The sequence below is a fragment of the Pseudomonas sp. zfem005 genome, assembly GCF_032621735.1.
In the GTDB taxonomy this organism is placed as follows: Bacteria; Pseudomonadota; Gammaproteobacteria; order Pseudomonadales; family Pseudomonadaceae; genus Metapseudomonas; species Metapseudomonas solani.
On the sequence record NZ_JAVYJE010000001.1, the window covers coordinates 1 to 112,037 of the forward strand.

The window sequence follows — 112,037 nt, forward strand, 5'->3', positions numbered from 1 at the left end:
CAGGTGCGCACGGGCTTTCGTAGGATGGTGTAGAGCGAAGCGAAACCCATGCGGTGGAGGTAGCGCAAACCCTCGGGCGCCCGGAAAGGGCCGTGCTTGAGCGCCTGCGTTAAAATCACAACAGCTAACGCAGACAGAGCCAAATCAACGCCCCCGGAGCGAAGCTTGCAGTGCATCTGCCGGCAGACGACGAACGGCTGGAGACGCCGGGAGGCGCCGTCCGCCGGATCGCCGGGGCATTCGCCCAGGCTGTGCCAGAATGAAATCCGTCGAACGGCATTAAAGCGGGGAGCCAGCGCACCGACACAGTGCAGACTGGGACAAGGTTCGTCCGAAGAATGTGCCGGCTGAGAACCGGACAAGGTGAAAATCCGCGCATTTGCGTAATGGCCCTTTGACGGCTATCTCGTGTTTGCCAATACTCAAGCGGTCTGACGCCTACCGGCATCGAACAAGGAATCCCTACTTGAAGCTGGATCTCAAACACAGCTTGTCACTGAAGTTGCTCCGCGTGGTGCTCCTGTCCGCGCTGGTGGTCGGTGTAGTGCTGAGCTGCGCGCAGATTGTGTTCGACGTCTACAAGACTCGGCAGGCGGTGGCCAACGATGCCCACCGCATCCTCGGCATGTTCCGCGATCCCTCGACCCAGGCCGTCTACAGCCTCGATCGGGAGATGGGCATGCAGGTGATCGAGGGCCTGTTCCAGCACGAGTCGGTCCGCTTCGCCGCCATCGGCCACCCCAACGAGCCCATGCTCGCAGAGAAGTCGCGCCCGCTGATGGAGCTGCCGACCCGCTGGCTCACCGATGCCATCCTCGGCAAGGAACAGAACTTCACCACCCAGCTGGTGGGCCGCGGCCCGTACAGCGAGTACTACGGCGACCTCAACATCACCCTGGACACCGCGCCCTACGGCGAGGACTTCGTCGTCAGCTCGGTGATCATTTTCGTCTCCGGGGTGCTGCGCGCCCTGGCCATGGGCCTGGTGCTCTACTCGGTCTACCACTGGCTGCTGACCAAGCCGCTGTCGAAGATCATCGAGCACCTCACCAACATCAATCCCGACCGCCCCAGCGAGCACAAGCTGCCCATGCTCAAGGGCAACGAGAAGAACGAACTGGGGTTGTGGATAAACACCGCCAACGAGCTGCTGGCCTCCATCGAGCGCAATACCCACCTGCGCCGGGAGGCGGAGAACAGCCTGCTGCGCATGGCCCAGTACGACTTCCTCACCGGGCTGCCCAACCGCCAGCAACTGCAGCAGCAACTGGACCAGATCCTCGATGACGCCGGCCGCCTGCAGCGCCGCGTCGCCGTGCTCTGCGTCGGCCTGGACGACTTCAAGGGCGTCAACGAACAGTTCAGCTACCAGACCGGCGACCAGTTGCTGATCGCCCTCGCCGACCGCCTGCGTGGCCACAGCGGCCGCCTCGGCGCCCTGGCCCGCCTGGGTGGCGACCAGTTCGCCCTGGTCCAGGCCGATATCGAACAACCCTACGAAGCGGCCGAACTGGCCCAGAGCGTGCTCGACGACCTCGAGGCGCCCTTCGCCCTGGAACAGCAGGAAGTGCGCCTGCGCGCCACCATCGGCATCACCCTGTTCCCGGAAGACGGCGACAGCACCGAGAAGCTGCTGCAGAAAGCCGAACAGACCATGACCCTGGCCAAGAGCCGCTCGCGCAACCGCTACCAGTTCTACATCGCCAGCGTCGACAGCGAGATGCGTCGTCGGCGCGAGCTGGAGAAAGACCTGCGCGAAGCACTCAACCGCAACGAACTGCACCTGGTCTACCAGCCCCAGGTCGACTACCGCGACCACCGCGTGGTGGGCGTCGAGGCGCTGCTGCGCTGGCAGCACCCGCAGCACGGCTTCGTGCCGCCGGACCTGTTCATCCCCCTGGCCGAACAGAACGGCATGATCATCCCCATCGGCGAATGGGTGCTGGACCAGGCCTGCCGCCAGCTGCGCGAATGGCACGACCAGGGCTTCAGCGAACTGCGCATGGCCATCAACCTGTCCACCGTGCAGCTGCACCACGCCGAGCTGCCACGGGTGGTGAACAACCTGCTGCAGGTCTACCGCCTGCCGCCGCGCAGCCTGGAAGTGGAAGTCACCGAGACCGGCCTGATGGAGGACATCTCCACCGCAGCCCAGCACCTGCTGAGCCTGCGCCGCTCCGGCGCGCTGATCGCGATCGACGACTTCGGGACCGGCTACTCCTCCCTGAGCTACCTGAAGAGCCTGCCGCTGGACAAGATCAAGATCGACAAGAGCTTCGTCCAGGACGTGCTCGAGGACGAGGACGACGCCACCATCGTGCGCGCCATCATCCAGCTCGCCCGCAGCCTGGGCATGCAGGTGATCGCCGAAGGCGTGGAGACCCAGGAGCAGGAGGCGTACATCATTTCCCAGGGCTGCAACGAGGGGCAGGGCTACCTCTACAGCAAACCCCTCCCCGCCCGCGAACTCACCGGCTACCTCAAGCAGGCCCGCCGCCTGACCAACGCCGCCTCCAACCCCGCGACGCTCTGAATCCCGGCCATGAAAAAGCCCGCCTCGATGGCGGGCTTTTTCATGGTTGCCGTTCGGCTTCGTGCGTGCCCTTCCCGGGCTGAAGCCCGGGCTACGGAGCTCGTAGGTTGGCGCCGAGCGCAGCGAGGCCCAACGCAGAGGCGCCAGGCATCACACCAGCCCCGTCACCTGCAGCAGGTACACGGTGGCCACCGCGCCGATGATGCACACGGCAGCCCCGCCCAGGGCCTGCCAGTAGAAGGAGCGCGCGAGCACGTCCTCGCCATGGCTGGAGAGCAGGAAAGGCCGCGACTCGCCGGGCTTGCGCAGGTGGTTGACCGCGGGCGCGGCGCTGGTGGAGCGGTGGCGGTCCTCGGCCTCCAGTTGGGCGGCGAGGCGCACGCGGTTCCACTCGGCCTCGTCCAGCTGGCCATCGCCGTTGCTGTCGAAGCGCCGCAGCAGGCCGCTGAAGTCGCTCTTCCATTCACGGATCACCGCGCCCTGGGCTGCCGTGCCGTCGAAGCCCTGGTGGCCGGCACCGGCGGTGTGGAAATCACCGATGGCATAGAGCGGGCCGCCGAGGTGCAGACGCTCCTCGGTGTAACGGTATTCGCCGCCCCCCAGCAGCATGCCGAGGAAACCGGGCTGCGCCGCGACATTGCGCGGGTGGCGCTGGTTGCCCTTCCACACCTCGCGGGTGGAGGGGCGCACTTCGGCGCCGCGCGGGTCGATCAGGCAATCGCCGGTGCCATCGCCCAGTTGCAGCCACTGGTCGCTGGTGCCGCTCTCGATCACCCGCCAGCTCTTGTTCTTGCCGCTCTCCTGGTACTCCTCGATACGGAATCGCCACCACAGGCAGGGCTTGCCGGTGAGCGGCGCCTGCAGCTGGCCAAGGGTGGATTCCTGGAGGACGCCATAGAGCTCGACATAGCCCTGGGCGGCGGAGCGGATCTTCGAGGTCGGCGTATCCAGCAGGAAGCGCGCCTCGGACAGGCGCTTGAGGCACCACCAGCCGCCGCCGAAGAAGGCGCCGAGGCTGAAGGCCAGGCTCATCGCGAGCCCGGCGGCATCGCCACTGACCATCAGTTGAACAGCGACTTGAGGTCGACGTCGGCCTTCTCGGCCTCGCTGAACACCAGCAGCTCGGCGGGCTTGAAGCCGAACAGGCGGGCCAGCAGCACATCCGGGAACTGCTCGATGCGCACGTTGTTGAGGTTGACCGCTTCGTTGTACAGCTCGCGCCGGTCGGCGATGCCGTTCTCCAGGCCGCTGATGCGCTGCTGGAGGAACTGGAAGCTTTCGTTGGCCTTGAGCTGGGGGTAGTTCTCCGCCAGGGCAAAAAGCTGGCCCAGGCCGGCACGCAGGCCGCTCTCGGCCTGGCCCAGGGCGCCGACGTCGCCACGCTCGCGGGCGCTGGCCACGGCGTTGCGCGCGGCGATGACGTTTTCCAGGGTGGTGCGCTCGTGCTGCATGTACTGCTTGCAGGTCTCCACCAGCTTGGGCAGCTCGTCATGGCGCTGCTTGAGCAGCACCTCGATGTTCGACCAGGCCTTGGTCACGCCGTGCTTGAGGCGCACCAGGGCGTTATAGAGGGTCACCGCGTAGGCGGCGACCAGCAGGGCAGCAACGATCAGGGCGACACTGGTCAGGGACATGCGAGCAACTCCTTGGCTTCGGTGGAACATGACTGCTGGCATTCTAACGTCAGCCCGGCTGGCGCATAGAGACCACGGGCACATCCCGCATCCAGGGGACGCTGCATCGGGCCTTTTCAAAAATGCAAATCTTTCGCATTATGTCGCGGTTTCTCGGGCGCAATTGCGCCACGTCCCCCACAACACGCAAAGGAATTCGCCATGAGTCGTATGCCCCTGGCTACTGCCAGCCTGCTTGCCATTGCCATCACCCTCGCCGGTTGCGGCGACGACAAGGACAAGGCCGCCGCACCGCAAGCCGCCGCTCCAGCAGCCGCCAGCAGCACGCCTGCCGCGACCGTAGCGAAAGTCGACGAAGCCGCCGCCAAGGCCGTGGTCAACCACTACGCCGACCTGGCTCTGGCCGTGTTCAGCGATGCCCACAGCACCGCCGTGAACCTGCAGAAAGCCGTCGACGCCTTCATCGCCAAGCCTGGCGACGACACCCTGAAAGCCGCCCGCGAAGCCTGGCTGGCCGCGCGCACCCCGTACATGCAGAGCGAAGTCTTCCGCTTCGGCAACGCCGTTGTCGACGATTGGGAAGGCGGCCTCAACGCCTGGCCGCTGGACGAAGGCCTGATCGACTACGTCGCCAAGGACTACCAGCATGCGCTGGGCAACCCGGGCGCCACCGCCAACATCATCGCCAACAAGGAAATCCAGGTCGGCGAAGACAAGATCGACGTCACCGAGATCACCGGTGAGAAGCTCTCCAGCCTGAACGAGCTGGGCGGTTCCGAAGCCAACGTCGCCACCGGCTACCACGCCATCGAATTCCTCCTCTGGGGCCAGGACCTGAACGGCACCGGCCCGGGCGCCGGCAACCGCCCGGCTACCGACTACGCCCAGGGCAAGGACTGCACCGGCGGCAACTGCGACCGCCGCGCCGCCTACCTGAAGGCCGCCACCGACCTGCTGGTCAGCGACCTGGACTACATGGTCGGCCAGTGGAAAGCCGGCGTTGCCGACAACTACCGCGCCAAGCTGGAAGCCGAACCGGCCGAATCCGGCCTGCGCAAGATGCTCTTCGGCATGGGCAGCCTGTCCCTGGGCGAACTGGCCGGCGAGCGCATGAAGGTCGCGCTGGAAGCCAACTCCCCTGAAGACGAGCACGACTGCTTCAGCGACAACACCCACAACTCGCACTTCTACAACGGCAAGGGCATCCGCAACGTCTACCTGGGCGAGTACAAGAAGGTCGACGGCACCACCCTGACCGGCCCGAGCCTGTCGTCCCTGGTCGCCAAGACCGACGCCGCGACCGACACCACCCTGAAGGCCGACCTGGAAGCCACCGAAGCCAAGCTGCAGGTCCTGGTGGACAGCGCCAACAAGGACGTGCACTTCGACCAGCTGATCGCCCCGGACAACGCCGAAGGCAACCAGATCGTCCGTGACGCCATCGCCGCCCTGGTCAAGCAGACCGGTGCCATCGAGCAAGCCGCTGGCAAGCTGGGCATCAGCGACCTGAAACCGGACAACGCCGATCACGAATTCTGATCGACCCGGTAACAAGCGAAGCGGATGCGGCGCAACGCCGCATCCGCTTTTTTGTGGGCGCTCGTCAGCCCGCGCAAGAGCAGCGCAGGGCCGCTCCCCATGCGGGCCCCAGCTTCTTCCCCGGGCCTTTTGACGCACCCGCCCGAGCAGCGGATCGCCCTCATGGGCAAACGCAAATCCCTCTTATTTAATAATCCTTCGCCTGCTAACATTGCCCGCCTGTTTTCAGCCGACCGGACCCCGCCAATGCCCGCTTCATCGGCCTTGCGCCGCGCACTTCCCCTGCTGCTAGTACTTGGCCTGGGCGCTTGCGACGACGCGCCACGCTTCACCCAGGCAGAGCCGGGTGAGCACCTTTCCGGCGGCGCCACCACGGTCGACCAGAGTGACCGCAACGCCTTCTCGCTGCCCTCGGCCAACCTGCCGCCGAGCCGGCGCCTGGACTTCAGCGTCGGCAACAGCTTCTTCCGCAATCCCTGGGTGATCGCGCCCTCCTCCACCACCGCCCGTGATGGCCTGGGCCCGCTGTTCAACACCAACGCCTGCCAGAACTGCCACATCAAGGACGGCCGCGGCCATCCGCCCGAGCCGGGCGCGATCAATGCCGTGTCCATGCTGGTGCGCCTGTCCATCCCGGCCGAAGCCAAGGCCGAGCACCAGCGCACCCTGGAGCGCCTGGGCGTGGTGCCCGAACCGGTGTACGGCGGCCAGCTGCAGGACGTGGCCATCCCCGGCGTCGCCCCGGAAGGCAAGGTGCGCATGCGCTATGAGACGGTGCCGGTGACCCTCGCCGACGGCACCCGCGTGGAGCTGCAGAAGCCGACCCTGGAAATCACCCAGCTCGGCTACGGCCCCATGCACCCGCAGACGATGTTCTCCGCCCGCGTCGCCCCGCCGATGATCGGCCTGGGCCTGCTGGAGGCCATTCCCGAAGCCGCCATCCTCGCCAACGTGGGCGCCTCCAAGGACAAGCCCGCCGGCATCGTCGGCCGCGCCAACCAGGTCTGGGATGACGCCGCCGGCAAGACCGTGCTCGGCCGCTTCGGCTGGAAGGCCGGCCAGCCCAGCCTCAACCAGCAGAACGCCCACGCCTTCTCCGGCGACATGGGCCTGACCACCAGCCTGCTGCCCCGCGACGACTGCATGCCCGCCCAGATCGACTGCCTGGCCGCGGTCAACGGCGGTGTGCCCGAGGTCAGCGACAACATCCTGCGCCTGGTGCTGTTCTATGCCCGCAACCTGGCTGTGCCCGCGCGGCGCCAGGTGAACGACCCGCAGGTGCTCGACGGCAAAGGGCTGTTCCACCAGGCCGGCTGCCAGGGCTGCCATGTACCGAGCTTCACCACCGGCAGCGATGCCGCCGAGCCGGAGCTGGCCAACCAGGTGATCCGCCCCTACAGCGACCTGCTGCTTCACGACATGGGCGAGGGGCTGGCCGACGGCCGTCCCGAGTTCCAGGCCAGCGGCCGCGACTGGCGCACCGCGCCCCTCTGGGGCATCGGCCTGACCGAAGCGGTCAATGGCCACACCCGTTTCCTTCACGATGGGCGCGCCCGCAACCTGCTCGAGGCCATCCTCTGGCACGGCGGCGAGGCCGAGACGGCGAAACAGACCGTCATGCGCTATGACGCTGGACAGCGAGCCGCGCTGCTGGCATTCCTGAATTCCCTTTAAGGAGCCCTGCATGTTCAGACCCAAACTGCTCTTCACCAGCCTCGCCGCCCTGGCTCTCGGCGCCTGCGCCCCACAGGACCCGCAAGCCCAGGCCACCGCTGCGCTGGCCAAGCAGGTGATCCTGCCCACCTACAGCCGCTGGGTGGAAGCCGACCGCGCCCTGGCCGCCAGCGCCCTGGCGTTCTGCTCCGGCAAGGAAGAGCTGGACAAGGCCCGCGCCGATTTCCTCGTGGCACAGAAGGCCTGGGCCGAGCTGCAGCCGCTGATGGTCGGTCCGCTGGCCGAAGGCAACCGCGCCTGGCAGGTGCAGTTCTGGCCGGACAAGAAGAACCTGGTGGGTCGCCAGGTCGAGCAGTTGGTCAAGGCCAAGCCCGACATCGACGCCGCCGGCCTGGCCAAGTCCAGCGTCGTGGTGCAGGGCCTCTCGGCCTACGAATACATCCTCTTCGACAGCAACCTGGACCTGGCCGACCAGGAACAGAAGGCCCGCTACTGCCCGCTGCTGGAAGCCATCGGCCAGCGCCAGCAGAGCCTCGCCGAGGAAATCCTCGCCTCCTGGAACAGCAAGGACGGCATGCTCGAGCAACTGAGCAAGTTCCCCAACCAGCGCTACGCGGACTCCCACGAGGCCGTCTCCGAGCTGCTGCGGGTCCAGGTCACCGCCCTGGACACCCTGAAGAAGAAGCTCGGCACGCCCATGGGCCGCCAGACCAAGAGCCAGCCGCAGCCCTACCAGGCCGATGGCTGGCGCAGCGATACCTCCCTGGCCAGCCTGGGCGCCAGCCTGCTCAGCGCCGAGCAGCTGTGGCAGGGCGCCGACGGCAAGGGCATCCGCAGCCTGCTGGGCGATGACCAGAAGGCCCTGGCGGAGAAAATCGACGCCGCCTACGCCGACGCCCGCGCCAAGCTCGAAGCCCTGGACCCGCCGCTGAGCAAACTGCTGCAGAGCGAGGAAGGCCTCAAGCAACTGAACGTCTTCTACGACAGCCTCGACGTGGTGCACCGCCTGCACTCCAACGAGCTGGCCCGCGTCCTCAACGTGCAACTCGGCTTCAATGCCAACGATGGTGACTGATATGTTCCGCCGCCAGGTACTCGCCCTCGGCAGCCTGCTGCTCGGCGCCGCGACGCTCGGCGGCTGGACCCTGAGCCGCAAAGGCCGCGACCCGCTGCTGCTCTCCGCCCGTGACGATGCCGACGGCGGCCACTACGCCGTCGGCTACCGCCTCGACGGCACCCAGGTGTTCGCCACCCGCGTGGCCCAGCGCTGCCACGACATCGTCGAGCACCCCAGCGAGGCGGTGGCCCTGTTCGTCGCCCGCCGCCCGGGCACCGAGAGCTACCTGATCGACCTCACCGACGGCAGCCTGCTGCAGACGGTGAAGTCCCTGCCCAACCGCCACTTCTATGGGCACGGCGTGTTCCACAAGAGCGGCGAATGGCTCTACACCACCGACAACGACACCAGCGACCCGGGCCGCGGCCTGCTCGGCGTCTATGCCTACGCCGACCGCCGGCTGGTCCACCAGGGCGAGCTTTCCACCCACGGCCTGGGTCCGCACCAGGTGTCCTGGATGCCCGACGGCGAGACCTTCGTGGTCGCCAACGGCGGCATCCGCACCGAGGCCGAGAGCCGCGTGGAAATGAACCTCCACGCCATGGAGCCGAGCCTGGTGCTGATGCGCCGCGACGGCAGCCTGATCTCCCGCGAGACCCTGCCCCAGCAGATGAACAGCGTGCGCCACCTGGCCATCGCCGCCGACGGCACCCTAGTCGCCGGGCAGCAGTACATGGGCGACGCCAGCGACCACGCCGATCTGCTGGCGATCAAGCGCCCGGGCCAGCCCTTCCAGCCCTTCCCCCTGGCGGACGAGCAGCGTCTGTCGATGGCCCAGTACACCGCCAGCGTCGCCATCCACGACGAGCTGCGCCTGGTGGCCCTGACCGCCCCGCGCGGCAATCGCTTCTTCATCTGGGACCTGGACAGCGGCGCCGTGCGCCTGGACGCGCCCCTGCCCGACTGCGCCGGCGTCGGCGCGGTGAAGGACGGCTTCGTGGTCACCTCCGGCCAAGGCCGCTGCCGCCTCTACGACTGCCGCAAGGCCGAGATCGCCGCCGCTCCACTGCAACTCCCCGCCGGACTCTGGGACAACCACCTGCACCTGGCCTGACCCCTGCATTTCGTCGCCGCGGCCTAAACGAACGGTCGCGGCGGCCGACCTATACTCCATCTGCAACCCATCCCTCCCACGTCCCCGAGGCGTAATCCCATGTCCCTGCAAAACTCCCTGCGAGGCCAGCTACTCGCGTTGTTGGGCGGCAGCCTGCTGCTGATCCTGGTCATAGCCTTGACCTGCTTCAACTTTCTATCTGGAGGGATCCAGTCCTACCGCAACCTGGTAGGCGGCACGCTGGAGGCGTCGAGCCTCGTCGACAGCGCCAACGTCGAATTCAAGGGCCAGGTGCAGGAATGGAAGAACGTCCTCCTGCGGGGCAAGGATTCGGCTGCCCTGGCCAAGTACTGGGGCCAGTTCGAGGACCAGGAGCGCAAGGTGCAGGACATCCTCGGCAAGCTGGTCAGCGAGACCCGCGAGCAGGGCGACTCCAGCCTGCAGAGCCAGGTGGAGCGCCTGCGCAACGAGCACCAGAGCCTGGGCGCTGCCTACCGCAAGGGCCGCGAAGCCTTCCTCGCCGCCGGCGCCGACCCGAGTGCAGGCGACAAGGCCGTGCAGGGCATCGACCGCGCCGCCAGCGAGCAGATGACGGCCCTGGTCACCCAGCTGCATGACCGCGGCACCCAGCAGTCCGCCGAAATCAGTGCCAGCGCCGCCAGCACCGTAACCACCGGCCTGGTGGTGATGCTGGTGTCCAGCGTGCTGATCGGCCTGCTGGCGATCTGGCTGATCAACCGCCGCCTGATCGACCCGATCCGCAACCTGATCGACCACATCGCCCGCCTCAGCCAGGGCAACTTCGGCGAGCGCGTCGACACCAGCCGCCGCGATGAGCTGGGGCGCCTGGCCAATTCGGCCAACGTTCTCCGCGACTTCCTCGCCGACACCTTCAACCGCCTCAAGCACAGCACCGCCGAACTGGACAGCGCCAGCGGCGAGCTCAACGCCATCGCCACGCTGATGGCCGGCGGCACCCGCGAGCAGTTCTCGCGCACCGACCAGGTGGCCACGGCGATGCACGAGATGTCCGCCACCGCCCAGGAAGTGGCGCGCCACGCCGCCGACGCCGCCCGCGCCGCCGACGATGCCGACAGTTCCGCCCAGCAGGGCGAGCGGGTGATGCAGGCGACCATCCAGAGCATCACCGGCATGCGCGGCGAGATCGACTCCACGGCGGACGTGATCCGCCGCCTGGAGAACGACAGCGGCCGCATCAGCAAGGTGCTGGAAGTGATCCGTGGCATCGCCGAGCAGACCAACCTGCTGGCGCTCAACGCCGCCATCGAAGCGGCCCGCGCCGGCGAGCAGGGCCGTGGTTTCGCCGTGGTCGCCGACGAGGTACGTACCCTCGCCCAGCGCACCGCCGAATCCACCGCCGAGATCCACCAGATCATCGACACGGTGCAGACCGGCGCGGTGAACGCGGTGCGCGCCATCGAGAACGGTCAGAACCGCAGCGAGCAGAGCGTCACCCAGGTCACCGAGGCCGGCGCCATGCTGCAGCGCATCACCGGTGCGGTGGAAGCCATCCGCGACATGAACCGGCAGATCGCCACGGCGGCCGAGGAGCAGACCTCGGTGGCCGAGGACATCTCGCGCAACCTCACCGAAATCACCGCCATCGCCGTCACCAACAACGAAAACGTGCAACGCACCGAGGCGGCCAGTACCCGCCTGCACGAGCTCTCCGGCGAGCTCAACGGGGTCACCCGCCGCTTCAGCGCCTGACGCGTTTCCCGGCACAGGGATGTGCCTTGCCCCGCCCCGGCCGGTAGCACCTGCCGCGCCAGCGCCCTGACCGGGTTGCACCCTGCGCCCACCGCCCAGCCGCCCCTGGCGTCCAGCGTGCTTTTCCACAGCAAACCGCACGGGCTCCCGGCGGCCGTTTCCAGCTGGCTGAAATGAGGCGATCCGTGGCGATCTCCGGCGATCTGCAAGTGCCCAAATGGGCATCGTGCCAGCATGTAAACTTTTGCAATTCCGCGCCTTTGACTTGCCCCCGCCAGTGGTACTAAGGTGCACCCCTCGCCTATTCCCAGGCCTCAATCTGCCTTGCCAAGGAACCGGAATATGTTGCTCCGCCGCATGCTCATCATGCTCGGCGTGGTCATCCTCGTGGTGGCTGCGCTCGCCGTTTATAAAGTCTTCTCCATCAAACAGCAGATCGCCATGTTCACGGCGCCGAAACCGGCCATCAGCGTCTCGGCGGCCAAGGCCGTGGAGCAACCCTGGCAGGAGCGTCTGCCGGCCATCGGCTCGCTCAAGGCCTTCCAGGGCGTCGACCTGACCGTAGAAGTCGGTGGCACCGTGCAGGACGTGCTGTTCCGCTCCGGCGAGAAGGTCACCCTGGGCCAGCCGCTGATCCAGATGGACAGCGACGTGGAGAAGGCCAGCCTGGCCACCGCCGAGGCGACCCTGGCCCTGGCCCGCGTGGAGTTCGAGCGCGGCCGCAGCCTGGTGAACCGGCAGAACATCTCCAAGAGCGAGTTCGACCGCCTGTCCTCGGAGCTGCAGAAATCCACCGCCAGCGTTGCCCAACTGAAGGCCATGCTGGCGAAGAAGCGCATCGTCGCGCCCTTCTCCGGCACCATCGGCATCCGCCAGGTGGACGTGGGTGACTTCCTTTCCTCCGGCACCACCATCGCCACCCTGCAGGATCTCGGCACCCTGTTCGTCGACTTCTACCTGCCCGAGCAGGCGGTACCCAAGCTCGCCATCGACCAGCGCGTGCGCATCAACGTGGCCGCCTACCCGGGCGAGTTCTTCGAAGGTACGGTCGCGGCGATCAACCCCAAGGTCGAGGACAGCACCCGCAACCTGCAGGTCCGCGCCATGCTGCAGAACCCCGACAACAAGCTGCTGCCGGGCATGTTCGCCAACCTCGAAGTGCTGCTGCCGGGCGACACCGCGCGCATCGTCGTGCCGGAAACCGCCATCACCTACACCCTCTACGGCAACTCGGTCTACGTGATCGACGCCAAGAAGGGCGAGGACGGCCAGGTGCAGAAGGACGACAAGGGCGAGCCGATGCTGGTGGTCGAGCGCCGCTTCGTCGAGACCGGAGCGCGCCGCGACGGCAAGGTCGTGGTGCTCAAGGGCCTCAAGCCCGAGGAGCAGGTGGTGACCGCCGGCCAGCTGAAGCTGGACAACGGTTCCCATGTCGCCATCGCCGACGACCAGGCCCTGCAGCCGCAAACGGACAAACAAGCCAGCTCCGGGCAATAAGGCCCGACGCCAAGGAATACCGATATGGCTTTTACAGATCCCTTCATCCGTCGCCCGGTACTGGCGACCGTGGTCAGCCTGCTGATCGTGCTGCTGGGCTTCCAGGCCTTCAGCAAGCTGGTGATCCGCCAGTACCCGCAGATGGAAAACGCCCTGATCACGGTGACCACCGCCTACCCCGGTGCCAACGCCGAGACCATCCAGGGCTACATCACCCAGCCCCTGCAGCAGAGCCTGGCCAGTGCCGAAGGCATCGACTACATGACGTCGTCGAGCCAGCAGAACCTGTCGATCATCTCGATCTACGCGCGCATCGGCTCGAACTCCGATCGTCTCTTCACCGAACTGCTGGCCAAGGCCAACGAGGTGAAGAACCAGCTGCCGCAGGATGCCGAGGACCCAGTGCTGTCCAAAGAGTCGGCCGACGCTTCGGCGCTGATGTACATCAGCTTCTACAGCGACGAGCTGTCCAACCCGCAGATCACCGACTACCTGTCGCGGGTGATCCAGCCCAAGCTGGCCACCCTGCCGGGCATGGCGGAAGCGGAGATCCTCGGCAACCAGGTCTTCGCCATGCGCCTGTGGCTGGACCCGGTGCGGATGGCCGCCTACGGCGTCACCGCCGGCGACGTCAGCGATGCCGTGCGCAAGTACAACTTCCTCTCGGCCGCCGGCCAGGTGAAGGGCGAGTACGTGGTGACCAGCATCAACGCCACCACCGACCTCAAGTCCCCCGAAGCCTTCTCCGCCATCCCGGTGAAGACCCAGGGCGACAGCCGCGTGCTGGTGCGTGACATCGCCCGGGTCGAGATGGGCGCCGAGAACTACGACTCCATCAGCTCCTTCGATGGCATCCCCTCGGTCTATATCGGTATCAAGGGCACCCCCAGCGCCAACCCGCTGGATGTGATCAAGCATGTGCGCGAGATCATGCCGGAGCTGGAAGCCCAGCTGCCGCCGAACCTCAAGGTCTCCATCGCCTACGACGCCACGCGCTTCATCCAGGCCTCCATCGACGAGGTGGTGAAGACCCTGGGCGAGGCAGTGCTGATCGTCATCGTGGTCGTGTTCCTGTTCCTCGGCGCCTTCCGCTCGGTGCTGATCCCGGTGATCACCATCCCGCTGTCGATGATCGGCGTGCTGTTCTTCATGCAGCTGATGGGCTATTCGATCAACCTGCTGACGCTGCTGGCGATGGTGCTCGCCATCGGCCTGGTGGTGGACGACGCCATCGTGGTGGTGGAGAACATCCACCGGCATATCGAAGAGGGCAAGACCCCCTTCGATGCCGCCATCGAGGGCGCCCGCGAGATCGCCGTGCCGGTCATTTCCATGACCATCACCCTGGCGGCGGTGTATGCCCCCATCGGCTTCCTCGACGGCCTTACCGGTGCGCTGTTCCGCGAGTTCGCCCTGACCCTGGCGGGCGCGGTGATCATCTCCGGCGTGGTCGCCCTGACCCTGTCGCCGATGATGTGCTCCAAGCTGCTGCGCCACGAGGAGAACCCGAGCGGCCTGGCTCACAAGCTGGACATGATCTTCGAGCGTCTCAAGCGTCGCTACCAGAGCGCCCTGCACGGCACCCTCAACACCCGCCCGGTGGTGGTGGTGTTCGCGGTCATCGTCATGGCGCTGATCCCGATCCTGCTGATGATGACCAAGAGCGAACTGGCCCCCGACGAGGACCAGGGCATCGTGTTCCTCATGGCCAAGGCACCGCAGCCGACCAACCTGAGCTACCTGAACGCCTACACCGACGAGTTCGTGGACATCTTCAAGTCCTTCCCCGAGTACTACTCGTCGTTCCAGATCAACGGCTTCGACGGTGTTCAGGCGGGTATCGGCGGCTTCCTGCTCAAGCCCTGGGATGAGCGCGAGCGCACCCAGATGGAGCTGCTGCACGAGGTCCAGGGCAAGCTGGACCGCATCCCGGGCCTGCAGATCTTCGGCTTCAACCTGCCGTCGCTGCCGGGCACCGGTGAAGGCCTGCCCTTCCAGTTCGTGATCAACACCCCCAACGACTACGAGTCGCTGCTGCAGGTGACCGAGCGCATCAAGCAGCGCGCGGAAGCTTCGGGCAAGTTCGCCTTCCTCAACGTCGACCTGGCCTTCGACAAACCGGAGGTGGTGGTGGATATCGACCGGGAGAAGGCCGCGCAGATGGGCGTCTCCATGGAGGACCTCGGCTCCACCCTCGCGCTGCTGCTGGGTGAAGGCGAGATCAACCGCTTCACCATCGACGGTCGCAGCTACAAGGTGATCGCCCAGGTGGAGCGCGCCTACCGCGACAACCCGGACTGGCTGAACAACTACTACGTGAAGAGTGAAAGCGGCGCCATGGTGCCCCTGTCCACGCTGATCTCGGTCCACGACACCGCGCGGCCGACCAAGCTCAAGCAGTTCCAGCAGCTGAACTCGGCGATCATCGAGGGCTTCCCGGTGGTGAGCATGGGTGATGCGGTGGAGACGGTGACACAGATCGCCCGTGAGGAAGCCCCGCGCGGCTTCGCCTTCGACTACGCCGGCGCCTCGCGCCAGTACGTGCAGGAAGGCAGTGCGCTCTACGTGACCTTCGGCCTGGCCCTGGCGATCATCTTCCTGGTGCTGGCCGCGCAGTTCGAGAGCTTCCGCGATCCGCTGGTGATCCTGGTGACGGTGCCGCTGTCGATCTGCGGCGCGCTGATCCCGCTGTTCCTGGGCATCTCCAGCATGAACATCTACACCCAGGTGGGCCTGGTGACGCTGATCGGCCTGATCAGCAAGCACGGCATCCTGATCGTGGAGTTCGCCAACCAGCTGCGCCGCGACAAGGGCCTGAGCGCCAGGGAGGCCGTGGAAGAAGCCGCGTCCATCCGCCTGCGCCCTGTGCTGATGACAACCGCGGCAATGGTGTTCGGCATGGTGCCGCTGATTCTCGCCAGCGGCGCGGGCGCGGTGAGCCGCTTCGACATCGGCATGGTGATCGCCACCGGCATGTCCATCGGCACGCTGTTCACCCTGTTCGTGCTGCCCTGCGTCTATACCCTGCTGGCCAAGCCGGACCCACGGCCCGCCACCCAGCCGGAGGCAGAGCCCGCCACCAGCCATTGAGCCACGTTGAACGAAAAAGGCCCCGCAGATGCGGGGCCTTTTTCATTCAAGGGCCGTCAAAGGCGGTGCAACGCCTCCACGCGGCTGCCGAAGGCGAGCTCGTAGGCGGCCAGCAGGCAGGCCCAGTCATCCTCGCGAATGGCCGAATGACGCTTGATCTGGCCGACGTCGTTGAAGGCCGCCCGGGCGTGGGCGAAGCGACGGCGGCTCTTCTCCAGGTCGAGCAGGGCGATCTCCACCGATGCAGAGCCCTCCTCGTCTCCGAGCCGGATGAACACATGTTTGGGATAGAGGCAGCCGTGCTGCCAGCCACCCCGGTGCAGCCGCGCCAGCACCTCGGCCACCTGCCTGAGTACCTGTTCGCGCTCCGCCAGGGTGTCGGGCCGCCCTTCCACTGAGGCGTACCAGCGCTCGAAGTCGATGAAGCCGTCCAGCGCCTCAGTCACCAGCAGTGCCTGCCAGCCGGCCTCGCCGCCGCGCCGGGCACCACAGAAGACCAGCCGTGGCACCCTCACACCGAGGCGCTCGAACGCACGGATGGCGTCCCGTTCACGGAGCACCGTCGGGCGCCCGAAGGGGTGCAGCAGGCTGCGATAGAGGTGGCCGCACTGGCGCTTGCTATACAGCACGGCGCCGTCCTCGCGGCGCACCCGCTCCACCCCGCTCTCACCGCCCCGTCGCAGGTTCGGTGCTTCGACCCATTCCCCACGCCAGTTCCAGAAGCGCTCGAACGGGTCGTCCACATCGCTCGCCAACGCAATCACAGCTGTCTCCATCAGACCATCCCCTCCGTTTATCGCCTGGTCGGTCGCAGTCTCCGTCGAGATCCAGACCACCCAGGGGGGCAAATGACTCACGCCCTTTTTGATGTCGCTTGCGGTAACAGGAACGTGCACTCGGTAACCCTGTGCACGGCGGCAAGCCCGGACTCAAGTCACCCCATGGAGCAACGATGCCTCTATTCCGGGCGGTAAACCGCAGCAACCCTACTATCGCCAGTGGGTGAGCAGTAGGTCTGCAAGGTCCATACCGTTGCAGGAAATCGGCGCTGGAGGAACGAGAAAAGGTGCGTGGCGATCACGGAATGACGGCGGCGGCGCAAATGAAAAGCCCCGCATGCGCGGGGCTCGGATGTCTACGGGACGCTTCTCAGCCTTGCGGCCCCATGCCCTGGGACAGGCCGAACATCAGCAGCAGCAACTGCTTGTCCGGCATGACATCGGCCTTGTGGCGGGCGTTCGGCGGCAGGGGACAGTAGCCCAGGCCATTGACGCTGATGACCGACGGCGATGGCTCATGCCAGGCCGCCGCGGCGATGGAAGCGACGCCCAGAGCTCCGACGAGGAACAAAGCTCGTGTTATTTCTAACTTCATGATCGCAACCCCTTGATAGCGCTGCCAAACGCTGTGTGTTCACACTAGTTCAATAGTTCACAGTCCGCTTTTTCGAAGTGACGAATGGCATACCTGCGGTAATTCCCACCCGTCGCGGCTCTTGTCCCTAAGCAGCAGCGCACCTCTCAACCCACCTGTTCGCCGTCGTGTACGGCATCGCCGACTTTTACGACCGTCAGTTGGCAGACGGGCGAGCCTAGCAGCGATTTATTGCAAATCAGGGTCATTTCATCGCTGGCGCCGGCATTCCCGCCCAGCGGTCAGCACCCTGCGCCTGCCCCTTGAGGTAACAGATCAGGCACGAGGTAACCCATATGCCCACTCGTGGGGCCCGGCTAGGACCACAGATCGGGCGCCAGGTTTCATCACACCCCGGTGCAGACGCCTGCGTGCCCTCCCCCCGGGCACCGCCGGTGCTACCCCGGTGCAATGGGAGCCGAACACTGCAAGGTCCGTACCTTCGCCACGCCTCACGACTGCATTGGCAACCAGCTTCTGCCGGCGGGCGTCATGCCGCCGTGATGCCGATGTGAAAAAAGTGTCAGCCTGCAGGCGCGACCAGGTCGACGCGGAAGTGGCAGCCGCCGGAGACGGACGGCGTCAGGCTGACCACCCAGCCCTGGCTCTCGCAGATGCGCTTGACCAGCGACAGGCCCAGCCCGAGACCGTCGCCACGTTGCTCCAGGCCACGGACGAAGGGCAGGAACATCGCCTCGCGCTGCTCCTCGGGGATACCGATACCGCTGTCCTCGACGCTGAAGCCGCGCGCGTCCAGGCGCAGCTCGATGTGACCCGATTCGGTGTAATGCAGGGCATTGCGCAACAGGTTGCCCAGCACCGAACGCAGGAAGGCCGCGTTGTAACGCGTATCGGCAGGGTTGCCGGGCAGGTAGTCGAAACGCAGTCCCTTGGCTTCGATGGGTTCGCGCCAGAGGGCGGCCAGCTCGTCTGCCAGGCCGCCGAGACTGGCTCGCGGCACCCCCTCGCCGCCCTCGCGCTGGGCGCGGGCGAGCATGAGGAAGGTCTGCACCAGGTCGCGCATCTCCTCGCTGGCGCGGCCGATACGGCGCACCTGCTGGCGCGAGCGCTCGTCGAGGCCGGTGTTTTCCATCAGCAGCTCGCAGGAGGTGGCGATCACCATCAGCGGCGTGCGCAACTCATGGCTGACGTCACTGGTGAACAGGCGCTCGCGGGTCAGGGCATCGCGCAGGCGGCCCAGGGTGTCGTCGAAGGCCTGGGCCAACTGGCCCACTTCGTCCGAGGCGTAGTCAGGCGCCAGGGGCGGGGCCAGCCCCAGCAACTGGTCACGGTGACGGACCTGCCCGGCCAGGCGCACCACCGGTGCGATGACCTTGCGCGCCAGCAACCAGCCCAGTAGCGCCGAGAGCAGCACGCTGAGGATGAAGCCCACCAGCACCACGCCGTAGAGCGCCTGCTCACGGTCCTCGAAATCACTCTGGTCCTGCAGCAGGACGTAGCGGTGGCCGTCGATGTCCCGCACCAGCGCGTGGAACGAGAGCTGGCCTTCGAAGAGTTCGTGGAAGCCCGGCGCCAGCTTGGCGTATTCGGCGGGCAAGGCGTAGGGGCCGGTACCCTCGCCGAAGTAGAAACGGGTGTCGCTGTCCAGGCTCGGCGCCCGGCCCTTGGCGAGGTTCTCGTAGAGGATGCGCTCCAGCTCATTGTTCAGGTCGCGGGAGATCAGCTGTTCCTCGATCAGGTGCACCACTTCGATGATGCCCAGCGAGAAGGTTCCCCCCACCAGCGCCGTCATCAGGGTGAAGGCGATGACGATGCGCCGGGCGAGGCTCTGCCTAAACTCCATCGGCCGACTCCGCCAGTCGGTAGCCGAGGCCGTGCAGGGTGTGCAGCAGGGGTTTACCGAAGGGCTTGTCGATCACCTGGCGCAGTTGGTGGATGTGGCTGCGCAGGCTGTCGCTGTCCGGGCAGTCGTCCCCCCAGAGCGCCTCTTCCAGGGCTTCGCGGCGGACCAGGTGGGGGCTTTTCTGCATCAGCACGGCGAGCAGCTTGAGGCCGATGGGGTTGAGCTTGAGCGGCTTGCCGGCACGGCTGACTTCCAGGGTGTCGAGGTCGTAGCTCAGCTCGCCCACCTGCAGGGCACGCTTGCCGCCGCCCCGGGAACGCCGCAGCACCGCTTCGATGCGCGCGGCCAGCTCGGACAGGGCGAAGGGCTTGACCAGGTAATCATCGGCGCCGGACTTGAAGCCTTGCAGGCGGTCGTCCAGCTCGTCCCGCGCGGTGAGCATGATCACCGGCGTATCCCGCCGTGCCTCGTCGCGCAGCCGCCGGCACAGGGCGTAGCCGTCCAGCCCGGGCAGCATGATGTCGAGGACGATCAGGTCGAAGTGTTCGGTGGCGGCCAGGTGCAACCCGGAAAGGCCATCCTGGGCACAGTCGACGCTGTAGCCCTTGAGCTCCAGATAGTCGGCCATGTTGGCCAGGATGTCGCGATTGTCTTCCACCAGCAAAATCCGCATCTGCAGCTCTCCCGCCTCATCGATTTCCCGGCCCGCTCGGGGCCCCAGGCGCCTTTGACAGTTTTTTCACCCGCGGTTCACGGAGCCACCACGACGGCCACGGCAGATTACGCCCATTCCCTGGCCTGGCAATCCCCCGCCCCGTACTCCGGAGACACCGCATGCCCCCTTCCCTCCCCTCCCGCCCGCTCGCCTATGGCTGGGCCCTGGGCCTGCCCCTGGCGATCATCCTCGCGCTGCTGGTGATCGAGCCGACGCGCCTCGACTTCGCCCTGGCAGACCTGTTCTATCAGCCGGGAACGGGTTTCATCGGCGCCCACAGCTTCTTTCTCGAAGACGTGCTGCACGACCGTGCGAAACAGGCGGTGATCGCCGTCGCGGTGCTGGCGCTGATCGGTTTTGCCGGCAGTTGCCTGTACCGCCCCTGGCACGGCTATCGCCGGCGCCTCGGTTACCTGGTGCTCGCCATGGGCCTGTCCACGGCCATCGTCACGCCGCTCAAGGCCCTCACCGCCGTGCATTGCCCCTGGGACCTGACCCGCTACGGCGGCAGCGAAACCTACACCCCGCTGCTGGCCGAGCGCGCGCCCACCGCCAAGCCCGGCCGTTGCTGGCCAGGCGGCCACGCCAGCAGCGGCTTCACCTTCTTCGCCCTGTACTTCCTGCTGCGCGACCGCAATCGTCTTCTCGCTCGCCTGGCCCTGGCGGGTGCCCTGGCCCTGGGCGGGCTGTTTTCCATTGGACGGATGATGCAGGGCGCGCACTTTCTCTCCCACAACCTGTGGACGGCGCTGCTGGACTGGCTGATCTGCCTGGGCTGCTACCGCTTCATGCTCTATGCGCCCCAGGTCGACGAGGCACCAGGGGCGGCCACGGAACTGGCGCCCTGATAGCCGCCAGCAGCGTGGAGCGAGCCCCGCCGACGACGTTTCCACAGGCATAAAAAAGCCCCGCACAAGGCGGGGCTTCTTTCAGACCGGATGGACTGGGTGGCTTACATCATGCCGCCCATACCGCCCATGCCGCCCATGTCCGGCATGGCCGGAGCAGCTTTGTCTTCCGGCAGCTCGGCAACGATCGCCTCGGTGGTGATCATCAGGCCTGCAATGGAAGCAGCGGCTTGCAGCGCGGTACGGGTGACTTTGGCCGGGTCGATGATGCCGAACTCGATCATGTCGCCGTACTGGCCGGTGGCAGCGTCGTAGCCGTAGTTGCCCGAACCCTGCTTGACCTTGTCCAGGACCACGGAGGCTTCGTCACCGGCGTTGGCAACGATCTGGCGCAGCGGAGCTTCGACAGCGCGACGCAGGATGTTGATACCCGCGGTCTGCTCTTCGTTGGCACCGGTCAGGTCCTTGATGGCGGCCAGGGCGCGAACCAGGGCTACACCACCGCCAGGAACCACGCCTTCTTCCACAGCAGCGCGGGTGGCGTGCAGGGCGTCTTCAACGCGGGCTTTCTTCTCTTTCATCTCGACTTCGGTGGCAGCGCCAACCTTGATCACGGCAACACCGCCAGCCAGCTTGGCCAGACGCTCTTGCAGTTTTTCCTTGTCGTAGTCGGAAGAGGTTTCTTCAACCTGCTTGCGGATCTGGGCAACACGCGCCTCGATGTCGGCCTGCTGACCGGCGCCATCGATGATGGTGGTGTTTTCTTTGCTCAGAACCACGCGCTTGGCGTTACCCAGGTGTTCCAGGGTGGTGCTTTCCAGGCTCAGGCCGACTTCTTCGGAGATGACGGTACCGCCGGTGAGGATGGCGATGTCCTGCAGCATGGCCTTGCGACGGTCGCCGAAGCCCGGGGCCTTGACGGCTGCGACCTTGACGATGCCACGCATGTTGTTGACGACCAGGGTAGCCAGGGCTTCGCCTTCGACGTCTTCAGCCACGATCAGCAGCGGACGGCCGGACTTGGCAACGGCTTCCAGAACCGGCAGCAGTTCGCGGATGTTGGAGATCTTCTTGTCGACCAGCAGCAGCAGCGGGCCGTCGAGTTCGGCCACCATGGTGTCCGGCTTGTTGATGAAGTAGGGAGACAGGTAGCCGCGGTCGAACTGCATACCTTCGACGACGGACAGTTCGTTTTCCAGGCCCGAGCCTTCTTCGACGGTGATCACGCCTTCTTTACCGACCTTCTCCATGGCTTCGGCAATGATGTTGCCGATGGAGTCGTCGGAGTTGGCGGAGATGGTGCCGACCTGGGCGATGGCCTTGGTGTCGGTGCACGGCTTGGACAGGTTCTTCAGCTCGGCGACGATGGCGGTGGTGGCCTTGTCAATGCCGCGCTTCAGGTCCATCGGGTTGAGGCCGGCCGCAACCGACTTCAGACCTTCGGTGACGATGGCCTGAGCCAGAACGGTAGCGGTGGTGGTGCCGTCACCGGCAGCGTCGTTGGCCTTGGAGGCAACGTCTTTCACCAGCTGGGCGCCGATGTTTTCGATGCGGTCCTTGAGCTCGATTTCCTTGGCGACGGAAACGCCGTCCTTGGTGATCAGCGGGGCGCCGAAGCTGCGCTCCAGAACCACGTTACGGCCTTTCGGGCCGAGGGTGGCTTTAACGGCGTCAGCCAGGGTGTTCACGCCAACGAGCAGTTTTTTACGAGCGGCATCGCCGAATTTTACGTCTTTAGCAGCCATGTTCTTCTTCCTCGAATTCTAGGTGGGAAAGGGGGCGGTTCAGGCTTCGATGACAGCGAGGATTTCGTTCTCGCTCATGACCAGCAGTTCTTCACCGTCGACCTTGATGGCGTTGCTGCCGGAGTACGGGCCGAATACCACCTGGTCGCCCACTTTTACTGCCAGGGCACGGACTTCGCCGTTGTCCAGAACGCGACCGGTGCCGACGGCAACCACTTCACCGCGGTTCGGCTTCTCAGCGGCCGAGCCCGGCAGCACGATGCCACCAGCGGTCTTGGTTTCTTCTTCGCTGCGGCGGATTACGACGCGATCATTCAGGGGACGAAGCTTCATTGTGTAACTCTCCCAATTAGTGTTTTCCGGCGCCGGTACGGTTGACCGGCGGGTTAGCGAAATCCGGCGGGGCCGGCTGCGGGGTGCGAAGCACTCCGCTGAAGTCTGACCTTGCCCTTGAGGGCAAGGAACCTTGCGGTGACCGATACATAGGGGCGCCCAGGGGTATTTCAAGGGCGACCATTGAAATATTTGCAGGAAGTTCCAACGAGCCGACCGGAGGCTCAGCGGTCGCGGCGCTCGTACTCGCCCTCGATCACATTGGGGCGGGTCTGCCCACTGCGGGCGGCGAGATCATCGGCGAAGGCACGCTGGCGCAGGGCCTGCTCCTGGGCGCGCTTGAGCATGCGCCCGATCAGCAGGCGGCGGGTGAAGGGGATCAGGCAGAGCACGCCGAAGATGTCGCTGATGAAGCCCGGCAGCAGCAACAGGCCGCCGCCGACGGCGATCAGCAGGCCTTCGAGCATTTCCTGCTCGGGCATCTCGCCACGGGCGAGCTTCTCGCGGGCACGCCAGGCGGTGGCGACGCCGGCGACGCGCAACAGCACGCTGCCGAGCACGCCGGTGCCGATGACCAGCAGCAGGGTCGGCAACACGCCGATGACACTGCCGACCTGGATCAGCACGGCCAGTTCGATGATCGGGAACAGCAGGAGGAGGAACAGAAAGACACGCATCGAGGGATCCTTGACGGAAGAACGGCTTCCGATGGGAATCTAAATGAAGCCGCCCTCCCCCGAATTCAAGCCTCGGGTTCGGCGACGGACGGCCAGGTCTCCGCGCGTGCCAGCGCTACCAGGGCCTGACGGACCGAACCTGGGTTGTTACAGGATGTTGGGAAGGGCAGCCAGTGCACGTTCTGGCCGACGCGTAGGTGGAATCCTTCCGAGTCGATGCTGACCATGTCCGCCGTCTCTCCCGGCAGCCCGCGCAGCGCCAGGTAATGGGCGATGGCCGACTGATGGTCGCTGTTCATGTGCTCGATCATGCTGCGCTCGGCTTCACCGGCGAAGGGGTTGGCCAGCACCACCTGATCAATCCAGTGGATGGCACCGAAGCCGCCGATGAAACGCGCGCGCACTGGCTCCAGCACCCAGAAGTCGAAATCGTGGGTCTGGTGGTAGTCCCGGGACTGCGGGAAGAAGCGGTAGTAGCGCTCGCTGGCTGCCGCGATCTCGGCCGCGTCGGTGATCTGGCGGGCTTCGGCGAGCAGGGTCAGGCGACCGACGGCCTGGATGTCATCGGCGCCGCGCTCCCCCACCAGCAAGGAGCATTTGGGGTCTTTCTGCAGGTTGTGGGTGTGCTGGGCGATACGGCTGATGAGGATCAAGGGGCGGCCGGCGGCGTCCAGGCAATAGGGTGCCACTGATCCGAAAGGGAAGCCCGGCATGGCCTTGGACTGGGTGGAGAGGACACCGCGGTATTCCTTGAGCAGCAATTCTCGGGCATTCTTTGCGGCTTTCACGCTCACCTTTTGACTCCTTGCACAGAATCCGTCGAAAACGGACGGGCAGCCAGAATAGCGGTTCCAGGCTGCCAGCGGGGATACCGCCACTCATTTCGAATTCTTGGGGAAAAGCATGCAGCTCAAAGACAAGGTCATCATCATCACCGGCGGTTGCCAGGGCCTCGGCCGTGCCATGGGCGAGTACCTCGCCGGCAAGGGCGCCAAGCTGGCGCTGGTGGACCTGAACCAGGAAAAACTGGACGACGCCGTGGCCGCCTGCAAGGCCGCCGGCGGTGACGCCCGCGCCTACCTGTGCAACGTGGCCAACGAAGAGCAGGTGACCCACATGGTCGCCCAGGTGGCCGAGGACTTCGGCGCCATCAACGGCCTGGTTAACAACGCCGGTATCCTCCGCGACGGCCTGACCATCAAGGTCAAGGACGGCGAGATGACCAAGATGAGCCTGGCCCAGTGGCAGGCGGTGATCGACGTCAACCTGACCGGCGTATTCCTCTGCACCCGCGAAGTGGCGGCGAAGATGATCGAGCTGAAGAACGAAGGCGCGATCATCAACATCTCCTCCATCTCCCGCGCCGGCAACATGGGCCAGGCCAACTACTCCGCCGCCAAGGCCGGCGTGGCCGCCGACACCGTGGTGTGGGCGAAGGAACTGGCGCGCTACGGCATCCGCGTGGCGGGCGTGGCCCCCGGCTTCATCGAGACCGACATGGTCGCCAGCATGAAGCCCGAAGCCCTGGAGAAGATGACCTCCGGCATTCCGCTGAAGCGCCTGGGCAAGCCCCAGGAGATCGCTCACTCGGTGGCCTACATCCTGGAAAACGACTACTACACCGGTCGCGTTCTGGAGCTGGACGGCGGCCTGCGCCTGTAAGGGCTCCGCTGCAATGAAAAAGCCCCGCTGATGCGGGGCTTTTTCTTGTCGGTTCGCAGCCTGTAGCCCGGGCCTCAGCCCGGGACAGCCGGTGGGGTGCTTACCAGCCCACACCGAAGCCGACGGTGTAGCGGGTCTCGTCGATCTCGCCTTCGGCGCCCTGGACCATGTCCTTCTCCGCCTTGAGGTTGAGCGAGGCCCAGTCGGTGACCTTGTAGCGCAGGCCCACTTCGGCATCCAGGGAGTAGTCGGCAGCGTTGCCCAGGGGGCGGCCCACTTCGCCGACGGTGAAGAGCTCGACGGTCTTGCCCACCAGGTAGCGATTGTAGTCCCACTTCATGCTGAGCGCGTAGAAGTTGTCCTTCTCGCCATTGGAGTATTCGTAGTCGGTGCGGTTGACCAGGGATGCCAGGGAGAAGGCGCCCAGCTCGTCGTCCCAGAACTGGTAACCGGGGCCGGTACCGAGGGTGCGCTGGCGCTCCAGCTCTTCGATCTTGTCGCGCTTGTATTCGGCGCGGCCCTGCCAGAAGAATTTGTCGGTGATGAAGCGGTCCAGGGCGTATTCCAGCTCCCAGTTCTCGGTGGTTTTCACGTCGTCCTGGAATTCACGGTTGTATTCGCCGGTGGCGTTGTGGCGCCAGCGGCCGTGACGGGCCTTGGTCTTGAAGTCGACATCGTAGTCGTCGGTGTCCTTCTCGGCGCGCTTGTAGTCCAGGGCCAGGTCGACGTTGCCGGACCAGGTCAGGTCCTCGACGAAGGGCTTGGGCTTCATGATCTGCTCGATGCTGGCCAGCTCGACGGTCTTCGGTGCCTCGCCGTTGGCCAGGATCACCTTGCCAGGCTCGGCCGGGCGCAGGGTCTTGGCGCGCTCGCCGGTGACATCGTCCTGCTTGATCATCAGCTCCTGGTCACTTTCCAGGGTGGCGATCTTTTTCCAGTCCAGCGGGATGGAGCCGCCGTATTCGGTTTCCAGCATCAGTTTGCCGCCGTCGAAGACCTTGATCTTGCCGGACAGGCGATCGCCGTTCTTCATCCACACGGTATCGGCGAGCGAGGGGGTCGAAGCAGCCGCAATGGCTAGGCACAGCAGGGTTCTGGACAACATAGGCGGATACACGGGCTCAAGTTCGCGAAAAACCGGGCATTATCCGCAAGCCCGGCGACTGAGCAAGGACTGACCGACGGACAAGCCTCAAGTTCCGCAAAAACGGACCAGCGTGCCCCTTGCCGTAGAGCGGTTGTCGCCCCGGGGCCGCCATCCTATTCTGGCAACCACCCCTGCAATCGGACCCCGTTCCGCCATGGCGACCCGCAAGCCCCGCGCCACCGCGAATACCCTGGATGACCTGCCGACGGCCAGCCCCGAGATGCGCCGCCAGGCGCTGTACCTGACCCTCGCCCAGGTGCCGCCAGGCAAGGTGGTGAGCTACGGCCAGCTCGGCGAAATGGCCGGCCTGGGCCGTGCCGCACGCTGGGTGGGGCGCACCCTGAGCCAGTTGCCGGACGACACGCGCCTGCCCTGGCACCGGGTGATCGCCGCCGGCGGCCGCCTCAGCCTGCTCGCCGGCAGCCCTTCCGGCGATGAGCAACGGGCACGTTTACGGGCGGAGGGTGTCTTCATCCACAACGAACGGGTGGATATGCGTCGGCACGGCTGGCTTCCCATGCCACCCAAGGGTTAGAGTGCGCGCTTTGTCGCGGTTCCATCGCGTGCTCGTCGTCATGGACCGCCCCGTGATTTCTGGATTACACGCCTGATGTCCCACCGTACCTGGCGCGCCGCCCTGGCCGCCTACGCCAGCCCGGCCACCCTTGCGCTGCTGCTGCTGGGCTTTGCTGCCGGCCTGCCGTACATGCTGGTGTTCTCCACCCTTTCCGTCTGGTTGCGCGAGGCCGGGGTGTCTCGCGAGGCCATCGGTTTCGCCAGCCTCATCGGCCTGGCCTATGCCTTCAAGTGGATCTGGTCACCGCTGCTCGACCAGTGGCGCCTGCCGCTGCTCGGCCGCCTGGGCCGTCGCCGCTCCTGGCTGGTGCTGTCCCAGGGCCTGGTCGCCCTCGGCCTGGTGGGCATGGCGCTGTGCGACCCGCAGCAACACCTGACCTGGCTGATCGCCGTGGCCGTCATCGTGGCCTTCGCCTCCGCCACGCAAGATATCGCCGTCGACGCCTACCGCTTGGAAATCGCCGACGACAGCCGCCAGGCCGCCCTCGCGGCGAGCTACATGCTCGGCTACCGGGTTTCTGCGCTACTGGCCACTGCCGGCGCGCTGTATTTCGCCGAGTGGTTCGGTTCCACCACCCTGACCTACGAATACGGCGCCTGGGCCGGCACCTACCTGCTGTTCGCCCTGCTGATGCTGCCCGGGCTGATCACCAGTCTGTGGATGCGCGAGCCGCACATTGATGTGCAGGTGCAGACCCACACCTCGCGCTTCAAGCTCAAGGACCAGCTGGCCTCGGTGCTGATCCTGCTGGTGATGCTGATTTCCCTGCCGGCGATGATCACCGGCATGCTCGACCGCGCCTGGCCGCGCGCGCTGCTCTACTTCCTGTTCCTGGTGGCCTGCCTGTCGCCCTGGGGCCGCCGCCAGATCGCCCCGGTGCGCGAGCTGCTCAGCCAGCAGCGCCGCCAGTTGCTGGTGGCCGCGCGGGGCCGGGTGATCCCCAACTTCGACTTCGTCCACCAGGCCGTCTCGATGATCGTGCTGATCGTGATCCTGGTGACCACGGCCGCCGCCATCAAGGCCTATGCCTCTGGCGCCTGGCCCCGGGGCACGCTGTTCGTGCTGATCGCCCTGGCCTGCTTCTCGGCACCCGGGCGCCTGCTGATGGCGCCGGTGGTGACCCCCATCAGCGAGTTCGTCCAGCGCTACCGCTGGCAGGCCCTGCTGCTGCTTGGGCTGATCGCCACCTATCGCATGTCCGACACGGTGATGGGGGTGATGGCCAACGTCTTCTACATCGACCAGGGCTTCACCAAGGAGCAGATCGCCAGCGTCAGCAAGCTCTTCGGCCTGATCATGACCCTGCTCGGTGCCGGTGCCGGCGGCCTGCTCATCGTGCGCTTCGGCATCCTGCCGATCCTGTTCATCGGCGGCGCGGCCTCGGCGGCGACCAACCTGATGTTCGTGGTGCTCAGCGACATGGGCCCGCACCTGGACATGCTGATCCTCACCATTTCCTGCGACAACTTCAGTGCGGGACTCGCCACCTCGGCCTTCGTGGCATACCTGTCGAGCCTGACCAACCTGAAGTTCTCGGCGACCCAGTACGCCCTGCTCAGCTCCATCATGCTGCTGCTGCCACGCCTGATCGGCGGCTACTCGGGCGTGATGGTCGACAGCCTCGGCTACCACCAGTTCTTCCAGCTCACCGCGCTGCTCGGCGTGCCGACCCTGGTGCTGATCCTGGTGCAATGGAGCCGCGAGCGCAGGCAGCGCAATGACGCCAGCGCAGCCCCGGAAGAACCCTCCCCTCCCTCCGCCGCGCAGCCGCCCCAGGCGCAGGGCAGTTCGGAACACCCATGAAAAAGGCCGGCGATCGCCGGCCTTTTCCGTTGCAGCAGGACCTCAGGCGGTCGTGGGCACTACCTGCACCATGCGCGGGGGCTGGGCGAGCTGTACGCCGGCCTCCTGCAGCTTGTCGCGCACCGACTCGTTGAGCATGAAGATCACGCCCCAGTAGTCGGCGTTGGACGTCCACATGCGCAGCGACAGGTTGATCGAGGTATCCCCCAGTGCGGAGACCACCACCACCGGTGCCGGGTCCTTTTGCACGCGGGGATCCTCGGCCAGCTTGAGCAGCACCTCGCGGGCCTTGGCCAGGTCGCTGGCGTAGTCGACCTTGACGTCGTAGAGCACCTGTCGGGTGGGCTGGTTCGAGTAGTTGGTGATGATGCCGTTGGACAGCGCGCCGTTGGGCACGATGACCGTCTTGTTGTCCCCGGTGCGCAGCACGGTGTGGAAGATCTGGATGTGGTCCACCGAGCCCATCACGCCCTGGGCCTCGATGAAATCACCGGCCTTGAACGGGCGGAACAGGAGGATCAGCACGCCGCCGGCGAAGTTCGCCAGGCTGCCCTGGAGCGCCAGGCCGATGGCCAGGCCGGCCGCACCGATGGCGGCGATGAAGGAAGTGGTTTCGATGCCGATCATCGAGGCCACGCTGACCAGCAGCAGCACCTTGAGGATCATGTTGGCGAGGCTGCCGATGAAGCTGTGCAGGGTCCTGTCCACCCGGCGCAGCGCCAGCAGGTTGCTGACGCGATCGGTCACGCGGTTGATCAGCCACCAGCCGATCAGCAGGGTGAACAGCGCCAGGGTGAGCTTGCCGCTGTATTCGAGGATGATCGGCAGCCACCCCTCCGATCGGCGGATCAATTCGTCGACGGTTATATCCACACGCACTCTCCTTTCTTGCCTTCACTGAAACGAAACCGCCATGGACGAAGCCATGGCGGTAAAGTCGCTGACCTTGCATTTTGCGACGCAGGTCAGCGGCGAAGGTTCAAAAAAGCAGTGTCAGTCGCGGAAGTTGGTGTACTGCAGCGGGAAGTCCAGGGGCTCGGCACGCAGCACCGCAATGGCTTCCTGCAGGTCGTCGCGCTTCTTGCCGGTGACACGCACCTGCTCGCCCTGGATCGCAGCCTGGACCTTGAGCTTGCGCTCCTTGATCAGCGCGACGATCTTCTTCGCCAGCTCCTTCTCGATGCCTTCACGGAAGGTCACTTCCTGCTTGACCACCTTGCCGGACGCGAAGTGATCCTTGATCTCCATGCAGTGGATGTCGATCTTGCGCTTGATCAGGTTGCTGCGCAGGATGTCGAGCATCTGCTCGAGCATGAAGTCGGCTTCGGCGGTCAGGGTGACGGCTTTGTCCTTGCTCTCGAAGCTGCACTTGCCGCGCAGGTCGAAGCGGCGATCCAGTTCCTTGATCGCGTTGTCCACCGCGTTGGTGAGCTCGTGTTTGTCCAGCTCGGACACCACGTCGAACGATGGCATGGGATTCCTCCAGATAGACGGCGCGACCCACATCACGTAAGGAAGGCGCCTGGCTTGACGGTAAAAAAAGCGGGCCCATTATAACTGAGCAATGGGTACCTATTTTTGCAGGATTGCATGGCAGCGACGCATTCAGCTCTAACAGGCGGACGCAAAACCTGCTGAAATAGGCACTGATAGCACCAAGCCAGTATCGCCAACCTTCGCCACTTCCTTGTGAGCCTGCCATGCCCAACCCTCATCTCAGCATCCTGGTGGTGGACGACGCCAAGTTCTCCAGCGCCATGATCGGTCGTGCCCTGACCCAGGCCGGTTATCAGGATGTCCGCTTCGCCAGCAGCGCAACGGAAGCCTTGCGCCTGCTCGAGGAGCGCCCCGCCAATGTATTGCTGGCGGACTGGCTGATGCCCGAGATCGACGGCCTCGAACTGACCGCACGGGTGCGCCAGCTGGACGAGATGATCGACCACTACACCTACATCATCCTGCTCACCGGCAAGGAAGGTGAAAACGTGCTGGGCGAAGCCTTCGACCGCGGCGTCGACGACTTCATCAGCAAGGCGGCCATGAACGAACAGCTGGTGCCTCGCGTCTACGCGGCGGACCGCCTGTGCAACACCCTGCAGCGCCTGCTCCACGAAAACCGGCTGATGACCCAGAACATCGCCAGCCTGGAGCAACGCAACCTGGTGGACTCGCTGACCGGCCTCGGCAACCCGCGCTACCTGCGCCAGAAGCTTTCCGACAGCCTGCGCCAGGTCGAGTCCCGCGGCGGCGCCCTGTGCTACCTGCTGATCGGCCTGCATGACGCCCCCGCGCTGCGCGTGCAGTACGGCAGCGAGTTCTACAACGAGCTGCTCCACGGTGTCGCGCGGCGCCTGCAGCAGCTGGTACGCCCGCTGGACGTGCTGACCCGCCTGGACGACAACCACTTCGGCCTGATCACCCTGCTCGAAGACCTTCACGAATGCTCCCCCAGCAGCTTCAAGCGCCTGCATGAAGGCCTCAACCTCAAGGCCTTCAAGACCAGCGAAGGCTTCATCACCCTCAAGGCCGGCATCAGCCTGGTGGGGATGGATGGCAAGGCCCTGCCGGTGGACGTCGAGATCCTGATCGACCAGGCCGCCAAGCTGCTGCCCGAGTCCTACGCCAGCGGCCGCGTGAGCGCGATACGCCTGCCCCTGCCATGACCTGGCACGTCCTCGGCATCGGCAGCCTCGGCAGCCTGTGGGCCATGCGTCTGGCCCGTGCCGGCCTGCCGGTGCACCTGTTGCTGCGTGACCCGCAACGCCTGGCGGCCTACCACCAGGCTGGCGGCCTGACCCTGGTGGAACAGGGCCAGGCACAACGCCTCGAACTGCCCGCCGAAACCCTCGATGCCCCGACGCCCATCCAGCGCCTGCTGGTGGCCTGCAAGGCCTACGACGCCGAAGCCGCGGTCGCGGCGCTCCTGCCACGCCTGGCGCCCGGTGCCGAACTGGTGCTGCTGCAGAACGGCCTCGGCAGCCAGGACGCCGTCGCTGCCCGCGCGCCTCAAGCCCGCTGCATCCTGGCCTCCAGCACCGAGGGCGCCTTCCGTGATGGCGACTTCCGCGTGGTCTTCGCCGGCCACGGCTTCACCTGGCTGGGCGACCCGCACGCCACCGCAGCCCCCTCCTGGCTCGATGAGCTGGAACGCGCCGGCATCCCCCACGGCTGGACGCCGGACATTTTGTCGCGGCTATGGCGCAAGCTCGCGCTCAATTGCGCGATCAACCCGCTGACGGTGCTCAACGACTGCCGCAATGGCGGTCTCGTCGAGCACCCGGCCCAGGTGCAGCAACTGTGCGCCGAACTGGCCGAGCTGCTGCAGCTGTGTGGCCAGCCGGCCGCCGCGCAGGACCTGCACGACGAAGTCGGCCGGGTCATCCAGGCCACCGCCGCCAACTACTCCTCCATGTACCAGGACGTCGCCGCCAGGCGCCGCACCGAGATCAGCTACCTGCTGGGCTACGCCTGCGCCGCCGCCGAGCGCCACCGCCTGGTCCTGCCCCACCTGCAGGCCCTGCTCAGGCAGTTGCGCGCCCACCTGGCCGAGCGCGGATTGCCGCTGGACTGACCCCGCGCTACCCTGCCGACAGCCCAACCGCCTGGATTCCGCCCCTTGAACAGCCTGCGCCAGCGCCTCGAAAACCTGTCCGTCGGCCGAAAGCTGCTGGCCGCCCTGCTGGTCTTGGTGACCACCGTACTGCTGATCGCCAACCTGGCCTTCATCAGCGCCGCCTATTGGATCTCCCAAGAGAGCATGGCACCCCAGGCCTTGCAGACCCTGGGCCGGCTCTTCGCCACCGCGCCCCTTTCCCGCGAGGCCCTGTCCTCTCCCGAGGCTGCTCGCGACCTGCTCAACCAACTGGACAGCTACGCCCCGCTGCGCGCCGCCGCGCTCTACGACGGCCAGGGCGAGCTGCTGGCACAGCTGATCAGCGGCAGCACCCTCAAGCTGCCGCAGCACACCGAGAAGCTGCAACGCTGGCGCCTGCACGAATTCCGCACCAGCCAGGTGGTCGAGCTGCCCCAGGACAACGGCCCACCCGGCCACCTGCTGCTGGTGGCTTCCAGTGAGCTGCCCGGCGCCTTCTACACCGGCACCCTTACCGCCAGCCTGGCGATCCTCGCCAGCAGCGTGCTGCTCTGGCTGCTGGTGGCGCGGCAGATCCGGCGCATGGTCACCGGGCCGATCCGCCGCCTGGAAGAACTGTCGCGCCAGGTCACCCGCGAGGAGAACTACGCCCTGCGCGCCCAGCGTGGGCACCGCGACGAACTGGGCAGCCTGGCCGACGCCTTCAACACCATGCTCAGCCGCATCGAAGCCCGCGAGCAGCAGCTCAAGCGCGCCCGCGACGACTCCCAGGCAGCCGTCGACCAGGCCCAGGCACTGGCGGAGGAGACCCGCCACTCCAATCGCAAGCTGGAGCTGGAAGTGCAGGTGCGCAGCAAGATCGAGAAGAAGCTCACTGGCTTCCAGAACTACCTCAACAGCATCATCGACTCGATGCCCTCGGCGCTCATCGCCCTGGACGAACAGCTCTACGTCACCCAGTGGAACCAGGAGGCCACCGCACTTTCCGGCACCACCCTGGACGACGCCCTGAACCAGCCGGTATTCCTTGCCTTCCCCTCGCTCAAGCCCTTCCTGCCGCAGATCAAGCTCACCGCCGAGCGCCACAAGGTTGAGAAAGTCGAGCGGGTCAGCTGGCTGCTGGGCGACGAGGTGCGCCACTACGCCCTGACCTTCTACCCGCTGATGGGGGGAACCGGGCGTGGCGTGGTGATCCGTATCGACGACATCACCCAGCGCCTGTCCATGGAAGAGCTGATGGTGCAGTCGGAGAAGATGCTCAGCGTCGGCGGCCTGGCTGCCGGCATGGCCCACGAGATCAACAACCCCCTGGGGGCCATCCTGCACAACGTGCAGAACATCCGCCGGCGCCTGTCCCCGGAGCTGGAGAAGAACCTGGAGCAGGCCCGAGCCGACGGCATCTGCCTGGATTCGGTGAACCATTACCTAGAGGCCCGCGAGGTGCCCAAGCTGCTGGACGGCATCTACCAGGCCGGCTCGCGGGCGGCGAAGATCGTCACTCACATGCTGTCCTTCAGCCGCCGCAGCAACCGCCAGCTGGCGCCCTGCCTGCTGCCGGTGCTGCTGGACCAGGCCGTGGAGATCGCCAGCAACGACTTCGACCTGACCGAGGGTTTCGACTTCAAGGGCATGACCATCACCCGCCTCTTCGACCCCGAACTGGGGCCGGTGCCGGGCACCGCCAACGAACTGGAACAGGTGCTGCTCAACCTGCTGAAGAACGCCGCCCAGGCCATCCACCAGCGCGAGGACGACCTGGAAGGCCATATCACCCTGCGCACCCGCCTGGCACCGCCCTGGGCGGAAGTCCAGGTGGAGGACAATGGCGTCGGCATCCCCGAGAGCGTGCGCAAACGCATCTTCGAGCCCTTCTTCACCACCAAGGAAGTGGGCCAGGGCACCGGGCTGGGCCTGTCGGTTTCCTATTTCATCATCACCAACAACCACAAGGGCCAGATGGAGGTGCAGTCCAAGCCCGGCCAGGGCACCTGCTTCACCCTGCGCCTGCCGCTGGCCTCCAGCCCCACGGGAACCTGATATGGGCAACCGCCTTTCGAAGATCTACACCCGCACCGGCGACAAGGGTGAAACCGGCCTTTCCGGCAACCGCCGCGTGCCCAAGGACCACCCGCGCATCGAGGCCATAGGCGAGGTGGACTCGCTCAACAGCCAGCTCGGCCTGCTGCTGGCGCAACTGGCCGAGCAGCACGGCGCCTGCCCGGGGCTGGGCGAAGTGAGCGAGGTGCTCGCGCCCTGCCAGCACCGCCTGTTCGACCTCGGCGGCGAACTGTCGATGCCTGAATACCAGGTGCTGGAGGAAGGCGAGGTGCAACGCCTGGAGGCGGCCATCGACCTGTGGAACGAAGAGCTGGGGCCGCTGAAGAACTTCATCCTCCCCGGCGGCTCGGCCCTGGTGGCCCAGGCCCACGTCTGCCGCTCCGCTGCCCGCAGCGCCGAACGCCGCGCCCAGACGCTCAACGCCGAGGAAGCCCTGCGCGGCGAACTGCTGGCCTACCTCAACCGCCTCTCCGACCTGCTCTTCGTCGCCGCACGGTTGATCGCACGGCGGCAAGGCGTTGATGAGGTGTTGTGGCAGGCGGCGACGCGGGGCTGAGCTGGAAGCTGGAAGCTGGAAGCTGGAAGCTGGAAGCTGGAAGCTGGAAGCTGGAAGCTGGAAGCTGGAAGCTGGAAGCTGGAAGCTGGAAGCTGGAAGCTGGAAGCTGGAAAAGCTTGGGGGATCGACGGAAGCCGTCAACCCTCGAGTTTATTTATTTCCTTACCCCCGACGTAGCCCGGGCTTCAGCCCGGGAAGGCCCGAACGTAGGGTGGATCACGCTTCACCGGTCCACCGCAGCGGAGCCCGGATCGGCACCGCCGGTGGATGCAAAGAGCGGCATCCCCCCTACACGCAGAACCCCGCTTCAGGCTTCAGGCTTCAGGCTTCAGGCTTCAGGCTTCAATCTTTAGTGGGCCAAAACGCCCTGATCCCCGCTACACCCTGGGCGCCGGTCTGCCAGGCGCGCTGGAGGTCGTCCGGGCCGACGCCGCCGAGCAGGAATACCGGTTTGTTGAATCGACGGATCATCTCCTGGGCGGCGTCCCAGCCCAGCGGCTGGGCGTCGGGGTGGGTCTGGGTGGCCTGCAGCGGCGACAGGGTGACGAAATCCACGCCCATCTCGGTGGCCAGTTCCAGTTCTTCCGCGCTGTGGCAGGAGGCGGCCAGCCAGCGTTCCTTGGGGAACGGACGGCCGCGGGGCGCATAGCGGCGCAACTGGTCGGCGGTGAGGTGCCAGCCGGCGGCAGGGAAGTCCCCCAGCCATTCCAGCGGGCCCTTGAGCATCAACTGGGCACGGCGGGCGCAGAGGCCCTGGATGTCCACCGCCAGGTCGCGGTACTGGGCATCGAACATGTTCGGCGCACGCAGCTGGATCAGGCGGACGCCCTTGGCCAGCGCGGCGCGAACGCCTTGCAGCAGCTCCTGGGGCTCCAGTTCGTCCGGCGTGATCAGGTAGCGATCGGGCAGGCGTGCGGCGGCCAGGATCGGCTGGTTGGCGGCGGGGAATTCGTAGTCGGCCAGCTCCTGCTCGGTGACCCAGGCCAGGGGCTGGCCTTCGGCGCCATGGGGCTCGCCCGTGAAGGCAGAGACCTCCCAGACATCCAGCAGCACCTGCTTGTCGGGGTAGTCGTGGTGCACCTGGATCAGCGGCCGTGCCGAGCTGACGCGAATGCCCAGTTCCTCCTCGAGCTCCCGCGACAGGGCGACCTGAACGGCTTCGCCCTCCTCCACCTTGCCGCCCGGGAACTCCCACAGGCCGCCCTGGTGCTTGTCGTCCGGCCGGCGTGCGATCAGCACCCGGCCGTCGGCGCCACGGATGACCGCAGCCGCCACGTGCACTCGCTTCATTCGATGATCTCCGTTTCCTGCAGGGCGGCCTGGTACCAACGCTGGAACGCGGGCCACCGGTAGATGGTGTCGACATAGGCCGCGGCTTCGGCGGGAAGCTCCACGGCGTAGCTGCGCAGGCGGCTGGCCACCGGCGCGTAGAAGGCATCGGCGATGCTGGCATGGCCGAACAGGTAGGGGCCGTCCTGGCCGAAGCGGCGGCGGCAGTCGGACCAGATGGCGCAGACGCGGCGGATGTCCTCGGCGGCCTCTTCCGGAATGCCATCGAGCGCCTGGTTGCGCTTCAGGTCCATGGGCATGTGGCTGCGCAGGGCGACGAAGCCGCTGTGCATCTCGGCGCAGATGGAGCGGGCATGGGCACGGGCCGCTTGGCCGAAGGGCCAGAGATGGGCTTCGGGGAAACGCTCGGCGAGGTATTCGGCGATGGCCAGGGAATCCCAGATGACCCCGTCGGCTTCGGTTTCCAGCACCGGCACCTTGGCGGTGGGCGAACGCGCCAGCAGGCGTTTGTGGCTATCGGCGGCGTAGAGCGGAATGCGCAGCTCCTGGTAGGGGGCGCCGGTCAGCTCCATGGCCAGCCAGCCGCGCAACGACCAGGAGGAGTAGTTCTTGTTGCCGATAACCAGGGTGAGTGCCATGCGTTTCTCCTTGAGCCCGATGGTTTGTCCAGGCGGGTCGATGGACCTTAAAAGGCGCATGCGGGGATGGCAAATTCCCATTGCTCATGGGGCCATGAACGCCGGGAATGCCAGGGACGAGCATCAGCGCAGCCGCAGGCGAACCTGCGGCTGCGTCGGGCTCAGGTGCGGTATTCCGCGTTGATCTTGACGTACTCGTGGGACAGGTCGGTGGTCCAGATGGTTTCGCTGCAACCACCACGACCCAGCTCGATACGGATGCCGATCTCTTCGCGGGCCATCACGGCGGCGCCCTGGTCCTCGGTGTAGGTGGCCGCGCGGCCGCCCTTGCTGGCGATGCAGACATCACCGAGGAACACGTCGATCTTGCTCACGTCCAGCTGCGGTACGCCGGCACGGCCGACGGCGGCGAGGATGCGCCCCCAGTTCGGGTCGGAGGCGAACAGCGCAGTCTTGATCAGCGGCGAGTGGGCCACGGCGTAGGCGACGTCCAGGCACTCCTGGTAGGTACCGCCGCCGTTCACCTGCACGGTGACGAACTTGGTGGCGCCTTCACCGTCACGGACGATGGCCTGAGCCACTTCCATGGAGACTTCCAGCACGGCCTGCTTGAGCGCGGCGAACAGCTCGCCGCTGGCCTGGGTCACTTCCGGCAGTGCGGCCTGGCCGGTGGCGACCAGCATGCAGCAGTCGTTGGTGGAGGTGTCGCCATCGATGGTGATGCGGTTGAAGGACTTGTTGGCGGCATCGCGCAGCAGGTCCTGCAGCACACCCTGGGCGACCTTGGCGTCGGTGGCGATGTAGCCGAGCATGGTGGCCATGTTGGGCTTGATCATGCCGGCGCCCTTGCTGATGCCGGTGACGGTAACGGTGACGCCGTCGTGCACGAACTGGCGGCTGGCACCCTTGGGCAGGGTGTCGGTGGTCATGATGCCGGTGGCGGCAGCAGCCCAGTTGCCTTCGGCGAGGTCGGCCAGGGCATCGCCCAGGGCGGCTTCGATCTTCTCGACCGGCAGCGGCTCGCCGATCACACCGGTGGAGAACGGCAGCACGGCGGTGGCATCGACGCCCGCCAGCTCCGCCAGGCGCGCGCAGGTGCGCTCGGCGGCAGCCAGGCCCGGCTCGCCGGTGCCGGCGTTGGCATTGCCGGTGTTGGTCAGGAAGTAGCGCACGGGACCGAGGACGCGCTTCTTGGAGAGGATCACCGGGGCTGCGCAGAAGGCGTTGAGGGTGAACACGCCGGCGACGGTGGAGCCTTCGGCGCAGCGCATGACCACTACGTCCTTGCGGCCTGGGCGCTTGATGCCGGCAGAGGCGATGCCGAGTTCGAAACCGGGAACCGGGTGCAGGGTGGGCAGGGGGCCGAGACCAACAGCCATGGAAGCGCTCCTTGTCGTGTCGTCAGGTGAAGCGGCGGTGCCGGAGCGCCACCGTTCTGGGGATGTCGAGTTGAAAACGCCGCGAGCGGCTGAGCCGGTCGCGGCGTGGGGAACTACAGCTTAGCCTCAGCTGATCTGGCCGTGGCAGTGCTTGTATTTCTTGCCGGAGCCGCAGGGGCAGGGCTCGTTGCGGCCGACCTTGGGCTCGGTGCGGACCGGCGCAGCGGCAACGGCTACGTCGCCCTCTTCGCCCAGCTCCTGGGGTTCTTCGAGACCCGGGGCTTCGGCGTGCTGGAACTGCATGCGCTTGGCCAGCTCCTCGGCCTCGCGGCGCAGGCGGGCCTCTTCCTCGGCCGGGTCTTCACGACGGACCTGGACATGGGACAGCACACGGATGGTGTCGCGACGGATGGAATCCAGCAGCTCCTGGAACAGGGTGAAGGATTCGCGCTTGTATTCCTGCTTGGGGTTCTTCTGTGCGTAACCGCGCAGGTGGATACCGTGGCGCAGGTGATCCATGGTGGACAGGTGGTCCTTCCACAGGTCGTCCAGCACGCGCAGCAGCATCTGCTTCTCGAAGGAGCGCAGGGCTTCGGCGCCGGCGAGCTCTTCCTTCTCGTTGTAGGCGATGGTCAGCTGCTCGAGGATCTTCTCGCGCAGGGTGTCTTCGAACAGCTTGTCGTCTTCGTCCAGCCACTGCTGGATCGGCAGCTTGATGCCGAAGTCGCTGTAGAGCGCCATTTCCAGGCCGGTGATGTCCCACTGCTCGGGCAGGGACTGCGGCGGGATGTGGCTGTCGATGGTGCGACCCAGCACGTCTTCGCGGAACTCGGCGATGGTCTCGCCGATGTCGTCGGCGGCCAGCAGGCTGTTGCGCATGTGGTAGATCACCTTGCGCTGCTCGTTGGCCACGTCGTCGAATTCGAGGAGCTGTTTGCGGATGTCGAAGTTGCGACCTTCGACCTTGCGCTGGGCCTTCTCGATGGCGTTGGTGACCATGCGATGTTCGATGGCTTCGCCGGACTGCATGCCCAGGGCCTTCATGAAGTTCTTCACCCGGTCGGAGGCGAAGATGCGCATCAGGCTGTCTTCCAGCGACAGGTAGAAGCGGCTGGAGCCCGGGTCACCCTGGCGACCGGCACGGCCACGCAGCTGGTTGTCGATACGGCGGGACTCGTGACGCTCGGACGCGACCACGTGCAGACCACCGGCTTCGATCACCTGCTGGTGGCGCTTCTGCCAGTCGGCCTTGATCTGGGCGATCTGCTCTTCGGTGGCGTTCTCCAGGGCGGCGACTTCGACCTCCCAGTTGCCGCCGAGGAGGATGTCGGTACCACGACCGGCCATGTTGGTGGCGATGGTCACGGCGCCCGGACGACCGGCCTGGGCGATGATCTCGGCTTCCTTCTCGTGGTACTTGGCGTTCAGTACCTTGTGCTCGATACCACCCTTGACCAGCAGCTGCGAGACGTACTCGGAGCTTTCGATCGAGGCGGTACCCACCAGCACCGGACGACCATTGGCCTGGCAGTCCTTGATGTCGGTGATGATGGCGGCGTACTTCTCTTCCTGGGTCAGGTAGACCAGGTCGTTGAAGTCCTTCCGGGCGATCGGGCGGTGGGTCGGGATCACCATCACTTCGAGGCCGTAGATCGAATGGAATTCGAAGGCTTCGGTGTCGGCGGTACCGGTCATGCCGGACAGCTTGGAGTAGAGGCGGAAGTAGTTCTGGAAGGTGGTGGAGGCCAGGGTCTGGCTCTCGGCCTGGATGTTCAGGCCTTCCTTCGCTTCGATGGCCTGGTGCAGGCCTTCGGAGAGGCGGCGGCCGGGCATGGTACGGCCGGTGTGCTCGTCGATCAGCAGGACCTGATCGTTCTGCACGATGTATTCGACGTTGCGGTGGAACAGGGTGTGCGCGCGCAGGCCGGCGTAGACGTGGGTCAGCAGGCCCAGGTTGTGCGCGGAGTACAGGCTCTCGCCTTCGGCCAGCAGGCCGGCCTGGGTGAGCATGTCTTCGATGAACTGGTGGCCCTGTTCGTTGAGCTCGACCTGGCGGGTCTTCTCGTCGACCGAGTAGTGGCCTTCCTGGACGACGTTGCCCTCTTCCGGCTCGACGTGCTTCTTGAGCCGCGGGATCAGCGCGTTGATCTGCATGTACAGCTTGGAGCTGTCTTCGGCCTGGCCGGAGATGATCAGCGGGGTACGCGCTTCGTCGATGAGGATGGAGTCCACTTCGTCGATCACGGCGAAGTTCAGCTCACGCTGGAATTTGTCTTCCAGGCTGAAGGCCATGTTGTCGCGCAGGTAGTCGAAACCGAATTCGTTGTTGGTGCCGTAGGTGATGTCGGCGGCGTAGGCGGCGCGCTTTTCTTCCGGCGGCTGGAACGGGGTGACGATGCCGAGGCTGAGGCCGAGGAATTCGTACAGCGGACGCATCCAGTTGGCGTCGCGGCGGGCCAGGTAGTCGTTCACCGTGACCACGTGCACGCCCTTGCAGGACAGCGCGTTGAGGTAGACCGGCAGGGTACCCACGAGGGTCTTGCCCTCACCGGTACGCATCTCGGCGATCTTGCCTTCGTGGAGGGTCATGCCGCCGATCAGCTGCACGTCGAAGTGGCGCATGCCCATCACGCGCTTGCCGGCCTCGCGGGCCACGGCAAAGGCTTCAGGCAGGATCTGGTCGAGGGTTTCACCTTTGGCCACTCGCGCCTTGAACTCTTCGGTCTTGGCCCTGAGCTGCTCGTCGGACAGCGCGACCATCTGCTCTTCCAGGGCGTTGATCGCCTGGACAGCCTTGGCCATGCGCTTCACTTCGCGCTCGTTCTTGCTTCCAAAGAGTTTCTTCAACAAAGGCGCAAACATATCGACAGGATCTTCCACATATATGGATGGGGGGCGGCCCCGGAGTCGCCCACGCAGCCTTCATGGCTGCTTGCGAAGGGGGCATTCTACCCGGATTCGTTGTAGAGAAAAGTAGCGTTACTCCGCTGCTGCGGAACGAGCTATATAGAGGGCCGGGTTGACCACCTCACCGCCCCGGGTGACCTCGAAATGCACATGTGCGCCGGTGGATCGGCCACTGCTGCCGACTTCGGCGATGGCCTGGCCACGCTGCACCAGATCACCGACCTGCACCAGGTTCTTCTTGTTGTGTGCATAGAGGGTGCGATAGCCATCGGCATGGCTGATCTCGACCATGTTGCCGTAGCCGGTCTTGCGTCCGGACCAGGTGACGACACCTGCACCGACCGCCAATACATCGCTGCCAGCCTTGGCGGCGAAGTCCACGCCCTTGTGCCGGCTCAAGCGCCCCGTGAGGGGATCGGTGCGCACGCCGAAGGGCGAGGAGATGTAGCCCTGCAATACAGGGCGCCCGGCCAGGTGCTCGGCCGCACTGATGCGCCGTTCGCCCAGCAGTTGCTCGAGGACTTCCAGCTGCTGCTCGCGGCTTTCGAGGCGTTCGGTGAGGCTGTCCAGCACATCCATGAAGGGAGGAGCCTGGTAGGCGGGCGCGTCGAGGGGGTCTTCCGGGCCACCCTGGCCGACATTGAGGGAGAAGTCGAACTCGCTGGAGTCCAGCTCAGCCAGTTCGGCAACACGCTCGCCCAGCGCATCGAGCCGGGTGAGGCGGGCCTGGAGATCAGCGATATGCGCACCAAAAGCGTCCAGCTGGCGCTGGGCATCGGCCCGCGCCTGGCTCACCTGGCTGCGCTGCTCGTCGAGCGCGAGGGTCATCTGCTGGCTGTCTTCGGCGCTGGGCGCGGCCGGTTTGATCCAGGCGCCCAGGGCGATCCCCGATGCGAGAACCAGCGCCAGCAGCACGCCACCGAGCGCCAGGAGAACGCGCAGGTCGAGGCTCAGCGAACGCGCTGCCCCATGCCTGCGGCTCAGAAGAATGATGTGCATGACTTCCCCAATTGTTCGAGCATTACCCGGTGCAGCCTTCTGCTACCATGGCCACTCTGTATTCTTCAGGCGTCCTGCCATGTCTTTTCGTCCCTTGCCGGCCCGGTCCCCCGCCGCACTGCTGCGTGAGGAAAAACCGCTCAAGGCCCTGTTCAACCAGGCCCAGCGCATCGACCATCTACAGCATCTGCTGGAAAGCCAACTGCAACCTGCAGCGCGCCAGCATTGCCGTGTCGCCTCGTGGCGAGAGGGCTGCCTGATGCTGATCATCAGCGACGGCCATTGGGCTACGCGCCTGCGCTACCAGCAACGTCGACTGCAGCGCCAGCTTCAGGCACTCGGAGAGTTCGCGACCTTAACGAAAATCATCTTCAAGGTGCAACCTCCCCAAGGCTCGGCACGTGCACCAGGCCGCACCATCGAACTGTCGGCCTTCGCCGCGGAAAGCATCCAGGCGACCGCCGAAGGCATCGAAGACCCGAAGCTGCGCGCCGCCCTGGAGCGCCTTGCCGAACGCGGCCGTAAAAACCGCGAAGACTGATCCTCCGCGACAATCCGCCGCTCTGCCCTCCCCTTTTTCCAGCACAAAAAAAAGAGGCCACCCAATGGGTGGCCTCCAAAGAAAGGAAAGAGGTATTGCTTACACGGCCGCTACCGGGCGCATGTAGGAGATGGGTGCGGTCTTGGCGTCTTCGAAGGTGACCACTTCCCAGGCATCCTTGTCGGCGATCAGTGCACGCAGCAGGCGATTGTTGAGTGCATGACCGGACTTGTAGCCACGGAACTCGCCGATGAGGCTGTTGCCGAGCAGGTAGAGGTCGCCGATGGCATCGAGGATCTTGTGCTTGACGAATTCGTCCTCGTAACGGAGGCCGTCTTCGTTCAATACGCTGTCCTCGTCAACCACGATGGCGTTCTCGACACTGCCGCCCAGGGCCAGATTGTGCGAGCGAAGGAATTCCAGATCACGCACGAAACCGAAGGTACGGGCGCGGCTGACTTCCTTGACGAAGGTGGTGCTGGAAAAATCGACAGACGCTTTCTGAGTGCGACCGTTGACCACCGGGTGGTCGAAGTCGATCTCGAAAGTGACCTTGAAACCATCGAACGGTACGAAGGTGGCGCGCTTGTCGCCATCCTGCACGCTCACTTCACGTTTGATGCGAATGAAGCGCTTGGCTGCGTCCTGTTCCTCGAGGCCAGCGGACTGGATGAGGAATACGAACGGACCGGCGCTGCCATCCATGATCGGTACTTCGGCTGCGGACAGCTCGACATAGGCGTTGTCGATGCCCAGGCCAGCCATGGCCGAGAGCAGGTGCTCGACCGTGCCGACCTTGACGTCGCCATTGAAAAGGTTGGTGGACATGGTGGTCTCACCGACGTTTTCGGCATAGGCGGCGATCTGGACGACGGGGTCCAGGTCGGTACGGCAGAACACGATGCCGGTATCCACAGGGGCGGGCTTGAGGGTCAGGTAGACCTTTTCCCCGGAATGCAGCCCTACGCCTGTGGCTCGGATGACGTTCTTTAAAGTGCGTTGTTTGATCATGGCAGTGGCCGCTTTCGCGCTAGTTGCGAACAGTTTTCAACAATGGCCGGGGATGATAGCAGAACCGGCCTTTGCTGAACACCAATCACAGACACAGCGTCGATAAACTTCATCAATCGGCCTGACGACGCAGGAAGGCCGGAATGTCCAGGTAATCCAGGTCATCCTGGGGGTTCATCTTGGCGGCGGTTGCGGCGCTGCCATGAGCCTGGTTGCGCATGACGGTCGGACGGTCCAGGTCACGGTAGTTGACCGACGGCTGTTCAGCGCGCTGCTGTGCCGGGGCGGCCACGGCGGCGGTGGACTGAACGGTGTTGTCGACGACCTTGACCGGTTTTTCCAGGCGCGCGCCCAGACCGGTGGCGACCACGGTGACGTGCAGCTCGTCGCGCATGTCCGGATCGATCACGGTGCCCACCTTGACGGTGGCGTGCTCGGAAGCGAACTGCTCGATGATGTTGCCGACATCGGAGTACTCACCCAGGGACAGGTCGGGACCGGCGGTGATGTTGACCAGGATGCCACGGGCGCCCTGCAGGTTGACGTCATCCAGCAACGGGTTGCGGATGGCTTCCTCGGTGGCTTCACGGGCGCGATTCGGACCGCTGGCGCAGCCGGTACCCATCATGGCCATGCCCATTTCGCTCATCACGGTCTTCACGTCGGCGAAGTCGACGTTGATCATGCCGGGACGCTTGATGATGTCGGAGATACCGCGAACGGCACCGGCCAGCACGTCATCCGCCTTGGAGAACGCGGACAGCAGGCTCGCGTCCTTGCCGAGGATGGTCAGCAGCTTCTCGTTGGGGATGGTGATCAGCGAGTCGACGCTTTCCGACAACGCACGGATGCCCTCATCGGCGATCTGCATGCGCTTGCGGCCTTCGAACGGGAACGGACGGGTCACCACCGCAACGGTGAGGATGCCCAGGTCCTTGGCCACTTCGGCAATGATCGGCGCCGCACCGGTACCGGTACCGCCACCCATGCCGGTGGTGATGAAGACCATGTCGGTGCCTTGCAGCACTTCGGCGATGCGCTCGCGGTCTTCCAGGGCAGCCTGGCGGCCGATTTCCGGATTGGCACCTGCGCCCAGGCCCTTGGTAACGCCTGGGCCGAGTTGCAGGACGGTGCGCGCACCGACGTTCTTCAGAGCCTGGGCATCGGTGTTGGCGCAGATGAACTCGACGCCTTCGATGTTGCTCTTGGCCATGTGATTGACCGCGTTGCCGCCGCCACCACCTACGCCGATTACCTTGATCACCGCGGTTTGCGGGACGTTATCTACGAGTTCGAACATTTCCCCTCTCCTTCCTTTTCTAGTTGTATCGCCTACTGCAAAACTCTTTAGAAGTTGCCCTGGACCCAGCGCTTGAGCCGTTCCAGAACAGGTGTCTTGGGTTCGTCACTGAAGCTGCCCAGGCCGCCGGACATCGAAATGCCGTCGGACTGCTTCTGCAGGCCGTACATGAGCAGGCCAACGCCGGTCGAGTAGATCGGGTTGCGCACCACGTCACTGAGCCCCTTGACGCTATGCGGCACGCCCAGGCGCACCGGCATATGGAAAATCTCTTCGGCGAGCTCGACCGCGCCCTCCATCTTCGCGGTGCCACCGGTCAGGACGATGCCCGCCGGGATCAGGTCCTCGTAGCCGCTGCGACGCAGCTCGGCCTGGATCAGGGTGAAGAGCTCGTCGTAACGTGGCTCGACCACTTCGGCCAGTGCCTGGCGCGAGAGTTCCCGCGGCGGGCGGTCACCGACGCTCGGCACCTTGATGGTTTCGCCGGCACCGGCCAGCTTGGCCAGGGCACAGGCGTAGCGGATCTTGATCTCTTCGGCGTACTGGGTGGGCGTACGCAGGGCCATGGCGATGTCGTTGGTCACCTGGTCGCCGGCGATCGGGATCACCGCGGTATGACGGATCGCGCCCTCGGTGAAGATGGCGATGTCGGTGGTGCCGCCGCCGATATCCACCAGGCACACGCCCAGCTCCTTCTCGTCGTCGGTGAGCACCGAGTAGGCCGAGGCCAGCTGCTCGAGGATGATGTCGTCCACCTCCAGGCCGCAGCGGCGCACGCACTTCTCGATGTTCTGCGCCGCGTTCACCGCGCAGGTCACCACATGCACCTTGGCTTCCAGGCGCACGCCGGACATGCCCAGGGGCTCGCGCACCCCTTCCTGGTTATCGATCACATAATCCTGGGCCAGGGTGTGCAGCACCCGCTGGTCAGCCGGGATGGCGACGGCCTGAGCGGCGTCGAGCACGCGCTCGATGTCCGCCGGGCTCACTTCGCGATCACGGATCGCCACGATGCCGTGGGAGTTCAAGCTGCGGATGTGATTGCCGGCCACGCCGACGAAGGCCGAGTGGATGCGGCAGCCCGCCATCATCTGCGCCTCTTCCACCGCGCGCTGGATGGACTGCACGGTGGACTCGATGTTCACCACCACGCCCTTCTTCAGGCCGCGGGAGGGATGGGTGCCGATCCCGACGATCTCCAGCTGGCCGTCGGCCGCGATCTCGCCCACCAGCGCCACCACCTTGGAGGTGCCGATATCCAGGCCGACGATCATCTTGCCGCTCTGCACGCTTGCCATGGTTCTAACCTTCTCCTCAATTCGCACGGCTGGCTACGGCCGCCGCGGGTGCCTCTACCGGGGTTCGCCACGCTACCGCCAAGCCGTTGGGGTAACGCAGGTCGACGCGCTCGATATTGGCGATCTGTTCTTTGAGCGTCTTCTCGTAGATCGAGATGAAGCGACGCATCTTTTCCACCAGATGATCCCTACCCAGGAGGATCTCCACGCCCTGTCCGGTGGACAGGAACCAGCTGCCGCGCTCGCGCAGCTCCAGTCGGGTGATGGAGAACCCGAGTGGGCGCAACATCTGGCTGAGCATCTGGTACTGCTGCATCACCTGTTCCTGGGCGCGCTGTGGCCCCCACAGCTGCGGCAGTTGTTCGTAATGGGCCAGTTCACGCGGGGTGAAGGCCTGGCCCTGGTTGTTCAGCAGTGCCTCGTCACCCCAGCGGGCGATCGGCAGTTGTTCTTCCAGGCGGATCATCACCTGGTCCGGCCACACCCGGCGCACCTCGGCGTGGGCGATCCAGGGCATCTGCTCCAGCTCGCTGCGCATGCCGGCCAGGTCGATGCTGAAGAAGCTCGCCGCGATGTAAGGGGCGATGCGCTGCTGCACCGCCTGCTGGCTGATGTAGCTCAGGTCGCCCTGCACGTTGATCTTGGCGATGGGGCGATCCGCATAGGGCAGCAACCGCTGCGCCGCTTCATAGGCACCGAACCCCAGCACCACCAGCACCACCGGCCAGACCAGGCGCTTGAACACGCTGAAGTTCGGCTTGGGCAGGCGGGTGCTGAGCGGCTCCTTGGCCACCATCCGGCTGGCACCACGCGGCACCGGCTTGCGCTGGGGAGCGCGGCCGATGGCGGGTTGCGGATGACGGATCGCGGCGCCACGCATGTGCTTAACCTCGTGCCTCGACGCTGTCGGCCAGGATCGCCAGCACCAGTTGCTGGTAATCCAGGCCCGCAGCGCGAGCGGCCATCGGGACCAGGCTGTGGTCGGTCATGCCTGGAACGGTATTCACTTCCAACAGCCAGAAGCGGCCGTCGGCGTCCTGCATCACGTCGGCACGCGCCCAGCCCTGGGTGCCCACCGCCTCGCAAGCGCGTGCGGTCAGGTCCTTGAGCTCCTGCTCCTTGGTCGCATCCAGCCCACAGGGAATCTGGTACTGGGTATCGCTGGCCAGGTACTTGGCGTCGTAGTCGTAGAAGGTGTGCGGCGTACCCAGGCGAATGGGCGGCAGCACCTGCCCGCGCAGCATGGCGATGGTGTACTCCGGGCCGTGGATCCACTGCTCCACCAGCACCTGGGAGTCGTAACGGCTGGCGCCTTTCCAGGCCTCCACCAGCGCTTCGACATCCGCCACCTTGGCCATGCCGATGCTCGACCCTTCGTGGGCCGGCTTGACGATCAGCGGGAAGCCCAGGGACTCGGCCGCTGCGCGGCAATCCGCCTCGCTGGCCAGCACCGCGTGACGCGGCGTGGACAGGCCGAGGCTCTGCCACACCTGCTTTGTCCGCAGCTTGTCCATCGCCAGGGCGGACGCCAGCACACCGCTGCCGGTGTAGGGGATGCCCAGGCACTCCAGCAGGCCCTGCATGCTGCCGTCTTCGCCGCCACGGCCGTGGAGGACGATGAAGGCGCGGTCGATCTTCTCGGCGGCCAGGCGCTGCAGCAGGTCATCGCCAACGTCGATACCGAAGGCGTCGACGCCTGCGCCCTGGAGCGCTTCCAGAACCATGCTGCCGGACTTCAGCGACACTTCACGCTCGGCACTGCGACCGCCGTAGAGCACGGCGACACGACCGAACGCCTTGGGATCGAGCGTGGACTTCAGGTTCGCACTCATGACTCTTTCCTCGCGGCGGCATCACCGGCGCCACCGAACATCGGGTTCTGGATCAGTTGCGGGGCCAGGCCACCAATATCGCCGGCGCCCTGGCAAAGCAGGATGTCGCCAGCGCGCAGCAGCGGCTTGACCAGCGGCGCCAGGTCGACGCCGCGCTCGATGTAGATCGGGTCCAGCTGGCCGCGCTGGCGGATGCTGTGGCACAGCTGGCGGCTGTCCGCACCGGGGATGGGCTCTTCGCCCGCCGGGTAGACCTCCATCAGCAGCAGCACGTTGGATTCGCCAAGCACCTGCACGAAGTCGTCGTACAGGTCACGGGTGCGGCTGTAGCGGTGCGGCTGGTAGACCATCACCAGGCGGCGCTCCGGCCAGCCACCCCGTACGGCCTTGATCACCGCCGCGACTTCGCGCGGGTGGTGGCCATAGTCGTCGACCAGCATCACGCTGCCGCCTTCGACCTGCAGCTCGCCGTAGACCTGGAAGCGCCGGCCCACGCCCTGGAAGCCCGACAGGCCACGGACGATGGCCTCGTCGTCGATGCCTTCATCGGTGGCGATGGCGATGGTCGCCAGCGCGTTCAATACGTTGTGGTTGCCCGGCATGTTTACCGAGACATCCAGCGGCGCACGGTCCTTGCGCAGCACGGTGAAGAAGGTCTGCATGCCCTGCTGGCGCACGTTGATGGCGCGCAGGTCGGCGTCCTCAGCGAAGCCATAGGTCACGGTCGGGCGCGCCACCTGCGGGAGGATCTCGCGCACCACCGGGTCGTCCACGCAGAGCACTGCCAGGCCATAGAACGGCAGGTTGTGGAGGAACTCGACGAAGGTCTTCTTCAGCTTGTTGAAGTCGCCGCCATAGGTGCTCATGTGGTCGGCGTCGATGTTGGTGACCACGGCGACCATCGGCTGCAGGTGCAGGAAGCTGGCATCGCTTTCGTCGGCTTCGGCCACCAGGTAGCGGCTGGTACCGAGCTGCGCGTTGGTGCCGGCGGCATTCAGGCGCCCGCCGATGACGAAGGTCGGGTCCAGGCCGCCGGCGGCGAATACCGAGGCGATCAGGCTGGTGGTGGTGGTCTTGCCGTGGGTACCGGCAACGGCGATGCCGTGGCGGTAGCGCATCAGCTCGGCCAGCATCTCGGCGCGCGGTACCACGGGAATGCGGCGCTCCAGGGCGACGGCGACTTCCGGGTTGGCCTTGTTCACCGCACTGGAAACCACCAGCACATCGGCATTCTCGGCATTCTCGGCGCGGTGGCCGATGAAAATCTGCGCGCCGAAGCTCTCCAGGCGCGCGGTCACGGCCGACGCCTTGAGGTCGGAGCCGGAGACGCTGTAACCGAGGTTTAGCAACACCTCGGCGATCCCGCACATGCCCACGCCGCCGATGCCGACGAAGTGGATGCGGCGGATACGGCGCATTTCCGGTTGCGGCATGGCTTTCTGGTTCTCAACCATGGGCCACCTCCAGGCAGATATCGACCACGCTGCGGGTGGCATCGGGCTTGGCCAGACTGCGGGCGATAGCGCCCATGGCCTTGAGTCGTTCGGGTTGCATCAGTACCTCGGTCAACCGCGCGGCGAGTGTGGCCGCGTCGGTGGCATGTTGCGGGAGAAGGAAGGCCGCGCCCTCCTTCGCCAGGTAATCGGCATTGCGCGACTGGTGATCGTCGATCGCATGGGGCAGCGGCACCAGGAAGGACGGCAACCCGGCGGCGGCGAGCTCGCTGACGGTCAGCGCGCCGGAGCGGCAGATGACCAGATCGGCCCAGGCATAGGCCCGCGCCATATCCTTGATGAAGGGGGCGACCTCGGCTTCGACACCGGCTTCGCGATAACGCTCCGCGGTGACCCCATCGTGATTCTTGCCGGCCTGGTGGAACACCTGCGGCCGCAACTCGGCGGGCAGCAAGGCAACGGCTGCCGGCAGCAATTTGTTCAACGGCTCGGCACCCAGGCTGCCGCCCAGCACCAGCAGGCGCGGCGTGCGGCCGGCCAGTGCGTCGCGCGGGGTTTCCAGGAACAGCTCTTCGCGCACCGGGTTGCCGGTGGTACGGCGCTTGTCGCTGGTCCCGAAGGTATCTGGGAAGGCTTCGCACACGCGACTGGCGAAGGGCGCCAGGCTGCGGTTGGCGGTGCCGGCGACGGCGTTCTGCTCGTGGATCACCAGCGGTACGCCGGCCAGGCGCGCGGCCAGGCCGCCGGGGCCGGTCACGTAGCCGCCCATGCCCAGTACGCAAACGGGCTTCAGCTCGCTTACCACACGGCGCGCCTGGAACAGCGAGCGCACCAGGGCGAAGGGCGCCTTGAGCAGGGATTTCACCCCCTTGCCACGCAGGCCGGTGACCTGGATCAGGTGCAGCGGCAGGCCGGCCTGGGGCACTAGGTCGTTCTCGATGCCGCGCGGGGTGCCCAGCCAGTGCACGCTGTAGCCACGGGACTGGAACTCACGGGCGCAGGCCAGGGCGGGGAACACATGCCCACCGGTGCCGCCCGCCATGATCAATACGTTGCCACTCATGGGCGCACCTCTTCTTCGAGGAAGTCGCTCTCGACGAACTCGATGTCTTCATTGCCCAAATGGGTCCGGCTCTCCCATTCGATCCGCAGCAGCAGCGCGAGGCAGACGCAGCAGATCACCAGGGAGCTGCCGCCGTAGCTCAGGAACGGCAGGGTCAGGCCCTTGGTCGGCAGCAGGCCGACGTTCACGCCGATGTTGATCAGCACCTGGCCGATCCACTGGAAGGCCAGGCCATAGGCCACATAGGCCGAGAAATACTGGCGGGCGCGCTCGGCGCACAGGCCGATGTGCAGCGCGCGCACGCTGACGAACACGAACAGGCCGACCGTCGCCAGTGCGCCGACCATGCCCAGCTCCTCCGCCAGCACGGCGAAGACGAAGTCGGTATGCGCCTCGGGCAGGTAGAACTGCTTCTGGATGCTGTTGCCCAGGCCGACGCCGAACCATTCGCCACGGCCGAAGGCGATCAGCGCCTGGCTCAACTGGTAGCCGGCGCCGTACTGGTCGGCCCAGGGGTCGATGAAGTTGGTCAGACGCTGCATCCGGTAGCTCTGGCTGGTCATCACCAATATCCCGGCCCCCAGTACCGCACCGACCAGCGGTACGAAGCGCACCAGGTTGATGCCGCCGAGGAACAGCATGGCGATGCAGGAGCCCACCAGCACCACGGTGGCGCCGAAGTCCGGCTCCGCCAGCAGCAGCACGGCAATGGGGCCGAGCACCAGCATGGGCTTGATGAAGCCGGTGAGCTTCTCGCGCACTTCATCCTGGCGACGCACCAGGTAGCCGGCGATGAACATCACGGTGAACAGCTTGGCCAGCTCGGACGGCTGCAGGTTGAACAGGCCGAAGCCGATCCAGCGCTTGGCGCCGTTGACCTCGCGGCCGATGCCCGGCAGCAGCACCAGGATCAGCAGCACGAAGGCGAGCAGCATCAGGCGCGCGCCATGGCGCTGCCAGAAGCTCATGGGCACCTGCAGGGTAATGATGCAGGCGACCCCGCCGATGGCCAGGTAGATCAGATGGCGAATGGAATGGTAGAGCGGGTTGCCGGACAGCGCAGCCGCCACCTCGGACGACGCCGAGGTGATCATCACCAGGCCCAGGCCGAGCAGCGCCAGGCAACCCGCGAGCAACGAGAAGTCCAGGTCGATGCCACGGCGACTGCGCAGTGGCGACTGCAGGGCGAACAGGCGGGCCAGCATCAGACGAGGCCCTCCGCAGCCTGGGCGAACAGACGCCCACGCTCTTCGAAGTTCTTGAACATGTCGAGGCTTGCACAGGCGGGCGACAGCAGCACGGCGTCCCCTTCCTGGGCGAGCTCGGCACTGCGGCTCACGGCCTCATCCAGGGTGCGCACCCGCACCAGCGGCAACGCATCCCCCAGGACGGCAGCGATCTGCTCGGCATCGCGCCCCAGCAGGACCACGGCGCGGCAGAAACGCGCAACGGGCTCGCGCATGCTGGAGAAGTCGGCGCCCTTGCCATCACCACCGGCGATCAGCACCAGCTTGCCGTCGATATCGGCACCCAAGCCCTCGATCGCCGCCAGGGCGGCGCCGACGTTGGTGGCCTTGGAGTCGTCGTAATAGGCCACGCCGTTGCGCTCGCGCACCCACTGGCAGCGATGGGCCAGGCCGGTGAAGGTCTTCAGGGTGTCCAGCATCGGCTCCATGGGCAGCCCTACGGCATGGCCGAGGGCCAGGGCAGCGAGAGCATTGGCCTGGTTGTGGGCGCCACGGATCTTCAGCTCGCGCACGGGTAGCAGCTTGTCGAACTGGAAGGCCAGGTATTTCTCGCCGCCCTCCTCGACCAGGCCGAAGCCCTTGAAGTCGGGTTTGTTGAGGCCGAAGGTCCAGCACGGCAGTTGGTCGGCCACCAGCGGACGGGACAACGCGTCACCACGATTGACCACCACCTGCCGAGCGCCGCGGAAGATGCGGTGCTTGGCCAGGTGATAGGCCTGCATGTCGGCGTAGCGATCCATGTGGTCTTCGCTGACGTTGAGCACCGTGGCCACCTCGGCATTGAGCCGATCGGTGGTTTCCAGCTGGAAGCTGGACAGCTCCATAACATACAGGTCGATGTCGTCGGCCAGCAGGTCCAGCGCCGGAGTGCCCAGGTTGCCGCCGACGGCGACCTTGCGCCCGGCCGCCAACGCCATCTCGCCCACCAGGGTGGTGACGGTGCTCTTGGCGTTGGAACCGCTGATGGCAACGATAGGCGCCTTGGCGTAGCGGGCGAACAGCTCGATATCGCCAGACAGCTTGACACCGCGCTTGGCCGCTTCCTGCAGCGCCGGGGTGGCCAGGGCCAGGCCGGGGCTCACGTAAAGCTCGCTGGCGCGGCTGAGGAAGTCCACGTCCAGTTCGCCGCAACGCACTTCCACGCCCGGGTACTGGGCACGCAGGGTGGCCAGCTCGGGCGGGTTCTCGCGCGTGTCGGCCACGGCGAAGCGCACGCCCTGGCGCGCCAGGAAGCGCACCAGGGACATGCCGCTCTTGCCGAGGCCGACAACAATGCGGAACTGGTCGGAAGCGATCAGGCTCATGGTCTCCTCAACGCAGCTTCAGGGTGGCGAGGCCGATCAGCACGAGGATCACGGTAATGATCCAGAAGCGCACGATCACGCGGGGCTCGGGCCAGCCTTTCAGTTCGAAGTGGTGGTGGATAGGGGCCATGCGGAATACACGACGGCCGGTCAGCTTGAACGAGGCGACCTGGATCATCACGGACAGGGTCTCCATGACGAACACGCCGCCCATGATGAACAGCACCACTTCCTGGCGCACGATCACGGCGATGGTGCCCAGGGCGGCGCCCAGCGCCAGGGCGCCGACGTCACCCATGAAGACCTGGGCCGGATAGGTGTTGAACCAGAGGAAGCCGAGGCCGGCACCGACCAGGGCGGCGCAGAACACGATCAGCTCGCCCGCACCCGGCACGTAGGGGATGAACAGGTATTCGGCGAACTTGATGTTGCCCGACAGGTAGCAGAAGATCCCCAGCGCGCCGCCGACCATCACGGTCGGCATGATCGCCAGGCCGTCCAGGCCGTCGGTCAGGTTCACCGCGTTGCTCGAGCCGACGATCACGAAGTAGGTCAGCACGATGAAGCCCGCGCCCAGCGGGATGCCCACATCCTTGATCAGCGGCAGGATCAGGGTGGTCTCCACCGGGCTGGTGGCGGTCATATAAAGGAAGACCGCCGCGCCGATACCGAACACCGATTGCCAGAAGTACTTCCAGCGGCTCGGCAGGCCACGGGAGTTCTTCTCGATCACCTTGCGGTAGTCGTCCACCCAGCCGATGGCGCCGAACAGCAGGGTCACACCGAGGACCACCCAGACGTAGCGGTTGGACAAGTCGGCCCAGAGCAGCGTGCTGATGCCGATGGCGGTAAGAATCAGCGCGCCACCCATGGTCGGCGTACCGGACTTGGAGAGGTGCGATTGCGGCCCGTCGTTGCGCACGGACTGGCCGATCTGGCGCACCTGCAGGGTGCGGATCATCCAGGGTCCGAGGCACAGCGACAGCGACAGCGCCGTGAGGACGCCGAGAATCCCGCGCAGGGTCAGGTACTGGAACACCCCGAACCCCTTGTAGAACTGTTGCAGGTACTCAGCGAGCAGCAGCAGCATGATTAGTGAGCCTCCCCCGTTCCGCAGATGGCCGCGACGATCTTCTCCATCGCCGCGCTGCGAGAACCTTTGATCAGAATTGTTGTGTTGGCGTCCTGCTCGTCGACCAGGGCCTGGATAAGGCTGGACTGATCAGCGAAATGGCGCCCATCGTCGCCGAACGCGGCGACGGCGTGCGCCATCTGAGGACCGACTGCATAGAGCGCGCTGACCTTGCCCCGCGCGTGGAGACCCACGTCGCGATGACCCTGTTCGGCCCATTCCCCCAGCTCGCCCATGTCCCCGAGCACCAGAACGGTACGCCCAGGAAAACCGGCGAGTATATCAACGGCCGCGATCATCGAAGCCGGGTTGGCGTTGTAGCTGTCATCGATCACGCGCATACCGCTGGGCGCCAACTGCGCTACGGTGCGGCCCTTGACCGGTTGCAGGTTCTGCAGCCCCTCGCGGATACCGACCAGCGGTACGCCCAGGGCATGGGCAGCGGCAGCAGCGGCCAGGGCATTGGCGACGTTGTGCAGGCCCAGCAGGTTGAGCTGGATGTTCGCTTCCCCAGCCACACCCTTGAGCGTGAAGGCCATGCAGCCACGGGCATCGCGGACGATGGATTCGGCACGCAGGTCGGCATCCTCAGCCTTGAGGCCAAAGCTCAGCACCTGGCGAGCGCCATTGCGCTGGCGCCAGGTTTCGAAGGCCTTGTCATCGCGGTTGAGCACGGCAACGCCATCGGCAGCCAGGCCTTCGAGGATCTCGCCCTTGGCCAGGACGATCTTCTCCGGCCCACCGAACTCGCCGACATGGGCGGTACCGGCATTGTTGATGATGGCCACCTGGGGCCGGGTCAGGCCGACGGTGTAGGCGATTTCGCCGACTCGCGAGGCACCCAGCTCGATCACGGCACTGCGGTGTTCCGGCGCCAGTTCGAGCAGGGTGAGCGGGGCGCCCAGGTCGTTGTTCAGGTTGCCACGGGTCGCCAGGACCGGACCCTGGGTACGCAGGATGCTGGCGAGCATCTCCTTGACCGTGGTCTTGCCACTGGAACCGGTCACCGCCGCTACCTTGCCGGTAAACGCGTCACGATTGAGCGCGCCGAGCTGGCCGAGCGCCACTCGGGTATCGCCGACCAGCAGTTGCGGCAGGGGCGCGCCCGGAATCTCTCGCTGAACGAGCGCCGCGACAGCGCCCTTGCTGGCCACGTCCGCCAGGTAGTCGTGCCCATCGAAATTCGGACCGACCAGCGCGATGAACAGCTGGCCGGGCTCGACGCGCCGGCTGTCGGTGGTCACTGCCGAGAATGCAGCATCAGCACCGATCAGCCGGGCGTGCAAAGGCGTCTGCAGAGCGGAGAGGCGCATGGGCTCAAGCATGGCTCGCCCCCCAGGCGCCCAGGGCGGCCTCGGCTTCCTGCAGATCGGAGAACGGCAGGCGTTCGCCGTTGATTTCCTGGTAGTCCTCATGGCCTTTGCCCGCCAGCAGCACGACGTCGTCGCGCCCCGCATTGGCGATCAAACGGGCAATGGCGGCACCGCGTCCGTGCACGAACTCCGCCTTGGCGGCGTCAGCGAAACCAGGGCGGATATCGTCGAAGATCTGCGCAGGGTCTTCGCTACGCGGGTTGTCGTCGGTGACCAGCACATGGTCAGCCAGGCGCTCGGCCAGGCCGGCCATCAGCGGGCGCTTGCCGCGATCGCGATCACCACCGCAGCCGAACAGGCACAGCAGGCGACCACGGACGTGGGGGCGCAAGGCTTCGAGGACTTTTTCCAACGCATCGGGCGTGTGTGCGTAATCCACCACAACCAGCGGCTTGTCGCCGCCACCCAGGCGCTGCATGCGGCCGACGGGCCCTTGCAGGCCAGGCAGCGCACGGAGGATTTCATCCAGCGGGTAGCCCATGCCCAACAGGGCACCGACAACCGCCAGCAGGTTGCTCAGGTTGAAGCGGCCCAGCAACGGACTGCGCAGCAAGCCTTCGCCCTGGGGCGTCACAAGGCTGGCACGCACACCATCATCATCGAAGTGGGCTTCACGGCAATAGATGAAGGCCGACGCATCTTCCTGGCTGTAGCCGATGAGACGCGACTCATGCTCGTGCGACGCCAGTTCGCGGCCGAACGCATCGTCGAGGTTGATCACCCGGCAGCGCAGTTGCGGCCAGTCGAACAACCGGGCCTTGGCGGCGCCATAGGCTTCCATCGAGCCGTGGTAGTCGAGATGGTCACGGGACAGGTTGGTGAACACGGCGATATCGAAGGCGAGCGCGGCGACACGGCCCTGCTCCAGCCCATGGGACGACACTTCCATTGCCACCGCGCGGGCACCGGCCTGCTTGAGGTTGGCCAGGGTCGCCTGCACCGCCAGGGGATCGGGTGTGGTGTGGCGGCCGCTTTCCAGTTCGCCATGGAAGCCGGTACCCAGGGTGCCGACGATGCCGCAGCGCTCGCCGAGCAGGTCGAGGGCCTGGGCGATCAGCTGGCTGACGCTGGTCTTACCGTTGGTACCGGTAACACCGACCAGGTTCAGACCACGGCTGGGCTCGCCATAGAAGCGCCCGGCAATGGCCGAGAGCTGGCCGGCCAGGCCTTTGATGGCAACCAGCTCGGCGCCGCTGGCGTCGATGGCTGCCGTCCCTTCAGACTCATAGGCGACAGCAGTGGCACCACGCGCGATGGCGTCGGCGATGTGGGCACGGCCGTCTTGCTGAATACCCGGTACCGCCAGGAACAGATCGCCCGGACGCACCTTGCGGCTGTCCAGGGTCAGTTCACGGATGAGGGTGGCGCTTTCGGCCTGGGGCAACAATTGATTCAGTGGCATGGGCATCAGATACGCCCTCCTTTGCCGGTAGCCGCTGCTGCGGTCTGTTGTTCCTCGGTGGGCAGGTTGTCCGGGGCGATGTTCATCAGACGCAATGCGCCCGCCATGACCCTGCCGAATACGGGTGCGGAGACCAGGCCACCGAAGTAGCCGGCCTTGCTGGGCTCGTCGATCACCACCACCATCGCCAGACGCGGGTTGGTGGACGGAGCGAAGCCCGCGAACAGCGAGCGATAGGCGTTCTGGGTATAGCCCTTGGCGCCGACCGTAGCCTTGCGCGCCGTGCCGCTCTTGCCTGAAACGTGGTAGCCGGGCACCTGGGCCCGGAATACGCCGCGCGGCGCCTCGACCACTTGCTGGAGCATGCCCTGCATGGTCTTGGCGACCTCGTCGGGAATGACCTGGGCGCCGACCGGGACGGTATCGACCCGGGTCATGGACAGCGGAACCGCCTGCCCATGATTGGCCAGGGTGGCGTAGGCATGGACCATCTGGATCGCCGTGACCGACAGGCCATAGCCATAGGACAGGGTCGCGGTCTCGGCCTTGCGCCACTCGCGGTGGTTGGGCAGGTTGCCGACGCGCTCGCCGGGGAAGCCGAGGCCTGTGTCCTGCCCGAGGCCAAGCTGGCGCATGGTCTCGTAGATGGTCTCGCCACCGATGTCGAAGGCGATCTTGCTCATGCCGACGTTGCTGGAGTTGATCAGGATGCCCGTCAGATCGAGGATCGGGCCCTCGGTCTTGGAAACGTCCTTGATGGTGTAGCGACCGATCTGCAACGAGCCGGGGTAGACCTCGACCTTGTCTTCCGGTTTCCAGCGACCGCTCTGCAATGCTGCGGACATGGAGAACGGCTTCACGGTGGAGCCGGGCTCGAACACGTCGATCATGGCGCGGTTGCGCATGGCAGCCGGCTGCAGGTTGCGGCGGTTGTTCGGGTTATAGGTGGGCTGGTTGGCCATCGCCAGCACTTCACCGGTCTTGACGTCGACGATCACCAGGCTGCCGGCCTTGGCGCCGTTTTCCACCAGGGCGTTACGCAGCTCGCGGTGGGCGAGGTACTGCAGGCGCAGGTCGATGGACAGGGCCAGGGTCTTGCCCGGCTTGGCGTTCTTGCTGACCTGCACGTCCTTGATCAGCCGGCCACGACGGTCCTTGAGCACCTGGCGCTTGCCGGGCACACCCGCCAGCCACTGGTCGAAGGACAGCTCGACGCCCTCACGGCCACGGTCATCCACGTCGGTGAAGCCAACCACATGGGCAGTCACTTCGCCGGCCGGGTAGAAGCGGCGGAACTCTTCGATGGCGTACACACCCGGCAGCTTGCGGGCGAGGATGGCTTGCCCCTGCTCCGGAGTCAGGCCGCGAGCGAGGTAAAGGAATTCACGATTGGCGTTCTGATCGATGCGCTCGGCGAAGATCTTCGGGTCCTGCCCCAGGGTCGCGGCGATCACCGGCCACTGGTCGCGTACGGGCATCAGGTCCTTGGGGTTGGTCCAGAGGGTGGTGACCGGGGTGCTGACGGCCAGGGGCTCGCCATTGCGATCGGTGATCAGGCCACGGTGCGCAGGGATCGGGATGTGCCGCACGCTGCGCGCGTCACCCTGCCCCTTGAGGAAGTCGCGGTCGATGACATGCAGGTCGACGATGCGCCAGGAAATGGCCGCCACCATCAATGCGAGCAATGCCAGGACGACCCGGAAGCGCCAGGGATAGAGCGCCCCCTCGAGTTTGATCATGGCGCCACCATGCGGATTTCCGCAGGCTCGGGGATGCGCATCTTTAACTGCTCGCTGGCCAGCGATTCGATGCGGTTGTGCGCCGTCCAGGTGCTCTGCTCGAGCACCAGGCGCCCCCACTCGGCCTGCGCCTTGTCGCGCACGCTGAGCTCGGTATAAAGCTTGTTCAGCAGCTGCCTGTTCCAATGCGCGCTGTAAGACACGCCAATCGCGGAAACCAGCACCGCGATGAACAGCAGCAGCATCAGGAAGCTGCCGCCGGGCAGAGGCTTGGCATAGAGGCGGCTCATCTGAGCTTCTCCGCCACACGCATGACCGCGCTGCGCGAGCGCGGGTTGGCCTTGAGCTCTTCGTCAGAGGCGAATTGCGGCTTGCCCAGCAGCTTCAAGCGCGGCTCGAAGGCCGGCGGACGGATCGGCAGGTTGCGCGGCAGCTTGTCCGCTTCGCCCTTGGCATGCTTGCGCATGAACAGTTTGACGATGCGGTCTTCCAGGGAATGGAAGCTGATCACCACCAGGCGCCCGCCAATGGCGAGGTTCTCCAGGGCAGCGTCAAGGCCGCGCTCCAGATCGCCCAGTTCGTTGTTCACATGGATGCGGATACCCTGGAAAGCACGGGTAGCCGGGTTCTTGCCCTTCTCCCAGGCGGGGTTGGCGGCGGTCAGGACCGCAGCCAGATCAGAGGTGCGCTCGAAGGGCTTCTCGACGCGACGCTGTACGACGGCACGCGCCATGCGCTTGGCAAAACGCTCTTCGCCGTACTCCTTGAGTACACGGGCGATCTCGTCCTCGGGCGCGGTGGCGATCCACTGCGCCGCACTGACACCGCGCGTGGGGTCCATGCGCATGTCGAGGGGGCCGTCGTTGAGGAAGCTGAAACCGCGCTCGGCATCATCCAGCTGCGGGGAGGACACCCCGAGGTCGAGCAGCACGCCGTCCACCTTGCCCGACAGATTGCGCTCGGCAAGCTCGCCAGCCATCTCGGCAAAACTGCGTTGCACAATGACAAAGCGGCCGTCTTCGGCCGCCAGCGCTTGCCCTGTAGCTATGGCTTGGGGGTCTTTATCGAAACCGAGTAGCCGCCCCTCCTCGCCAAGATGCTGGAGGATGAGCCGGCTGTGCCCTCCGCGACCGAAGGTGCCGTCCAGGTAACAGCCGTCCGCACGCACGGCGAGACTCTCTACGGCCTCGTCGAGCAGGACGGTGATATGGCGGAAGCTGCTTTCGGTACTCACAGGATAAGGTCACGCAGTTCGTCCGGCAGGCCGCCGGGTTGTTTGATTGCCATGAGGTCCGCGTCGGAAATCGCGTTCCAGGCGTCTTCGTCCCAGATCTGGAACTTGTTCAACTGGCCGACCAGCATTGCCTTCTTGTCCAGGCCCGCGTACTCGCGCAAGCGCGGCGGGACCAGGAAACGACCGTTGCCGTCCAACTCGAGGTCGACGGCGTTACCGATCAGGAGGCGTTGCAGCCGACGGGTTTCTTCACGCAGGGACGGCAGCTCGCGAAGCTTGGCTTCGATGAGCTCCCACTCGGGCAGCGGATAAAGAGTCAAGCAGCGGTCCACGGCGTCGATCGTGACGATCAACTGCCCATCACAACGCGAAAAAAGCTCATCCCGATACCGGCTCGGCATCGCGATGCGCCCTTTGGCGTCGAGACTGATGGCATTTGCTCCGCGAAACACGGCTGCGTTTCCCCTTTTCTAGGCTTCCCGTACCAATTGATCCCACTTCATCCCACTTTGCACCACTTCCGCACACTATAGAAATGCGCGCGCCCCACCGTCAAGGCGGGCAAAGACGGAAAATTCCTTACAGGACGGAGATTTAGCGAGCTTTTGGGAGGGGGCAGAAGAGATATTGCAGAGGATTTCAAGCACAAAAATGAAGCACACCAGAACGCTGGAGCGCGAACTTAAAGTAATTTCTCAAGAGTAAGATTTTTTCGGCATTTCAGACGTGGTGCAAATTCGGTATTTCGGACGTGGGGCAAAGAAGGGGAATGAAGCGGAAGTGGGAAAAAGTGGAGAGTCGATCTGTAAGCCGGGTTCTGTCGTGGACAGTCATTCATCTACGGCTGCCATCACTGACAGCCTTTAGCAACCTACCCGAATCCGACGCGGGCCGCGCCAAGGATTCCTATTTGGTCTTGCTCCGAGTGGGGTTTACCTAGCCACGAACTGTTGCCAGTCGTGCGGTGCGCTCTTACCGCACCTTTTCACCCTTACCAGCGCTTGCGCGCTTAGGCGGTTATTTTCTGTGGCACTTTCCGTAGGCTTTCGCCTCCCAGGCGTTACCTGGCACTCTGCCCTATGGAGCCCGGACTTTCCTCCCTCTCAAAATCGCGAACGAAATGAGACAGCGACTGTCCGATCGACTCTCCGCCGCCAAGGGTAGCGGCAGGCCAGCATAAGAACAAGCTCAAGAATCGCCTTGGCGCTCCAGGGCGGCCTGGTAAAGCAGGTTCTTGCGCACCCCGGTGATCTCCGCAGCCAGCGCCGCAGCTCGCTTCAAGGGGAGTTCGCCCAGCAACAGATCGAGCACACGCAGCGCCTCGCCACTGATCGCATCCTCGCCCTCCGGCTCCTGCCAACCGGCCACCAGCAGCACACATTCACCGCGCTGCTGGTTGGAATCGGCAGCCACCCAGTCACGCAACGCCGAGAGCGGGGAGCCCTTGAGCGTTTCGAAGGTCTTGGTCAGCTCCCTCGCCAAAACCGCCGGGCGATCCTCACCGAAGACCGTGACCATATCCTCCAGGCACTCGAGCAGACGATGGGGCGCCTCGTAGAAGATCAAGGTACGCGGCTCTTCCTTCACCCGCTCCAGACGGGAGCGACGCCCCACCGCCTTGGCAGGCAGAAAGCCTTCGAAGATGAAGCGATCGGATGGCAGCCCCGCCGCCGAAAGCGCAGCAATGAGCGCACTGGGACCAGGCACCGGGACAACCGTGATACCGGCGGCCCGCACCTGACGCACCAGGTGATAGCCAGGATCGGAAATCAGCGGGGTACCCGCATCGGAAATCAACGCAACATCTTCGCCAGCCTGCAGGCGCGCCAGGAAACGACCACCCTCTTCTCGCTCGTTGTGATCGTGGCAAGCCGCCAAAGGCGTATTGATACCGAAATGCTGCAGCAGACGAACGGAATGACGGGTGTCTTCGGCAGCGATAAGCGCCACATCGCGCAGCACCCGCAGGGCACGGGCACTGATGTCGTCGAGGTTGCCGATCGGCGTGGCCACCACATAGAGCTTGCCCAAGGTGACAGCAGAGCCTGGGGAAACGGTCACAAGACACCTCGGAATTGACTTAAAGGCGCGCATTGTAGCCCGTTTCTGACCTCCAACATCGCACCCCGGGCGGGCCTTGGGTACAATCCCCCGCTTCTTTGATCGAGTACCGGGATCGTTAAATGATCGCTTGCCTGCGCCCGCTTTCCGCACTCTGCCTCGCCGGCCTGCTGGCCGCCTGCGGCAGTTCGCCCACCTCCAACCTCGGCGAACTGCCCCGCACGCCTCAGGCCAGCATCGAGCAGATGCTTCAGCAAGCGAACGACAGCAAGCCCGAGCAAGCGGCCTCGCTGCGCCTCTCCGCTGCCGACCTGGCATACAAGCAGCAGGATATCGGCCGCTCGGCACGCATTCTCGAGCAGGTCCAGCTCGACGGCCTCAAGCCCGCCCAGCAGGTATTCGCCAGCACGCTTGCCGCCGAACTGGCCATGGCACGCAACCAGCCGAAAAGCGCACTCAAGGCCCTGAGCCACCCCAGCCTCGAGCGCCTGGGTGAGCTGCCGGTCGAACAGCAGACCCGCACCCAGCTGGTTCGCGCCCGTGCCCTGGAAGCCGACGGCCAGAACCTTGCTGCAGCCCGTGAACGTGTATTCATCGCCCCGCTGCTCAATGGCGAAGCCGAGAAGACCAACCATGAAGCCATCTGGACGCTGGTCTCCAACCTGCCGGCTGACCAGCTCCAGGCGGGCGGCGACGCCGACCTCGCGGGCTGGATGGAACTGGCCCGTGTGACCAAAGGCGCCGGCACCCTGGAACAGCAGCAGGCCGCCATCGAGTCCTGGCGCACCCAGCACCCCCAGCACCCGGCCGCCGAAACGCTGCCCGCCCCGCTGGCGAAACTGAAGGAGCTGGCCAATCAACCCCTGACCAAGATCGCTCTGCTACTGCCCCAGGAAGGCCCTCTCGCCTCCGTGGCCCGCGCCCTGCGCGACGGTTTCCTCGCCGCCCACTACCAGGCCCAGCAGGCTGGCCAGAACCCTCCGGCCATCCAGCTGTATGACAGCTCGCACCTCAGCTCCCTGGACGACTTCTATCGCCAGGCCCAGGCCGACGGCGTGCAACTGGTGGTTGGCCCGCTGGAGAAGCCCCTGGTCAAGCAGATGAGCGACCGCGAACAGCTGCCCATCACCACCCTGGCCCTGAACTACAGCGACGCCGGCCAGGAAGGCCCCGCCCAATTGTTCCAGTTCGGTCTCGCCGCCGAAGATGAAGCCCGCGAAGTCGCTCGCCGCGCCTGGGGTGACGGCATGCGCCGCGCCGTGGCACTGGTGCCTCGCGGCGAATGGGGTGATCGCGTACTCAATGCCTTCCGCCAGAGCTGGGAGCAGTCCGGTGGCAGCCTGATCGCCGCTGAACACGTCGACCAACCGGTCGAGCTCGCCCAGCAGATCGCCGACCTGTTCCAGCTGCGCCAGAGCGAATCGCGCGCCAAGCGCCTGCAGGGCACGCTGGGCACTCAGGTTGCAGCCCAACCCTCCCGCCGCCAGGATGTCGACTTCATCTTCCTCGCCGCCACCCCGCAGCAGGCCCAGCAGATCAAGCCGACCCTGGCCTTCCAGTACGCGGGTGATGTGCCGGTGTATGCGACCTCCCACCTGTTTACCGGCAGCAACAACCAGGCGCAGTACCTGGACCTGAACGGCATCCGTTTCTGCGAAACCCCCTGGCTGCTGAACAGCAACGACCCGCTGCGCCAGGAGGTCGATCGCCAGTGGCCGCAAGCAGGTGGCAGCCTGGGCCGCCTTTACGCAATGGGCGTGGACGCCTATCGACTGGCTCCTCGCCTGAACCAGCTCAAGGCGCTTCCGGAAAGCCGCGTTGATGGCCTCTCCGGCAGCCTCAGCCTCAACCCCGCACAGCGTGTCGAGCGCCAGCTGCCCTGGGCCGAATTCCGTGACGGTCAGGTCCTGCGACTCCCCGACAGCGATTCTTGAACCAGCGACAATCCAGCGGGCAAGCGGCGGAAGCCCTTGCTCGCTCCCACCTCGAAAAGCACGGCCTGCGGCTCCTGGCCAGCAACTGGCGATGCCCTCGTGGCGAGCTCGATCTGGTCATGCTGGACGGCGATACAGTAGTATTCGTCGAAGTGCGCTACCGGCGGCATGCCGCCTGGGGCGGAGCGCTGGAAAGCGTCGATGCGCGCAAGCGCGCAAAGCTGATCACCACGGCGCAGCACTTCCTCCTCAAGGAGTCCCGCTGGGCAAGATACGCGTGCCGATTTGACGTGGTCGCCATCAACTCGATGGATGGCGACTCACCCCCGCGACTGACATGGCTGCAAAACGCCTTTGATACCTGAGCAGTCGCTCCCACTTAAGGTCAACCCGATGGACATGCAACCCCGAATCCGCCAGCTCTTCCAGGCCAGCATCGACACCAAGCTGCTGGCCATGGAAATGCTCGCCCCGCACATCGAGCACGCGAGCATGGTGATGGTCAACGCACTGCTCAACGAGGGCAAGATCCTGGCATGCGGCAACGGCGGCTCCGCCGGCGACGCCCAGCACTTCTCCTCCGAGCTGCTCAACCGTTTCGAGCGCGAGCGCCCGAGCCTGCCCGCACTGGCATTGACCACCGACAGCTCGACCATCACCTCCATCGCCAACGACTACAGCTACAACGAGATCTTCTCCAAGCAGATCCGCGCCCTGGGCCAGCCGGGCGACATCCTCCTGGCGATCTCCACCAGCGGTAACTCGGCGAACATCATTCAGGCCATCCAGGCCGCACATGATCGCGAAATGATTGTCGTAGCTCTGACCGGACGCGACGGTGGCGGCATGGCGTCGCTGCTGCTGCCGGAAGATGTCGAGATACGCGTGCCCGCCAAGTCCACGGCGCGCATCCAGGAAGTCCACCTGCTAGCCATCCATTGCCTCTGTGACCTGATCGATCGTCAATTGTTTGGGAGTGAAGAATGACGCGTTCCCCCCTGATCCTCGCCTGTCTCGCCATCACCCTGGTTCTGGGTGGCTGTGGCGGCCGCACCATCGGCAAGACCATCGACGACCAGTCCACGCCGTCCAAGGTGCGGGCCAAGATCGACGCTGCGAATCCCGATCTCAAAACCAACTCGCACATCGTGGTCACCAGCTACAACGGCGTCGTGCTGCTGGCCGGCCAGACCCCCAATGACAACCTCAAGTCCCAGGCCGAACAGGCCGCGCGCAGCGCGCAGGGCGTCAAGAAAGTGCACAACGAACTGCACGTCGGCCAGAACTCCTCCACTCTGGCTCGCATGAACGACAGCACCATCACCACCAAGATCACCACGCAGTTGCTGGCCGACAGCCAGATCCCCAGCTCGCAGATCAAGGTCGTGACCGAGAATGGCATCGTCTATCTGCTTGGCCTGGTGACCCGCCAGGAAGCCGCGAAAGCCACCAGCGTCGTGCAGGGTGTCTCCGGCGTACAACGCATCGTGAAGCTGTTCGAATACACCAACTGACCGAACAGCGCGCACAAAAAAAGGCGATCCAACCGGATCGCCTTTTTTATTACTTCACAACCTTGAGGCTGGGACGCCCACTGGGCCGTGGAGAGCCGCTCGACGGATCACCACCGGACGGGCCGTCATCCTCGGGGCCCTGGCCTTCCTCATCCACCACCGGCGGCTCCAGGTCGAAGACCATGCCCTGGCCATTCTCCCGGGCATAGATGGCCATGATCGCCGCAGCCGGAATATAGAGGTTGTGGGCAACGCCACCAAAGCGCCCCTCGAAACTCACCGCGTCATTGTCCATGTGCAGATGACGCACCGCACTGGGGGAGACGTTGAGCACGATCTGGCCATCGTTGGCGTAGCCGGCCGGCACCTGGACGCCGGCGAACTCGGCATTCACCAGCAGATGCGGCGTGCAGTTGTTGTCGACGATCCACTCATAGAGCGCACGGACCAGATAGGGACGACTGGAGTTCATCAAAGGCTCCTTATCAGCGCATATCGCGCTCGACTGCCGACAAGCTGCCCTGGAAGCCATCGCGAACGAAGAGGCGCTCCATGTAATCCAGCAATGGCTTGGCAGGACGAGGCAGTTCGATTCCAAGGACCGGCAGGCGCCAAAGAATCGGCAACAGGCAGCAGTCTACAAGACTGAGGTCTTCGCTGAGGAAAAAGGGTTTGTCGGCGAACAGCGGCGATACACCGGTGAGACTCTCGCGCAGCTCCTTGCGGGCGACGGCCTTGACGGCCTCCTTCACCCGGGGATCGAGAATCTGATCCACCAGGCTGCACCAATCACGCTGCACGCGGTGCATCAGCAGCCGGGTATTGCCCCGTGCCACCGGGTAGACCGGCATCAGCGGCGGGTGGGGGTATCGCTCTTCGAGGTACTCCATCACCACTGTCGGCTCGTAGAGCGCGAGGTCACGATCGACCAGGGTCGGCACGCTGCCGTATGGATTGACCTCGGCGAGCTTGGGCGGGCAACGGCCCGGCTCGACATCGATTATGTCCGCAGCGACACCCTTCTCGGCGAGCACGATGCGTACACGATGGGAATAGTGGTCTGCGGGGTCGGAGTAACAGGCCAACCTGTTGGTCACGGCCATGGCGCCCTCCTCGCTTGAAGTTATGCAGTAGTAGAAAAACGCGCGCGCCCATTAAGGGCGCGCGAGTATACAACGGTGAAGCCGGGTATCAGTGCACGTCTTTCCAGTATTCGCGCTTCAGCAGGTAGGCGAATACGAAGAAGAAGGCCAGATACAGCAGAACGTAGGTACCGATACGCTGCATGTGCAGCTTGTTCGGGTCCGCAGAGTAAGCCAGGAAGGTCACCAGGTTCTGAACCTTCACATCGAACTCGGCTTCGCTCAGCTTGCCGGACTTCGGCACGATGGTCAGCTGATCACACGCTTCGTGGGTGATGGGAGCCCCAGTCAGCGGGTCATACTGCTTCTTGCCGCCTTCGACAGCCTGGACCTGCTTGCAACCCACGACCTGACGACCTTGCAGGCCGACCAGTACGTTAGGCATGCCTACGTTCGGGAAGATCTTGTTGTTCACGCCCCAGGGACGCGCCGGATCTTCGTAGAAGTTGCGCAGGTAGCTGTACAGCCAGTCGGTACCACGAACACGGGCGACCAGGGTCAGGTCCGGCGGCGCAGCGCCGAACCAGGTCTTGGCATCGCTCGGCTTCATGCCGATCTGCATGTGATCACCGATCTTGGCCCCGGTGAACACCAGGTTTTCCATCATCAGCTCTTCGGGAATGCCCAGGTCCTTGGCCACGCGCTCATAGCGCTGGAACTTGGCACTGTGGCAGCCCATGCAGTAGTTGGCGAAAGTACGAGCGCCGTCTTGCAGTGCAGCCTTGTCGGTCAGGTCGATATCGACATGATCCAGCTCTACATCATGGCCACCGGCGGCGAAGGTCAAGGCCGGCAGCGCAGCGATAACAAATGCAGCAAATAGCTTTTTCATCAGCCTGTCACCCTTTCCGGAACCGGTTTGGTTTTTTCCATCCTGGTGTAGAAGGGCATCAGGATGAAGTACGCGAAGTACAGGATGGTGCACACCTGCGACAGCAGCGTACGGCCCGGGGTCGGCGCGAGAACACCCAGCACGCCGAGGATGACGAAGGACACGCAGAAGATCAGCAGCCAGACCTTGCTCAGCCAGCCTTTGTAGCGCATCGATTTGACGGGGCTGCGATCCAGCCACGGCAAGACGAAGAGCACGGCGATGGCGGCGCCCATGGCGATAACGCCCATCAGCTTGTCCGGAACCGCACGGAGAATCGCGTAGAACGGGGTGAAGTACCACACCGGTGCGATGTGCTCAGGCGTCTTGAACGGGTTGGCCTGTTCGAAGTTCGGCTTCTCGAGGAAGTAACCGCCCATCTCCGGGAAGAAGAACACCACGAAGCAGAACACGAAGAGGAAGACCACTACACCGACGATGTCTTTCACGCTGTAGTAGGGGTGGAAGGCGATGCCGTCGAGCGGAATGCCGTTCTCATCCTTCAGCTTCTTGATGTCCACGCCGTCGGGGTTGTTCGAACCCACTTCGTGCAGGGCCAGGATGTGCAGCACGACCAGACCGAGGATCACGATCGGCAGCGCAATCACATGCAGCGCGAAGAAGCGGTTCAGGGTGATGCCGGAGATCAGGTAGTCACCACGGATCCACTGGGTCAGGTCGCCGCCGATCACCGGAATGGCGCCGAACAGCGAGATGATCACCTGGGCACCCCAGTAGGACATCTGGCCCCAGGGCAGCAGGTAGCCCATGAAGGCCTCGGCCATCAGGGCGAGGTAGATCAGCATGCCGAAGATCCACACCAGCTCGCGCGGCTTCTGGTAGGAGCCGTAGAGCAGACCGCGGAACATGTGCATGTAGACCACGATGAAGAACGCCGAGGCGCCGGTGGAGTGCAGGTAGCGAATGATCGCCCCGTACTCGACGTCGCGCATGATGTACTCGACGGACGCGAAGGCCTCTTCAGCGGACGGGGTGAAGCTCATGGTCAGCCAGATACCGGTGAGGATCTGGTTCACCAGGACCAGCAGGGCCAGGGAGCCGAAGAAATAGAAGAAGTTGAAGTTCTTCGGAGCGTAGTACTTGCTCAGATGGTCTTCCCACATCTTGGTCGCGGGGAAGCGCGCATCGATCCATTCCATGAATTTGCTCATTAGGCCTTCTCCTGGTCCACACCGATGACGATGACATCATCCGACTCGTAGGAGTGGGGCGGCACCGGCAGGTTCAAGGGAGCAGGCTGCGCCTTGTAGACGCGGCCGGCGAGGTCATAGCGAGAACCGTGGCAGGGGCAGAAGTAACCGCCCACCCACTCGGCGCCCAGGTCGGCCGGCGCGACTTCCGGACGGAAGGAGGGCGAGCAGCCGAGGTGGGTGCAGAGACCGACCAGCACCAGGATTTCCGGCTTGATCGCGCGGTTGTGCGGATCGACGTAGGTCGGCTGCACGGACGCTTCGGACTTGGGATCAGCCATGCGCTCATCGATCCTGCCCAGGTTGCCGAGAATCTCCTCGGTACGGCGAACGATGAACACCGGCTGGCCGCGCCACTCAGCAATCATCTGCTGACCCGCTTCGACCTTGCTGATATTCACCTTCACCGGTGCCCCTGCGGCCTTGGCCTTCGCACTGGGCTGCCATGACCCCACAAACGGGATCGCAGCGCCCACCGCTCCTGCAGCACCCACCACGGATGTGGCTGCTACGAGGAAGCGACGCCGGCCTGCATTCACGCCGTCATTGCTCATTCAGTCGTCTCCCATCAGCTTTTGTGGCCTGTTGTTCAGGCCTCTACTAAGTAAAAATCGAGCCGCGCAAAAAATTCGCCAAATGGTAAAGAAAACCCCCTCTCCTGACAAGGTAATAGCCAGATACAAAACGGCTGAAAGCCTTGAGAGATAAGGGTTACGCGCATGCGACAAGCTGTCGCAGGGCATTTTCGCGGGCATAAAAAAACGCCCAGATCCACAAGGGCCTGGGCGTTTTTCGAAGCGTTGTATTAACGCTTGGAGTACTGCGGACGCTTACGCGCTTTACGCAGACCGACCTTCTTACGCTCGACTTCGCGGGCATCGCGAGTCACGTAGCCGGCTTTACGCAGCGGGCTGCGCAGGGCTTCGTCGTAGTTGATCAGGGCACGGGTGATACCGTGACGGATCGCACCAGCCTGACCGCTGACACCACCACCGAGAACGGTGACGTAGATGTCGAACTTCTCGACGGTCTCGGTCAGCTCCAGCGGCTGACGCACGACCATGCGAGCGGTCTCACGGCCAAAGAACTGATCCAGGCTGCGGTTGTTGATGGAAATCTTGCCAGTACCCGGACGCAGGAAAACGCGTGCGGTTGCAGTCTTACGACGGCCAGTGCCGTAGTTTTGAGTCGCCGACATAATGAACTATCCCGTTAAATCTTCAGTTCTTGGGGCTGCTGAGCGGTGTGCGGGTGAGCAGAACCCTTGTACACCTTCAGCTTGCGATACATGTCGCGACCCAGCGGGTTCTTCGGCAGCATGCCTTTGACCGCGGTCTCGATCACGCGCTCAGGGGCCTTGGCAATCAGCTTCTCGAAGTTGATTTCCTTGATGCCGCCCGGGAAGCCGGAGTGCGAGTAGTACATCTTGTCGGTAGTCTTGGCACCGGTCACACGTACCTGCTCGGCGTTGATGACGACGATGTAGTCGCCGGTATCAACGTGCGGGGTGTATTCCGGCTTGTGCTTGCCGCGCAGACGGCTAGCAATTTCGGTGGCCAGACGACCCAGGGTCTGACCGGCAGCGTCGACGACATACCAGTCGCGCTTAACAGTTTCCGGTTTTGCAGTAAAAGTCTTCATTCGCTATAGCCTCAGGGGCCGCCCTGAAAATAAGACGGCGGATCTTACTGAATAGTGCTCGCCCTGGCAACACAGGGCAGCCGGAAACAGACGCTATCGGGGGCTCGGGTCAGCGCGTCCGCACACGGCAAGGGGTTTCGGCGGGCTAGGCATCCCCACCTTCCTTCTTCGCGAGCTAGGCATCCCCGCAAAGAAAGCCGCGGAATTATGCCGATTGCACAGAAAATTTCAACCTGATTTGATAGCAATCTTTGCCAATAGAGGAACGTTGCATGGAATTCCGCCAGCTCGGCAACACCGATATCAAGGTCAGCAGCCTGTGCCTGGGCACCATGACCTGGGGCGAACAGAACAGCCAAGCCGAAGCGTTCGCCCAGATCGAACGGGCCAAAGCATTCGGCATCAACTTCATGGATACCGCCGAGATGTACCCGGTCCCGCCCCGTGCCGAGACCTATGCCGCAACCGAAACCATCATCGGCAACTGGTTCGCCAAGCACGGTGATCGTGCCGACTGGGTGCTCGCCAGCAAGGTGGCGGGCCCCGGCAACGGCATCACCCACATCCGCGGCGGCAATCTCAAGCACAACCGCCAGCACATCACCGCCGCCCTGGATGCCAGCCTCAAGCGCCTGCAGACCGACTGGATCGACCTGTACCAGCTGCATTGGCCCGAACGCAGTACCAACTTCTTCGGCCAGCTGGGCTACCAGCACCGTGAGGAGGACTCCACCCCGCTGCAGGAAACCCTGGAAGTGCTCGGCGAGCAGGTGAAGGCCGGCAAGATCCGCCAGATCGGCCTGTCCAACGAAACCCCATGGGGCACGATGAAATTCCTGCAACTGGCCGATCAGTTGGGGCTCCCTCGCGCCGCGTCCATCCAGAACCCCTACAACCTGCTCAACCGCAGCTTCGAGGTGGGCCTGGCCGAGGTGGCGATCCGTGAGCGCTGCGGCCTCCTGGCCTATTCACCCCTGGCATTCGGCATGCTGTCCGGCAAGTACGAGAACGGTGCGCGCCCGGCCAACGCCCGCATCAGCCTGTTCAGCCGCTTCGCCCGCTACACCAACCCCCAGGCCCAGGCGGCCTGCTCGCGCTATGTGGCCCTGGCCCGCGAGCACGGCCTGGACCCGGCACAGATGGCGCTGGCCTTCGTCACCGCCCAGCCCTTCGTCACCAGCAACATCATCGGCGCGACCAACCTGGAACAGTTGGAGAGCAACCTGGCCAGCAGCGCCCTGACCCTTTCCGACGCCGTTCTGGAAGGCATCGCCGAAATCCATCGGGCCCAGCCGAACCCCGCCCCGTAAACGGAAAAGCCCGGCACTCGCCGGGCTTCCCTTCACCGCATCCGCTTACAGCGAGCGGGCAATGATCTCTTTCATGATTTCGTTGGTGCCGGCGTAGATGCGCTGCACACGGGCGTCCGCCCAGGCGCGCGCCACTGGGTATTCCCACATGAAGCCGTAGCCACCGTGCAGCTGCACGCACTCGTCGAGCACCTTGCACTGCAGGTCGGTGCCCCAGTACTTGAGCATCGCCGCGGTGGGTACATCCAGCTTGCGCTGCAGGTGCAACTCCAGGCAGCGGTCGACGAAGACCCGGCCGATCTGGATCTCGGTGGCCATCTCGGCCAGCTTGAAGCGGGTGTTCTGGAACTCGGCGATGGCTTTGCCGAAGGCCTTGCGATCGCGGGTGTAGTCGAGGGTCCACTTCAGCGCCGCCTCGGCCGACGCCAGCGCGCCGATCCCGACGGTCAGGCGCTCCTGGGGCAGCTCCTGCATCAGGTAGGCGAAGCCCATGCCGGCCTGGCCCAGCAGGTTTTCCTTGGGCACCCGCACATCCTGGAAGAACAGCTCGGAGGTGTCCTGGGCCTTCATCCCCACCTTCTCCAGGCGCTTGCCCTTGGAGAAGCCCGGCGTGCCCGCCTCCACCAGGAACAGGCTGGTGCCTTTGGCGCCAGCCTTGGGATCGGTCTTGGCGACCACGATCACCAGGTCAGCCAGGTAGCCGTTGGTGATGAAGGTCTTCGAGCCATTGATGATGTACTCATCACCGTCCAGCACCGCGGTGGTCTTCACGCCCTGCAGGTCGGAGCCGGCGCCCGGCTCGGTCATGGCGATGGCGGTCACCAGCTCGCCGGTCACCATGCGCGGCAGGTATTTCTGCTTCAGCTCTTCGGAGCCGTAATGGAGCACGTAGGGCGCGACGATGTCCGAATGCAGCGAGAAGCCGATACCGGTCAGCCCCAGGCGACCGATCTCCTCGATCACCACGGTGCTGTAGAGGAAGTCGGCACCCATGCCGCCGTACTCCTCGGGAATGTGCGAGCAGAGCATGCCGGCCTCCCCTGCCTTGCTCCACAGGGCGCGATCGATGTAGCCGTCCTTCTCCCATTGATGATGGAAAGGCACCGCCTCCTGTTCGAGGAACTTGCGCACGCTGTCGCGGAAGAGTTCGTGATCGGAGCTGAACAGGGTTCTGGGGATCATGCGGTCACCTTGATGGATGCGTCTGGGGTCGGGGTTCGAAGGCCACAGACTGTAGGACAGTCGTACCAGACGCACACTGGACAGTTGCGACAAAAAATAAGACGATCCAGCCGGCTAATGACCGCTTTCCCCTAATAAGAACAAGACCATGACCAACCAGCAGTCCCCCACCCTAAGACGGGTGAGTATCCTCGCCACCGAAGGTGTCTTCGCTTCCACCCTGATGCAGGCCAAGGATTTCTTCCATATGGCCAGCCTCCGTTACAGCAAGCTTCAGGGCCTCGGCCTCAAGCCCGCATTCGAAATCCACCTGGTCAGCCCGGATGGCCTGCCGGTACGCAGCTTCAGCGATGTGATCATGCCGGTCGACGGCGCGCTGGACGAAGCCGACATCATCATCCTTCCGGCCTTCTGGGATGACTTCGACGCCCTCTGCGAGCGCCACCCCCAGGTCCTGCAATGGCTGCGCGAGCGTCACGCCGCCGGCAGCTCCATCTGCGGCGAGGCCACCGGGGTGTTCTGGATGGCCCAGGCCGGGCTTCTGGATGGCAAGGAAGCAACCACCTACTGGCGCTTCTTCCGCGAGTTCGGCGAGCGCTTTCCCAAGGTGCTACTGAACCAGGAAAAACACCTCTCGGACGCCGACAATCTCTACTGCGCCGGCGGCGTCACCTCCGCCTGCGACCTGTACATCTACCTGATCGAACGCTTCTGCGGCGCCAGCATCGCTCAGGCAGTCTCCCGGGACATCCTCTATGAAGTGCAACGCAGCTACGCCCCGGGGCGCATCGGGTTCGGCGGGCAGAAGCTGCACCAGGACGTAACCATCCTGCAGATCCAGCACTGGCTCGAAGAGCACTTCGCCGACAAGTTCCGCTTCGAGGACGTCGCCCGCGACCACGGCATGAGCATCCGCAACTTCATGCGCCGCTTCCAGGCCGCCACCGGTGACAAGCCGCTGCACTACCTGCAACGGTTACGCATCGAAACAGCCAAGGGCCTCCTGTCAGCTACCCGCAAGAGCATCAAGACCATCAGCTACGAAGTGGGTTACGACGACGCCAGCTTCTTCGCCCGACTGTTTCGCCAGCACACCAATCTTTCCCCCAACCAGTACCGCAGGCAGTTCCAGCACAAAGGCGAGTAAAGCCGCCATCCCAAGGATGGGTTGGCCGACAGCGGCAGCGACTTATGATCCGGGCATGGTCCCCATTGGGGTGTCCGAACCTTTTCCGTCAGCGGTACGGCGGATGAAGAACAACAATAAAAGGTACTCAACCATGCGCCGTTACCTGCTTGCCCTGCTGGCTGCCGCCAGCTTCACAGCCGTCGCAGACGACTGGAAACCCTTCCCCTACGATCAGGCTGCCTACGACTACTCCGGTGACAAGCTGCGCCAGGCCTGGCCCCAGCTGACCCGCGGCTTCGGCCCCGACTATCCCTTCCCCGATGCCGACTGGGTGGTGACCATGGCCACCCAGAACCCCAAGGCACTGGAGATGACCGTTACCGGCAACACCGGCTTCACCGGCAAGCCCGAGGAAGCCGAAGCCTATGCGGCCCGGCTGCAGGACGTGTGGCGTCTGATGTTCAAGGGTGATTTCGCCGAGGCCAAGAAGCAGGGCCTGGCCCTGGGCGTCGGCGGCCAGGTGCCGGCGATGTTCGCCCAGGTGATCTACGCGATGTTCCTCGCCCCCAACCAGGAGGAGAAACACCGCCTGCTGGAGGAAGTGATCAAGTACACCGACGAGGCCGGCGAACTGGTCCAGGCCGACACCGTGGCCCAGTTCGGCCGCGTGTACGCCAAGGCGCGCCTCGGCGAGGAGCTGTCGGTACCGGTGGTACTCAAGCGCGGCTACACCAGCCAGATTCCCGAGGAACTGGACGCCCTGCTGCAGAAGCAACCGCGCCAGCCCTTCGCCCTCGCCCTCTACGGCGGCTACGAAGCCGGCGTGATCCGCAAGGTCGGCAAACTGGTGGGCAAAATGACCTACGGGGTCAGCTCGGACAAGATGGAGCAGTACTTCACCCGCTCCTTCAGCGCCAAGGACGACCTGCCCATCGGCCACTACGAGTACGCCAACGCCCTGGTCTACGTCTACGGCGAGGATGAAGAGCAGAAGGTCCTGGATCACCTGAAAAAGGCCGTGGCGATCAAGCCGATCAACGCCATGGAAGCGCTGGAAGTCGCCCACGCCCAGGCGTTGCTGAAGCAGTATGAGAAGGAAGTGGCGCAGCGCTAAAGCTGGAAGCCAAGATAGCGTGCGGGCCGACGAACTCGGCCCGCATTGCTTTTTCTTCAGGCTAAAAGCTTCAGGCTTCCAGCTTTTTCATTAGGGCTTATGCGGCCGCGAGAGGAATTCGTGGGACTGCATCTCCAGCAGGCGGCTGAGGGTGCGCTGGAACTCGAAGGTCAGGCGACCACCGGTGTACAGGTCCTTCAGCTCCACCTCGGCAGAGATGATGAGCTTGACGTTGCGGTCGTAGAACTCGTCCACCAGGTTGATGAAGCGTCGCGCCATGTCGTCCTTCGCCACGCCCATCTGCTCGACGTTGGCCAGGATCACCGCGTGGAAGATCTTGCCCAGCTCGATGTAGTCGTTCTGGCTACGCGGGCCGTCGCAGAGTTCGCGGAACTCGAACCAGGCAACGTCCTCGCATACGCGGACCGCGCGGATCTCGCGATTCTCGATCATCAGCGCTTCGTTTTCCTGGGCCTGGGTGCAATCCGGCAGCAGGCTCTTGAAGCTGGTCTTCAGGCTGACCTCGGCCTCGTCGCCCAGGGGCCAGTGGAACAGTTCGGCCTGTTCCAGGGCACGTAGGCGGTAGTCCACGCCACTGTCGACGTTGACCACATCGGTGTACTGCTTGACCAAGGCGATGGCCGGCAGGAAGCGCGCACGCTGCAAGCCGTCCTTGTAGAGGCCGTCCGGCACGATGTTGGACGTCGCCACCAGGCTCACACCGTTCTTGAACAGCTCGTCCAGCAGGGTGGCGAGGATCATCGCGTCGGTGATGTCGGAGACGAAGAACTCGTCGAAGCAGATCACCCGCGCCTCGTCGGCGAAACGCTTGCCGATGATGGTCAGCGGGTTCTTCTCACCCTTGAGGGTTTTCATCTCCTCATGCACGCGCTTCATGAAGCGGTGGAAGTGGGTGCGCATCTTCTCCTTGAACGGCAAGGCGTCGAAGAAGGTGTCGACCAGGTAGGTCTTGCCACGACCGACGCCGCCCCAGAAATACAGGCCCTTGACCGGCCCCTGGCGCTTCTTGGCGAACAGGCCGCCGAACAAGCCGGTTTTGCTCTGGCCATCGGCGATCAGATCGTCGTACAGGCGCTGCAGATGGCGGACGGCAGTTTCCTGCGCGGCGTCGTGGAAGAAGTCCGGCCGCTTGAGATCGGCCTGGTAACGCTCGAGGGGGGTCATGATCGGTAGCAAGGCAACGAAAAACGGGGTCGTCACTTTAGCGACGCCCCCGTTTCTTGGCAATCGGCCAGCAGCGCCGGCCGTAAGAAAGCGCCTCAATCCTGGGGCGCAAGTGCCTCACGCAGACGCTGAACGGCAGCATCACGGGCATCGGCATCGGTGAACTCACCGCCCTGCCCCACGGCCTCGCCATCGAGCCACAGGCCATAGCTGGAGCCGTCGTTGCGGATATCCAGGGCGCTGCCATCCTGCAGGCGCTTGGTCACCAGGCCCGAGGACTTGCCATCCGCGAACGAACGGGACAGCAGCAGTTGCTCGCCATCAGCAGCCAGCAGGCGGAAGCGGAAGCTGCCGTCCTCTTCGCGGAAGCTGACGAAGCGCGCACTCTTGGCCGCCTTCTTCTTGCCGGCATCGGCGCTCTGCACATTGCTGCGGAAGGACCGCAGGCCGACCGCCTCACGCAGCTCGTTGAGGAAAGGCGTCGCGGTCTTGCGTGCCTTGGCGGCACCGGCGAGGAGGATGTCTTCCAGATCGGCCGGGCGCTCGATCAGCGCGTGATAACGCTCGCGGGCTTCGCCCAGCTCGTTGTCCAGCAGCTGGAACAGGCGCTGCTTGGCTTCGCCCCAGGCCAGGCCGTCGAGCAGCTCGGCCCGGAAGGCCGCCAGCTGCGCCGGCGTGGAGAAGGCCTGGTAGAGGGTGTACAGATGGGAATTGTCCGGGTCCTTCGGTTCGCCAGGCGCGCGCGAGTCGGTGACGATGCGGGCGATGGCGTCCTTCAGCTGCTTGGCGCTGCCGAACAGCGGAATGGTGTTGTCGTAGCTCTTGGACATCTTGCGACCGTCCAGGCCGGGAAGCGTCGCCACTTCCTCTTCGATCACCGCCTCCGGCAGGGTGAACAGCTCACGACCGGCGCCGAACAGGTGGTTGAAGCGCTGGCCGATGTCACGGGCCATCTCCACGTGCTGGATCTGGTCACGGCCCACCGGGACCTTGTGGGCGTTGAACATCAGGATGTCCGCGGCCATCAGCACCGGGTAGCTGAACAGCCCCATGGTGACGCCAGCGTCCGGGTCTTCGCCGTTCTCGACGTTCTTGTCCACCGAGGCCTTGTAGGCATGGGCGCGGTTGAGCAGGCCCTTGCCGGCGACACAGGTCAGCAGCCAGGTCAGTTCGGGGATCTCGGGGATATCCGACTGGCGATAGAAAGTCGCCTTGTCCACATCCAGGCCACAGGCCAGCCAGGTGGCGGCGATCTCGAGGCGCGAGCGCTGGATGCGTGCCGGGTCGTCGCACTTGATCAGCGCGTGATAGTCCGCGAGGAAGTAGAAGGAATCGACGTCGGCGTCACGGCTGGCAACGATGGCGGGACGGATGGCGCCAGCGTAGTTGCCGAGGTGCGGAGTGCCGGTGGTGGTGATGCCGGTGAGAATGCGAGTGGTCATGGATGATCGCTTGTCGGACTGCAGTCGGGGTCAGAGGCGCGGCAGGACCAGATCCTTGAGATCGGTCAGCTTGCCGTGAAAGAAGTGCCCGCATTCTGCCACTTTCAGCAGCTCATGGGGGCGTTGCAGGGAGGCGGACCAGCCATACACGGCCTGAGGCTCGACCACCTCGTCGGTGTCGGGCTGGATCACCGTCATCTCGCCGCGCTCAGGCAGCGGAGTGGCGTCGGTCAGGCGCATGACCGCCGGCGCCACCATGAACAGGCGAGGCACTTCGATGCCCTGGCGCTCCAGACGGCCCGCCAGGCTTGCCGCAACGAAACCACCGAAGGAGAAACCAAACAGGGTCAGCGCCAGTTCCGGACGCTGGGAGCGGAACCAGTGGGCAGCGGCTTCGGCATCATCCACCTCGCCGGTGTTCATATCATGGCTGCCGGCACTGGCGCCGACACCGCGGTAATTGAAGCGCAGGGTGCCGTATCCGGCATCGCGAGCGGTGCGCTGCAGGGTAGAGACCACCTTGTTGAGCATGGTGCCGCCCTGGATCGGGTTCGGATGGCAGATCAGCGCCAGCCCCTTGGCATCGGGCAGGTCGAGGTGAAGTGCTTCCAGCTGGCCACTTGGCCCCTGGAGCAGAATGGGATTTTCACGATTGGACAACGGGAACTCCGTGACCCCGGACCGGGTCGACTCGTCTTGGTTAAGCACCACAGGGCTTGCGTCGCGGTATACAGCGCGGATTCGAGCCGTTAACGTAATGCAAAGCTGCTTATAGAGGAAGGACTCGTGGAACAGTCGCTCACGGCCTGGTTGTTGCCAGCACTCGCCCTGCTCGCCGGTATCGGCATCGGTTTTCTGGTCGCCCGACTGCTGCCCGGCACCGCGCCGAATCGCACGCAGCGTCAACTGGATGATCTGCAGGCACGCTTCGATACCTATCAAAGTGAAGTGGTCACCCATTTCAACACCACTGCCAACCTGGTGAAGAAGCTCACCCAGAGCTACCAGGACGTGCAGGAACACCTGTCCGACGGCGCCAGCCGGCTAGCCCTGGACGAACTGACCCGCCAGCGCCTGCTCGCCGCCCTGCACACGGACGACGCCCCCGGCCCGCGCGAGCGCCTGACCCCGCCGCGCAGCCACGAGGCGCCGAAGGACTATGCACCCAAGTCCACCGACGGCCCGGGCACCCTGGACGAAAACTTCGGGCTCAAGGGCAAGTACTGAGCACTGGATGAGTCAACGAAAAGCCCCGCCTAGGCGGGGCTTTTTCATGCCGGGAAACGTCCCGGGTTCCACGTCAGGCCCAACACCGGGCCAAAAAAAGCCCCGCATCAGCGGGGCTTTTTCATCAGCGATGCGATCAGATCGCGCCGCGGCTACGTAGCAGGTCGAGCACGGCCTTGACTCCCTCTTCCACCGACTGGCTCTGGGTGTCGATCACCAGGTCGGCATTCAGCGGCACGTCGTAGGGGAAGGATTCACCGGGGATGTTGTCCTGGTCGGCCGCGTACAGCCCTTGCGGGTCACGCTCGCGGCAGATCTGCGGGGACGCCTGGACGTATACGGTGATCAGGCGATCGTTGCCGATCAGCACCTTGGCCTGCTCGCGGCCTTCCGCATCCGGGGCCACGAAGGCCGCCAGGGTCAGCAGGCCGGCTTCGTTGAACTGACGCGCCACGTGGGCAGCACGGCGCCAGTTCTCGGTGCGCCCGGCGCGGTCCTGCGGCAGGCCCTTGTTCAGGTCGTGACGCAGGTTCTGGCCATCGAGGACGTAGACCGCACGGCCCATGTCGAACAGCTTGCGCTCCACGGCATAGGCCAGGGTGCTCTTGCCGGCGCCGGAGAGGCCGCTGAACAGCACAGTGGCCGGCTTCTGGCCAAAGCGTGCAGCACGCTCCTCGGTGGAAACGTGGGCGGACTCACCATGTACGCCCTGGCCGCCAGCGGCAACCGGGGCAGCGATGATCATGCCCGCGCCAACGGTGCCGTTGGTGAGGCGGTCGATAACGATGAAGGCGCCGGTGGTGCGGTTGCTTTCATAGCCGTCGAGGGCGATGGGTGCGTCCAGGCTGATCTTGACCTTGGCGATCTCGTTCAATTGCAGGTCGCTGCCGGCCCCCTCTTCGAGGGTGTTCACGTCCACCTTGTGGGCGATGCTGGCGATGGAGCCCGGCACGTAGCTGGTGGCGCGCTTGATGTCGTATTTCTTGCCCGGCAGCATCGGCTCCTCGGACATCCACACCAGCATGGCGTCGAAACCGTCGGTGACCTGCGGGCGGTTGTCGGCATGCACCAGCATGTCGCCGCGGGAAACGTCGATCTCGTCTTCCAGGGTCAGGGTGATCGCCTGGCCGGGGCCGGCCTGCTCCAGCTCACCCTCGAAGGTGACGATGGACTTGACCTTGCTGCCCTTGCCCGACGGCAGCACGACGACTTCATCGCCCTTGTGCACGACACCGCTGGCGAGGGTGCCGGCGAAGCCACGGAAGTTGAGGTTGGGGCGGTTGACGTACTGCACCGGGAAGCGCATGTCGGCGAAATTGCGGTCGCCAGCGACTTCGACGGTCTCGAGGATCTCCATCAGCGACTGGCCGGTGTACCAGGGCGAGCGCTCGCTCTTGTTCACCACGTTGTCGCCCTTCAGCGCCGACATCGGCACGAAGTGGATGGACGTCGGGTTGAGCTTGATGCGCTCGGCGAACTGCAGGTAGTCGGCCTTGATCGACTCGAACACGCCTTGGTCGAAGTCCTTCAGGTCCATCTTGTTGATGGCGACGACGATGTGCTTGATGCCCAGCAGGGAAGCGATGTAGCTGTGGCGGCGGGTCTGGGTCTGCACGCCGTAGCGGGCGTCGACCAGGATGATCGCCAGGTCGCAGGTGGAGGCACCAGTGGCCATGTTGCGCGTGTACTGCTCATGGCCAGGGGTGTCGGCGATGATGAATTTGCGTTTGGCGGTGGAGAAGTAGCGGTAGGCGACATCGATGGTGATGCCCTGCTCGCGCTCGGCCTGCAGGCCATCCACCAGCAGCGCCAGGTCCACTTCGTCACCGGTGGTGCCGACCTTCTTGGAATCGCGGGTGATGGCTTCCAGATGGTCTTCGTAGATCATCTTGGAGTCGTGCAGCAGGCGCCCGATCAGGGTGCTCTTGCCGTCGTCGACGTTGCCACAGGTGAGAAAGCGCAGGAGTTCCTTGCGCTCGTGCTGGGCCAGGTAAGCGAGGATGTCCTGGCTGATCAGATCGGATTGATGGCTCATTGCGTTCTCCGAGCTGGAAGCTTGAAGCCAGAAGCTTGAAGCCTACAGCGAGCGAATAATCAGTCTTGGCGTATAACGCGAATCAGGCTGGACAACATGGCTGCGATCTCCTGGGTTTCCCGTATAGAGGCTCTTGCGAACATCTTCGGCACGAAGCCGACTTCCTGGCCTATATACAACTGAGTCCTCAGCTCCGCGCAGGAGCCTTTGGCAATCAGCAGGAACCTGACTCTCTCGCGACTACCTTCCCGGCTCATGCCCTCGGCAATATTGCTCGGTATCGAAAGCCCCGCACGAGTGATCTGGTCCCGGAATCCCCAGTCCTCCAGATTGCGCAACTGTCGGTAGAGCTCTACCGAGAGTCGCGCAGCCCTTTTCCATACATCCAGCTTCTCGAAATTCATGCAGCACTCCCTGCTGCTACAGCTTCAAGCTTCCGGCTCTCAGCTTTCGGCTAGAAATACCCCTGCCGCTTTTTCTCTTCCATCGAACCGGCGCCGTCATGGTCGATGACGCGGCCCTGGCGTTCGGACGTTCGGGTCAGGAGCATTTCCTGGATGATGTCGGTGAGGCTGGTGGCCTCCGACTCGACCGCGCCGGTCAGCGGGTAGCAACCGAGGGTGCGGAAACGCACCATGCGCTTCTCGATGCGCGCCTTCTCTTCGTCCGAGAGGTGCTCGAGGATGCGGTCGTCGTCGATCATGATCAGCGTGCCGTTTTTCTCGATGACTTCGCGCTCGGCGGCGAAGTACAGCGGGACGATCGGGATCTGTTCCAGGTAGATGTATTGCCAGATGTCCAGCTCGGTCCAGTTGGACAGCGGGAAGACGCGGATCGACTCGCCCTTCTTCACCTTGCCGTTGTAGACGTTCCACAGCTCGGGGCGCTGGTTTTTCGGGTCCCAGCGGTGCTTGCTGTCGCGGAAGGAGTAGACGCGCTCCTTGGCGCGGGACTTCTCCTCGTCACGACGGGCACCACCGAAGGCAGCATCGAAGCCGTACTTGTCCAGGGCCTGCTTGAGGCCCTCGGTCTTCATGATGTCGGTGTGCTTGGCACTGCCGTGGGTGAAGGGGTTGATGCCCTGGGCCTTGCCCTCGGGGTTCACGTGGGTGATCAGCTCGAGGCCCAGGTCGGCGACCATCTTGTCGCGGAACCGGTACATCTCCTGGAACTTCCACTGAGTGTCGACATGCATCACCGGGAACGGCAGCTTGCCCGGGAAGAAGGCCTTGCGCGCCAGGTGCAGCATGACGGCGGAGTCTTTGCCGATGGAATACAGCATCACCGGGTTATCGAATTCGGCGGCCACCTCACGAATGATGTGGATACTTTCCGCCTCCAGCTGTTTCAGGTGCGTCAGTTTGTCGAGCATGGCTACTCACGGATTTCTTATCTGATACAACGGCCTTCGGGCCGTGGACGAGCGCGCACTCTAGCACAGCGCATTCTTCTATTCAGGGGCGCACTTAGAACGAAACGATCTAGCTTTATACCTGCTGGAACGGGCCTTCCAGCGCCCCTTTCCTAGATGGGATTGGGGCAGTCGATGAACAGGTGTTCGATGGCGAAACGCCGCGCCAGGTAATCACCCAGGGCCTGCACGCCGTAGCGTTCGGTGGCGTGGTGGCCGGCAGCGATGAAGCTGATGCCGTTCTCGCGAGCGCTGTGGAAAGTCTGCTCGGACGCCTCGCCGGTGAGGTAGAGATCGACGCCGGCGGCGATGGCCGTATCGATGTAGCCCTGGCCGCCGCCGGTGCACCAGCCGATGCGGCGGATCATCCCGGAGCCTTCCACCAGCAAGGGCTCGCGGCCCAGTACATCCTGTACGCGGCGAGCGAAATCGCGCGGTGTGAGCGGTTCGGCGAGGGAGCCGATCAGGCCGACGGTGCGCGGGTTGTCCGGCTCCAGCGGTCCTTCGACGGTGATGTCCAGTTGACGGGCAAGCTGCACGTTGTTGCCCACTTCCGGGTGCACGTCCAGGGGCAGGTGATAGGCCAGCAGGCTGATGTCATGGGTCAGCAGGGTCTTCAGGCGACGCTGCTTGATACCGACCACGCAGGGGTTCTCGCCCTTCCAGAAATAACCGTGGTGGACCAGCACCACATCGGCCTCGGCTTCCACCGCGGCATCCAGCAATGCCTGGCTGGCGGTGACCCCGCTGACGATGCGCCGAACCTGTGGCCGCCCCTCGACCTGGAGGCCGTTCGGGCAGTAGTCCGAGATACGCGAAGCCCCGAGAAAGCGCTCCGCTTCCTCCACCAGGGTGGTCAGTGCAATGGCCATCTGCCTCTCCTCATAAGCTGCTGAGAGCGGCTATTTTATTGGCGGCCGCCCCGTATAATGGCGCCACCTTAAGGGGCACCCTCGCCCCTCGCAACCCTCAGGACTCCCCTCGATGCTCAAGGCCCTGCGTTTCTTCGGCTGGCCCCTGCTTGTCGGCGTACTCGTAGCACTGCTGATCATCCAGCAATACCCCGAACTGGTCGGCCTGCCCCGCCAGGAAGTGCACCTCCAGGAAGCCCCCCGTTACAGCCTCTCGCGCCCGGGCCCGGAGTCCTATGCGGAAGCGGTGAACAGCGCCTCCCCCGCCGTGGTCAACCTGTACACCACCAAGGTGGTGAGCAAGCCGGCGCATCCGCTGTTCGAAGACCCGCAGTTCCGCCGCTTCTTCGGTGACAACCTGCCGCGCCAGCGGCGCATGGAGTCCAGCCTCGGCTCGGCGGTGATCATGAGCCCCGAGGGCTACCTGCTGACCAACAACCACGTCACTGCGGGCGCCGACCAGATAGTCGTGGCCCTCAAGGATGGCCGCGAGACCCTGGCACGCCTGGTGGGCGGTGATCCGGAGACCGACCTCGCGGTGCTCAAGATCGACCTGGACAACCTGCCCGCCATCACCCTCGGCCGCTCCGACAACATCCGTATCGGCGACGTCGCCCTGGCCATCGGCAACCCCTTCGGTTTCGGTCAGACCGTGACCATGGGCATCATCAGCGCCACCGGCCGCAACCAGCTGGGCCTCAATACCTACGAGGACTTCATCCAGACCGACGCGGCGATCAACCCGGGCAACTCCGGTGGCGCCCTGGTGGATGCCAACGGCAACCTGATCGGTATCAACACCGCGATCTTCTCCAAGTCCGGCGGCTCACAGGGCATCGGCTTCGCCATCCCCACCAAGCTGGCCCTGGAAGTCATGAAGGCGATCATCGAGCACGGCCAGGTCATCCGTGGCTGGCTGGGCATCGAGGTGCAGCCGCTCACCCCCGAGCTGGCCGAGTCCTTCGGCCTCGAAGGGCGCCCGGGCATCGTCGTCGCCGGCATCTACCGCGACAGCCCGGCGCAACGCGCCAACCTGCAGCCCGGCGACATCATCCTCAGCATCGATGGCGAACCCGCCGGCGATGGCCGCCGCTCGATGAACCAGGTGGCCCGCACCAAGCCCGGCGAGAAAGTCAGCGTCAAGGTCATGCGCAACGGCAAGGAGATCGACCTCTCCGCCGAAGTCGGCCTCAGGCCACCACAGCAAACCGCTCCCGCGGACAATAACTGACCCGAACGGCGCCTGATGGCGCCGTTCTTCATTTCGCCCCCCGCTCCATGAAATCGAACCTGGCAGGTGAAAGATGAAAAAATAAAATGTTATGTTATTACATCTTTAAACCCTGAGACCCACCGACAATGAAGTCCCGCACCCTCGCCTCGGCCGCCGGCCTGGCGCTCGGCCTGGCCAGCAGCAATTCCCTCGCCGCACCACTGGAACTCGAAGAGATCACCATCGAATCCCGCCACGAGCGCGCCGACGGTCCCGTCACCGGCTACCGCGCCACCCGCTCGGCGAGCGCCACCCGCACCGACTCCGACCTGCGTGACATCCCCCAATCCGTGGCAGTGGTGCCCGCCCGGGTGCTGGAAGACCTCAACACCACCCGCATCGACCGCGCCCTGGACTTCGCCGGCGGTGTATCCCGGCAGAACAACTTCGGTGGCCTGACCTTCCTCAACTACAGCGTGCGCGGCTTCACCACCGGCGAGCTGTACAAGAACGGCTTCGCCATCAACCGTGGCAGCTACAGCTCGCCGGACGCCTCCACCATCGAGCGCATCGAAGTACTCAAGGGCCCGGCGGCCAGCCTCTACGGACGTGGGGACCCGGGCGGCCTGGTCAATATCGTCACCAAGAAGCCCGAGGAGGAAGCCTTCGCCCGCTTCAGCGCCAGCGCGGGCAGCTGGGACCGCTACCGCAGCAGCCTCGACGTCAACACGCCGCTGGACGACGCCGGCACCCTTCTGTCGCGCATCAACCTGGCGGTGGAGGACAACCAAAGCTTCCGCGATCACGTCGGCAGCGAGCGCGTGGTAGTCAGCCCCTCCCTCAGCTGGCAGCTCAGCCCGGATACGCGCCTATTGATCGAGAGCGAGTTCGTGCGCCACGAGTCGGTGTTCGATCGCGGCATCCCCGCTCCGGGCAACCAGCTCGGCTCGGTCAAGCGCTCCACCTTCCTCGGCGAACCCAACGACGGCGAGATCCGCAACCGCAACCAGATGCTGCAGGTCAGCCTCGAGCACTACCTGAACGAGGACTGGAAGCTGCGCCTGGCCAACCACTACGCCCAGGGCCACCTGGCCGGCGATTCTTCGGAAACCTCGCGCCCGTCCGGCGACATCGTCAGCCGCTTCTATCGCCAGCGCGATTTCGAATGGAACAACAGCATCACCCAGGCCGAACTGCACGGCACCTTCGCCACCGGCACCTGGCGGCACCAGACGCTGATCGGCCTGGAGTACGAGAACTACCGCAACAGCCAGAAGTACCCCCAGAGCGACACCCTGTTCAGCTACGGCCTGGATATCCACAACCCCGTATACGGCCAACCCAAGCCCGCGCTCACCCGCAAGAACGACTTCTTCGAGCGGGTGGAAAGCCATTCGCTGAACCTGCAGGACCAGATCGCCTTCACCGATCGGCTGCGCGGCTTGGTGGGCGTGCGCATCGAGCGCTTCGAGCAGGCAGCCCTGGACCGCTCCACGCGCATCCGCAACGCCCAGCACAAGGATGTGGTCACGCCGCGCCTGGGCCTGCTCTACCAGCTCACCCCGGAAGTCGGGGTGTTCGCCAATGCCTCCGCCTCGGTGAAGCCCAACGCCATCAGCAGCCGCGGCACCGTGTTCAAGCCGGAGAAGGGCGTTGGCTATGAGAGCGGGGTCAAGCTCGACCTCTTCGAGGGCCGGCTGGGCGCCACCGCCGCGCTCTTCCATATCGAGAAGGAGAACGTGCTCACCGCCGACCCGAACGACCCCAGCCAAAGCATCGCCGCCGGCAAGGCCCGCAGCCAGGGCCTCGACGTGCAGGTCGCCGGCCAGCTCAGCGACGCCTTCCGCCTGATCGGCGCCTACGCCTATATCGATGCCGAGGTGACCGAGGACAACACCCTGCCCGAAGGCAGCCGCCTGCTCGGCATCGCCAAGCACAGCGGCAGCCTGATGGGCGTCTACGAGTTCCAGGACGGCTGGCTGCGCGGTTCGGACGTGGGCGCCGCAGCCAACTACGTGGGCGACCGCTCCGGCCAGGCCGGCAGCCAGTTCGAACTGCCCGCCTACAGCACCCTCGACCTGCTCGCCCATTACAAGGCCAGCGATGACCTGAGCATCGGCCTGAACCTCAACAACGTCTTCGACCGCAAGTACTACGAGCGCTCCTACAACAACGTCTGGGTGCTGCCGGGCGACCCGCGCAACCTCACCCTCAGCCTGACCCTCAACCTCTGACAAGGACTCCCCATGCGACTCCACAGCAAACTGCTGCTCACCGCCGCCCTCGGCGCCCTCCTCGCCGGCCAGGCCCAGGCCCACGGCCTCTGGACCGAACAGCGTCGCGGAAACATCGAAGTCATCTACGGGCACGGCGCCGAGGACGATGCCTTCAAGGCCGAGAAGGTCAGCGGCGCCTGGGCCTACGACAAGGCCGGCCGGATGATCCCGGTCACCGTCCAGCGCCTCGACGACCACGCCCGCCTGCAGCCCCTCAAGCCGCCGGCCAGCCTGGCCGTGGCGCTGGACAACGGCGCCTGGTCACAGACCGCCGACAAGCAGTGGATCAACAAGGGCCGCGATCAGGTGAAGGGCGCTGTCGCCTCCATCCATACCTGGAAGTACAGCCTGGCGGTCTACCAGGAAAGCGCCAAGCTGCCGGCACTGGAGCGCGTGCGCCTGGTCATCGTGCCGCAGGTCGATCCGCTCGGCGTCGGCCCCGGCAAGCCGCTGCCGGTGCAGGTGCTGCTGGACGGCAAGCCCGCAGCCGGCATCGAGCTGTACGGCGACTACCGCAGCGACCCGCATACCGTCAGCGCCACCACCGACGCCCAGGGCAAGGCCAAGGTGCTGGTACGCAACGCCGGCCTCAACGTGATCGCCGCACAGGCGACGCTGAAGACCGACAAGGACCCGGAAGCTGAGGAGCACGGCTTCTTCACCTCGCTGACCTTCATTGGCGAAGCCCATCACGAGTGAGCGGCAGCAGCCGTTGAAGCATGAAAAAAGCCGAGGCGGTTTCCCGTCTCGGCTTTTTCGTTCATGACAGCGGAATCAGGCGGCGTCGAGTGCATCCAGCAGCGCCTGGTTCTGCTCCGGCGTGCCGATGGTAATGCGCAGGAACTGGGCGATGCGTTCCTGCTTGAAGTGACGCACGATCACGCCCTTCTCGCGCAGGCCGGCAGCGATGCCCGCCGCATCCTTGCCCGGGTGACGGGCAAAGATGAAGTTGGCCGCCGAGGGCAACACCTCGAACCCGCGCTTGACCAGTTCGCTCACCACCCGCTCGCGGCTGTCGATGACCTTGGCGCAGGTCTGCTCGAACCACTCGCGGTCCTCGAACGCCGCAGCGGCGCCGACTATGGCCATGCGGTCCAGCGGGTAGGAGTTGAAGCTGTTCTTGATGCGCTCCAGGGCCTCGATCAGGTCCGGGTGCCCCACCGCCAGGCCCACGCGCAGGCCGGCCAGGGAGCGGGACTTGGACAGCGTCTGGGTGACCAGCAGGTTCGGGTAGCGGTCCACCAGGGCGATGGCGCTCTGCCCGCCGAAATCGATATAGGCCTCGTCGACCACCACCACCGAATCCGGGCTGCCCTGCAGCAGCTTCTCCACCGCCTCCAGTGCCAGCAGGCAGCCGGTGGGGGCGTTGGGGTTGGGGAAGATGATGCCGGCGTTGGGGCGCGCGTAGTCTTCGACGCGGATCTGGAACTGCTCATCCAGCGGCAACGCTTCGAAGGGGATGCCGTAGAGGCCGCAGTAGACCGGGTAGAAGCTGTAGCTCACGTCCGGGAACAGCAGCGGGCGGCCATGCTGGAACAGGCCGTGGAAGATGTGCGCCAGCACCTCGTCCGAACCGTTGCCGACGAACACCTGGCCGGTTGTCACGCCGTAGTACTCCGCGACGGCCTGCTTGAGGCGGTCGCTGTTCGGGTCCGGGTACAGGCGCAGGCTGTCACCCAGCTCCGCCTGCATGGCGGCGATGGCCTTCGGCGAAGGCCCGTAGGGGTTTTCGTTGGTGTTCAGCTTCACCAGGTTGGCGATCTTCGGCTGTTCGCCCGGAACGTAGGGCACCAGTTCCTTGACGAAGGGACTCCAGAATTTGCTCATCATCATTCTCCCTTGATCCGGTATTCGGCGCTGCGGGCGTGGGCGGTCAGCGACTCGCCACGGGCCAGCACGGACGCGGTCTTGCCCAGCTCGGAGGCACCCTCTGCAGAGCAGAAGATGATCGACGAGCGCTTCTGGAAGTCATACACACCCAGCGGCGAGGAGAAACGCGCGGTGCCGGAGGTGGGCAGCACGTGGTTCGGGCCGGCGCAGTAGTCGCCCAGCGCCTCGGCGGTATAGCGGCCCATGAAGATGGCGCCGGCGTGGCGGATCTGCGGCAGCCAGGCCTGCGGGTCGGCGACCGACAGCTCCAGGTGCTCGGGGGCGATGCGGTTGGCGACGGTGATCGCCTGTTGCATGTCGGCGACCTGGATCAGCGCTCCACGACCGGAGAGGGAGGTGCGGATGATTTCGGCACGCTCCATGGTCGGCAGCAGCTTCTCGATGCTGGCGGCCACCTTGTCGAGGAACTCGGCATCGGGGCTGACCAGGATGGATTGGGCGTCTTCGTCGTGCTCGGCCTGGGAGAACAGGTCCATGGCGATCCAGTCCGGATCGGTCTGGCCGTCGCAGACCACAAGGATCTCGGAGGGGCCGGCGATCATGTCGATGCCGACCTGGCCGAAGACGTGACGCTTGGCCGTGGCGACATAGATGTTGCCGGGGCCGACGATCTTGTCCACCTGGGGCACGCTCTCGGTGCCATAGGCCAGCGCGGCGACCGCCTGGGCCCCGCCGATGGTGAAGACGCGGTCGACGCCGGCCACGCAGGCGGCGGCGAGGACGATCTCGTTGATCTCGCCACGAGGGGTCGGCACCACCATCACCACTTCGGCGACGCCGGCGACCTTGGCCGGGATGGCGTTCATCAGCACGGAGGACGGGTAGGACGCCTTGCCGCCGGGAACGTACAGGCCGGCGCGATCCAGCGGGGTGACCTGCTGGCCCAGCACGGTGCCGTCGGCCTCGGTGTAGGTCCAGGAATCCTGCTTCTGCTTCTCGTGGTAGAGGCGCACGCGTTCGGCGGCAGTCTCCAGGGCCTTGCGCTGCTCGGCGGTGATGCGGGTCAGCGCCAGTTCCAGGCGCTCGCGCGGCAGGATCAGGTCGGCCATGGAGTCCACGGTCAAACCGTCGAAGCGCTGGGTGAACTCGACCACGGCGGCATCGCCACGCTCACGCACGGCCTTGATGATGTCGAGTACGCGCTGGTTGACCGATTCGTCGGATACGCTTTCCCAGCTCAGCAGATGATCCAGATGACGGGCGAAGTCCTGATCAGCGGCATTGAGTCGGCGAACAGCGGTTTGAACGGTCATAGCGGGCCTCGTTATTGGCAAATGCTCGGGCGCCGCTAGAGTAGCAAGCCCACCGTGCGGGCACCCGAGATTATTGGCTATGACACGGATAGGCGGATGCGGCCGGAGCCGCATGGGTGTCAGTCGTGGTGTCGCGACTCGACGGCCTGGCGCAGGGTGTCGATCAGCGCCTGGATACGGGCGTGCTGCATCTTCATCGAGGCCTTGTTGACCACCAGGCGTGAGCTGATGGTGGCGATCATTTCCTGGGGTTCCAGGCCATTGGCGCGGAGGGTGTTGCCGGTGTCGACCACGTCGATGATCTTGTCGGCCAGGCCGACCAGCGGGGCCAGCTCCATGGAGCCGTAAAGCTTGATCACTTCGACCTGGCGGCCCTGCTCGGCGTAATAGCGCTTGGCGACGTTGACGAACTTGGTGGCAACGCGCAGGCGCCCTTTGGGCTCGGGCACACCGATCGCGCCAGCGGTCATCAGCTTGCAGCGGGCGATGCGCAGGTCCAGGGGCTCGTACAGGCCCTGGCCACCGTACTCCATCAGCACATCCTTGCCGGCCACGCCGAGGTCTGCCGCGCCTTGCTCGACATAGGTCGGCACGTCGGTGGCACGGACGATCAGCAGGCGCACGTCATCCTGGGTGGTGGGGATGATCAGCTTGCGGCTCTTGTCCGGATTCTCGGTGGGGACGATGCCCGCTTCCGCCAGCAGCGGCAGGGTGTCGTCGAGGATGCGGCCCTTGGATAACGCGATGGTGAGCATGGAACTGGATGTCCTTGGCTTCGGCCCTCTGCGGGCCCTTGAGGGAGCGTGCGGGCCGACCGCTGACGGTCGGCCCGAGCTTCACCTAACCCGGCACGCGGCGGATCTTGGCGCCGAGCAGCTGCAGTTTTTCCTCGATGCACTCGTAACCACGGTCGATGTGGTAGATGCGGTCGATCAGGGTGTCGCCCTCGGCAACCAGGCCGGCGATGACCAGGCTGGCCGAAGCCCGCAGGTCGGTGGCCATGACCGGAGCGCCCTTGAGCTGCGGAACGCCGGTGACGATGGCGGTGTTGCCCTCGACCAGGATCTGCGCGCCCATGCGGTTCATTTCGTAGACGTGCATGAAGCGGTTTTCGAACACCGTCTCGATGACCGCACCGGTGCCTTCGGCCACGGCGTTCATGGAAATGAATTGGGCCTGCATGTCGGTGGGGAACGCCGGGTACGGCGCAGTGCGCACGTTGACCGCTTTCGGGCGGTTGCCCTTCATGTCCAGCTCGATCCAGTTGTTGCCGGTGCTGATGTGGGCACCCGCCTCTTCCAGCTTCAGCAGCACGGATTCGAGGATGGTCGGATCGGTGTCCTTGAGCTTGACGCGGCCGCCGGTGGAGGCTGCGGCAACCAGGTAGGTGCCGGTCTCGATGCGGTCGGGCATCACGCTGTAACGCGCACCACCGAGGCGCTTCACGCCGTCGATGATGATGGTGTCGGTGCCGGCGCCCTGGATCTGCGCGCCCATGGCGATCAGGCAGTTGGCCAGGTCGACCACTTCCGGTTCACGTGCGGCGTTTTCCAGCACGGTACGGCCGTTGGCCAGGGTAGCGGCCATCATGATGTTCTCGGTACCGGTCACGCTGACGGTATCGAAGAAGAAGTGCGCGCCACGCAGGCCGCCGGCCGGAGCGCGAGCCTTGATGTAGCCGCCGTCGACGTCGATCAGCGCGCCCATGGCTTCGAGGCCACGGATGTGCAGGTCGACCGGGCGGGAACCGATGGCGCAGCCGCCGGGCAGGGCCACTTCGGCTTCACCGAAGCGCGCGACCATGGGGCCGAGCACCAGGATCGAGGCGCGCATGGTCTTCACCAGCTCATAGGGCGCGACCAGGGTCTTGATGGTGCTGGCGTCGACTTCGACGCTGAGCTTCTCGTCGATCACCGGCTGCACGCCCATGCGACCGAAGAGCTCGATCATGGTGGTGATGTCGTGCAGGTGCGGCAGGTTGCACACGGTGACCGGGGTATCGGCCAGCAGGGTGGCAGCGAGGATCGGCAGGGCCGAGTTCTTGGCGCCCGAAATGCGGATTTCGCCATCGAGGCGTTGGCCGCCGGTAATAATCAGTTTATCCATTTGGAATCTCGTCGCCCGTAGGCTCAGGAACGCTCGGCCCAGCCAGCGAGGCTGAAGAATTTCATGGTGACCGCGTGGATGCTGCCATTGGCGATCCAGGCGTTCAGATGGGCATAAACCTGCTGCTGGCGCTTGACCGGGCTCATGCCAGCCAGCTCGTCGCTGATCAGGTTCAACTGGAAATTGCAGCCTTCGCCTTCAACTTCCACCTGGGCTCCGGGCAGCTTAGCCTCCAGGAGGTTCTTCACTTCTACGGCCTGCATGCTCAACCTCAATCGGCGCCCTACGCGCGCGGGTCGGCCATGATACAAAAAAGCCCCCCGCCTGCGAACCCCGCGCGCGCAAGGTCAGACGGAGGGCTTTCGACTGTCTTCACACTTCCAGCGGCAGCAACTCGTCGAGCCCGGAGACGCCGGCGATCTGCCGCATGTCCTCGGGCAGCGCGCGGATGGTCAGCGTCTTGCCGGCCTTTCGCGCGTCGCGCATGAAGGCCAGCAACAGGGAAAGACCGACGCTGCTGGACTTCAACACGCCCGAACAATCGAGCACCAGGTCTGCCATGCCGTGTTCGCGAATCATCTTCGCGCCCGTCTCACGCAGCTCTGGCCCGCTACGGAAATCCAGCACGCCGGAGAGTTTCAGCTCCCCGGCGGTACCGGCTGTCAGTGCAGCTTCACTCATGACCGGCGGCCTTCTGGCCTTCCTCGGTCTGCTTGGCCTTGGCCACCACTTCGGCCCAGCCGTTGATGGTCTTGTCCAGGTCGTTGCCGTTCTTCTGCATGGTGTCGGCGAACTGGTCGCGGAACAGCTTGCCGATGTTGATGCCGTTGATGATGACGTTCCGCAGCATCCACTGGCCATCGATATTGACCATGGTGTACGACACCGGATAGACGGTGCCTTTGCTGTCCTTCACTTCCATACCGACGCTGGTGCGCTCCGGGTCTTCCTGCTTGCCGGGCAGCACGCGGATGTCCTGGTTGTCATATTCCAGCAGGGCGTTGCCATAGAACTGCATCAGGCTGCGCTTGAAGTTCTCCTGGAAGCGGGTCATCTGCTCCGGGGTGGCCTTGCGGGAGTACTTGACCGTCATGATGCTGCGGGAAATGCCGTCGGCATCCACCACCGGGCCGAGGATGTTGTTCAGCGAGTCATAGAAGGCACCGGGGTTGCTGCGGTACTGCTGCTTGTTGGTCTTGAGGTCGCTGAGCAGCTTGTCGGTGGTCTGCTGCACCACGTCGCGCGCGCTGGGCGCCGCGTTGGCCAGCAGGGGCAGCGCGGCGAGCAGAACCAGCAGGCCGTTACGCATTGCTTTGATCATGTCGAAGGTCCTCACTTGCTTTCCTTATTGACCGTATTGAGCAGGAACTTGCCGATCAGGTCTTCGAGCACCAGCGCTGACTGGGTGTCGCGGATGGTGCCGCCGTCCTTCAACAGCTGGTCGTCGCCACCAACGCTGATACCGATGTACTTCTCGCCCAGCAGGCCGGCAGTGAGGATGGAGGCCGTGGAATCGGTCGGCAGGTTGTCGACGCGCTTTTCCAGCTCCATGGTGACCCTGCCGGTGTAGCTTTCGCGATCCAGGTCGATGGCGGTGACCTTGCCGATGGTCACACCGGCCATGGTCACTTTGGCTCTGACAGTCAAACCGGCGATATTGTCGAAGTGGGCGTAAACTTTATAGGTTTCGCTGGCGCTGCCGACCGACAGGCCGCTCACCCGCAAAGCCAGCAGCAGCAGGGCGAGCAACCCGGCCAGCAGGAACAGGCCGACACCAATTTCCAGGGTGCGGATTTGCATCAGAAATCTCCAAACATCAAGGCGGTCAGGATGAAGTCGAGCCCCAGCACGGCCAGCGAGGCATAGACCACGGTTTTAGTCGTTGCGCGGCTGATCCCTTCGGAGGTCGGCTCGCAGTCGTAACCCTGGAACACGGCGATCCAGGTCACCACGAAGGCGAAGACCATGCTTTTCAGCACGCCGTTCAGCACGTCTTCGGTGAATTCGACACTGTTCTGCATATTGGCCCAGAAAGAGCCATCGTAAACACCCAGCCAATCGACGGCGACCATCGCGCCGCCCCAAATGCCCACCACGCTGAAGATCATCGCCAGCAACGGCATGGAAATGAAGCCGGCCCAGAGCCGCGGGGCGATGATGTACTTGAGCGGGTCGACACCGATCATCTCCAGGCTGGAGAGTTGCTCGGTGGACTTCATGTTGCCGATCTCGGCCGCCAGGGCGGAGCCTGCACGACCGGCGAACAGCAACGCGGTGACCACCGGGCCGAGCTCGCGCAGCAAGGTCAGGGCGACCATCTGCCCGACCGCCTGCTCGGAGCCGTATTCCACCAGGATGTTGTAGCCCTGCAGGGCCAGCACCATGCCGATGAAGACACCGGATACGACGATGATCGGCAGCGACAGCACGCCGACGAAATACAGTTGTTTGATCAGCAGCTGGAATCCAGCCCCGGTGCCGGTGCGCCCGAACATGGCACGCAACAGGAACAGGGTGGAGCGGCCCAGCGCTTCGACCACGTCCAGGCCGGCGCGCCCGAGCAGGCGGATGCGCTCGAGCGGAGACTTCTTGCGCATCAACGCTCTCCCAGCAAATCGTTGCGGTAATCGGGTGCCGGAAAGTGGAAGGGGACCGGCCCGTCGGGAATGCCTTTCATGAACTGGCGGATCCTCGGGTTATCCGACTCCATCAACTCTTTGGGGGTGCCCTGCCCCAGCACCTGGGCATCGCCGACCACATAAAGATAGTCAGCGATGCTGGCGGTCTCCGCCAGGTCGTGGGAGACCACGATGCTGGTGATGCCCAGGGCATCGTTGAGCAGGCGAATCAAACGCACCAGCACGCCCATGGCAATGGGGTCCTGGCCGACGAAAGGCTCGTCGTACATGAGGATCTGCGGGTCCAGTGCGATGGCCCGGGCCAAAGCCACGCGACGCTTCATACCGCCGGAGAGTTCATCCGGCATCAGCTCGATGGCGCCACGCAGACCAACCGCCTGCAGCTTCATCAGGACAATGTCACGAATCATTTCCTCGGGCAGCTTGGTATGCACCCGCAGGGGAAAGGCGACGTTCTCGAACACATCGAGGTCAGTGAACAGCGCGCCGCTCTGGAACAGCACACCGAACTGCTTGCGCATGTCGAAGAGGTCGGCCCGGGAAAGCTTCGGCAGGTTCTGGCCATTGACCCAGACTTCGCCGGCCGCAGGCTTGAGCTGAGCGGCGATGAGGCGCAACAGGGTGGTCTTGCCGCAGCCGGACGGCCCCATGATCCCGGTGACCTTGCCGCGCGGGATGCGGATATCGACATTCTGAAAAATACTGCGTGTGCCGCGCTTGAAGGTGACGCCCTTCAACTCCACGGCGTAAGCGTTATCAGCGCTCATCTGTACTCCTTGCGATGCGGCCATCCCTGCAGAAGACGTCGTCTCCAGCGGCCGGGACACGATGCCTGAGGGGTGGCCGAACAGGCGGCGAACTATAGCATCGCAGCACTATGCCACCCAAGGCCGCGCCAGCCATTGTTCAGGGCTGCGACAGGTTTCTCCTCGGCGGGATGCGATGGAGGGTGAGCGAACGACTCTTTGCCGGTATAATCCCCGCCTTTTCCTCGGCAACTGCACTCTCCACATGAGCCAGTCCAGCGATCTGATCCAATCCGCACACCGCACCATCCGCCTGGAACGTGAAGCCATCGACACCCTGCTCGGCAGGATCGACGACGACTTCGTCCGCGCCTGCGAGCTGATCCTCGCCTGCAAGGGCCGCGTCGTGGTGGTGGGCATGGGCAAGTCCGGCCATATCGGCAAGAAAGTCGCCGCCACCCTGGCCAGCACCGGTACGCCTGCGTTCTTCGTCCACCCGGCCGAAGCCAGCCATGGCGACATGGGCATGATCACGCCCGACGACGTCGTGCTGGCCCTCTCGAACTCCGGCTCCACCGCCGAGATCGTCACCCTGCTGCCGCTGATCAAGCGCCTGGGCATCACCCTGATCAGCATGACCGGCAACCCGCAGTCGCCGCTGGCCAAGGCCGCCGAGGCCAACCTCGACGCCCGCGTCGAGCATGAGGCGTGCCCGCTGAACCTGGCGCCGACCTCCTCCACCACCGCATCGCTGGTCCTGGGCGACGCCCTGGCAATCGCGCTGCTGGAAGCCCGCGGCTTCACCGCCGAGGACTTCGCCTTCTCCCATCCCGGTGGCGCCTTGGGCCGTCGCCTGCTGCTGAAGGTGGAAAACATCATGCACGGCGGCGATAGGCTGCCCCGCGTCGAACGCGGCACCTCCCTGCGCGACGCCCTGCTGGAGATGACCCGCAAGGGCCTCGGCATGACCGCGGTACTGGAGAGCGACGGCAAGCTGGCCGGGATCTTCACCGACGGCGACCTGCGCCGCACCCTGGACAAGGGCGTCGACGTCCGCCAGGCCAGCATCGACGAAGTCATGACGGTCCACGGCAAGACCGTGCGCCCCGACATGCTCGCCGCCGAGGCGCTGAAGATCATGGACGACCACAAGATCAACGTGCTGGTGGTGGTGGACGACAGCGACACCCCCATCGGTGCCCTGCACATCCACGACCTGACCCGCGCCGGAGTGATCTGAATGAGCGACGATCTGCTACAGCGCGCCAAGGCCATCCGCCTGGCGGTCTTCGACGTCGACGGCGTTCTCACCGACGGCAAGCTTTACTTCCTGGTCGACGGCAGCGAATTCAAGACCTTCAATACCCTGGACGGCCACGGCATCAAGATGCTGATCAACTCCGGGGTACGCACCGCGATCATCTCCGGCCGCAGCACTCCCGTGGTCGAGCGACGTGCCCGCAACCTGGGTATCCAGCACCTCTATCAGGGCCGCGAGGACAAGATGGTGGTACTCGATGAACTGCTGGCGGAGCTGGGCCTCGAATACGCACAGGTGGCCTACCTCGGCGACGACCTGCCCGACCTGCCGGTGATCCGCCGGGTCGGCCTGGGCATGGCGGTGGCGAGCGCTGACGGCTTCGTCCGCCAGCACGCCCATGGCGTCACCCAGGCACGTGGCGGCGAAGGTGCCGCCCGCGAGTTCTGCGAACTGATCATGCGAGCCCAGGGCAGCCTCGACGCTGCACAGGCCGCCTACCTCTAGGTCCGCCCATGTCGAAGAACTTCCGCCTCGCCCTGATCCTGATTCCGGTCGCCGCCCTGCTGATCGCCCTGGGCTACTGGAACATTCGCCCGGAAAGCTTCATGGAGCGCCAGACAACTGCCCCCGCAGACGAGAACGCCATCGACTTCTATGTGGTCAATGCCACCAGCGTGCAATATCAGGAAGACGGCAAGCGTCACTACGAGATGACCGCTGCCAAGCTCGAACACGTCAAATCGAGCGACACCACCCTGCTGACCAATCCCGACCTGCAGCTCTACCGCGGCACCGAGTTCCCGTGGCACGTACAGAGCGAGCGAGGCGAAGTCGGCCCAGAAGGTGAACAGGTGGAGCTGATCGACAAGGTCCGCGTGGAGCGCACCGACGCCAAGGGCCGACCAACCATTCTCACCACCAGCCGCCTGACCGTGTTCCCGGACAGGGAATATGCGGAAACCCAGCAAGCCGTTAGAATCGACGCCGCCAACGGGGTTACCACGGCACAAGGAATGAAAGCGTACTTGAATGACAGCAGGATGATCCTGCAGTCCAACGTAAGAGGCCAGCATGAGGTTCGTTAAAACCCTCCCCCTACTGCTCAGCCTGGGTGCCGCACTCGGAAGTGCCAGCGCCTGGGCGCTGCCCAGCGACCGCGATCAGCCGATCCGCGTCCAGGCGGACAGCGCCGAACTCGATGACAAGCAGGGCGTGGCGGTCTATCGCGGCGACGTGGTCATCACTCAGGGCACCCTGAAGATCACCGGCGACACCGTGACCATCACCCAGAACGCCCAGGGCGAGCTGGAAGTCTTCACCTCGGTCGGCAAACCTGCCTACTACGAGCAGAAGCCTGCGGTGGACAAGCAGATCGTCAAGGCCTACGGCATGACCATCCAGTACTTCGCTGCCAACGAGCGCATCGTGCTGATCGACCAGGCCAAGGTGATCCAGGAAGGCAACACCTTCGAAGGCGAGAAGATCGTCTACGACACCCAGCGCCAGATCGTCAATGCAGGCCGCGCCACGGGCACCAACGTCGGCACTCCGCGTCCGCGCATCGACATGGTCATCCAGCCGAAGAAGAAAGAGCAGCAAGCGGGACAAGCAGAGTAATGGCGACCCTCAAAGCCCAGCACCTGGCGAAGAGCTACAAGAGCCGCCAGGTCGTTCGTGATGTCAGCCTGTCCATCGACAGCGGCCAGATCGTCGGCCTGCTCGGCCCCAACGGTGCCGGCAAGACCACCTGCTTCTACATGATCGTGGGCCTGGTGAAGGCCGATCAGGGGCGTGTGCTCATCGACCAGCAGGATGTCACCCACCAGCCCATGCACGGTCGCGCCCGCGCCGGTATCGGCTACCTGCCCCAGGAAGCCTCGATCTTCCGCAAGCTCAGCGTGGCCGACAACATCATGGCCATCCTCGAGACCCGCAAGGAGCTCGACCGCGCCGGCCGCCATCGCGAGCTGGAGAGCCTGCTGCAGGAATTCCACATCAGCCACATCCGCGACAGCATCGGCATGAGCCTGTCCGGTGGTGAGCGTCGTCGCGTGGAAATCGCCCGCGCCCTGGCCACTGCCCCCAAGTTCATCCTGCTCGACGAACCCTTTGCCGGTGTCGACCCGATTTCCGTGGGCGACATCAAACAGATCATCCATCATCTCAAGGCCAAGGGGATCGGCGTGCTGATCACCGACCACAACGTCCGCGAGACGCTGGATATCTGTGAAACCGCCTACATCGTGAATGATGGCCAGCTCATCGCCGAAGGCAGTGCAGAAGAGATCCTGGCCAACCAACTGGTCAAGGAAGTCTACCTGGGGCACGAATTCCGCCTCTGACGGACCAGCCCTGCGCGCAAAATGTTGCGGGCAGTAGAAAAATCATTCAAGGTCAGGCATATAATTTGCTTCCTGGTGGCGCCTCGGCGCCCTGTAGTGGATGGCGCATGTGCGCCGGCGAATAAGGTGCTAAGCCCTCTGCCATGAAACCATCGCTAGTCCTGAAGATGGGCCAGCAGCTGACGATGACTCCGCAGCTGCAACAGGCCATTCGCCTCCTCCAACTGTCCACCCTGGATCTGCAACAGGAAATCCAGGAGGCACTGGAGTCCAATCCCATGCTCGAACGCCAGGAGGAAGGAGAAGACTTCGACAACTCCGACCCCATGGCAGAAAGCGAGCAACTGCCCAACTCCGCCAGCCAGGAATCCACCTTCCAGGAATCCAGCGTCCCCACTTCGGAGAGCGAAAGCCTCGAAGACGGCGAATGGCACGAACGCATCCCCAGCGAACTGCCCGTCGACACCGCCTGGGAAGACGTCTACCAGACCAGCGCCAGCAGCCTCCCCAGTTCCGATGACGACGAGTGGGACTTCACCTCCCGCACCTCGGTGGGCGAGAGCCTGCAAAGCCACCTGCTGTGGCAGCTGAACCTGGCCCCCATGTCCGATACCGATCGCCTGATCGGCGTCACCCTGATCGACTGCATCAACAATGACGGCTACCTGGAGGAAACCCTCGAGGAAGTCGTGGAAGCCTTCGACCCCGAGCTCGAGATCGAACTCGACGAGGTGGAAGTCGTCCTGCACCGCATACAGCAATTCGAGCCCGCTGGCGTCGGCGCCCGCGACCTGCGCGAGTGCCTGCTCCTGCAACTGCGCCAACTGCCCGCCAAGACCCCCTGGCTGAGCGAAGCGCAGCGACTGGCAGGCGACTATCTCGATGTTCTCGGCAGCCGCGACTACAGCCAGCTCATGCGCCGCATGAAGCTCAAGGAAGACGAGCTGCGCCAGGTGATCGAGCTGATCCAGGGCCTCAACCCCCGCCCCGGCTCGCAGATCGAAGCCAGCGAACCCGAGTACGTCGTACCGGACGTCATCGTGCGCAAGCACAATGAACGCTGGCTGGTAGAACTGAACCAGGAAGCCGTCCCGCGCCTGCGCGTCAATCCGCATTACGCCGGCTTCGTCCGCCGTGCCGACTCCAGCGCCGACAACACCTTCATGCGCAATCAGCTGCAGGAAGCCCGCTGGTTCATCAAGAGCCTGCAGAGCCGCAACGAAACGCTGATGAAGGTCGCCACCCAGATCGTCGAGCACCAGCGCGGTTTCCTCGAGTACGGCGACGAGGCGATGAAGCCCCTCGTCCTGCATGACATCGCCGAGGCGGTGGGCATGCACGAGTCGACCATCTCACGCGTCACCACCCAGAAGTTCATGCACACCCCGCGTGGCATATACGAACTGAAATACTTCTTCTCCAGCCACGTCAGCACCTCCGAAGGCGGTGAATGCTCGTCTACCGCCATCCGCGCGATCATCAAAAAACTGGTCGCTGCGGAAAATGCCAAAAAGCCGTTGAGCGACAGCAAGATCGCTGGTTTACTGGAAGCACAGGGTATCCAAGTGGCCCGCCGCACAGTCGCCAAGTACCGGGAATCCCTCGGGATAGCGCCTTCCAGCGAACGCAAGCGACTGATGTGACGCGGATTGATCCACGCCAAAGTGTTCCGGTGGCAGGCCCGTTAGCCTGTCTCTTACACACGGGCAATAAGGAGAAAGCGGTATGCAAGTCAACATCAGTGGACATCAACTGGATGTGACCGACGCCCTGCGCGACTACGTTGTCGAGAAGTTCGACAAACTGGAGCGCCACTTCGACAAAATCACCAATGTGCAGGTGATCATGCAGGTGGAGAAACTGAAGCAGAAGATCGAAGCCACCCTGCACATCGCCGGTGGTGAGGTCGTAGCCAATGCGGAGCATGAAGATATGTACGCGGCCATCGACCTGCTCACCGACAAACTCGACCGTCAACTGATCAAACACAAGGAAAAGCAGCTGAACCGCCAGCAGGGCGCCACCGCCCGCTGACATTCCCCTTCCTATGATCCGACTTGAGCAAATCCTGACCCCCGGCCGTTCCCTCGTGAACGTGCCGGGCGGCAGCAAAAAACGTGTCCTGGAACAGATCGCCAACCTGGTTGCTCGCGAACTTCCCGACCTCGACTCGCAAGATATCTTCGAAAGCCTGGTCGCCCGGGAGAAACTCGGCTCGACAGGATTCGGCAACGGTATCGCCATCCCCCATTGCCGGCTTCCCGGCTGCACCGCGCCCATCAGCGCCGTGCTGCGCCTAGACGCCCCCGTGGACTTCGACGCCATCGACGGCGCTCCGGTGGACCTGCTGTTCGTACTCCTGGTCCCCGAAGCCGCCACCGACGAACACCTGGAATTGCTCCGCCAGATCGCCAGCATGCTGGACCGCACCGAGGTGCGTGACCGCCTGCGCCAGACGCAGAGCAGCGACAGCCTGTACCAGGTGGTAGTGGACGTCCAGAACGGACGCTAGGACCTTGCCATGCGCCTGATCATCGTCAGCGGCCGTTCAGGCTCAGGCAAGAGCACCGCCCTCGACGTTCTCGAGGACAATGGCTTCTACTGCATCGACAACCTGCCCGCCGGCCTGCTCCCCGAACTGGCCGAGCGCGCGCTGCTGCAGACCGAGCTGCTGCACCCCCAGGTCGCCGTCTCCATCGACGCGCGCAACCTGCCCAGCCAGCTCAAGCGCTTTCCCGAACTCCTCGAAGAGGCCCGCGCCCGCCACATCCACTGCGATGTGCTGTACCTGGACGCGGATGACGAAACGCTGCTCAAGCGCTTCTCGGAAACCCGTCGGCGCCACCCGCTGACCAACGAAGACCGCTCCCTCGCCGAGGCCATCCTCGACGAAGCCTCGTTGCTCGCCCCCATCGCCGACCTCGCCGACCTGAAGATCGACACCACCCACCTCAACCTGTACCAGCTGCGCGACAGCATCAAGCTGCGCCTGCTGAACAAGCCCGAGCCGGGAACCGCCTTCCTCGTCGAATCCTTCGGCTTCAAGCGGGGCATGCCGGTGGATGCGGACCTGGTGTTCGACGTGCGCTGCCTGCCCAATCCCTACTGGAAGCCTGAGCTGCGCGATAACTCCGGCCTCGACGCCAATGTCGCCGAGTACCTGGCCGCGCAACCGGATGTCGAGGAGATGTACCAGGACATCCTCGGCTACCTGAACAAATGGCTGCCGCGCTTCGCCGCCAGCAACCGCGCCTATGTCACTGTCGCCATCGGCTGCACCGGCGGTCACCACCGTTCCGTTTACCTCGCCGAACGCCTCGGCCAGGCACTCAAACCCAACCTGAAGAACGTCCAGGTTCGCCACCGCGACCTCAGTTAAAGGATCCCCGCCGCGATGCCAGCCTGTGAAATCACCATCATCAACAAACTGGGGCTGCATGCCCGCGCTGCGGCCAAGTTCGTCGGTGTCGCCGGGCGCTACCCCTGCCAGATCCGCGTAGGCCGCACCCCGGAAAGCCTGGTGGACGGCAAAAGCATCATGGCCGTGATGATGCTCGCCGCCGGCAAGGGCACCAACATCCACCTGCACACCGAAGGCGAGCAGGACGACGATGCGCTCAACGCACTGATCGAGTTGATCAACAATAGGTTTGACGAAGGCGAGTGACGGAAAGCCCGGTACAGATACCGGGCCCGGAAGAGCTGAAACACCGAACCACCCACGCGACGCCTTCCCTGCGTCGCGACATGAGCACCGGCCGATCAGGCCAGCGCCGTATCCAGCACCATCATCAGGCAGAAGCCTGCGGCCAACCCCAGGCTCGCTGCGGTCTCGTGCCCCTTGCGATGGCATTCCGGGATGATTTCGTGGGTCACCGCGAAGAGCATCGCCCCCGCCGCCAGGGCCAGGCCCCAGGGCAACAGCAACGCCGACACCTGCACCAGCAACGCACAAAGCAACGCGAACAGCGGCTCCACCAGCCCGGACGCCGCGCCGATCAGCATCGCCTTGCCCCGGGACATGCCCGCCCCCGCCAACACCAGGGAAATGATCAGCCCCTCCGGCAGGTCCTGCAGTGCGATGCCCAATGCCAGGCTGTCCGCGCCCGCCAACCCGGCGCCCGCCGCCACGCCCACCGCCATGCCTTCCGGGATGTTGTGCAGAACGATGGCAATGACGAACAGCAGGATGCGTGGTGCCAGCACCAGGCGGTCGGTACGCGCATCCACCTCGAGCTGCCGCTCCGGCAGCAGCCTGCCAAGTCCGAACAGCGCACTGGCCCCCAGCAACAGGCCGAGGCTCATCAGGAAGCCTGCCGACCATTTGGAAAAGCCCAACTGACCGGCTGCATCCAGCCCGGGGATCAACAGCGAGAACACCGTCGCCGCCAGCATCACACCGGCACCGAAGCCCAGCAGGGTGTCGGAGGTGCGTGCCGAGATGCTGCGCATGAACAGCACCGGCAAGGTGCCGACGGCCGTGCCCAACGCACACAGCGTGCCCGACTTCAGCGCATGCCAGAGATGGGGCTCCAGCGCACGCTCGGCAGCCAGTACCGCCTGCCAGGACAACAGCAGGCTGCCGACGAGCATCACGCAGAGGCCAAGAACCTGGCGCAGGGAAAGCCCGCTGGGTAATAGAGAGGACATGGGACCCCGGCTGGGCGGGTGCAGGCGCCCGTCGGCGCCCAGGCTGTGCAAGTCGGGCTCAGGCATCAGGCCATCGCCTCTCGGTATCGACGGTCCACTTCGGCCCAGTCGATGACATTGTAGAAAGCGCCGATGTATTCGGGACGACGGTTCTGGTAGCGCAGGTAATAGGCATGCTCCCACACGTCCAGCCCGAGGATCGGCACGTTGCCATTCATCAGCGGGCTGTCCTGGTTACCGCTGCTCTCCACCACCAGGCGCTTGTCCGGCGTCACGCTGAGCCAGGCCCAGCCGCTGCCGAAGCGGGTCAGCGCCGCCTTGGTGAAGGCCTCCTTGAAGGCCGCGAAGCCGCCCAGCTCCGCCTCGATGGCCGCACGCACGGTGCCATGGGGCTCACCGCCACCGGTGGGCGACATCACGGTCCAGAACAGCGAATGGTTGGCGTGCCCGCCGCCGTTGTTGATCACCGCGCCGCGCAGTTGCTCGGGTACTTCCGCCAGGCGCTGCAGCAACGACTCCACCGGCAGCTGGCCGAGGGGGTTGCCCTCCAGGGCTGCATTGAGGTTGTTGATGTAGGTCTGGTGGTGCTTGCTGTGGTGGATTTCCATGGTCTGCGCATCGATGTGCGGTTCCAGGGCGTCGTAGGCGTAGGTGAGGACGGGCAGGCTGTAGGTCATGGTCGGTTCCTTGTTCAATGGTAGTAGCGGCTGCCGGAGGTGCTCGGCAGTGCTCGCGAAGAATGGCCAGGCACGATGCCGAGCAGGCGATCGGTACGGGGATAGGCGCCGTGCTCCTGGATGAACTGCAACAGGCTGCTGTAGGTGCAGCGGCTATGGCGCAGGGCAACGTCGCGCAGGGATTCGGGCAGGCTGGTGTCACGCAGCACCTGCAACAGGCGCTCGTGGCAGGTGCAGAGGTTCTCCGCCGTCTCCTCCGGCTGGCCGAGCATCAGGTGCAGGTCGGCCAGGTTGTGGTGGGAGACCACGAACGCGGCAACCGCCTGGTCCGCATCCGGCCACCGCTCCAGCAGCATCTGCGCCTGGGCCAGGGCCTGCAGGTAAAGCTCCCGCGCCTCGATCCAGTCACCGCTGTGGAAGCTGCGGTTGCCAGCCTCGATGGTTCGTTTCCAGTACTCCATCGGCCACCTCCGGGTGGGCGAAGGGTGCCGCCGTGGCGGCACCCGGTGTCGCGGCTAGAGGCCGCCCTCGGTGAGTTTTTCCGGGTCAAGCAGCTTCTCCAGCTCCGCGCGGCTCAGCTCGGTGTTTTCCTCAGCCACATCGATCACCGGGCGCCCTTCGCGGTACGCCTGCTTGGCGATCTCGGCGGCCTTGAGGTAGCCGATGATGGGGTTCAGCGCGGTGACCAGAATCGGGTTGCGCGACAGCGCTTCGTTCAGCTTCGGCTGGTTGACCTTGAAGCTCGCCACCGCGCGATCGGCCAGCAGCAGGCTGCTGCTCGACAGCAGCTGGACGCTGTTCAACAGGTTGTGGGCGATCACCGGCAGCATCACGTTCAGCTCGAAGTTGCCCGACTGGCCGGCAACGGTGATGGCCGCGTCATTGCCGATCACCTGGGCGGCGACCATCGCCGTGGCCTCGGGGATCACCGGGTTGACCTTGCCCGGCATGATCGAGGAGCCCGGCTGCAGGGCCTCCAGCTCGATCTCGGCCAGGCCGGCCAGAGGGCCGGAGTTCATCCAGCGCAGGTCGTTGGCGATCTTCATCAGGGTCACCGCCACCGTTTTCAGCTGGCCGGACAGGGCCACGGCGGTGTCCTGGGAGCCGATCAGGGCGAAGAAGTTGTTGCCCGGGGTGAACTGCAGGCCGGTGAGCAGGTTCAGCTCCACGCAGAAACGCTCGGCGAAGCGTGGGTGGGCATTGATCCCGGTGCCGACAGCGGTGCCGCCCTGGGCCAGTTGCTGCAGGCTCGGCATCAGCGCACGCAGGTGCTCGATATTGCTCTGCACCTGCTGGGCCCAACCGTCCAGCACCTGGCTCATGCGCACCGGCATGGCGTCCATCAGGTGGGTGCGGCCGGTCTTCACATAGGGGCGCACTTCCAGGGACTTCTCGCAGAGCACCTTGAGCAGGTGGCCGAGGGCGGGCAGCAGTTGCTCGCTCACCTCGATGGCCGCACTGGCATGGATGCTCGACGGGATGATGTCGTTGCTGCTCTGCCCACAGTTGACGTGGTCGTTGGGGTTGACCTTCTCCGCCAGCAGGCGGCTGGCCAGGGTGGCGATCACCTCGTTGGCGTTCATGTTCGAGCTGGTGCCGGAGCCGGTCTGGAACACGTCCACCGGGAAGTGCGTCATGAAGTCGCCCGCCAGCAGCTCCTGGCAGGCGCTGACGATGGCGTCGCCCATGGCCGGGCTGATCTGCTCCAGGTCGACGTTGGCCCGTGCGGCAGCAGCCTTGGCGAGGATCAGTGCACGAATGAAAGCTGCCGGCATGCGCTGGCCGGAGACCGGGAAGTTGTTCACCGCCCGCTGGGTCTGCGCGCCGTACAGCGCCTTGGCCGGGACTGCCAGTTCGCCCATGCTGTCGCGTTCGATTCGGGTATCAGTCACGCTGTATTTCCTTCTTCCGGTTCGATGTAGCTCAGGGATGGCGCCAGGCGCAGGGTCGCCAGGCGCCGCTGCAGCCCGAGCAGACGCTGGCGTCGCAACGGATCGCGAGCCAGCGGGCGCAGGGACTGCAGGGGTAGATAGGCGTGGTCGAGGCACAAGCAGCGCCAGTGCCAGGGCAAGGCGCGATCGGTGGCGCTGTCCAGCAGCAGCTGGAAGCTGCCTTCGAAAATGCGCCAGGCCGGCAGGTCGTGGTGCACGACCAACTCGTGGCCATCGTTGAGGAAGCGCGTCAGCAGGCGCGGGTCGTCCGGCGCCAGGGCGCAGCGGATACGCTGGCCAAGCCAGCGCCAATCGGAGCATGCCTGGGGTTCGTCGAGACGGGGCCGCACTGCGAATCCTCAAATAGTAAGCATTCGCGTTTGAGAATAATAAACATTACTTCCACTTGCAAAGTGAAAGTGCGTCAGAGGCGGCCCCGCCTCACGTCAGCGGATGCAATCCATGCGGTAACGGCTGGCAGATAGGCTGCAAAAACATCCAACAGCGCCGATCTCCGGAGCGCATGAAAGTCGCGTCGTCGAGCGTGGCGGACCATCGATGCGGGAAAAACACCCATAAAAAAACGCGCCACCCGGGCGCGTTCTTCACTGCAGCGGCTGATCGGGCGATCAGCTGCCCGCCACCGTCATGCGCTCGATCAGCACCGAGCCGGTGCGGATGTTGCCGCGCACTTCCAGGTCGCTGCCAACGGCGAGGATCTGGCGGAACATGTCCTTCATGTTGCCGGCGATGGTGACTTCCTGGACGGGGAACTGGATTTCGCCGTTCTCCACCCAGTAACCGGCCGCACCACGGGAGTAGTCGCCGGTGACCATGTTCAGGCCGTGGCCCATCAACTCGGTCACCAACAGCCCGCGGTCCATGCGGCGCAACAGCGCCTTCTGGTCTTCCTGGCCATGGGTGACGAAGAGGTTGTGCACGCCCCCGGCGTTGGCGGTGCTGGGCAGGCCCAGCTTGCGCCCGGAGTAGGTACCGAGGATGTAGGAGACCAGTTCGCCCTTCTCCACGAACGGCTTGGCGTAGGTCGCCAGCCCGTCGTTGTCGAAAGAGGCGCTGGCCATGGCGCGGGGGATCAGCGGGCGCTCGTCGATGCTCAGCCACTCGGGGAACAGGCGCTCTCCCAGTGCACCTTCGAGGAAGGACGACTTGCGATAGAGATTGCCGCCGGAGATGGCCGACAGGAAGCTGCTGAACAGCCCGGTGGCCAGTTCCGCAGCGAACAGCACCGGCACCTCGCAGGTGGGCACCGGGCGCGCGCCCAGGCGGCTGACCGTGCGTTCCGCCGCGCGGCGGCCGATGACCTGAGCATCGGTCAGCTGGGTGCCGATGCGGTTCACGTCGTACCAGTAGTCGCGCTGCATCTGCCCTTCGCCACCGGCGATCATCACGCAGCTCAGGCTGTGCCGGCTGCTGGCGTAGCCGCCGATGAAGCCGTGGCTGTTGCCATAGACGCGGCAACCCTGGTGGGTGCTGAGGGTGGTGCCATCGGCGTTGCTGATGCGCGGGTCGGCATCGAAGGCTGCTGCCTCGCACACCAGCGCCTGCTCCACCGCCTGTTCGGGGGTGATGGCCCAGGGGTGGTAGAGATCGAGGTCCGGCAGGTCACGGGCCATCAGGCCGCGATCGGCCAGGCCGGCGCACTCGTCCTCGGAGGCGTGCTTGGCGATGGCCAGCGCGGCGGCCACCGTCTCGCGGATGGCGTCATCGCCGGTGGCCGAGGTGCTGGCCGAACCCTTGCGCTGCCCCACGTACAGGGTGATGCCGAAGCCCTGATCACGGTTGAACTCGACGGTCTCCACCTCGCGCTGGCGCACCGTGGTCGACAACCCCTGCTCCACCGAAACCGCGACCTCACAGGCCGTCGCACCCTGGCGACCGGCTTCGGCGAGGATGCGTTCGACCCGTGCCTGCAACTCGGGCAAGGCCTGCGGGCCGACCACTTCTACTTCACTCATAGCCACTCCAGTTCACAAAACCTTTTCGACGGGGCGGGCGCACCCGGCGCACCACCCCACGGACCGCACCATTGCGGCGCCAGCCGGGCCGGACAATCCCCGTCCGACTGGTTATCATGGCGGCGTTTCCCACTGGATCGCCCCCATGTCTGAATACCTCGACGACGACTTCTCCGGAGAGAAGAGCAAAACCCAGGTCAAGAAAGAGCTTCACGCCCTGCAGGACCTCGGTGAACGTCTGACCACGCTCAAACCCGATGTCCTCGCCAAGCTGCCGCTGACCGACGCGCTGCAGAAGGCCCTGCTCGAAGCGCCTAGGCACAAGGCCCACATCGCCCGCAAACGCCACCTGCAGTACATCGGCAAGCTCATGCGCGAGCAGGACATCGAGGCCATCGTCACCCTGGTCGACCAGCTCGACGCCTCCACCCGCCAGTACAACGAGCGCTTCCACAACCTGGAGCGCTGGCGCGACCGCCTCATCGGCGGGGACGACAGCACCCTGGAATCCTTCGTCGCCGAATACCCGGAGACCGACCGCCAGCACCTGCGCAGCCTGATCCGTCATGCCCAGCACGAGGCGGCCCGTAACAAACCGCCGGCCGCGGCGCGCAAGGTCTTCAAATACATCCGCGACCTGGACGAAACCCAGCGCGGGCTGCGTTAAAGGCCGCTGGAAGCTCGAAGCCGGAAAGCACACGGCTTCGAGCACCCAACGCCCCTCCTCAAGCTCCCGTACCACCCACCGTTATCGCATCGATCTTCAGTGTCGGCTGGCCCACGCCGACGGGCACCGATTGCCCATCCTTGCCGCAGGTGCCCACACCGCTGTCCAGCGCCAGGTCGTTGCCGACCATGGAAACCCGGCTCATCGCCTCGGGGCCGTTGCCGATCAGGGTCGCGCCCTTGACCGGCGCAGTGATCTTGCCGTTCTCGATCAGGTAAGCCTCGCTGGTGGAGAACACGAACTTGCCACTGGTGATGTCCACCTGGCCGCCGCCGAGGTTGGCGCAATAGATGCCGCGCTCCACCGAAGCGATGATCTCTTCCGGGTCACTCTCCCCCGCCAGCATGTAGGTGTTGGTCATGCGCGGCATCGGCAGGTGCGCGTAGGACTCGCGACGACCGTTGCCGGTGGGCGCCACGCCCATCAGGCGGGCGTTGAGCTTGTCCTGCATGTAGCCCTTGAGCACGCCGTTCTCGATCAGCGTGGTGCACTGGGTCGGGGTGCCTTCGTCGTCCAAGCTCAGCGAGCCACGGCGGCCCGCCAGGGTGCCGTCGTCGACGATGGTGCAAAGGCTGGAGGCGACCTTCTCGCCGATCCGCCCGCTGTAGGCCGAGCTGCCCTTGCGGTTGAAATCGCCTTCCAGGCCGTGGCCCACCGCTTCGTGCAGCAGCACGCCGGACCAGCCCGCGCCCATCACCACCGGCAAGGTACCCGCCGGCGCCGGAATGGCTTCCAGGTTCACCAGCGCCTGGCGCAGCGCCTCACGGGCGTAACCCATGGCGCGGTCTTCCTGGAGGAAATAGCGGTAGTCGGTCCGCCCGCCACCACCATGGCCACCGCGCTCGCGGCGACCGTTCTGTTCGACGATGACGCTGACGTTGAAACGCACCAGCGGGCGCACGTCGGCACCCAGGCTGCCATCGCTGGCGGCGACCAGGATGTGTTCCCAGACACCCGCCAGGCTTACGGTGACCTGTTTGATGCGCGGGTCCAGCGCACGGGTGGCGACGTCGATGCGCTTGAGCAGCTCGACCTTCTCGGCGCGGTCGATCACGTCCAGCGGGCTGTCCGGCGCGTAGAGCCGGGCGACGTCCGGGCTGGCGAAGGCCTGCACGCGCCCCTGCTGCCCGGCACGGGCGATGGAGCGCGCGGCACGAGCCGCCTGGCCCAGCGCATCGGCGGTGATGGCGTTGCTGTAGGCGAAGCCGGTCTTCTCGCCGGACTGCGCGCGCACACCCACGCCCTGGTCGAGGTGGAAGCTGCCGTCCTTGACGATGCCGTCCTCCAGCACCCAGGACTCGGAAACCTGGCCGTGGAAGTACAGGTCGGCGGCATCGATGCCCGGGCCGGCGACTTCGCCCAGCACGCCCGGCAACTGCTCGATGGTGAGGCCGCCGGGTGCCAGCAACTGGTCACTGACGGATAACAACAATTGGCTCATAACTTCTCCGTTCTCGCCGGCCCGGGTGCGGCCGGCGTCAAGAATCTTCTGTGTGCCGTCACCGGCATGCGCTGGCGCACCGCCAGCTGTTCGTCCGTATCGCGGCGGGCGATCAACACCGCCTCGCCGCTGGCCTGTTCGGCAATCACCCGACCCCATGGATCGACGATAGCCGAATGGCCGAAAGTCTCGCGCGGCCCCGGATGAACGCCACCCTGCCCCGCCGCCAGCACATAGCACTGGGTCTCGATGGCCCGCGCCCGCACCAGCACCTGCCAATGCGCCGCGCCGGTCACCGCGGTGAAGGCCGAGGGCGCGGTGATCAGCTCGGCACCGGCCTCACGCAACGCCCCATACAGCTCGGGGAAGCGCAGGTCATAACAAACCGTCAGGCCCAATCGGCCCACCGGCGTATCGGCGAGCACCACACGCTCGCCGAAGGCATAGTCGTCCGATTCACGGTAGCGGCCCCGGGCATCGGCCACGTCGACATCGAACAGGTGGATCTTGTCGTAGCGCGCCACCCGCTCGCCCCGCTCGTCCACCAGCAGCGAACAGGCATTGGGCTTGGCATCCGGCGCATCGTCCGGCGGCAACGGCAAGGTTCCGGCCACTACCCATAACCTGAGGTCACGGGCCACCTGTTTCAACCAGGGCAGGATCGGGCCTTCGCCAAGCGCCTCGGCACGGCCGATGGCGGCGTAGTCGCGGCGCCCCATGGCGGCGAAGTTCTCGGGCAGTACGGCGAGGCGCGCGCCGCCCTCGGCAGCGGATTCGAGCAGGCGACGAGCGGTCGCGAGATTGGCCAGGACATCGTCCTGGCTGACCATCTGGATCACCGCGAAGGTCATGGCATTCTCCACAGCGGGTATCGCCGCATGCTACTCCAGCGCGTGGCTGACGGAATCAATTGGGCTTCTCGAACGGCTTGTCGAAGCTGATCTTCGGCTCCGTCAGCGGCCCCTTCACCTCGTACTGCACGCTGGCGAAGCGCGCCACCTTGTCACCCAGCAGCTTGTCCACCACGAACAGCGCGCCACCGATGGCCGGCGCCCCGACGATCAAGGCAGCCAGCGGCAGGTTGTTGGTGACCGGCAGGGTCACCAGCAGCTTGGCATCGATGACGTCATGGGCCATGTCCAGGGTGCCTTTCAGTTCCAGGCCGCTGGAAGGGCCTTCGAGAACGATGGGCTCACGGGTGACGAAGACCCCCTCGCTGCCCACCAGCAGGCCCTTGACCCGGTCGTAGGCCAGGCCCTTGCCGAGCAGGTCGGAGAAGTCCAGGCGCAGGCGGCGGCCGATGGAGTTGAAGTTGAGCAGGCCGAACACGCGCAGGGCCTGGGCGCTGCCCTCGACCTCGACGAACTGCCCCTTGCGCAGGCTGGCATCGAGGGTACCGGAGAAGCGCTTGAGGCTGACCCAGGCCGGCGAGCCCGGCCAGCGGCCGTCGGCATCCAGGCGGAAGCGCTCGCTGGTGGCGGTGGGTGCGAACTTCCAGGCCAGCAACACATCGGCGAGGTTCTTGCCTTCGAGGCGGCCCTTGTACCAGCTGGAGCTGGCACCGGCGGCGCCTTCCCACCCGGTGGAGCCGGTGATCTTCAGCCCCTTGAGGTTGAGGTCCAGATCACTGAACAGGGTGCCCTGGGC

Annotated in this window: 107 protein-coding genes, 1 other RNA gene and 2 pseudogenes (1 of these 110 running past the window's edge); 40 read left to right on the top strand and 70 right to left on the bottom strand. The window is 64.9% G+C overall.

Annotated elements, in window-relative coordinates:
* The first annotated feature begins 466 nt into the window (after window positions 1–466).
* Complete coding sequence (locus RTW82_RS00005) at window positions 467–2,533, top strand: putative bifunctional diguanylate cyclase/phosphodiesterase (protein ID WP_043241223.1); 2,067 nt, start codon at window positions 467–469, stop codon at window positions 2,531–2,533.
* A gap of 150 nt (window positions 2,534–2,683) precedes the next feature.
* Here the strand turns inward: RTW82_RS00005 and RTW82_RS00010 are convergent, their stop codons facing one another.
* Together RTW82_RS00010 and RTW82_RS00015 are read right to left on the bottom strand one after the other, a co-directional pair.
* A complete protein-coding gene (locus tag RTW82_RS00010; protein ID WP_265167775.1) occupies window positions 2,684–3,595 on the bottom strand; it encodes an E3 ubiquitin ligase family protein in 912 nt (303 codons plus the stop codon).
* Window positions 3,595–4,167 carry a LemA family protein gene (locus RTW82_RS00015; protein WP_043241229.1) on the bottom strand — a complete coding sequence of 191 codons (573 nt, stop codon included), beginning with the start codon at window positions 4,165–4,167 and terminating at the stop codon, window positions 3,595–3,597. Before RTW82_RS00015 ends, RTW82_RS00010 begins: the two co-directional genes overlap by 1 nt.
* A gap of 201 nt (window positions 4,168–4,368) precedes the next feature.
* Here RTW82_RS00015 and RTW82_RS00020 point away from each other — a divergent pair, with 201 nt between their 5' ends.
* From RTW82_RS00020 to RTW82_RS00050, 8 genes and pseudogenes are all read left to right on the top strand, one after another.
* On the top strand, window positions 4,369–5,706 hold the full coding sequence (locus RTW82_RS00020) for an imelysin family protein (RefSeq protein ID WP_316923916.1): 1,338 nt from the start codon (window positions 4,369–4,371) through the stop codon (window positions 5,704–5,706).
* Between the two features lie 246 nt (window positions 5,707–5,952).
* On the top strand, window positions 5,953–7,380 hold the full coding sequence (locus RTW82_RS00025; RefSeq protein WP_316923917.1) for a di-heme oxidoredictase family protein: 1,428 nt from the start codon (window positions 5,953–5,955) through the stop codon (window positions 7,378–7,380).
* Window positions 7,381–7,390: 10 nt separating this feature from the next.
* The gene (locus RTW82_RS00030; RefSeq protein ID WP_043241239.1) at window positions 7,391–8,455 is read left to right on the top strand and encodes an imelysin family protein; all 1,065 of its coding nucleotides are present in this window, start codon (window positions 7,391–7,393) and stop codon (window positions 8,453–8,455) included.
* 1 nt (window position 8,456) lies between these two features.
* On the top strand, window positions 8,457–9,551 hold the full coding sequence (locus RTW82_RS00035; RefSeq protein WP_316923918.1) for a DUF1513 domain-containing protein: 1,095 nt from the start codon (window positions 8,457–8,459) through the stop codon (window positions 9,549–9,551).
* A 687-nt stretch (window positions 9,552–10,238) separates the two neighbouring features.
* Window positions 10,239–10,349 (top strand): annotated as a pseudogene (locus RTW82_RS31575) (hypothetical protein); the annotation flags it as partial.
* Between the two features lie 228 nt (window positions 10,350–10,577).
* Window positions 10,578–11,282: a methyl-accepting chemotaxis protein gene (locus RTW82_RS31580; RefSeq protein ID WP_410478748.1), complete on the top strand. Its 705-nt coding sequence runs from the start codon at window positions 10,578–10,580 to the stop codon at window positions 11,280–11,282.
* Between the two features lie 342 nt (window positions 11,283–11,624).
* The gene (locus RTW82_RS00045; protein ID WP_316923920.1) at window positions 11,625–12,779 is read left to right on the top strand and encodes an efflux RND transporter periplasmic adaptor subunit; all 1,155 of its coding nucleotides are present in this window, start codon (window positions 11,625–11,627) and stop codon (window positions 12,777–12,779) included.
* A gap of 24 nt (window positions 12,780–12,803) precedes the next feature.
* Complete coding sequence (locus tag RTW82_RS00050; protein WP_271660144.1) at window positions 12,804–15,869, top strand: multidrug efflux RND transporter permease subunit; 3,066 nt, start codon at window positions 12,804–12,806, stop codon at window positions 15,867–15,869.
* Between the two features lie 56 nt (window positions 15,870–15,925).
* Here the strand turns inward: RTW82_RS00050 and RTW82_RS00055 are convergent, their stop codons facing one another.
* The 4 genes from RTW82_RS00055 to RTW82_RS00070 all read right to left on the bottom strand — a co-directional run bounded on the left by RTW82_RS00055 (window position 15,926) and on the right by RTW82_RS00070 (window position 19,759).
* The gene (locus tag RTW82_RS00055) at window positions 15,926–16,630 is read right to left on the bottom strand and encodes a lipopolysaccharide kinase InaA family protein (RefSeq protein ID WP_316924330.1); all 705 of its coding nucleotides are present in this window, start codon (window positions 16,628–16,630) and stop codon (window positions 15,926–15,928) included.
* Window positions 16,631–17,018: 388 nt separating this feature from the next.
* On the bottom strand, window positions 17,019–17,243 hold the full coding sequence (locus RTW82_RS00060; protein ID WP_043241251.1) for a hypothetical protein: 225 nt from the start codon (window positions 17,241–17,243) through the stop codon (window positions 17,019–17,021).
* Between the two features lie 562 nt (window positions 17,244–17,805).
* Window positions 17,806–19,086 (bottom strand): HAMP domain-containing sensor histidine kinase, encoded by a 1,281-nt coding sequence (locus RTW82_RS00065; RefSeq protein WP_316923921.1) that lies wholly within the window; start codon window positions 19,084–19,086, stop codon window positions 17,806–17,808.
* The gene (locus RTW82_RS00070) at window positions 19,076–19,759 is read right to left on the bottom strand and encodes a response regulator transcription factor (protein ID WP_043241257.1); all 684 of its coding nucleotides are present in this window, start codon (window positions 19,757–19,759) and stop codon (window positions 19,076–19,078) included. Before RTW82_RS00070 ends, RTW82_RS00065 begins: the two co-directional genes overlap by 11 nt.
* A gap of 161 nt (window positions 19,760–19,920) precedes the next feature.
* Between RTW82_RS00070 and RTW82_RS00075 the strand changes: the two genes are divergently transcribed.
* Window positions 19,921–20,649 (top strand): phosphatase PAP2 family protein, encoded by a 729-nt coding sequence (locus RTW82_RS00075; protein WP_316923922.1) that lies wholly within the window; start codon window positions 19,921–19,923, stop codon window positions 20,647–20,649.
* A 104-nt stretch (window positions 20,650–20,753) separates the two neighbouring features.
* Here the strand turns inward: RTW82_RS00075 and groL are convergent, their stop codons facing one another.
* The 4 genes from groL to RTW82_RS00095 form a co-directional block, all read right to left on the bottom strand.
* Complete coding sequence (gene groL / locus RTW82_RS00080; RefSeq protein WP_316923923.1) at window positions 20,754–22,394, bottom strand: chaperonin GroEL; 1,641 nt, start codon at window positions 22,392–22,394, stop codon at window positions 20,754–20,756.
* 39 nt (window positions 22,395–22,433) lie between these two features.
* The gene (locus RTW82_RS00085) at window positions 22,434–22,727 is read right to left on the bottom strand and encodes a co-chaperone GroES (RefSeq protein ID WP_111263046.1); all 294 of its coding nucleotides are present in this window, start codon (window positions 22,725–22,727) and stop codon (window positions 22,434–22,436) included.
* 224 nt (window positions 22,728–22,951) lie between these two features.
* Window positions 22,952–23,404 (bottom strand): FxsA family protein, encoded by a 453-nt coding sequence (locus RTW82_RS00090; protein WP_043241264.1) that lies wholly within the window; start codon window positions 23,402–23,404, stop codon window positions 22,952–22,954.
* Window positions 23,405–23,469: 65 nt separating this feature from the next.
* Complete coding sequence (locus RTW82_RS00095; RefSeq protein ID WP_316923924.1) at window positions 23,470–24,198, bottom strand: HugZ family protein; 729 nt, start codon at window positions 24,196–24,198, stop codon at window positions 23,470–23,472.
* Between the two features lie 109 nt (window positions 24,199–24,307).
* Here RTW82_RS00095 and RTW82_RS00100 point away from each other — a divergent pair, with 109 nt between their 5' ends.
* On the top strand, window positions 24,308–25,066 hold the full coding sequence (locus tag RTW82_RS00100; protein WP_021217409.1) for an SDR family oxidoreductase: 759 nt from the start codon (window positions 24,308–24,310) through the stop codon (window positions 25,064–25,066).
* 100 nt (window positions 25,067–25,166) lie between these two features.
* Here RTW82_RS00100 and RTW82_RS00105 read toward each other — a convergent pair whose 3' ends face one another.
* Window positions 25,167–26,171, bottom strand: a complete 1,005-nt coding sequence (locus RTW82_RS00105) for a DUF481 domain-containing protein (protein WP_031287002.1) — start codon at window positions 26,169–26,171, stop codon at window positions 25,167–25,169.
* Between the two features lie 196 nt (window positions 26,172–26,367).
* Here RTW82_RS00105 and RTW82_RS00110 point away from each other — a divergent pair, with 196 nt between their 5' ends.
* Together RTW82_RS00110 and RTW82_RS00115 are read left to right on the top strand one after the other, a co-directional pair.
* Window positions 26,368–26,748 (top strand): MGMT family protein, encoded by a 381-nt coding sequence (locus RTW82_RS00110; protein ID WP_316923925.1) that lies wholly within the window; start codon window positions 26,368–26,370, stop codon window positions 26,746–26,748.
* 75 nt (window positions 26,749–26,823) lie between these two features.
* On the top strand, window positions 26,824–28,593 hold the full coding sequence (locus RTW82_RS00115; protein WP_316923926.1) for an AmpG family muropeptide MFS transporter: 1,770 nt from the start codon (window positions 26,824–26,826) through the stop codon (window positions 28,591–28,593).
* Between the two features lie 42 nt (window positions 28,594–28,635).
* Here RTW82_RS00115 and RTW82_RS00120 read toward each other — a convergent pair whose 3' ends face one another.
* Window positions 28,636–29,472, bottom strand: a complete 837-nt coding sequence (locus RTW82_RS00120; protein WP_263400504.1) for a mechanosensitive ion channel family protein — start codon at window positions 29,470–29,472, stop codon at window positions 28,636–28,638.
* A 114-nt stretch (window positions 29,473–29,586) separates the two neighbouring features.
* On the bottom strand, window positions 29,587–30,066 hold the full coding sequence (locus RTW82_RS00125; RefSeq protein ID WP_021217414.1) for a YajQ family cyclic di-GMP-binding protein: 480 nt from the start codon (window positions 30,064–30,066) through the stop codon (window positions 29,587–29,589).
* Between the two features lie 218 nt (window positions 30,067–30,284).
* On the opposite strand from RTW82_RS00125, the pseudogene RTW82_RS00130 reads away from it, so the two are divergent.
* The 4 genes and pseudogenes from RTW82_RS00130 to RTW82_RS00145 form a co-directional block, all read left to right on the top strand.
* Window positions 30,285–31,256, top strand: a pseudogene (locus tag RTW82_RS00130) (response regulator); the annotation flags it as partial.
* Entirely contained in the window at window positions 31,253–32,164 is a 912-nt protein-coding gene (locus RTW82_RS00135) for a putative 2-dehydropantoate 2-reductase (protein ID WP_316923927.1), read from the top strand. The pseudogene RTW82_RS00130 and the gene RTW82_RS00135, both read left to right, overlap by 4 nt.
* A 45-nt stretch (window positions 32,165–32,209) precedes the next feature.
* Window positions 32,210–34,222, top strand: a complete 2,013-nt coding sequence (locus RTW82_RS00140) for an ATP-binding protein (RefSeq protein ID WP_316923928.1) — start codon at window positions 32,210–32,212, stop codon at window positions 34,220–34,222.
* Window position 34,223: 1 nt separating this feature from the next.
* Window positions 34,224–34,799, top strand: coding sequence for a cob(I)yrinic acid a,c-diamide adenosyltransferase (locus RTW82_RS00145; protein ID WP_184488718.1), 576 nt, complete (start codon window positions 34,224–34,226; stop codon window positions 34,797–34,799).
* Window positions 34,800–35,141: 342 nt separating this feature from the next.
* Here RTW82_RS00145 and RTW82_RS00150 read toward each other — a convergent pair whose 3' ends face one another.
* The 5 genes from RTW82_RS00150 to RTW82_RS00170 all read right to left on the bottom strand — a co-directional run bounded on the left by RTW82_RS00150 (window position 35,142) and on the right by RTW82_RS00170 (window position 42,012).
* Window positions 35,142–36,089, bottom strand: a complete 948-nt coding sequence (locus RTW82_RS00150; protein WP_316923929.1) for a Nudix family hydrolase — start codon at window positions 36,087–36,089, stop codon at window positions 35,142–35,144.
* Window positions 36,086–36,727 (bottom strand): glutathione S-transferase family protein, encoded by a 642-nt coding sequence (locus RTW82_RS00155; protein ID WP_271660132.1) that lies wholly within the window; start codon window positions 36,725–36,727, stop codon window positions 36,086–36,088. The genes RTW82_RS00150 and RTW82_RS00155 overlap by 4 nt, the downstream gene beginning before the upstream one ends.
* Window positions 36,728–36,888: 161 nt before the next feature.
* The gene (gene argJ / locus RTW82_RS00160) at window positions 36,889–38,106 is read right to left on the bottom strand and encodes a bifunctional glutamate N-acetyltransferase/amino-acid acetyltransferase ArgJ (protein WP_043241403.1); all 1,218 of its coding nucleotides are present in this window, start codon (window positions 38,104–38,106) and stop codon (window positions 36,889–36,891) included.
* 126 nt (window positions 38,107–38,232) lie between these two features.
* The gene (gene secA / locus RTW82_RS00165; protein WP_316923930.1) at window positions 38,233–40,968 is read right to left on the bottom strand and encodes a preprotein translocase subunit SecA; all 2,736 of its coding nucleotides are present in this window, start codon (window positions 40,966–40,968) and stop codon (window positions 38,233–38,235) included.
* 117 nt (window positions 40,969–41,085) lie between these two features.
* Window positions 41,086–42,012, bottom strand: a complete 927-nt coding sequence (locus tag RTW82_RS00170; protein WP_021218765.1) for a M23 family metallopeptidase — start codon at window positions 42,010–42,012, stop codon at window positions 41,086–41,088.
* A gap of 79 nt (window positions 42,013–42,091) precedes the next feature.
* Here RTW82_RS00170 and RTW82_RS00175 point away from each other — a divergent pair, with 79 nt between their 5' ends.
* Entirely contained in the window at window positions 42,092–42,553 is a 462-nt protein-coding gene (locus RTW82_RS00175) for a DciA family protein (RefSeq protein WP_316924331.1), read from the top strand.
* Window positions 42,554–42,652: 99 nt separating this feature from the next.
* Here RTW82_RS00175 and lpxC read toward each other — a convergent pair whose 3' ends face one another.
* The 18 genes from lpxC to rsmI form a co-directional block, all read right to left on the bottom strand.
* Entirely contained in the window at window positions 42,653–43,564 is a 912-nt protein-coding gene (gene lpxC, locus RTW82_RS00180; protein WP_021218767.1) for a UDP-3-O-acyl-N-acetylglucosamine deacetylase, read from the bottom strand.
* Window positions 43,565–43,676: 112 nt separating this feature from the next.
* Window positions 43,677–44,864 (bottom strand): cell division protein FtsZ, encoded by a 1,188-nt coding sequence (ftsZ, locus tag RTW82_RS00185; protein ID WP_316923931.1) that lies wholly within the window; start codon window positions 44,862–44,864, stop codon window positions 43,677–43,679.
* Between the two features lie 47 nt (window positions 44,865–44,911).
* Window positions 44,912–46,162, bottom strand: a complete 1,251-nt coding sequence (gene ftsA, locus RTW82_RS00190; RefSeq protein WP_021218769.1) for a cell division protein FtsA — start codon at window positions 46,160–46,162, stop codon at window positions 44,912–44,914.
* A gap of 16 nt (window positions 46,163–46,178) precedes the next feature.
* Window positions 46,179–47,042: a cell division protein FtsQ/DivIB gene (locus RTW82_RS00195; protein WP_021218770.1), complete on the bottom strand. Its 864-nt coding sequence runs from the start codon at window positions 47,040–47,042 to the stop codon at window positions 46,179–46,181.
* A gap of 4 nt (window positions 47,043–47,046) precedes the next feature.
* Window positions 47,047–47,994, bottom strand: coding sequence for a D-alanine--D-alanine ligase (locus RTW82_RS00200; protein ID WP_184488712.1), 948 nt, complete (start codon window positions 47,992–47,994; stop codon window positions 47,047–47,049).
* Entirely contained in the window at window positions 47,991–49,448 is a 1,458-nt protein-coding gene (gene murC, locus RTW82_RS00205) for a UDP-N-acetylmuramate--L-alanine ligase (protein WP_316923932.1), read from the bottom strand. Before murC ends, RTW82_RS00200 begins: the two co-directional genes overlap by 4 nt.
* Complete coding sequence (gene murG / locus RTW82_RS00210) at window positions 49,441–50,511, bottom strand: undecaprenyldiphospho-muramoylpentapeptide beta-N-acetylglucosaminyltransferase (RefSeq protein ID WP_043241417.1); 1,071 nt, start codon at window positions 50,509–50,511, stop codon at window positions 49,441–49,443. Before murG ends, murC begins: the two co-directional genes overlap by 8 nt.
* Window positions 50,508–51,716: a putative lipid II flippase FtsW gene (ftsW, locus tag RTW82_RS00215; protein WP_316923933.1), complete on the bottom strand. Its 1,209-nt coding sequence runs from the start codon at window positions 51,714–51,716 to the stop codon at window positions 50,508–50,510. Before ftsW ends, murG begins: the two co-directional genes overlap by 4 nt.
* Window positions 51,716–53,062: a UDP-N-acetylmuramoyl-L-alanine--D-glutamate ligase gene (gene murD, locus RTW82_RS00220; protein ID WP_316923934.1), complete on the bottom strand. Its 1,347-nt coding sequence runs from the start codon at window positions 53,060–53,062 to the stop codon at window positions 51,716–51,718. Before murD ends, ftsW begins: the two co-directional genes overlap by 1 nt.
* Window positions 53,063–53,069: 7 nt before the next feature.
* Window positions 53,070–54,152 (bottom strand): phospho-N-acetylmuramoyl-pentapeptide-transferase, encoded by a 1,083-nt coding sequence (gene mraY, locus RTW82_RS00225; RefSeq protein WP_021218776.1) that lies wholly within the window; start codon window positions 54,150–54,152, stop codon window positions 53,070–53,072.
* A gap of 2 nt (window positions 54,153–54,154) precedes the next feature.
* Window positions 54,155–55,519 carry a UDP-N-acetylmuramoyl-tripeptide--D-alanyl-D-alanine ligase gene (locus tag RTW82_RS00230; protein WP_316923935.1) on the bottom strand — a complete coding sequence of 455 codons (1,365 nt, stop codon included), beginning with the start codon at window positions 55,517–55,519 and terminating at the stop codon, window positions 54,155–54,157.
* Window positions 55,512–56,975 (bottom strand): UDP-N-acetylmuramoyl-L-alanyl-D-glutamate--2,6-diaminopimelate ligase, encoded by a 1,464-nt coding sequence (locus RTW82_RS00235; RefSeq protein ID WP_316923936.1) that lies wholly within the window; start codon window positions 56,973–56,975, stop codon window positions 55,512–55,514. The genes RTW82_RS00230 and RTW82_RS00235 overlap by 8 nt, the downstream gene beginning before the upstream one ends.
* Window positions 56,975–58,708 (bottom strand): peptidoglycan D,D-transpeptidase FtsI family protein, encoded by a 1,734-nt coding sequence (locus tag RTW82_RS00240; protein WP_021218779.1) that lies wholly within the window; start codon window positions 58,706–58,708, stop codon window positions 56,975–56,977. The genes RTW82_RS00235 and RTW82_RS00240 overlap by 1 nt, the downstream gene beginning before the upstream one ends.
* The gene (gene ftsL, locus RTW82_RS00245) at window positions 58,705–58,998 is read right to left on the bottom strand and encodes a cell division protein FtsL (RefSeq protein WP_021218780.1); all 294 of its coding nucleotides are present in this window, start codon (window positions 58,996–58,998) and stop codon (window positions 58,705–58,707) included. The genes RTW82_RS00240 and ftsL overlap by 4 nt, the downstream gene beginning before the upstream one ends.
* Window positions 58,995–59,942 (bottom strand): 16S rRNA (cytosine(1402)-N(4))-methyltransferase RsmH, encoded by a 948-nt coding sequence (rsmH, locus tag RTW82_RS00250; protein WP_316923937.1) that lies wholly within the window; start codon window positions 59,940–59,942, stop codon window positions 58,995–58,997. Before rsmH ends, ftsL begins: the two co-directional genes overlap by 4 nt.
* On the bottom strand, window positions 59,939–60,394 hold the full coding sequence (gene mraZ / locus RTW82_RS00255; RefSeq protein WP_031287485.1) for a division/cell wall cluster transcriptional repressor MraZ: 456 nt from the start codon (window positions 60,392–60,394) through the stop codon (window positions 59,939–59,941). Before mraZ ends, rsmH begins: the two co-directional genes overlap by 4 nt.
* Window positions 60,395–60,732: 338 nt before the next feature.
* Window positions 60,733–61,090: RNase P RNA component class A (gene rnpB / locus RTW82_RS00260), an RNA gene on the bottom strand.
* A gap of 40 nt (window positions 61,091–61,130) precedes the next feature.
* Complete coding sequence (gene rsmI, locus RTW82_RS00265; RefSeq protein ID WP_316923938.1) at window positions 61,131–62,036, bottom strand: 16S rRNA (cytidine(1402)-2'-O)-methyltransferase; 906 nt, start codon at window positions 62,034–62,036, stop codon at window positions 61,131–61,133.
* Window positions 62,037–62,125: 89 nt separating this feature from the next.
* On the opposite strand from rsmI, the gene RTW82_RS00270 reads away from it, so the two are divergent.
* The 4 genes from RTW82_RS00270 to RTW82_RS00285 are packed head-to-tail and all read left to right on the top strand — an operon-like array spanning window position 62,126 to window position 65,451.
* Window positions 62,126–63,937, top strand: coding sequence for a penicillin-binding protein activator (locus RTW82_RS00270; RefSeq protein ID WP_316923939.1), 1,812 nt, complete (start codon window positions 62,126–62,128; stop codon window positions 63,935–63,937).
* Window positions 63,934–64,302, top strand: a complete 369-nt coding sequence (locus tag RTW82_RS00275; protein ID WP_316923940.1) for a YraN family protein — start codon at window positions 63,934–63,936, stop codon at window positions 64,300–64,302. The genes RTW82_RS00270 and RTW82_RS00275 overlap by 4 nt, the downstream gene beginning before the upstream one ends.
* 28 nt (window positions 64,303–64,330) lie before the next feature.
* On the top strand, window positions 64,331–64,924 hold the full coding sequence (locus RTW82_RS00280; protein ID WP_021217872.1) for a phosphoheptose isomerase: 594 nt from the start codon (window positions 64,331–64,333) through the stop codon (window positions 64,922–64,924).
* Window positions 64,921–65,451: a BON domain-containing protein gene (locus RTW82_RS00285; RefSeq protein ID WP_184488702.1), complete on the top strand. Its 531-nt coding sequence runs from the start codon at window positions 64,921–64,923 to the stop codon at window positions 65,449–65,451. Before RTW82_RS00280 ends, RTW82_RS00285 begins: the two co-directional genes overlap by 4 nt.
* 49 nt (window positions 65,452–65,500) lie before the next feature.
* Here the strand turns inward: RTW82_RS00285 and RTW82_RS00290 are convergent, their stop codons facing one another.
* The 7 genes from RTW82_RS00290 to rplM form a co-directional block, all read right to left on the bottom strand.
* Window positions 65,501–65,923, bottom strand: a complete 423-nt coding sequence (locus tag RTW82_RS00290; RefSeq protein WP_316923941.1) for a ClpXP protease specificity-enhancing factor — start codon at window positions 65,921–65,923, stop codon at window positions 65,501–65,503.
* 13 nt (window positions 65,924–65,936) lie between these two features.
* Window positions 65,937–66,554 (bottom strand): glutathione S-transferase N-terminal domain-containing protein, encoded by a 618-nt coding sequence (locus tag RTW82_RS00295; protein ID WP_316923942.1) that lies wholly within the window; start codon window positions 66,552–66,554, stop codon window positions 65,937–65,939.
* Window positions 66,555–66,642: 88 nt separating this feature from the next.
* A complete protein-coding gene (locus RTW82_RS00300; protein WP_316923943.1) occupies window positions 66,643–67,425 on the bottom strand; it encodes a cytochrome c1 in 783 nt (260 codons plus the stop codon).
* Window positions 67,425–68,636 carry a cytochrome b gene (locus RTW82_RS00305; protein ID WP_021217867.1) on the bottom strand — a complete coding sequence of 404 codons (1,212 nt, stop codon included), beginning with the start codon at window positions 68,634–68,636 and terminating at the stop codon, window positions 67,425–67,427. Before RTW82_RS00305 ends, RTW82_RS00300 begins: the two co-directional genes overlap by 1 nt.
* The gene (gene petA, locus RTW82_RS00310) at window positions 68,636–69,229 is read right to left on the bottom strand and encodes a ubiquinol-cytochrome c reductase iron-sulfur subunit (RefSeq protein ID WP_316923944.1); all 594 of its coding nucleotides are present in this window, start codon (window positions 69,227–69,229) and stop codon (window positions 68,636–68,638) included. The genes RTW82_RS00305 and petA overlap by 1 nt, the downstream gene beginning before the upstream one ends.
* Before the next feature lie 251 nt (window positions 69,230–69,480).
* Entirely contained in the window at window positions 69,481–69,873 is a 393-nt protein-coding gene (gene rpsI / locus RTW82_RS00315) for a 30S ribosomal protein S9 (protein ID WP_021217865.1), read from the bottom strand.
* 14 nt (window positions 69,874–69,887) lie between these two features.
* Window positions 69,888–70,316 (bottom strand): 50S ribosomal protein L13, encoded by a 429-nt coding sequence (gene rplM, locus RTW82_RS00320; RefSeq protein ID WP_021217864.1) that lies wholly within the window; start codon window positions 70,314–70,316, stop codon window positions 69,888–69,890.
* A 272-nt stretch (window positions 70,317–70,588) separates the two neighbouring features.
* On the opposite strand from rplM, the gene RTW82_RS00325 reads away from it, so the two are divergent.
* Window positions 70,589–71,626 carry an NADP(H)-dependent aldo-keto reductase gene (locus RTW82_RS00325; protein ID WP_316923945.1) on the top strand — a complete coding sequence of 346 codons (1,038 nt, stop codon included), beginning with the start codon at window positions 70,589–70,591 and terminating at the stop codon, window positions 71,624–71,626.
* 45 nt (window positions 71,627–71,671) lie between these two features.
* Here the strand turns inward: RTW82_RS00325 and RTW82_RS00330 are convergent, their stop codons facing one another.
* A complete protein-coding gene (locus tag RTW82_RS00330; RefSeq protein ID WP_021217862.1) occupies window positions 71,672–72,808 on the bottom strand; it encodes an acyl-CoA dehydrogenase family protein in 1,137 nt (378 codons plus the stop codon).
* A gap of 247 nt (window positions 72,809–73,055) precedes the next feature.
* On the opposite strand from RTW82_RS00330, the gene RTW82_RS00335 reads away from it, so the two are divergent.
* Together RTW82_RS00335 and RTW82_RS00340 are read left to right on the top strand one after the other, a co-directional pair.
* Window positions 73,056–73,955, top strand: coding sequence for a GlxA family transcriptional regulator (locus RTW82_RS00335; protein ID WP_169708358.1), 900 nt, complete (start codon window positions 73,056–73,058; stop codon window positions 73,953–73,955).
* Between the two features lie 133 nt (window positions 73,956–74,088).
* The gene (locus RTW82_RS00340; RefSeq protein WP_021217860.1) at window positions 74,089–75,051 is read left to right on the top strand and encodes a hypothetical protein; all 963 of its coding nucleotides are present in this window, start codon (window positions 74,089–74,091) and stop codon (window positions 75,049–75,051) included.
* A gap of 90 nt (window positions 75,052–75,141) precedes the next feature.
* On the opposite strand, the gene zapE is transcribed toward RTW82_RS00340, so the two are convergent.
* The 3 genes from zapE to RTW82_RS00355 form a co-directional block, all read right to left on the bottom strand.
* Window positions 75,142–76,236 carry a cell division protein ZapE gene (gene zapE, locus RTW82_RS00345; RefSeq protein WP_316923946.1) on the bottom strand — a complete coding sequence of 365 codons (1,095 nt, stop codon included), beginning with the start codon at window positions 76,234–76,236 and terminating at the stop codon, window positions 75,142–75,144.
* 95 nt (window positions 76,237–76,331) lie between these two features.
* The gene (locus RTW82_RS00350; RefSeq protein ID WP_316923947.1) at window positions 76,332–77,678 is read right to left on the bottom strand and encodes a tryptophan--tRNA ligase; all 1,347 of its coding nucleotides are present in this window, start codon (window positions 77,676–77,678) and stop codon (window positions 76,332–76,334) included.
* 30 nt (window positions 77,679–77,708) lie between these two features.
* On the bottom strand, window positions 77,709–78,338 hold the full coding sequence (locus RTW82_RS00355; protein ID WP_316923948.1) for an alpha/beta hydrolase: 630 nt from the start codon (window positions 78,336–78,338) through the stop codon (window positions 77,709–77,711).
* Window positions 78,339–78,464: 126 nt separating this feature from the next.
* Here RTW82_RS00355 and RTW82_RS00360 point away from each other — a divergent pair, with 126 nt between their 5' ends.
* Complete coding sequence (locus RTW82_RS00360; RefSeq protein ID WP_021217856.1) at window positions 78,465–78,905, top strand: YhcB family protein; 441 nt, start codon at window positions 78,465–78,467, stop codon at window positions 78,903–78,905.
* A 136-nt stretch (window positions 78,906–79,041) separates the two neighbouring features.
* Here the strand turns inward: RTW82_RS00360 and cysN are convergent, their stop codons facing one another.
* The 4 genes from cysN to RTW82_RS00380 all read right to left on the bottom strand — a co-directional run bounded on the left by cysN (window position 79,042) and on the right by RTW82_RS00380 (window position 83,223).
* Window positions 79,042–80,940: a sulfate adenylyltransferase subunit CysN gene (gene cysN, locus RTW82_RS00365; protein WP_021217855.1), complete on the bottom strand. Its 1,899-nt coding sequence runs from the start codon at window positions 80,938–80,940 to the stop codon at window positions 79,042–79,044.
* Between the two features lie 59 nt (window positions 80,941–80,999).
* Window positions 81,000–81,344, bottom strand: a complete 345-nt coding sequence (locus RTW82_RS00370; protein WP_043241457.1) for a four helix bundle protein — start codon at window positions 81,342–81,344, stop codon at window positions 81,000–81,002.
* Between the two features lie 50 nt (window positions 81,345–81,394).
* Window positions 81,395–82,312 (bottom strand): sulfate adenylyltransferase subunit CysD, encoded by a 918-nt coding sequence (cysD, locus tag RTW82_RS00375; RefSeq protein WP_021217853.1) that lies wholly within the window; start codon window positions 82,310–82,312, stop codon window positions 81,395–81,397.
* Window positions 82,313–82,464: 152 nt separating this feature from the next.
* Window positions 82,465–83,223, bottom strand: a complete 759-nt coding sequence (locus RTW82_RS00380) for a Nif3-like dinuclear metal center hexameric protein (RefSeq protein WP_184488694.1) — start codon at window positions 83,221–83,223, stop codon at window positions 82,465–82,467.
* A gap of 112 nt (window positions 83,224–83,335) precedes the next feature.
* On the opposite strand from RTW82_RS00380, the gene algW reads away from it, so the two are divergent.
* The 3 genes from algW to RTW82_RS00395 all read left to right on the top strand — a co-directional run bounded on the left by algW (window position 83,336) and on the right by RTW82_RS00395 (window position 87,450).
* Window positions 83,336–84,493 (top strand): Do family serine endopeptidase AlgW, encoded by a 1,158-nt coding sequence (algW, locus tag RTW82_RS00385; protein WP_021217851.1) that lies wholly within the window; start codon window positions 83,336–83,338, stop codon window positions 84,491–84,493.
* Window positions 84,494–84,621: 128 nt separating this feature from the next.
* Window positions 84,622–86,709 (top strand): TonB-dependent siderophore receptor, encoded by a 2,088-nt coding sequence (locus tag RTW82_RS00390; protein WP_316923949.1) that lies wholly within the window; start codon window positions 84,622–84,624, stop codon window positions 86,707–86,709.
* A 12-nt stretch (window positions 86,710–86,721) separates the two neighbouring features.
* A complete protein-coding gene (locus tag RTW82_RS00395; RefSeq protein ID WP_316923950.1) occupies window positions 86,722–87,450 on the top strand; it encodes a DUF4198 domain-containing protein in 729 nt (242 codons plus the stop codon).
* Between the two features lie 75 nt (window positions 87,451–87,525).
* On the opposite strand, the gene hisC is transcribed toward RTW82_RS00395, so the two are convergent.
* From hisC to RTW82_RS00445, 10 genes are all read right to left on the bottom strand, one after another.
* Window positions 87,526–88,578, bottom strand: coding sequence for a histidinol-phosphate transaminase (gene hisC / locus RTW82_RS00400; protein WP_316923951.1), 1,053 nt, complete (start codon window positions 88,576–88,578; stop codon window positions 87,526–87,528).
* A 2-nt stretch (window positions 88,579–88,580) separates the two neighbouring features.
* The gene (gene hisD, locus RTW82_RS00405; RefSeq protein ID WP_316923952.1) at window positions 88,581–89,894 is read right to left on the bottom strand and encodes a histidinol dehydrogenase; all 1,314 of its coding nucleotides are present in this window, start codon (window positions 89,892–89,894) and stop codon (window positions 88,581–88,583) included.
* Between the two features lie 119 nt (window positions 89,895–90,013).
* Window positions 90,014–90,649: an ATP phosphoribosyltransferase gene (gene hisG, locus RTW82_RS00410; protein WP_316923953.1), complete on the bottom strand. Its 636-nt coding sequence runs from the start codon at window positions 90,647–90,649 to the stop codon at window positions 90,014–90,016.
* A gap of 85 nt (window positions 90,650–90,734) precedes the next feature.
* Entirely contained in the window at window positions 90,735–92,000 is a 1,266-nt protein-coding gene (gene murA / locus RTW82_RS00415) for a UDP-N-acetylglucosamine 1-carboxyvinyltransferase (protein ID WP_043241471.1), read from the bottom strand.
* Between the two features lie 23 nt (window positions 92,001–92,023).
* Window positions 92,024–92,263, bottom strand: coding sequence for a BolA family protein (locus tag RTW82_RS00420; protein WP_021217844.1), 240 nt, complete (start codon window positions 92,261–92,263; stop codon window positions 92,024–92,026).
* Window positions 92,264–92,372: 109 nt separating this feature from the next.
* Window positions 92,373–92,681: a lipid asymmetry maintenance protein MlaB gene (locus RTW82_RS00425; protein ID WP_021217843.1), complete on the bottom strand. Its 309-nt coding sequence runs from the start codon at window positions 92,679–92,681 to the stop codon at window positions 92,373–92,375.
* A complete protein-coding gene (locus RTW82_RS00430; protein WP_316923954.1) occupies window positions 92,674–93,321 on the bottom strand; it encodes an ABC transporter substrate-binding protein in 648 nt (215 codons plus the stop codon). Before RTW82_RS00430 ends, RTW82_RS00425 begins: the two co-directional genes overlap by 8 nt.
* Window positions 93,322–93,332: 11 nt before the next feature.
* A complete protein-coding gene (gene mlaD / locus RTW82_RS00435; RefSeq protein WP_316923955.1) occupies window positions 93,333–93,800 on the bottom strand; it encodes an outer membrane lipid asymmetry maintenance protein MlaD in 468 nt (155 codons plus the stop codon).
* Window positions 93,800–94,597, bottom strand: a complete 798-nt coding sequence (gene mlaE / locus RTW82_RS00440; RefSeq protein ID WP_021217840.1) for a lipid asymmetry maintenance ABC transporter permease subunit MlaE — start codon at window positions 94,595–94,597, stop codon at window positions 93,800–93,802. Before mlaE ends, mlaD begins: the two co-directional genes overlap by 1 nt.
* The gene (locus RTW82_RS00445) at window positions 94,597–95,406 is read right to left on the bottom strand and encodes an ATP-binding cassette domain-containing protein (protein ID WP_021217839.1); all 810 of its coding nucleotides are present in this window, start codon (window positions 95,404–95,406) and stop codon (window positions 94,597–94,599) included. Before RTW82_RS00445 ends, mlaE begins: the two co-directional genes overlap by 1 nt.
* Before the next feature lie 244 nt (window positions 95,407–95,650).
* Between RTW82_RS00445 and RTW82_RS00450 the strand changes: the two genes are divergently transcribed.
* From RTW82_RS00450 to RTW82_RS00495, 10 genes are all read left to right on the top strand, one after another.
* Window positions 95,651–96,625 (top strand): KpsF/GutQ family sugar-phosphate isomerase, encoded by a 975-nt coding sequence (locus RTW82_RS00450; RefSeq protein ID WP_021217838.1) that lies wholly within the window; start codon window positions 95,651–95,653, stop codon window positions 96,623–96,625.
* The gene (locus RTW82_RS00455; RefSeq protein ID WP_043241476.1) at window positions 96,626–97,150 is read left to right on the top strand and encodes a KdsC family phosphatase; all 525 of its coding nucleotides are present in this window, start codon (window positions 96,626–96,628) and stop codon (window positions 97,148–97,150) included.
* Window positions 97,151–97,158: 8 nt separating this feature from the next.
* Entirely contained in the window at window positions 97,159–97,731 is a 573-nt protein-coding gene (gene lptC, locus RTW82_RS00460; protein WP_043241479.1) for an LPS export ABC transporter periplasmic protein LptC, read from the top strand.
* The gene (gene lptA, locus RTW82_RS00465) at window positions 97,718–98,263 is read left to right on the top strand and encodes a lipopolysaccharide transport periplasmic protein LptA (protein ID WP_021217835.1); all 546 of its coding nucleotides are present in this window, start codon (window positions 97,718–97,720) and stop codon (window positions 98,261–98,263) included. Before lptC ends, lptA begins: the two co-directional genes overlap by 14 nt.
* Window positions 98,263–98,988, top strand: a complete 726-nt coding sequence (gene lptB, locus RTW82_RS00470; RefSeq protein ID WP_021217834.1) for an LPS export ABC transporter ATP-binding protein — start codon at window positions 98,263–98,265, stop codon at window positions 98,986–98,988. Before lptA ends, lptB begins: the two co-directional genes overlap by 1 nt.
* Window positions 98,989–99,131: 143 nt before the next feature.
* Entirely contained in the window at window positions 99,132–100,631 is a 1,500-nt protein-coding gene (locus tag RTW82_RS00475; RefSeq protein ID WP_316923956.1) for an RNA polymerase factor sigma-54, read from the top strand.
* Between the two features lie 82 nt (window positions 100,632–100,713).
* Entirely contained in the window at window positions 100,714–101,022 is a 309-nt protein-coding gene (hpf, locus tag RTW82_RS00480) for a ribosome hibernation-promoting factor, HPF/YfiA family (RefSeq protein ID WP_263400541.1), read from the top strand.
* A gap of 13 nt (window positions 101,023–101,035) precedes the next feature.
* Window positions 101,036–101,500 carry a PTS IIA-like nitrogen regulatory protein PtsN gene (gene ptsN / locus RTW82_RS00485; RefSeq protein ID WP_021217831.1) on the top strand — a complete coding sequence of 155 codons (465 nt, stop codon included), beginning with the start codon at window positions 101,036–101,038 and terminating at the stop codon, window positions 101,498–101,500.
* Window positions 101,501–101,509: 9 nt separating this feature from the next.
* Window positions 101,510–102,367, top strand: coding sequence for an RNase adapter RapZ (gene rapZ / locus RTW82_RS00490; RefSeq protein ID WP_021217830.1), 858 nt, complete (start codon window positions 101,510–101,512; stop codon window positions 102,365–102,367).
* Window positions 102,368–102,382: 15 nt separating this feature from the next.
* Window positions 102,383–102,655 (top strand): HPr family phosphocarrier protein, encoded by a 273-nt coding sequence (locus RTW82_RS00495; RefSeq protein ID WP_263400543.1) that lies wholly within the window; start codon window positions 102,383–102,385, stop codon window positions 102,653–102,655.
* Window positions 102,656–102,750: 95 nt separating this feature from the next.
* Here RTW82_RS00495 and RTW82_RS00500 read toward each other — a convergent pair whose 3' ends face one another.
* The 6 genes from RTW82_RS00500 to pmbA all read right to left on the bottom strand — a co-directional run bounded on the left by RTW82_RS00500 (window position 102,751) and on the right by pmbA (window position 108,222).
* Complete coding sequence (locus RTW82_RS00500) at window positions 102,751–103,638, bottom strand: ZIP family metal transporter (protein ID WP_316924332.1); 888 nt, start codon at window positions 103,636–103,638, stop codon at window positions 102,751–102,753.
* 65 nt (window positions 103,639–103,703) lie between these two features.
* On the bottom strand, window positions 103,704–104,315 hold the full coding sequence (locus RTW82_RS00505; protein ID WP_263400544.1) for a superoxide dismutase: 612 nt from the start codon (window positions 104,313–104,315) through the stop codon (window positions 103,704–103,706).
* A gap of 14 nt (window positions 104,316–104,329) precedes the next feature.
* Window positions 104,330–104,776, bottom strand: coding sequence for a tetratricopeptide repeat protein (locus RTW82_RS00510; RefSeq protein WP_316923957.1), 447 nt, complete (start codon window positions 104,774–104,776; stop codon window positions 104,330–104,332).
* Between the two features lie 54 nt (window positions 104,777–104,830).
* Window positions 104,831–106,207: a class II fumarate hydratase FumC gene (gene fumC / locus RTW82_RS00515; protein ID WP_271660114.1), complete on the bottom strand. Its 1,377-nt coding sequence runs from the start codon at window positions 106,205–106,207 to the stop codon at window positions 104,831–104,833.
* Complete coding sequence (locus tag RTW82_RS00520; RefSeq protein ID WP_271660113.1) at window positions 106,204–106,596, bottom strand: FagA protein; 393 nt, start codon at window positions 106,594–106,596, stop codon at window positions 106,204–106,206. The genes fumC and RTW82_RS00520 overlap by 4 nt, the downstream gene beginning before the upstream one ends.
* Window positions 106,597–106,875: 279 nt before the next feature.
* Window positions 106,876–108,222: a metalloprotease PmbA gene (pmbA, locus tag RTW82_RS00525; RefSeq protein WP_021217774.1), complete on the bottom strand. Its 1,347-nt coding sequence runs from the start codon at window positions 108,220–108,222 to the stop codon at window positions 106,876–106,878.
* Window positions 108,223–108,367: 145 nt separating this feature from the next.
* Here pmbA and yjgA point away from each other — a divergent pair, with 145 nt between their 5' ends.
* On the top strand, window positions 108,368–108,889 hold the full coding sequence (gene yjgA, locus RTW82_RS00530) for a ribosome biogenesis factor YjgA (protein WP_043246893.1): 522 nt from the start codon (window positions 108,368–108,370) through the stop codon (window positions 108,887–108,889).
* A 58-nt stretch (window positions 108,890–108,947) separates the two neighbouring features.
* Here yjgA and tldD read toward each other — a convergent pair whose 3' ends face one another.
* The 3 genes in view from tldD to RTW82_RS00545 are tightly spaced (at most 55 nt apart) and all read right to left on the bottom strand, a layout consistent with a single transcriptional unit that may run on beyond the window.
* Window positions 108,948–110,390, bottom strand: coding sequence for a metalloprotease TldD (gene tldD / locus RTW82_RS00535; RefSeq protein ID WP_021217772.1), 1,443 nt, complete (start codon window positions 110,388–110,390; stop codon window positions 108,948–108,950).
* Window positions 110,387–111,241 (bottom strand): carbon-nitrogen hydrolase family protein, encoded by an 855-nt coding sequence (locus RTW82_RS00540; RefSeq protein ID WP_316923958.1) that lies wholly within the window; start codon window positions 111,239–111,241, stop codon window positions 110,387–110,389. Before RTW82_RS00540 ends, tldD begins: the two co-directional genes overlap by 4 nt.
* Before the next feature lie 55 nt (window positions 111,242–111,296).
* Window positions 111,297–112,037, bottom strand: the end of a protein-coding gene (locus RTW82_RS00545) for a YhdP family protein (protein ID WP_316923959.1). Its footprint extends 3,090 nt past the window's final position; the window shows 741 of its 3,831 coding nt (coding positions 3,091–3,831); the start codon falls outside the window, past its right edge — the gene reads right to left on this strand; the stop codon is at window positions 111,297–111,299.

What these genes read in the sequence shown, in the direction of transcription:
- RTW82_RS00445 (WP_021217839.1), bottom strand. Translation starts at nt 95,406, where the DNA reads ATGAGCGCTGATAACGCTTACGCCGTGGAGTTGAAGGGCGTCACCTTC.
- RTW82_RS00050 (WP_271660144.1), top strand. Translation starts at nt 12,804, where the DNA reads ATGGCTTTTACAGATCCCTTCATCCGTCGCCCGGTACTGGCGACCGTG.
- RTW82_RS00450 (WP_021217838.1), top strand. Translation starts at nt 95,651, where the DNA reads ATGAGCCAGTCCAGCGATCTGATCCAATCCGCACACCGCACCATCCGC.
- argJ (WP_043241403.1), bottom strand. Translation starts at nt 38,106, where the DNA reads ATGGCTGTTGGTCTCGGCCCCCTGCCCACCCTGCACCCGGTTCCCGGT.
- RTW82_RS00510 (WP_316923957.1), bottom strand. Translation starts at nt 104,776, where the DNA reads ATGGAGTACTGGAAACGAACCATCGAGGCTGGCAACCGCAGCTTCCAC.
- hisC (WP_316923951.1), bottom strand. Translation starts at nt 88,578, where the DNA reads ATGAGCAAATTCTGGAGTCCCTTCGTCAAGGAACTGGTGCCCTACGTT.
- RTW82_RS00010 (WP_265167775.1), bottom strand. Translation starts at nt 3,595, where the DNA reads ATGGTCAGTGGCGATGCCGCCGGGCTCGCGATGAGCCTGGCCTTCAGC.
- hisG (WP_316923953.1), bottom strand. Translation starts at nt 90,649, where the DNA reads ATGCTCACCATCGCGTTATCCAAGGGCCGCATCCTCGACGACACCCTG.
- RTW82_RS00540 (WP_316923958.1), bottom strand. Translation starts at nt 111,241, where the DNA reads ATGACCTTCGCGGTGATCCAGATGGTCAGCCAGGACGATGTCCTGGCC.
- RTW82_RS00195 (WP_021218770.1), bottom strand. Translation starts at nt 47,042, where the DNA reads ATGCGTGGCGCCGCGATCCGTCATCCGCAACCCGCCATCGGCCGCGCT.
- RTW82_RS00430 (WP_316923954.1), bottom strand. Translation starts at nt 93,321, where the DNA reads ATGATCAAAGCAATGCGTAACGGCCTGCTGGTTCTGCTCGCCGCGCTG.
- RTW82_RS00330 (WP_021217862.1), bottom strand. Translation starts at nt 72,808, where the DNA reads ATGATCCCCAGAACCCTGTTCAGCTCCGATCACGAACTCTTCCGCGAC.
- RTW82_RS00175 (WP_316924331.1), top strand. Translation starts at nt 42,092, where the DNA reads ATGTCTTTTCGTCCCTTGCCGGCCCGGTCCCCCGCCGCACTGCTGCGT.
- RTW82_RS00290 (WP_316923941.1), bottom strand. Translation starts at nt 65,923, where the DNA reads ATGAACTCCAGTCGTCCCTATCTGGTCCGTGCGCTCTATGAGTGGATC.
- RTW82_RS00025 (WP_316923917.1), top strand. Translation starts at nt 5,953, where the DNA reads ATGCCCGCTTCATCGGCCTTGCGCCGCGCACTTCCCCTGCTGCTAGTA.
- murA (WP_043241471.1), bottom strand. Translation starts at nt 92,000, where the DNA reads ATGGATAAACTGATTATTACCGGCGGCCAACGCCTCGATGGCGAAATC.
- cysD (WP_021217853.1), bottom strand. Translation starts at nt 82,312, where the DNA reads ATGCTCGACAAACTGACGCACCTGAAACAGCTGGAGGCGGAAAGTATC.
- RTW82_RS00390 (WP_316923949.1), top strand. Translation starts at nt 84,622, where the DNA reads ATGAAGTCCCGCACCCTCGCCTCGGCCGCCGGCCTGGCGCTCGGCCTG.
- RTW82_RS00110 (WP_316923925.1), top strand. Translation starts at nt 26,368, where the DNA reads ATGGCGACCCGCAAGCCCCGCGCCACCGCGAATACCCTGGATGACCTG.
- rapZ (WP_021217830.1), top strand. Translation starts at nt 101,510, where the DNA reads ATGCGCCTGATCATCGTCAGCGGCCGTTCAGGCTCAGGCAAGAGCACC.
- murC (WP_316923932.1), bottom strand. Translation starts at nt 49,448, where the DNA reads ATGGTTGAGAACCAGAAAGCCATGCCGCAACCGGAAATGCGCCGTATC.
- yjgA (WP_043246893.1), top strand. Translation starts at nt 108,368, where the DNA reads ATGTCTGAATACCTCGACGACGACTTCTCCGGAGAGAAGAGCAAAACC.
- RTW82_RS00235 (WP_316923936.1), bottom strand. Translation starts at nt 56,975, where the DNA reads ATGCCCATGCCACTGAATCAATTGTTGCCCCAGGCCGAAAGCGCCACC.
- RTW82_RS00340 (WP_021217860.1), top strand. Translation starts at nt 74,089, where the DNA reads ATGCGCCGTTACCTGCTTGCCCTGCTGGCTGCCGCCAGCTTCACAGCC.
- murD (WP_316923934.1), bottom strand. Translation starts at nt 53,062, where the DNA reads ATGAGCCTGATCGCTTCCGACCAGTTCCGCATTGTTGTCGGCCTCGGC.
- RTW82_RS00075 (WP_316923922.1), top strand. Translation starts at nt 19,921, where the DNA reads ATGCCCCCTTCCCTCCCCTCCCGCCCGCTCGCCTATGGCTGGGCCCTG.
- RTW82_RS00495 (WP_263400543.1), top strand. Translation starts at nt 102,383, where the DNA reads ATGCCAGCCTGTGAAATCACCATCATCAACAAACTGGGGCTGCATGCC.
- RTW82_RS00380 (WP_184488694.1), bottom strand. Translation starts at nt 83,223, where the DNA reads ATGGCCATTGCACTGACCACCCTGGTGGAGGAAGCGGAGCGCTTTCTC.
- RTW82_RS00270 (WP_316923939.1), top strand. Translation starts at nt 62,126, where the DNA reads ATGATCGCTTGCCTGCGCCCGCTTTCCGCACTCTGCCTCGCCGGCCTG.
- RTW82_RS00280 (WP_021217872.1), top strand. Translation starts at nt 64,331, where the DNA reads ATGGACATGCAACCCCGAATCCGCCAGCTCTTCCAGGCCAGCATCGAC.
- RTW82_RS00420 (WP_021217844.1), bottom strand. Translation starts at nt 92,263, where the DNA reads ATGCAGGCCGTAGAAGTGAAGAACCTCCTGGAGGCTAAGCTGCCCGGA.
- RTW82_RS00505 (WP_263400544.1), bottom strand. Translation starts at nt 104,315, where the DNA reads ATGACCTACAGCCTGCCCGTCCTCACCTACGCCTACGACGCCCTGGAA.
- RTW82_RS00425 (WP_021217843.1), bottom strand. Translation starts at nt 92,681, where the DNA reads ATGAGTGAAGCTGCACTGACAGCCGGTACCGCCGGGGAGCTGAAACTC.
- zapE (WP_316923946.1), bottom strand. Translation starts at nt 76,236, where the DNA reads ATGACCCCCCTCGAGCGTTACCAGGCCGATCTCAAGCGGCCGGACTTC.
- petA (WP_316923944.1), bottom strand. Translation starts at nt 69,229, where the DNA reads ATGAGCAATGACGGCGTGAATGCAGGCCGGCGTCGCTTCCTCGTAGCA.
- RTW82_RS00325 (WP_316923945.1), top strand. Translation starts at nt 70,589, where the DNA reads ATGGAATTCCGCCAGCTCGGCAACACCGATATCAAGGTCAGCAGCCTG.
- RTW82_RS00105 (WP_031287002.1), bottom strand. Translation starts at nt 26,171, where the DNA reads ATGTTGTCCAGAACCCTGCTGTGCCTAGCCATTGCGGCTGCTTCGACC.
- RTW82_RS00135 (WP_316923927.1), top strand. Translation starts at nt 31,253, where the DNA reads ATGACCTGGCACGTCCTCGGCATCGGCAGCCTCGGCAGCCTGTGGGCC.
- pmbA (WP_021217774.1), bottom strand. Translation starts at nt 108,222, where the DNA reads ATGAGTGAAGTAGAAGTGGTCGGCCCGCAGGCCTTGCCCGAGTTGCAG.
- RTW82_RS00455 (WP_043241476.1), top strand. Translation starts at nt 96,626, where the DNA reads ATGAGCGACGATCTGCTACAGCGCGCCAAGGCCATCCGCCTGGCGGTC.
- groL (WP_316923923.1), bottom strand. Translation starts at nt 22,394, where the DNA reads ATGGCTGCTAAAGACGTAAAATTCGGCGATGCCGCTCGTAAAAAACTG.
- mraY (WP_021218776.1), bottom strand. Translation starts at nt 54,152, where the DNA reads ATGCTGCTGCTGCTCGCTGAGTACCTGCAACAGTTCTACAAGGGGTTC.
- RTW82_RS00150 (WP_316923929.1), bottom strand. Translation starts at nt 36,089, where the DNA reads ATGAAGCGAGTGCACGTGGCGGCTGCGGTCATCCGTGGCGCCGACGGC.
- RTW82_RS00295 (WP_316923942.1), bottom strand. Translation starts at nt 66,554, where the DNA reads ATGGCCGTGACCAACAGGTTGGCCTGTTACTCCGACCCCGCAGACCAC.
- RTW82_RS00090 (WP_043241264.1), bottom strand. Translation starts at nt 23,404, where the DNA reads ATGCGTGTCTTTCTGTTCCTCCTCCTGCTGTTCCCGATCATCGAACTG.
- hisD (WP_316923952.1), bottom strand. Translation starts at nt 89,894, where the DNA reads ATGACCGTTCAAACCGCTGTTCGCCGACTCAATGCCGCTGATCAGGAC.
- RTW82_RS00070 (WP_043241257.1), bottom strand. Translation starts at nt 19,759, where the DNA reads ATGCGGATTTTGCTGGTGGAAGACAATCGCGACATCCTGGCCAACATG.
- RTW82_RS00350 (WP_316923947.1), bottom strand. Translation starts at nt 77,678, where the DNA reads ATGACCACTCGCATTCTCACCGGCATCACCACCACCGGCACTCCGCAC.
- lptA (WP_021217835.1), top strand. Translation starts at nt 97,718, where the DNA reads ATGAGGTTCGTTAAAACCCTCCCCCTACTGCTCAGCCTGGGTGCCGCA.
- RTW82_RS00395 (WP_316923950.1), top strand. Translation starts at nt 86,722, where the DNA reads ATGCGACTCCACAGCAAACTGCTGCTCACCGCCGCCCTCGGCGCCCTC.
- mlaE (WP_021217840.1), bottom strand. Translation starts at nt 94,597, where the DNA reads ATGCGCAAGAAGTCTCCGCTCGAGCGCATCCGCCTGCTCGGGCGCGCC.
- ftsL (WP_021218780.1), bottom strand. Translation starts at nt 58,998, where the DNA reads ATGAGCCGCCTCTATGCCAAGCCTCTGCCCGGCGGCAGCTTCCTGATG.
- RTW82_RS00300 (WP_316923943.1), bottom strand. Translation starts at nt 67,425, where the DNA reads ATGAAAAAGCTATTTGCTGCATTTGTTATCGCTGCGCTGCCGGCCTTG.
- RTW82_RS00045 (WP_316923920.1), top strand. Translation starts at nt 11,625, where the DNA reads ATGTTGCTCCGCCGCATGCTCATCATGCTCGGCGTGGTCATCCTCGTG.
- RTW82_RS00155 (WP_271660132.1), bottom strand. Translation starts at nt 36,727, where the DNA reads ATGGCACTCACCCTGGTTATCGGCAACAAGAACTACTCCTCCTGGTCG.
- lptB (WP_021217834.1), top strand. Translation starts at nt 98,263, where the DNA reads ATGGCGACCCTCAAAGCCCAGCACCTGGCGAAGAGCTACAAGAGCCGC.
- RTW82_RS00200 (WP_184488712.1), bottom strand. Translation starts at nt 47,994, where the DNA reads ATGAGTGCGAACCTGAAGTCCACGCTCGATCCCAAGGCGTTCGGTCGT.
- RTW82_RS00125 (WP_021217414.1), bottom strand. Translation starts at nt 30,066, where the DNA reads ATGCCATCGTTCGACGTGGTGTCCGAGCTGGACAAACACGAGCTCACC.
- ptsN (WP_021217831.1), top strand. Translation starts at nt 101,036, where the DNA reads ATGATCCGACTTGAGCAAATCCTGACCCCCGGCCGTTCCCTCGTGAAC.
- RTW82_RS00020 (WP_316923916.1), top strand. Translation starts at nt 4,369, where the DNA reads ATGAGTCGTATGCCCCTGGCTACTGCCAGCCTGCTTGCCATTGCCATC.
- RTW82_RS00030 (WP_043241239.1), top strand. Translation starts at nt 7,391, where the DNA reads ATGTTCAGACCCAAACTGCTCTTCACCAGCCTCGCCGCCCTGGCTCTC.
- RTW82_RS00335 (WP_169708358.1), top strand. Translation starts at nt 73,056, where the DNA reads ATGGCCAGCCTCCGTTACAGCAAGCTTCAGGGCCTCGGCCTCAAGCCC.
- rpsI (WP_021217865.1), bottom strand. Translation starts at nt 69,873, where the DNA reads ATGTCGGCGACTCAAAACTACGGCACTGGCCGTCGTAAGACTGCAACC.
- RTW82_RS00500 (WP_316924332.1), bottom strand. Translation starts at nt 103,638, where the DNA reads ATGTCCTCTCTATTACCCAGCGGGCTTTCCCTGCGCCAGGTTCTTGGC.
- ftsW (WP_316923933.1), bottom strand. Translation starts at nt 51,716, where the DNA reads ATGCTGGCCCGCCTGTTCGCCCTGCAGTCGCCACTGCGCAGTCGCCGT.
- algW (WP_021217851.1), top strand. Translation starts at nt 83,336, where the DNA reads ATGCTCAAGGCCCTGCGTTTCTTCGGCTGGCCCCTGCTTGTCGGCGTA.
- rplM (WP_021217864.1), bottom strand. Translation starts at nt 70,316, where the DNA reads ATGAAGACTTTTACTGCAAAACCGGAAACTGTTAAGCGCGACTGGTAT.
- RTW82_RS00370 (WP_043241457.1), bottom strand. Translation starts at nt 81,344, where the DNA reads ATGAATTTCGAGAAGCTGGATGTATGGAAAAGGGCTGCGCGACTCTCG.
- RTW82_RS00475 (WP_316923956.1), top strand. Translation starts at nt 99,132, where the DNA reads ATGAAACCATCGCTAGTCCTGAAGATGGGCCAGCAGCTGACGATGACT.
- RTW82_RS00230 (WP_316923935.1), bottom strand. Translation starts at nt 55,519, where the DNA reads ATGCTTGAGCCCATGCGCCTCTCCGCTCTGCAGACGCCTTTGCACGCC.
- ftsZ (WP_316923931.1), bottom strand. Translation starts at nt 44,864, where the DNA reads ATGTTCGAACTCGTAGATAACGTCCCGCAAACCGCGGTGATCAAGGTA.
- RTW82_RS00115 (WP_316923926.1), top strand. Translation starts at nt 26,824, where the DNA reads ATGTCCCACCGTACCTGGCGCGCCGCCCTGGCCGCCTACGCCAGCCCG.
- RTW82_RS00305 (WP_021217867.1), bottom strand. Translation starts at nt 68,636, where the DNA reads ATGAGCAAATTCATGGAATGGATCGATGCGCGCTTCCCCGCGACCAAG.
- ftsA (WP_021218769.1), bottom strand. Translation starts at nt 46,162, where the DNA reads ATGGCAAGCGTGCAGAGCGGCAAGATGATCGTCGGCCTGGATATCGGC.
- hpf (WP_263400541.1), top strand. Translation starts at nt 100,714, where the DNA reads ATGCAAGTCAACATCAGTGGACATCAACTGGATGTGACCGACGCCCTG.
- RTW82_RS00100 (WP_021217409.1), top strand. Translation starts at nt 24,308, where the DNA reads ATGCAGCTCAAAGACAAGGTCATCATCATCACCGGCGGTTGCCAGGGC.
- RTW82_RS00015 (WP_043241229.1), bottom strand. Translation starts at nt 4,167, where the DNA reads ATGTCCCTGACCAGTGTCGCCCTGATCGTTGCTGCCCTGCTGGTCGCC.
- secA (WP_316923930.1), bottom strand. Translation starts at nt 40,968, where the DNA reads ATGTTTGCGCCTTTGTTGAAGAAACTCTTTGGAAGCAAGAACGAGCGC.
- lptC (WP_043241479.1), top strand. Translation starts at nt 97,159, where the DNA reads ATGTCGAAGAACTTCCGCCTCGCCCTGATCCTGATTCCGGTCGCCGCC.
- rsmI (WP_316923938.1), bottom strand. Translation starts at nt 62,036, where the DNA reads ATGCGCGCCTTTAAGTCAATTCCGAGGTGTCTTGTGACCGTTTCCCCA.
- RTW82_RS31580 (WP_410478748.1), top strand. Translation starts at nt 10,578, where the DNA reads ATGTCCGCCACCGCCCAGGAAGTGGCGCGCCACGCCGCCGACGCCGCC.
- RTW82_RS00085 (WP_111263046.1), bottom strand. Translation starts at nt 22,727, where the DNA reads ATGAAGCTTCGTCCCCTGAATGATCGCGTCGTAATCCGCCGCAGCGAA.
- RTW82_RS00170 (WP_021218765.1), bottom strand. Translation starts at nt 42,012, where the DNA reads ATGCACATCATTCTTCTGAGCCGCAGGCATGGGGCAGCGCGTTCGCTG.
- tldD (WP_021217772.1), bottom strand. Translation starts at nt 110,390, where the DNA reads ATGAGCCAATTGTTGTTATCCGTCAGTGACCAGTTGCTGGCACCCGGC.
- RTW82_RS00065 (WP_316923921.1), bottom strand. Translation starts at nt 19,086, where the DNA reads ATGGAGTTTAGGCAGAGCCTCGCCCGGCGCATCGTCATCGCCTTCACC.
- RTW82_RS00285 (WP_184488702.1), top strand. Translation starts at nt 64,921, where the DNA reads ATGACGCGTTCCCCCCTGATCCTCGCCTGTCTCGCCATCACCCTGGTT.
- cysN (WP_021217855.1), bottom strand. Translation starts at nt 80,940, where the DNA reads ATGAGCCATCAATCCGATCTGATCAGCCAGGACATCCTCGCTTACCTG.
- murG (WP_043241417.1), bottom strand. Translation starts at nt 50,511, where the DNA reads ATGAGTGGCAACGTATTGATCATGGCGGGCGGCACCGGTGGGCATGTG.
- RTW82_RS00145 (WP_184488718.1), top strand. Translation starts at nt 34,224, where the DNA reads ATGGGCAACCGCCTTTCGAAGATCTACACCCGCACCGGCGACAAGGGT.
- lpxC (WP_021218767.1), bottom strand. Translation starts at nt 43,564, where the DNA reads ATGATCAAACAACGCACTTTAAAGAACGTCATCCGAGCCACAGGCGTA.
- RTW82_RS00035 (WP_316923918.1), top strand. Translation starts at nt 8,457, where the DNA reads ATGTTCCGCCGCCAGGTACTCGCCCTCGGCAGCCTGCTGCTCGGCGCC.
- RTW82_RS00240 (WP_021218779.1), bottom strand. Translation starts at nt 58,708, where the DNA reads ATGATCAAACTCGAGGGGGCGCTCTATCCCTGGCGCTTCCGGGTCGTC.
- RTW82_RS00060 (WP_043241251.1), bottom strand. Translation starts at nt 17,243, where the DNA reads ATGAAGTTAGAAATAACACGAGCTTTGTTCCTCGTCGGAGCTCTGGGC.
- mlaD (WP_316923955.1), bottom strand. Translation starts at nt 93,800, where the DNA reads ATGCAAATCCGCACCCTGGAAATTGGTGTCGGCCTGTTCCTGCTGGCC.